This window comes from Epilithonimonas tenax DSM 16811 (genome assembly GCF_000428485.1).
GTDB lineage: Bacteria > Bacteroidota > Bacteroidia > Flavobacteriales > Weeksellaceae > Epilithonimonas > Epilithonimonas tenax.
The window spans coordinates 1-115,343 of record NZ_AUAA01000007.1; the positions used below are offsets into that span (position 1 = coordinate 1).

Here is a 115,343-nt window from a genome sequence, read left to right on the forward strand (position 1 = left end):
TCAATTATGCGAATATAAAGCTGGATACACCCATGAGAAACAACCAAAAAAATTATCAAAAACAAAAATATATTTTCAGAAAATCGAGAAAAAGAATAGAGACATTATTCTCTCAGCTTTGTGACCAATTTAAAATCAGAAACAACTACGCAAAATCATTTGAAGGTTTTAAAACAAGGATATTGAGCAAAATAACAGCATTAACTTTCATTCAATTTGTAAATGTTTTTGTATTTAATAGAAAAATGAATAATATTAAAATTGCATTAGTTTGATAATGCACTACGAGTTAAAAGAGTAAATTAAGCTTCTAAATATTCAATCCTTTCAACTGCCAAAAGGATTTTTTGTTTAAAATCACTAAAATATCCGCACCATTACAAAATAAAAATTTAAATTTTGTAGTTTTGAAGATTAAACAAGATTATGAAACACTTATATTAAGATCTCATCTAGACAGAGAAAACAATATGGTGTTCCTTCTGCCCTAAAAAAAATTAAATAAGAACAAATGAAACTAAAAATATTCCTTGGCATCGCATTCTGGTCACTTTTGCTTCTAGCAGGCTGTAACCGTGATGATATTTCTTTTGAATCGCCAACGCAACTGTTGAGATTCTCTACTGATACCGTTTTTTGCGACACGGTTTACAACCAGATGCGTTCGGAAACTTATGCAGTAAAAGTCTTCAATAATGAAGATAAAGATGTTTTGATTCCGAGAATTGCGTTGGAAGGCGGGACCGGTTCCCTTTACAGAATCAACGTGGATGGAAAAGTTGGGACGAGTTTTGAAAATGTGGCTTTGAGAAGAAAAGACAGCCTTTACGTTTTTGTAGAAATTGCGCCAGTTGCTAACGCTCCGGAAGCGATTGCTGAAGACAAAGTGGTTTTCAACACACCAGCTGGTGAGCAAAAAGTAACATTGTTCTCAGTAGTTCAGGATGCAGAATATTTCATTAAATCGGATTCAAATCCAAATATCATTTCTGAGAATACAACTTGGACCAAGGAAAAAGTGAAAGTGATTTTCGGAGATTTGACCGTTGCCGAAGGAAAAACTTTGACAATGGAAAAAGGCACGAAAGTCTATTTCCGAAAAAACAGCGGAATGCATTTCGCGAAAAACTCTGTTCTTAACGTCGATGGAGCTTTAGGTGAAGAAGTCATTTTCAGAGGCGACAGGAGTGACACCAAATATGACACGTTGCCAACCAACTGGAACGGCATCAAAATGGAAGAGGCCACGGTTCTTAATATGAATTATGCTCGGGTTTTTGGTGGAAATGTTGGTCTTCAACTGAAAAAAAATACGGCAACTATCAATAATACAATCATCCACACTTTTCAAAATGCAGGAATCTACGGCATTGCTTCAAATCTTACGATGAATAATGTGGTAATGAATAATTGTGGTGAAGCCGACCTTGCAATTGCTGGAGGCGGAACTTATAACCTTAATTATTGTACAATTGCCAACTACTGGGACTTGAATCCATCGATGTCTGCTTTAGGAATTTATGCAACAAATCGATACGAAAACAACAATGAAATCTATACTGGTAATCCAACCCTCAATCTTAATAATTCGATTATGTATGGCGATAACACTGATATGATTTCCTTCAAAAGCACAGAAGGCGGATTATTTACACGCCATATTAACAACTCATTATTGAAACAAAACGACAGAGCTGGATTTAATTTAATTGGACAAAGTATTTTCAATGAAGACCCGAAATTCCAAAATTATTTTACCCAGAAAATGAATCTGAGCGTAAAAACAGGTTCACCTGCAATAGGAAAAGGAAATGCCAGTTATAATGATATCACTAAAAAAGATATTGTAGGAAAATCTAGAAATTCTTCTCCAACATTAGGGGCATATCAATTTTAATCAATGGAAATTACAACGCTCCAAAACCAAGTGGATGAGTGGATCAAAACCATTGGTGTCCGCTACTTCAATGAGTTGACCAATATGGCAATGCTGACAGAAGAAGTGGGCGAAGTGGCCAGAATCATCGCCAGAAGATACGGCGAACAATCAGAAAAAGAATCTGACAAATCCAAAGATTTGGGCGAAGAATTAGCAGACGTTCTCTTTGTCACACTCTGCTTGGCTAACCAAACAGGAACAAATCTGCAAGCCGCTTTCGATAAAAAAATGAAAGTGAAAACAGACAGGGACAAAGACAGACATCAAAATAACGAGAAATTAAAATAATTTGTAAACACGTATTAGCATAGAATGTAGTCACAAATTGACATCATTAATACTTTACTAAATCGTACATCAATCACATAAGAATGCTATTAAAAAAATCAGAATTAATCGATAATCAAAAAATCCAAATTACCGGTTCGAAAAGTATTTCGAACCGTCTTTTGATTGTAGGGAAACTGTTCGGGAACATTGATATGTTCAATCTTTCCAACTCTCAGGACACCACTTTGCTCAAAAAAGCTTTGGAATCCGATTCCGACATTGTGGACATCCACCACGCGGGAACGGCGATGCGTTTCCTCACGTCTTATTATTCGATTTTTGAAGGTAGAAAAACAATTCTCACCGGTTCCGACCGAATGAAAAACCGTCCCATCAAACCTTTGGTAGATGCATTACATTCACTAGGTGCAGACATTACTTATCTTGAAAAGGAAGGTTTTCCACCGTTGCAGATCATTGGAAAGAAATTAGAGAAAAATACCGTTAAAATTTCCGCCAACGTTTCCAGTCAGTTTTTGACCTCATTACTATTAATAGGAGGAAAATTGGAAAACGGATTGACCTTGGAATTGGAAGGCGACATCACGTCACGTCCTTACCTGGAAATGACTTTGAAAATCCTGGACGAAATCGGAATCAAATCCCATTTTGCCGAGAATAAGATCGAAATCGTTACGCAAAACAACCAATACAGAACGGAACGTTATGAAGTGGAAAGTGATTGGTCTTCAGCTTCTTATTTCTATTCTTTGGCAGCAATCGGCAGGAAAAGCATCACTTTGAAAAGTTACCACACACTTTCTCTGCAAGGCGACAGTGTGATCAAAGCACTTTATTTGAAATATTTCGGAATCAACACGGTTTCGGATTATGCAGAAAGTTCCATTTCACTTTTGCCAGAACCAGCTTTTCAATATCCGGAATTGATCACTTTGGATATGAACGATTGCCCAGACATTGCGCAAACGCTTTGTGTGACGGCAACAGCTTTGAAAATACCGTTCGAAATCACAGGACTTCACACTTTGAAGGTCAAAGAAACCGACCGATTGGTGGCGCTTCAAAATGAATTATTGAAAATCGGAGCGAAAACGCATATCACGGTTGAGAAAATAGAATCTTCGGAATTCATAGAACCTGAGGAAAACATTTCTATCGCAACCTACAACGACCACAGAATGGCGATGGCTTTTGCACCGTTTGCCTTAATCAAAGAATTAAATATCGAAAATGAGGACGTTGTGGAGAAATCTTATCTTGAGTTTTGGGAGGATTTTGCGAAGGTAACCGCGAGTTAATTAAAAAGTTTGATAAAATCCTGAGCTTTAAAAAATATCTATCTTTGTTAGTAGTAAGTAGTTAATTCAAAAAACAGCGTTATGGAAATCACAAATATCAATCAATTAGACCTTAACAAAACTTACACTTTTGCTGATTATCTTTTGTGGAGATTCAAAGAAAGGGTGGAACTTATCAAAGGTAAAATTTTGAAAATGAGTCCTGCTCCAGCTCCGAATCATCAAAGAATTTCACAAAAAATAAATCAAAAATTATATCCATTTTTTGAAAATACACCCTGTGAATTATTCTATGCACCTTTCGATGTTCGTTTACCTTATAAAACTGGGGAAATCCTGACCGTTGTTCAACCAGATTTGTGTGTAATTTGTGACCAAAATAAGATTGATGACAAAGGCTGTCTTGGCGCACCAGATTTGGTGGTTGAGATTCTTTCTCCCGGAAATTCTAAAAAAGAAATGAATTTGAAATTCAGTTTATACGAAGAATCGGGCGTTTCAGAATATTGGGTAGTAGATACTAGCGAGAAATTTATTTTGATTTACAGTTTGGAAAACGGCGAATACATTAGTAGAAAACCTATTGCAGATGGCGAATTGTTGCAATCCATCAATTTTCCGGATTTGAAATTTTCTACAGAAGGTTTGTTTGAGTTTTAATGAGAAACATATTAATTTCTATTTCTTTAATCGTTTTAATAATTTTATTAGCCTTTATATTCTTTAAAAAAGACTACCAAGTTATTAATGCCAAATTTAACAGCGGAAACAATAATTTTTATCCTCCAGATTGTTATATCAAATTTGAAAATAAAAATTTCCTAACAACTAATCGATGGATTTATAAATGGAATATTCTAATTAAACGAATAGTTCCAGCAAGCGAAAGTATTCTTGTTTATAGGTTTAACATTTTTGAGAATCATTATTCTCTTGATGAAAAAGGATTTACATTTTTAAAATTACTTGAAATAAAAGATTCTGTAGAATATAATGGTAATGCATATAAAATTGACTTTAGAAAAGGAGATTCATTATTCTCAAAAATTAATGACAATGAAATCATTATTTTTATAAATTCCAAAAATTTAGATTAATCAGGGATTTTGTTGAAATGCTATATCAATTTTAAATGAAAAACTTTCTTTCCTTTTTCGCAATAATCTTTTTCTCAATTCTACAATCTCAGGAATTGAAAGATTTCACAATCCCAAAAAGTTATGAGAAAATTTTGGAAACAAAAGGCGATTTGGACAAAGATGGAAGGGACGAAACTGTCATAGTTTTCAATACAGGTAAAAGGGCTGACTCCGAATCTCCTGGACTCGTAAGAAAGTTATATATTCTAAAAAACATCAATGGCAAATTGAAAATCTGGAAGGAAAATTCTGCTTTGATTTTTGATAGCAAACTAGGTTTTTATCCAGCAGATAATGAATTGGAATTGACCATCAAGAATAATTGTTTGGTGATCTTTCAATCCTATTTTTCAAATTCTCGACACACAGTGACTTCAAAAAATACTTATCGATTTCAAAACGGTGATTTTTATTTGATTGGTGCGTTGGTAAAATTTGATGATACTTGCGAATTTAATTTCTCAGATGAAATCAATTTTTCAACCGGAAAAGTCATTGTAAGAGAAGAATATTCGGATTGTGATGATGGAAGTGATAGAAAAGTACCAGAAAATTATTATAAAGAATTCACACACAAACTTCCCAAATTGCTAAAAATGAGTGATTACAAAATGGGAAAGAACGAAATCAAAATTCCTAATTCAAAAAAATCTTTTAATTTCTAAATGTCAAAAACCATCATCATCACAGGCACTTCATCCGGAATCGGATTTGCGCTGGCAGAATATTTCGGTAAGAAAGGGAACAAAGTTTACGGACTCAGCAGGAAATCTGTGAGTTCGGATTATTTCGTTTCGATTCCGACAGACATTACCGAAAAAGACCAAATCGACAACGCCATTTCTGAAATCCTAAAAACGGAAACGAGAATTGACGTTCTGATTAACAACGCCGGAATGGGAATGGTTGGCTCGGTCGAAGATTCTACGAAAGAAGATATTACGAAATTATTCAATCTCAATTTGATTGGCTCTGTCCAAATGATGACGGCAGTTTTACCAAAAATGCGTAAACAGAAATCAGGGAAAATCATCAATGTTTCCAGCATAGGTTCGGAAATGGGATTGCCTTTCCGAGGTTTTTATTCCGCATCAAAATCTGCTTTGGATAAAATAACCGAAGCAATGCGATACGAGGTTTACCCTTGGAATATCCACGCTTGCTCGCTTCATTTGGGTGATATCAAAACGAATATTGCGGAAAACCGCATCAAAACAAAAGTGTCTGAACCCTATAAAAACGTGTTCGATAAAGTCTATGCATTGATGAATTCCCACGTTGACGACGGCACCGAACCTTTGGATGTTGCGATTTACATCGATGGACTTTTAGGAAAATCAAAATGGAAAGCGCATTATTATTTTGGGAAATTCGGTCAGAAGATTGGCGTTCCGCTCAAATGGCTTCTTCCGCAGAACACTTATGAGAATCTGATGAAGAAATACAATAAAATGGATTGATTTTCTGTTTAACCACAAAGACACCGAATTTTTTCAAAAAGTTCACGATGAACTAAAAACAGTGTCCTTTGTGAAAATCGTTGTGAACCTTGTGCTTAAAATTAACTATTTATTTATCTGTGTTTTTTCTTTCTTCTGTGTTTTCTCCAACGCGCAGAAAAAAGAATATTGGCTTATCGACAAAGAAACCAACGGAAAAAAAATAGTTTCCGACTCCGCAAAAGCAGTTAAGTTTTTGGACTCCTTGACGGAGAATTCCTACTTTTTCACAGAACTGAAAGATGTCAAAAAAATAGAAAACCGGACTGAGATCTATTACGACAAAGGCCCAAATTTCAACAGAGCCCGTGTCACATTCTCAGATTCGCTGGTCTCAGATTTAAAACTTCAAAAGAACGACCTCTACACCAAAAATCTTGATTCTCTCAAGAAAAACATCAATCAAAAATACCGGAACAAGGGTTTTGCCTTCAACCGTGTGAAAACCAAATTCCAGAAAATGGAAAACGGAATTCCGGCGGTGAAGATCTCGGTTGTCACATCTTCTCAAAGGAAAATCGACGCCATCGTTTACAAAGGCTACACGCGCTTACCGAAACAATTCGTTAAAGCACTCAACAAAGAGTATCTCGGGAAAAACTACGATGATAAAAACTTGGTTACGATGAACCAGACTTTGCAGAATCACCAGTTTATCACTTTGGAAAAACCGCCTCAGACGCTATTCACCCAGGATTCTACCCAGGTTTTTCTATTTATGCAAAAAAAGAAAACCAACACTTTTGACGGCATGATAGGCTTTGGAAACGACAAATCCGAGAAATTCACCGTCAACGGAACGCTCAATGTCCAGCTCAAAAATATGTTCAACAGTTTTGAAAGCATCGGCGTTTACTGGCAAAGAAATCCAGACAAAGGCCAGACTTTCGATATGCAAACCGATATTCCATACACGTTTGGTAGCAATGTTGGCTTGAATGTCAACGTTAATATCTTCCGCCAGGATTCTACATTTGCAAATGTTAAATTGCTGCCAGCTATTTATTACCATCTTTCTCCGCGCCAAAAACTGGGTCTCAAAGGCACTTTCGAGTCGTCCGCGATTTTGGATTCGCTCTACACAGGCGGTCGCGATTACAGCAAAAAAGGGATTGGACTTTGGTATCAATATCAGGAAGGAAGTGACATCCCTCTGTTTATTAATAAAAGTAACATTAGAATAGAAGCAGATTTTCTGAAAACCAAGTACGATGCCACTCAGGAACAATATGATCAGATCCGGTACTTCCTATTTGCAGAACACAACTTCAACCTCTCCGGAAATCATTTCCTCAACATCAAAGCAGAATCTGCGCTGCTTAGCGCCAAGAATGACTTATCCTCCAACGAACTTTTTAGGTTTGGCGGCTGGAACTCGATGAGGGGCTTTAATGAGCAGAGTCTCATCAGCGATTTCTATGCATTTGCCGGCGCAGAATACCGGTATCTCGTCAACGACCAAGCCTTTTTCGACCTCTTTGCGCAATACGGCCAAATGTCTAACAAAGCCCTTGGAATTTCCCCGAAACTTTACAGTTTAGGTTTGGGTTTTAACTTTTTCCTTCCCATTGGTTTGATGAGTTTCCAGATTTCGAACGGAAACCAATTTGGCAATCCATTCAAATTCAACGAGATAAAAATCCACTGGGGAATCTTGAGCCGGTTTTGATAAAATGATAGTTGATAAAAAATCATTCATCACTTATCATTCATAAATATTTGGAGCTGGGAACCTGCTTTCCGTTGCAATTCCTCGCGCCTTGCTTTTCCCAACGCTTGCTGTGGGATTTACACTGCAATCAGGGCTATGGGTTTTGTCAACCAATCAGATTTTGCAAAAGTTTCGACAATCAGTTCTTTATTCATTTCAAATTCGAATTAACAGGTCGCTCCTACGGAGCTTTCCTTATGATATTCAAGATAATTCTACTAGCAGGTGGTCGCTCTGTGACTTTAATTCTAAACTCTGATTCGTCTGTTAAACTTTTGGTATATTAACTTTAGTTCAAATAAAGACAAGCATTTTCAAATTCGATAAAAATAGCTTAATTTTGCACAGAAAGTAAAGATGTCTATTCATAACAAAATTGTAGAGGCAGCCATCACTTTCGATGACGTTCTATTAGTTCCCTCTTATTCAGAAGTTTTACCTAACCAGGTTTCCCTAAAATCCAGACTTACAGACAAAATTTCGCTTAATGTTCCCATAGTTTCTGCAGCAATGGATACTGTGACAGAAGCAGATTTGGCGATTGCATTGGCAAGAGTCGGCGGTCTTGGATTCATTCATAAAAATATGACCATTGCGGAACAAGCCGCGCAGGTCAACAGCGTAAAACGTTCCGAAAACGGAATGATTGCCGACCCAGTCACACTTTCCAAAGACCATACACTGGCCCAAGCCAAAGCACTGATGGCAGAGTATAGGATCTCTGGACTTCCTGTCGTTGATAAAAACAATTACCTTATTGGGATCATTACCAACAGAGATGTAAAATACCAACAAAATCTTGAGGTCAAAGTTGAGGAAATCATGACCAAAGAAAACCTCATCACTTCCGATAAAACCACAAATCTGGAAACGGCGAAAGAAATTTTGCTCAAAAACAGAATCGAGAAACTCCCAATCGTTGACAAGAAAAACAAGTTGGTTGGATTGATTACCATCAAAGACATCGACAATCAATTAGAATATCCAAATGCGAACAAAGACCAAAACGGTCGTCTGATCGTTGGAGCAGGCGTTGGCGTTGGCGAAGATACGATTGAAAGAATAACTGCATTAGTAAAAGCAGGCGTGGATATCGTGGCCATAGATTCTGCGCACGGACACTCGAAGGGTGTATTGGATAAGATTTCTGAAATCAGAAAAACATTCCCTGACCTTGATATCGTTGGAGGAAATATCGTCACTGCTGAAGCGGCAAAAGATCTCATCAAAGCGGGAGCCAATGTGCTAAAAGTAGGTGTTGGACCAGGATCTATCTGTACAACCAGAGTCGTTGCGGGAGTCGGCGTCCCTCAACTTTCTGCCATTTACAACGTTTACGAATTTGCGAAAAAGAAAAACGTGGCCGTGATCGCAGATGGTGGCATCAAACTTTCCGGAGATATCGTAAAAGCCATTGCAAGTGGTGCTGGAGCAGTGATGCTGGGTTCTCTTCTTGCAGGAACGGATGAAGCACCGGGAGAAGAAATCATTTTTCAAGGAAGAAAATTCAAATCTTACCAAGGAATGGGATCCCTTTCAGCGATGAAACGTGGTGGCAAAGAAAGATATTTCCAAAGTGAAGCTAAGAAATTTGTCCCAGAAGGCATAGAAGGCAGAGTGCCTCACAAAGGAAAATTGGAAGATGTGATTTTCCAACTGACAGGCGGTTTGCGTGCAGGAATGGGCTATTGCGGTGCAAAAGACATTGAAACGTTACAGAAAGATTCCAAATTGGTAATGATCACAGGAAGTGGACTGAAGGAATCTCACCCCCACGATGTCATCATCACGCAGGAAGCTCCGAATTATTCTTTTTAAATTCCAATTCAAAATAAAAAGGCTGCAACAATTTGCAGCCTTTCTTGTTATAAAACACGGCTTATTTTTTAATAAATTTCACATCATAGGACTGTCCGTCAGAAAGATTAATTCTAAGGATATAAATTCCTTTTGTAAGCTGAGAGACATCCAATCGGGTCTGGAAATCGGTTTTCAAAACTTCTTGTCCAGCCATATTGGTGATCACCATATTTTTTGCACTTTCGATTCCTGAAACATTAATAAAATCCGTAACCGGATTTGGGAACATTTGAAATTTAATTTTAGAAAAATCACCCAACGCAAGTGTAGAAGTGTGAACATCGCCAGTCATTGTGGAATTTGAAGAACTGAGATTACCACCGCAGCCGTTTTCTGTAACCATTGTATTTTCTACCCAAGATCCTACTGCATTGCTTGGTGGGTTTGCAGAGGCGTTATTCCCTGTAGAATTATAGTAGATCAAATAAGGCGCAACAAAATCCCCATTCCCAGAATCTGCTAAAAACTCCCACCGTGTCTGCGCGTTGTTCCATTGGATTTTGAACTCGCAGGTTCCCAAACCGCCACAAGTCTGAGCCCCATCTACAGGCGTTGTGATGTAGATCTTTTTCCCGTTCCCGTCTGTTCCTGTATTACTAAAGACATAATTCTGGTTTTCAAACAAATTATGACATCCGTTGAAAGTGATGGACTGCGCAGATACTGTATTGGCAGCCAGTGTAACTATAAAAAGAAGGTAAAGTTTTTTCATAATTTTGGATTTTTAGTTTCTAGAAGGGTAAATTCCCTGAAGGGCAATAACGCATTTGAAAGTCACATAAGGCTGGATATTGGTGTGCGGTTGTGATCCTCCCGCGGAACTCAATATGTCACTATTCATAGCAACTGCTCCACCGCTGCTTACACTTGCGTATTCTTTATCCAAAACCTTGGTATCTGCCGGCAAATTACCTTCCGGCGATGTTTTGTTACCTGATGATGTTACAGCATTCACCAGATGGCTGTGCATTGGCATTTCACCAATTGTTAAGGTATGTGACTCCTCGCCACCATTACCTCCTAAGGGATAAGTAGAATTATCACTGATAAGAACACGGCCTTGAATATTGGGCAAAGCAAATGTTGTAGTTCCATTACCACCATATGTGGTGCCTAGTAGAGAAAACAAGGCCTGGTTTTCATTTATTGGTAACAATTGACCGTTGCAATCTGCCCAGCCTTTTGGCGCATAACTAAATGAAACATACATAATCTGCCCTAGAAATGGTGTTCCATCTCCCTGTGCTTTCAACCCATTGGACGCAAATCCCAAAAAAATGAACATCAATAAAATATACTTTTTCATAATGATTTATTTTTAAATTAAACAGATTAAGGTCTTTCTGGGTAGATACCTGTTAACGCAATAATACATTTGAGCGTTCCATAAGGCTGCATATTGTTATGAGGTTGCCCTCCGCCAGCAGTAGCTATCATCGTTGGACTCATCGTGGTATTACCAGCAGCATCCGAATACTCAGGGTCACCAGTTTTTGTATCTGCCTGAAAATTGCCGGTAGGTAGATTCTGGTTTCCTTCTATCTTTACAGCATTAACAATATGCGTATGAGATGGCATCTCCGTAGATAATAAGGTCACACTCGCTGCACCATTTTGTGTCCCTACGGGGTAAGTATTGCTATCTCCCATCACCGTTTTACCCCGCATATCTGGCAATGCAAAATTGGTAGTCCCATTACCTCCAAACTTGATCCCCAGCAAAGAAAACAAAGCCGTATTCTGCGAAATGGGCATCAACTGTCCCTCACAAGCAGCCCAATTTTTAGGTGAAAAATTGTATGGCACCCACATGATCTGTCCCAAAAATGGTTCCATACCTTGCCCAGACACCTTTACAGATAGCACCACAAGAATAACTAATACTGAAATTTTTATTTTTTTCATGAGCCTAATTTTAAATAATTAATTGTGTTGTGGATAAACACCATAAAGAGAAATAACACATTTCAAAGCCAAAGTCGGCATCATGTTAGGATGTGGTTGATTGCCTCCCGCAGCAGCTAACATACCAGGCCTCATTGTTGTTTTGGAAGGAGCATCCGTAGCGTTGGAATATTCCTTATCAAGGGTCTTGGTATTCGCGAGCAAACCATTAGTAGGAGAACTCTGATTACCTTCTACTGTACTTCCCACAACCAGATGCTTGTGGCTTGGTAATTGACTGGGGAGTAAAGTAACCTCTTCTACACCTGCATTCTGCCCTAGGATATAAGGCGTAAGACCGGAACCCTGACCATCATCAATAATAACCTTTCCCTTCGCATTAGGAACAGCAAATGTAGACTGCCCATCTCCCCCATAAGTGGTTCCTATCAACGTAAAAAGGGCTTCATACTCCGAGATTGGCAAGAGCGAACCATCACACTCATGCCACCCAACTGGAGCAAAATTATACGGAACAAACATGATCTGACCCACGAAGGGCTGTGCTTTGAGTAAACTTGGAAAAGAAAAGCTTACCATCATACAAGCTAAAATAGAAAGTTTTTTCATAAGTATTGTTTTTACCAAATTTAACAAATAAATCAAAGCATAATGATTTATTTTTACTGATTATTAGTAATTTACGCACAAGCATTACTACTTTACCCTATTCAAAGTGATTTTGAAATACTGTTTTAAAGTTGATTAAAAAAAAATAAACTTTAACTTTCAAAATACCAATTTTCATTAAAGATTTTCTAAATTTGCAGCTTAGTTTTAAGATGTGAAGAAGAAGACCATTTTTTCCTTATTATTGATATCCTTTTTTGTAATTGGCATGCTATCTTTTGCACCAAACAAGAAAGTGATAGCGGTTGTTTTCAATAAGGAAATGACAAAAAAAGACCTGTTGAGTCTGCAGAAAAATCTTAAAGATAAAAACATCATTTTAGTCTTCAATAAAATCAAATTCACAAAGAACCGGTTGAGTTATATCGACTTCAGTATAGATTTTGGGGATGGATTTTCAGGAAGTTCAAAATCTGAAATCACAAGATCGAAAGAGATCGGATTTGTACGGGATTACAACGAAGATACCGACCAACCTTTTTTGGTAGGTGATTTAAAATAAATAAAGCTTCCAAATTTTTGGAAGCTTTTTGCTTTTATATAAAAGTCATCAAGTTTTTCAAATCCTTTCTATTTTGGGCAATGCTGAGCAATCATCAGATCGATTTCTCTATTCTCGTTATTTAAATCAAATTTATCCGCTTTATTTAATTCTATACAAGAGTCTTTAAGCTGATTCAGCTTAAGATAAGATAACGCCCGGCCATAACTGGAATTCAAATTTTCACCGCCCAATTGTACCATTTGATCAATTTCAGTCAGCGCTTCTTTATAATCCCCTTTTTCATAATACGTACTTGATATCATATTATAAACTTGAGGATTTCCAGGATTCGTGATGCTCATTTTTCTCAAATTAATAATGGCTTCATCAAACTTTCCCTGCTGTCTTAACACGGTTGCTTTTCGTAAATACAGTCCAGAATAAATAGGATTTTTCTCTTGAGCTTTCGTGTAATATTCCAAAGCCTGATCCTGATTACCAGTCTGAAACTCGCAATCGCCTAAAATAGTGTACGCCTCCCAGCTTTTGTCACCCTTTTCTACCAATTTAAGATAGTGTTGTTTTGCTGACACAAAATCACCATGATTAAAGGCAATTAAACCTTCTTTCATTATCTCTTTTTTGGATTGGCCGAAATAAAATGAAAACGAGCATAGCAATCCCAAAAAACAGAAAAATGGCCTCATTGATTCTTTTTTTTTATAAATCTACAATTATTTTCTTAATCTGTCCTTGAAATCGTGGATCCGATCATCCGTTAAAATATTTCCTTTCGCGATTTTTTCTTTCGCATACAACCTGAAATCATTTTCTGTCTTTTCCAGAAGATAATCATAAGGTCCTACGTGAGAAATAAGTTTGATCAAAACCGGCGAAATCTCCAGACAGATAAAAAGTCCCATTATGAAACTTGCAGCCAGCGCCATAATGGCAGAGTTTTTCCCCAGCTCATCCAAAGCCTGCAATCGCGCCGCAAAACCATTGAATTTATCCTCAAAAATTTCGGTAGATTTCCTTTCGGTTTCCAGATTGGTATAGACTTTAGAAATTTCGTTGTCCAAATATTGCAATCTGGACTGCTGCTGTTTCTGATAATTTTCAAGATCAAGACGTTTTTGCTCCTTCAGTTCAGCCTTTCGTTTGGCATTGGTACCAAACCCCACTTTTCCGCTCGTCAAGCCCGACTGTTTCCCAAGAATCTCCTTTTCCAGTTCTACAGAAGCAGAATCATAAGCGACCTGATAATTCTTCACTTGGTTTTGGATCTGTTTCTTTTCGGCATCAAAAGGTCCCGATTGCTGAAGGATTCTGCCGCCCATCTCTACCTGCAGTTGCTTCTTATTCCTCTGAATAATGGTATTCAGCTGTTTATTCACTTCTTTTTCAAAGATCTTCAGTTCCAATGGTTTTGAGATAATGATTCCGAGGAACGTCGCTAAAATCAACCTTGGAATGGTCATCAGGATCTGATTCCACCACGTTCCGGTTTTCTTGATAGATGACACAATGTATCTGTCCAGATTGAAGATCATCAATCCCCACAGGATTCCAAAACCAACGGCCGTCCAGACATTATCGAAGACCGTCAACATGGCGTAACCTGCCGATAGCGTTGCAAAGACAGCAGTAAACAATACGATACCGCCGATGCCCGCAAACTTATTCCATTCACTTGGCGATTTTTTTAGAAGATGAATGTTCCCTCCGGAGCAGATCATTAAGAAATGCTGAAACCAGTTCATTTTATAAGTGTTAGATAATTTCTTCATAATTAAGGCTTATCAAAATATGTATTATAAAACGTTCTTTTGTTACAAATAGTATTAGGTTTTACCTAATATCGAAATTTATACCAACTTTAATCATTGTCAAGATTGTTTTAGGTCTTATATTTGGCTTCTTAATTCAAAATATGATGATGAAACATTTGATGTTCCTCAGTGTACTTTCTGTGTTCGCAATCTCCTGCAAACCAGTCAACACTATAGAAAACCTGCCAAAACCCCTGCCAGAAAGGCCAAATGACAACGTTGGATCCGGCACTCTGGATCAAGAAGAATCCCAGGAAATGGAGCGCTTGAAAGCCGAAATCACAGCATTGGCACACAGCGAAAAATGCAGTAATCCTACAGACTGGAAAACCGTCGGACTTGGCGTAAAAGCCTGCGGCGGACCGGTGAGCTACATTGCATACTCCAATAAAATAGATGAGAACGCTTTTCTGCAGAAAGTGGATCTTTACAATCAGAAAATGTCTGGACACAACAAAAAACACAACCTGACGTCAGATTGTATGGTAGTTATGCAACCGGAAAATATAGCTTGCGAAAACGAAAAACCAGTGTTCAAGTGATTCCAGAATTCTGAGAAAGGCTTTGGTTTTTCTGCTCTTCAGCATCTCTGTATAATTTTGCCTTGCTCCATCTGGCATGCTTTGACGGGACAATTTTATGTCCTTTTTTGTAGGCATAGATCTTGGTAAACTCTGCCCCGAAAAATATCAGCTGGCAAGAGTAATTGATCCACATCATCAGCAAAATTACAGTTCCTGCCGCTCCGAAAACCGAAGTCGGTTTTGAAAAATCAAAATAGAAACTCATCAGCATTTTTCCTACATTGAAGAGCAAAGCCGTTACAATAGCACCAATCCAAACAGACTTCCACTCGATTTCCACATCCGGCAATACCTTAAACATAATGGCAAATAAGACTGTAATAACCGCAAAGCCAAGAATGAAGTTGCTACCCTGAATCAGCACATAAGCTTCGAGTCCAAAATATTTGGTAATCAATCCGTTGGCCAAACCAATAACCGATGAAAGAACCATACTGATCAATAACAAAAAAGCAATGACGAGAATCATTCCAAGTGAGTTGGCCCGATCCAAGATAAACTTCTGCCACGCTTTTTTAGGCGCAGACTCCACATCCCAAAGGTTATTAAGCGTGGTCTGCATTTGGAAAAACAAACTGGTTGCACCAAAAACCAAAGTTGCCACGCCTAATGCTTTCATCCAAAAGTTCTCCTTATCTATCATTGCACTGGCGATGATATCCTGAATACTTTTTGCCCCATCATAACCCATCACACCCTGGATCTGGCGTCTGATTTCTCCATTCACAGCTTCTTCCCCAAAAAAATGACCCGCAGTCCAGATGATGATAATCAGCAATCCTGGCAAAGCAAATATCGCATTATACGCCATACTGGCGCTGTCTTTGGAAGCGGAGGAAGCGGTCCACTCATCAAATGTGTCTTTCAAAATTCCCCAAAAAGATCTCAGTTTTGTCATAGTAAGCATTTCTTAGGAAAATTCAATTGTTGTACCACTTTAGTCCTGCTTGTACCAGCTGGCGTATTTTACGTAATTATTAGCAATCCTGTCGATCTCGCCTTCTATCAGGTTTTGAGAAACATCTTTCACTTTCTTTGCCGGAACGCCAGCCCAGATCTCACCTTCCTTAATATGTGTATTGGCAGTCACAACAGCACCTGCCGCTACGATACTATTGCTTTCTACAACGCAGTCATCCATCACAATCGCGCCCATTCCTATTAGAACGTTATCTTTGATCGTGCAGCCGTGAACAATCGCGTTGTGACCTATCGAAACGTGATTCCCAATCGTTGTCGGACTTTTTTTATACGTACAGTGGATCATGGCATTGTCCTGGACATTCACTTTATTCCCCATTTTGATGTAATGTACATCACCTCTCAAAACCGCGTTGTACCAAATACTGCAGTCGTCTCCCATCGTTACATCACCTATGATCACCGCTGTTTCTGCTACAAAAGCATTCTCTCCAAACTGTGGTTCCTTGCCTAAAAGTTCTCTTATAATTGCCATTATTTTTAAAATTTTTAATTAATATTATTGGGCGCCTTTATCCGTCCTCCACTCTCAATCTTTTTTGCAGACGCTTTCTATACCAATAGAAAATTAAGTCAAAGCAAAAAAGGATTTCCGTTCAGACCGGGGCGCAAATTCGTCATCTTTGAACGTTTCGCCATCCGAAACAGCCAAAATCAAACCAATAGAAAAAATCGAAGATCTGCAAACCCACTCATAATCAAAACTTAACACAACATTGGGATTCAGCGGCTTTTTTGTTCCACCAATTTACGATATTTTTGTACTTCAATATACTTAAAATGAGACAAATCATTATAGAACCAACAGAGAATCCAAAAGTGATGAAGTTTGTAACAGACTACAACCTCATCCCAGGATCTTTGGAGCTTGACAGAGCATCTGATATTTCAGAAATTCCGTTGGCACAAGAACTTTTCAATTACCCATTCGTCAACAGAATTTTCATCACAGCCAATTTCATCGCAGTAGCGAAAGAAGACACCGTAGAATGGGAACACGTTTCCGAAAGCCTGAAAAACATCATCGAGGATGAGCTGCTCGCAAATCCAAGAATCTATCTTCAAAAGAAGAAGGAAAATTATCAGATCTATTCTGAGATGACGCCCAATCCTGCCGTGATGAAATTCATTTCTAGCAAAATGCTGATGGATGGTTTTATCGAGGTCAAATCCAGAGAAGAAGCAGACGCCGTTCCTTTGGCAAAAGAGTTATATGAAGCATTTGACTTTGTGAAAGAAATTTATGTGAGTGATAACTTTGTTGCCGTCACCAAAGACGGCCAGTTTGAGTGGCACGAGATTATGGCGCAGGTGAGGACTTTCATCGCAGAATTCTTGCAGGCAGGTAAAACTATTTCTACCGCAGAGCCTCACAACCACGAAAGTCCAATGTTGAAAATCATCAACAGAGAATATACGGATGACGAACAAAAGATCAGTGACATCCTGAATGAATATGTGGCACCGGCAGTAGAAAACGATGGTGGGAAAATCTCCCTTATAGAATATGACGGAGAAAGCAAAACCGCAAGAATGTTGCTCCAAGGCGCGTGCAGCGGTTGCCCATCTTCCACAGCCACACTTAAAAACGGCATCCAGAATATTCTGAAACAATTTGTTCCGGAATTGGTAGAAACTGTGGAAGCTGTAAACGGATAATTTAGTTAATCGTGAATGTTTGTCTGCTGATAGACTTTCTGAAGCTTTAAAAAAAAATAATTTCAATATTGGAAACCAATCATAAAAAAGGAATTCTTCTCGTGAACCTCGGATCTCCGAAGTCGACGGACGTAAAAGATGTCAAAAATTATCTGGACGAGTTCCTGATGGACGAAAAAGTCATCGATTACCGATGGATTTTCCGTGCGCTTTTGGTCCAGGGCATCATCCTGAAAACCCGACCAAAAAAATCTGCAGAAGCCTACAAAACAGTCTGGACAGACGAAGGCTCGCCTCTGATCGTGATCTCCAAACATCTCCAGAAAAGACTTCAGGAGATTGTAGATGTACCTGTTGGTTTGGGAATGCGCTATGCAGAACCATCTATACAAACCGGGATCCAGGAATTGGTAGACCAAGGCATTACAGAGATCACACTGTTCCCACTTTATCCGCAATACGCGATGAGCACAACAGAAACCGTCATTGATAAAGCGGAGGAAGTACGATTGAAATTCTTCCCGGATATCAAGATCAATTACGTGGAGCCATTCTACGACCGAGAGATGTACATCAATGCTTTAGCGGAAAGCATCAGAGAAAAACTACCGCCAGATTTTGATTTGCTGCAGTTCTCATATCACGGTGTCCCGGAACGTCACATTTACAAAACCGACCCTACGAACACTTGCAATATGAATAATTGCTGCCAAAAGGAAGACAATCCTTCGCACAAATTCTGCTACAGACACCAGTGTTATAAAGTGACCGAATTGGTGTGCAAAAAATTGGGCTTACCAAAAGAAAAGGTGATGGTCACCTTCCAGTCCAGACTCGGCAAAGACAAATGGATGGAGCCTTATACAGACGCTACGTTGGAAGGTCTTGGCAAAAAAGGCATCAAGAAACTGGCAATCGTTTGTCCTGCTTTTGTATCCGATTGTCTGGAAACTTTGGAAGAGATCTCTGTGGAAGGAAAGGAGATTTTCCTGCACGGCGGCGGTGAAAGATTCGATTACATCCCCTGTCTGAACGAGGAACAAAGCTGGGTAAACGTGGTGAAAACACTTTGTGAAGAAAAACTGAATGATTTTTATTTTCATTAATATTCAAATAAAATGGTTTTCCGATACGCACGACACACGCAGAATCTTGAGAAGCTGATTTATTTTTACACTTCGGTATTGGAGTTTGAAGTGATTGGGAAGTTTGAAGCTCATAATGGCTATGATGGCGTTTTTCTGGGGAAAGCTGGCGAAAACTGGCATCTGGAGTTCACACAGGATGGGCATCTGCCGAAATCTCAGTTTGATGAAGACGATATCTTGGTGTTCTATCCGGAAACTTTGGTGGAGTTCCAGAAGATCCTTGCCAACCTGGAATATTACAAAGTACCTCTTCTCACGCCGAAGAATCCTTACTGGAAAGAAAACGGCATCTGTTTCCAAGATTGTGATCATCACAACATCATCGTTTCTGACCTTAGAATTACTGAATAAATAGAACCGGCTTCAATAAAAATTGAGGTCGGTTTTTTTTCAGGCTGCTCCTGAGACTATTATGCATTTTGCAGATATCATCCTGTGACTAATAAATGTAGTTTTTTCTATTTCTTTATTTAATTAAATGCCTGTGTTTATCTTAAAAGTAACAGTGATTGTAAAAACTTTGACTTTCCTAGCAATAAAAAACTAAAGCTTATACGAAGATTTGAAAAAAATACTGACAAAAATAAGATAAACTAAGCCGTTTTACTTATTTTCGAAAGACGAACATTCAAAATTCAAAAGGACCTTGATTTGATTTGATTAAATATATTTCCATTAATCAGCAATTCTAATCCTAAATGGTTCACAAAAAACTATGACAAAATTTAAATTCTTATCCCTGATTCTTATACTTATACTTTTCACAAGCTGCGATTTTATCCGGAACAGTTTTACGTATAAAGATAAAACAGAAGTCTTTGTTGAGTCTATGATGAAGAAAGATTATGATAGATGTATTTCTCAAATGGCCTTGGAAAGTCCGACAGGGAGAAATACAAATATGGACACTTTGAAGGCTGGTTTGGACAATTTCAGAACTTTGGTGGGCAGTAATTTCGGGGATGGTAAGTTTGAATATTCTCTTATGAAAGCCGAAAAAAAGCGTTCTACTGTTGCAAGTGAAAACACATCTCCTAATACAACATTGGCATTAGTTGAATTTTCTAATGAGAAAAAATTTGGTGTTTTCCGGGTGTTGTTCGATGACAAATCGAAGAAGATCATCAATATAGATACACTACAAGTAAATGAGTCCAAACCTCATATGTTATTATTTTGGCTTTTCGGGCTTATTCCAATGGTCGTTTTACTTTTTAATATTTATGTGATCAGAGAAATTAAAAAAAGTACGCTCACGAAAAAATGGATAAAATACTTGGCTGTTCTTTTTTTCAACGTACCAGCTATTTCTTATGCAGCGGTTGGGGGTTTATCTTTCAAATTATTAAATTTCCAAATTCTATTTGGAGTCAGTTTTAGTGCAATGGGTTATCTTGGTTCTGTATGGACATTTGGGATTCCTTTGGGTGGAATGTATTGGTTATATAAACTGAAACAACGTAAGGAGAGTGAAGTTTTCAACCAACAAATGGACACGGCGAATGATGATAAAACCGTAAGCGATATCACAGATTCGTAGTTGACTATTTTGTTAAAAAAACCTAAAAATCATTGTTTTATTGAGATTCATCAAATCACGATGCTTCGTGAATGGGTCATTTTATGGATCTTTCTACTGGATGACAACCATTGATTGGTGACAAAACCCATAGCCCTGATGGGAGCGGTTACCCCACAGCAGGCGTTGGGAAAAGCTTTGGCGCGAGGAGTAGTAGCGGACAGCAGGTTCCCGGCTTCTGATTGTATTTTTCAAAAAGTACAAGCGTGGATAAAAAGAAAAAGAAAGGATTGGTAAACCCGACGTCAAAGACGACTGAAACAGTAAGTACACGCCCTGTTTTGATGCTTTAGGTTTTAGGTGTTTCAAATCTCATCAGTTTTCATTAAAATATCATTCAGCTTTAGATCTTTATGAAAATCTTAACGTATTTTTGTGCTTATGCAAGTTGAAAAAATAATTTTAGGAATTGATCCGGGAACATCCATTATGGGCTTCGGGATCATCTCTGTGAAAGGAGGAAAAATGGAGTTGATCGTCATGCACGAGTTGGTGTTGAAGAAATATGAAAATCACGAAACCAAACTTAAAGTTATTTTTGACAAGACTTTAGCATTGATAGATGAATATCATCCTGACGAAACCGCTCTGGAAGCACCTTTCTTCGGTAAGAATGTCCAAAGTATGCTGAAACTGGGACGCGCGCAAGGCGTTGCGATCGCAGCAAGTCTTCACAGAAACATTCCGATTACCGAATATTCTCCTAAAAAAGTAAAAATGGCGATCACCGGAAACGGAAATGCCAGCAAAGAACAGGTGGCAGGAATGCTGCAAAACCTTCTGAAACTGAAAGAATTCCCGACGAAATATCTGGATGCCTCCGATGGTTTGGCAGTAGCCGTGTGTCATCATTTCAATTCCGGAACTATTGCAACAGACAAATCATACTCTGGCTGGGACAGCTTTCTGAAACAGAATCCGGATCGCGTGAAGTAGTTTGCAGATGATTTTACTTTTGCCTTGCCTCTTGATTTTTGTTTCCTGATTCTTTACCTTTGACCCGATGAATGATTCCCTTTTTGACCTGATCGAACATACCAATCGAAGTCTCTTTCTAACCGGAAAAGCCGGAACAGGGAAGACAACTTTCCTTAATGATTTTGTCAAAAAAACTAAGAAAAAGCACATCGTAGTGGCACCAACGGGTATCGCTGCAATCAATGCTGGCGGCGTTACCATCCATTCTATGTTTGGCCTGCCACTGAGAACTTTTCTCCCGACGACGGAAAGAATCGATCAGAATATGGCGAATAATATTGCCGACCTGATGGTTCACTTCAAATACCGAAAAGACAAACTGAAACTTCTCCGGGAAATCGAAATCATTGTTATTGATGAAGCCTCGATGCTGCGTTCGGATGTCTTGGATATGATGGATTTTTCCTTGAGACACGTTCGCAGGAATCAGCAGAAATTTGGTGGTGTTCAGATTCTTTTTATCGGCGATCTTTACCAGTTGCCACCAGTTGTTCGGGACGAATATGTTCTTGCCAAATATTACAAATCGCCTTTCTTTTTCCACGCAAAGGCATTGGAAGAAGTCCAATTAATCACCATCGAACTTACTAAAGTTTACCGCCAAACCGATGAGACTTTTCTTGATATATTAAATGCCATCCGCAACGGCATCTCGGAAGACATCGATTTTGACTTATTGAATTCCAGATATCAGCCGGATTTTGATTCCAAAGATGAAGCCTACGTTTATCTCTGTTCGCACAACAAAATGGCGGACGACATCAATCAGAAAAAGCTGAAGGAACTTGGAGGCAGATCTCATTTGTACAATGCAGATGTGGTGGGCGAATTCAAGGAAACCCAATATCCGAATGATGAGGTTTTGGAACTGAAGATTGGGGCGCAGATTATGTTCATCCGAAATGACACGTCTTCTGACAAAAAATATTACAACGGAAAATTAGCCCAAATCTCTTATCTAGACGAAGATGAGATCTCTGTGATTCTGGACGGAAGCGAAGAAGAAATCACACTGAAAGCAGAAACTTGGGAACAGAAGCGCTATTCTCTGGATGCGGATAAAAATATTAAAGAAGAAGTTTTAGGAAGTTTCAAACAATTTCCGATTCGGCTGGCTTGGGCCGTTACGATCCATAAAAGTCAGGGTTTGACATTCGATAGATTGATCATTGATGCCGGGAAAAGTTTTGCTTCGGGTCAGGTGTATGTGGCGCTTTCGCGTTGCCGGACTTTGGAAGGTATTATTTTGAAATCGAAGATTACGCCTGACGTCATTTTCTGTGACAAAAGGGTTTCAAAATTTCAGGACGAGACGCACGCCAATTCCAAAATGGAGGAGATCATCAATTCTGAAAAGTACGATTACAGCATCCAGAAAGTGGTGAGAAGAATTGATTGCGTGTGGTTTCTTTCGGCTTTGGAAAATTGGAATATCACGACGAAAAGCAGCAAATTCATTGATAAAGACAGAACCCAAAAGCTGTACCTTACGCTAAGATCTGAGATAGAAAATCTGACCGTCATCTTCCAGAAGTTTGAAAGGATCTTGGTTCAGAAAACCCAGAAATTCCTGAAAGGGGAAGAGGAATGGGCGGAAGTTGAGATCAAGGCTAAAGGTGCCGTCAATTTCTTTTTCTCGAATGTGAATGAGAAAATCTTCTCGCCACTCAAAGACTACTATTCTGAAACGAAAGCTGTCAAAGGTTTAAAATCTTTTAATGAAGATTTCCGTGTTTGGCTGGATGATGTCGAAGAATATCTGAAAGACCTAAAGGATGTACATCTCCTGGAAACACCATTATTCGATAAGGAAAAAGACACTGAGATCTCCATGGCAATCAAGAAAGTGCCAACGCACGTTTTGACCTACCAACTATTCCAAAATGGGAAAACGGTCTCTGAAATTGCTAAAGAACGAGGCCTGGTGAGCTCCACTATTTTTGGACATCTATCCAAATATGCTGAACAGAATTTGCTTGATAAAAATGATCTGTTAAGAATCTATCCGAAGGAAAAGGTGGAGGCGTTTGAAAAGGTGTTCAAGCACAATCCAAAAGACAATATCAATGACTGGAAAGCCGCCTTGCCTGCTGAATTTGATTTTAGCGAGATCCGCTTGATCTGGAATTATTATTTGAATTTGAAGTAAGCTCAATCCCACTTTTATTAAATTCCGAAGGGATAATACTTAAGTTTTATCTGTAATCTTTATTTTTTTGTTATTTTTGAATTGTGGAAGAACAAGGTTACATAGAAATCAGAGTTGACAATATCAATAATTCATTAACTCCTAAAGATGTTGATATTAACGAAGTAAAAAACGTTATATCTGACATCGAAACATTCTTGTACCCCACAAGAGAAGAAAAAAAATTGCGCCCTCAAATTTCTTACGATATTGAATCAGGTTCTGCAAAACACAAATTCTATCTTCCAATTTCAGCGGTTATTCTTTTCAACGGACTTACCACAGAAATCCGTAAAAGGAAATCTTTAGATTTTTTAGACTACAAACGTCAAGAAGTCATTGATAAATTTCAAAAAAAAGCCATTAAAGAAGGATTTAGCATTGAATTTAATAATTCGCTATCTACAGAATCATCTTTAGTTATTGATACAAGTACCAACTACGATATGATTGCTCCGAAATTTTATGAAAGTGAGTTTTATTTGTATGGGGAAATTTATCAAGAAGGCGGAAAAAATCCGAATATTCATATTTCCACCTCAAAGTTTGGTAACATAACGATTTCAGCTACTAAAGAGCAAATTTTAAATGGAGAAAAGAAAACATATAAGCCATATGGTGTAAAGGTTAAAGGAAAAAAAAGCCTCTCGGATGGCAAATTCAATGATTTGAAATTAGTTGAATTCATTAATTATCGTCCTTCTTTTGATAAGTCTTTATTAGATAAAATAATTGACAGAGCATCTAAAAATTTGAATAAAATTACAAATATAGATCAGTGGATTGATGGTTTAAAAACTGAAGGAATATGAAAGGTATTGAGAGTATTCTTTTAGATAATTCATTTGTAACAAGATTATTAAAAGCTGACGACGAATATCACACAACTGTTGTAGAATATTTTCAATATTTTCTGGAAAATAATATTATTTTGTATTTGTCTACTATTGTCATTGGTGAATATGCAGTTGCTGATAACCCTGATAACTTACTAGCATTAAATGCTTTTCAAATATTAGAATTTGATTACGGAGATGCAAAAATTTCTGGAGATTATTATGCATTTTTAAAAGACAATCAAGATTTGCGAAAAACTGAGGAGAGAAAAGTTATAATAAATGACTTAAGCTTCTCGCACAAATACAAAATAGAGGTATTGATGCATTTATCACTAAAGATCAAAAAATGATCCCAAAAATGATAACACCTCTTAAAGAAAATAAAAATTTGAATTTCGAATATTTAGATTTAACAATTCCTCTTAAAGATAAATTGGGTTTACTATTTTAGAACAATAATAAAACTGAATTTTATACTTTTTTTATCGAAACAAAAATAAAAGTCGCAAATTAACTTTGCGACTATACAGTATATATAAAATAGAAATTTCCGACTTTGCGATAATGGGGATTAATTAATCAAGTCAAACCTTGCATATTCTGCAATTTTCTTCGGCAATCTGATGCCTTCTTCGGTTTGGTTGTTTTCTAAAAGTGCAGCCATAATTCTTGGTAAGGCCATTGCAGAACCATTTAGTGTGTGAACCAATTGCGTTTTTCCGTCTGTTTTGTATCGGCATTTCAAACGCGTTGCCTGGAAAGTTTCGAAGTTGGAAACGGAACTTACTTCCAACCATTTTTCCTGCGCTGCGCTCCACACTTCGAAGTCGTAAGTCATTGCTGAAGCAAAACCTGTGTCGCCTCCACAAAGTCTCAGGATTCTGTAAGGCAGTTCCAGATCTTCCAAAATGGATTTGATATGATCTACCATTTCTTCCAGAACAGCGTAGGAATTTTCCGGTTTTTCAAGTCTTACAATCTCCACTTTCTCGAATTGGTGAAGCCTGTTCAAACCTCTCACGTGCGCACCGTAGCTTCCGGCTTCTCTTCTGTAACATTGGGAAAATGCGGTGTTCTTGATCGGAAGGTCTTTCTCATCCAGCAAAACATCACGGTAAAGATTGGTTACCGGCACTTCCGCCGTTGGAATCAGAAACAATTTGTCTTCGTTCACATAGTACATTTGGCCCTCTTTATCAGGCAACTGTCCTGTTCCGTAGCCAGAAGCTTCGTTCACTACGTGTGGTGGATTCACCTCCAGATAACCTGCATCTACATTTTTATCCAGGAAATACTGAACCAAAGCCCTCTGCAATCTCGCACCTTTCCCGAAATAGACAGGGAAACCGGCACCAGCGATTTTAACGCCCAATTCGAAGTCGATCAAATTATATTTTTTCGCCAATTCCCAATGTGGGATAGCACCTTCGCCAAGACCTTCAACCGTTGTAGATTCATAAATAATCTCGTTGTCATCGGCAGAAACGCCTGCAACCACCTTTTCGTAAGGCACATTCGGGATCTGATAAAGAATATTGAGCAAGTTGGTCTCAGCCTCATTTAGTTGAGATTGTAATTCTTTGCTGGAATCTTTGTATTGAGAAGTTTTGGATTTTGCCGCTTCAGCTTCCTCTTTTTTTCCGTCTTTCATCAAAATTCCAATTTCTTTCGAAATTTTGTTCATCTCGGAAAGTTGTGAGTCCAGCTCAAACTGTAGTTTTTTTCTTTCGTCGTCAGCGTTGATGGCTGCATCGACCAAATCTAATTCCTTGAAGCTTCTTTTCTTCAAGCCTTCCAAAACGCGCTCTTTGTTCTCGCGCAAAAAATTAACCTGTAACATAGTTTGGTTGTTGGTTGATAGTTGTTGGTTGCCAAAAATTCATATAATTCCTGACTGTGATTGCAAATTTAATGATTTTATTTAATGATCTTATTTAATGATCTTATTTAATGATCTTATTTAATGATCTTGACAATATTTGGCTGTCCTGGAACTTTTGTGAATTTCAGTTCGTTGTTGTACCAGAGTTTTGAGATCTGGAAAAGAGAGGCTGTTGACTTATATTCGATCTTAATGGTGTCAAAATCATCTGGTGGTACGGCATCTGTTTTCGTCAGTCTAATCACAAATCTGGAATAGTAGGTCTGCACATTGTCATTGCTGAGAGAATCTACCTTCAGCCGGATAGCTCCAGCCGGATAATCCATATAAACAACGGTGTCTGCATCTTTTGGGAAGCTGTATCCTGTAATCGCCTGCAAATCCTTTTGTCCTAAAAGGTCCTGCAAAATAACTGTAGAATAGGAACCTTTGATTCTGGAATTCAGCAAATCCTGACCAGCGGTATTTTGCATGTAGAGTTTCAGCACCTGATCTATGGTCTGTATTTCTGTCTCATCTCTTTGGCAAGAGAAAAGAACGATAAGAGCTGATAAAATTATGGATATCTTGAGTTTCATCAATGCAAAGATAATTCTAAAATATGAATGCTTTACGGTAGCTTTTTAAGATAATTTCTAAAACATAGCATGTAAGCCGATCCTTCCCAGATAATCATACAGGCCAAAGAAATACCCATTCCTAAGACGCCAAAAGCTGGCACCAGAAAAAATGAGACAATACCCAGCAGAATTAATGATATGACGGACACCATTGTATTGATCTCTATTTTACCAACAGCAGGCAGCAGATTACCAAACAGGTTTCTGGAAAGCATTCCAAATGTAAAACCAAAAAGTAATACCATCATCAAATTATCATTATCAATATAATTTTTCCCGAAGAAAAACGCAATTAAAATATCTTTGGAAAAATAGAAAAACAGCAATATACCAATGCAGACCGGAATAAATAGCTTGTAATAATTTCTGATATAAGAAGTTAAAAAAGATTTGTTTTCATAATTTTTGGAAAGAAGCGGATAGTCGCTCTGCATAAAACTGATGGCTAAAAAAGGAATATTGGATGGTAATAAAATGGCTACTTTATAATGAGCAACAGCATTTGCATTCAAGAAAAAACCAAGAAGCAAAATATCCAAAGCAAATAAAGTTTCTGAAATGACAGACGTAGCAGCCGTAAAAATCCCGAATCGCCATAGTTCTTTCTTATGAGATGGCGCAGAAGCTTTCGCAGCAAAGATTTCTTTTTTTAACCAAAACAAAGACAAATACGGAATAATTGCGATAGCGAAAAGATAACCGTAGAATTTCCAAAAATAGGTGAAGACCATCAGGATGATAAAACCTCCGATATTGATAACATTATTGACGCTTGCAAAAACATTGTTCTTTCCAATAATTCTGTAATAAGTCTGGATATGATTACAGAGGTAAAATCCAAGTAATCTGATGCCGCAGAATAGGAATATGACATACACATTATCATACTTGTTTCCGTAAATGAAAGAAAACCCTAAAAAGATCAGAATCAATAGCACTTCGTACAGAAAACCTTTGTAGAAAAGATATGAAGATAATTTTTGTTTGTCATTATCTTCAGAAATTGATCCGAATCTTAATAAAATCTGATGGCTTCCCAAGCCAGAAAAGGGTAGAAAAATAGCGAACACAGACATCACAATACTTAGAATGCCATAATCACTTTCGGACAGCATTCTGATCATGACGATAGAACTTAAAAAGCCGCAAATTTTTGCAATCAGAAAAGAAAGAAAAACGTGATGTCCTTTGTTTTTAAAAAAACGGCTTAAAAATTCTTTCAGGCTGGTCATTCGTTTTCAAATCTAGGATTTCTTGCAACAATACGGTGATATACTGCAGCATATTGGGTTGCAATGGCTGTCTGAGAAAATGTGTCCTTGGCGTATTGCGAGATGGTCTCTTTGTTGGGTTTTGCCTTTTCATTCAGCAACTCTATCATAGCATTTTCCAACAGGAGTTCATCGGGCTTGTCCAGCAGTATTCCAAAATGATCCGGAAAAAATTCTGATATCCCACCCACATTGGTAGAGATGACACTGATTCCTGACGCGAAAGATTCTGCAATAACGCAGGGCTGGTTCTCATCTGTGCTGAAAAGGATAAAACAGTCAGAAGTCTTTAGCTTTTCCGAGACCTCTGCAAGCGTTAGTGTACCAAAAATCTCGATCTGATCTTCGAATCCTTGTTTTTTCACAAGCTTCCGCAAGACTTCAGTGTCACCATCGCCTCCAATTTTTAACCTGATCTGGTAACCTTTTTTTAACAATCTACATGTGACAGCCAGTATTTTTTCAGCATTTTTTCTGGGAATCAGATTAGAAATATGGACGAAGGTAAAATCGTCTTTTTGAAAATCAATGGGCTGAAAAAGCTCTGTATCCACAACATTGGGAACCACTTTCATAGATGTTTTGATGCCCAATGCTATGAGACTTTTTTTTAAGTCATTACTCACCGGCAAAATGACGGATGCCTGATTACCGATTATTTTAGCTGTATTTTTTATCACTGATGATGTAACAGTGTGATTGATTTTTCTAAGTGCCGTCCAATGTTCTGTTACGACAAAGGGAATTTTGTATTTCTTTTTCAGATAGACCGCAAAAAGCATATTGTTGTGAAGAACGTTGGCATGCACAAGATCTGGTCTTTTCATCTTTCCAAATCCCATTTGATAAGCTTTCATCCTTCTCATAAAATTCTGAATCGGATTTTTGGAATTTTTGTAATAAACGATCAATGTCCTAATGCCGTTGATCATTTGATCATCGATCACATAATGTTCCTGCTGCTCAAAATCTCCAATGGCGTGAAGGATTTCCACGTCGTGCAGCATTGCAACCGCTTCTGCATGACGCTGTACAAAATTACCATTTGTAGGTTCTAATTTATTCGGAAACCAAGAAGAAATGAAGAGTATGTTCAAAGTGTACTTTTGAAAGAGAAATTGAATCAGAATATTAAGCAATCGCAGACGCCCAACTCCTGCTGAATGGCTGAATAAAATGGCTCAAAAAATCAAGATAAGTATTTTTTGAAAAGTCAAAAACATGGATGTCTTTTGACAATTCACCCGTTTTGATTTTGTTTTTGAAATCCGAAAGTTTCAAAGTCTTGACTTCACCGTTTTCTATGAAGCTGGCCTTCATCCTGTCGAAGAGACCCAAGTCGAATTCCAGATCCAATGCTCTCATCACTTTTCCAAGAGCATCAATACTGCAGCCAGAAGCTGCTTCTTTCTCCTCATCAACACAAATGATGATGAATTGGTTTTTTTCAATTTTGAAAGAAGAGGACAATGCTTTTCCGTGAGCAGCCCAATCACCTAAAAAATCGTATAATCTTTCTGCTATGGTTTTGCTTTCTTTGGCCGTAAATGGTCTGGAAGCTGGGTATATGATGACGCGATAATCGCTTGTTTCTACAATATGTGATTCCTCAATTTTCATAAGAAGCTATTTATGGATTACTATGCTGATAAAATTACGTTTTGAAATTCGTAAAATGATTTTAAAAAGATAAAATTACGGATTTTTATCTAATTGCTCTTGCCCATAATGGCTTAAAAAAAACGAATCCATTTTTGTCAGAAGGTTTTACAGCGATTAGAATCAATAGTAGAATAAATGGTAAATGAAAACGTATTTCTACCGACGGAAATAACAAAAACTTCACAAACGTACAAGTCACCAAAAGTAATGATAACAGAAGGTACTTCTTCGGTAATCCAAAAAAATAAGATTTCGCAACATTGATAAACAACAGTAAAATCAGTACCGCTGAGATTTTCTTAAAGTTAAGAAGCTGATTAAGGGTGATTTTCAGATAGGTACTCCAGGTAAAATCCGCCTTGTCTGCTAGATCTATCCTACGTTCTATGAAGCTATCGTAGAAAAGATCGCCCCATCCTGGATAGTGAAAGAATTTTACAATCGAAAAATAGAGTAAGAAGCTCGTAATTATAGCCATTAAAACAGCAACCGATTTTACTGAATGAACATAGCCGGAAAAAATAATAAACAGCAAAGAAAACACAATACTGTCCGGCCTCACAAGTATTAGCAATGACAGAAGAAACATTTGAAACCAGAAATTTTTATTGGCAATCACAGACCAAAAAACCGTCACAAAAAGTAATGAACTGAGTAAATCAGGCGAGGCATTTTGGTACAACTCCAGAAGCTGAAAACCGTAAATAATGGCTAAAGTAATGGCCAGACTTGTAAAAAAAGCCATTTCATAACCAGTATTTAGCACATAAAACATCAATATCCCCAGCAAAAAAATGGATCCAAAATTGATCAGATAAATAGCGTCAATACTATTGATATTGAATAAGGTCAGAAATTGCACCACGCCTAAGTACAGTACTTTTACCTGATAGTATGGTAGTTGTTGACGAAAATAATGACTATCGACCGACATGGATTGCCTGTAGCCACTAGCTTCTGAAAAAGTAATATGATAATAGTCTGCCTTAGAAGCCTTAATCTTCAACAGCTGATAGGTTTTCTGATGAACATCCGCATCATTGTAACCGTCCAATTGAAAAATGCAACCAACATAAGCTGGCAGATCCCAATCGTATGTAATTTTTTTCGTTGTGTACGAAAGCAATAGGAATAAAGATATAATTAAAATGAAGATTTTAAAAAATTGATTATTCATGCAAGGAGAAAACTATAGGCAACAATGACAACTAAGTATTGATTTCAGATTTGTATCTGTTTAAAGATCCTCAGCTTCAGCCAAAAGCTCCACGATGTCCTTCACCTCTACTTCTGTATTTTTATTAAAATGCTTCACACCATCTGTCATCATCGTATTACAGAACGGGCAGCCTGTAGCAATGATCTTTGGCGCAAAGGAAAGCGCTTCTTCGGTTCTCTCCACATTGATGTCTTTATTTCCTTTTTCAGGCTCTTTAAACATCTGTGCGCCGCCTGCGCCACAGCATAATCCGTTGGTTTTACAGCGTTTCATTTCTACCAATTCGGCATCCAGCTTCTCGAGCAACATTCTTGGCGCTTCGTACTCATCGTTGCCTCTTCCGAGATAACAAGGATCGTGGAAGGTGATCTTTTTTCCTTTGAAACTACCGCCTTCTATTTTCAGTCTACCTTCATTCATCAAGTCCTTCAGGAATTGCGTATGGTGTAGCACTTCGTAATTCCCACCTAAACTTGGATATTCATTTTTTAAAGTATTGAAACAATGCGGACAAGCAGTCACGATCTTTTTGACCTCATAAGCATTCAAAACTTCGATGTTGGTCAAAGCCATCATCTGGAAAACAAATTCGTTCCCGGCACGTTTTGCAGGATCACCTGTGCAAGATTCTTCCTGACCTAGAACCGCAAATTCTACGCCTATTTTATTCAAGATCTTGCAGAATGCTTTGGTTATTTTTTTAGCTCTATCATCGAAGCTTCCGGCGCAGCCTACCCAGAAGAGAACTTCTGGAGATTTGCCTTCTGCAGCGTAGTCTGCCATTGTTTTTATAGTGAAATCCATTTTTTATAATTGACCCATATTATCAATGTAACAGTTTAACAATTAGTTAAACGACTGTTACATCGGTAGATTATTACATTGTTTTATTAATTGTCTTTTGCCCAATTCAGACGATCTGCCTGGTTGTACTGCCAAGGCGCTGCGTTGTTTTCAACATTCGTCATCATCAGGTTTAATTCTTGTGGCGCTGCAGACTGCTCCATTACCAAAAATCTGCGCATTTCAAAAATGATGGATAATGGATCTATCAGAACAGGACAAGCTTCTACGCAAGCGTTACAAGTGGTACATGCCCAAAGCTCCTCCTTGGTAATATAATCGTTAACCAGTTTTTTACCATCATCTACAAATTGACCACCGTTTTGATTGATATTTTTACCCACTTCTTCCAATCGGTCTCTGGTTTTCATCATGATCAATCTTGGCGATAATTTTTTACCAGTCATATTAGCAGGACAAACCGATGTACATCTCCCGCACTCTGTACAGGAATAAGCACTCATCAACTGATGCTGATTGAGATCAAAAACATCTTCTGCTCCAAATTTTGAAGGAACTTCTGCTTCGACTTCTGCCGGAGCGGCATAAGGGTCTGCATTGGGATCCATCATCAATTTGATTTCCTTCGTAACAGAAGCCAGATTATTGAATTCTCCTTTTTTCTCTAGATTTGAAAACCAAGTGTTTGGGAAAGCCAATATGATGTGGAGATGCTTGGAATAATAAAGGTAATTCATAAAGAACAAAATCCCGACAAAGTGAAACCACCACGCCGATTTTTCGATAATATGAAGCGTAGAATCTGAAAAATTATCTAAAAAGAAAAAATTGGACGAAATTGGAAAATGACTTGGAGAAAGATATTCATTCCCTGCAATTGTAGAACCATAAAGTAATTTACTTTCTTGTAAAGTTTGCAAATGATGTAAACCTAAAAAATAATCCGCGCCATTCATAGTGAAAAAAGCGACCATCAAAGCAAACTCGATGATCAAAATCCAATTGGCATCTTTCTTTGGCCATCCGAAAAGTTCTTTCATTGTGAGTCTTTTCACACCGTAGAAATTTCTTCGGATAAAAAAGACCACCACAGCAACAACGACCAGCAATGCCAAAACTTCTAAAGTGGCAGTAAAAAAAGCATAGAAAGAATCTCCTAAGACACTTTGCAAAAAGCGATGTGTTCCAAAGATTCCATCGATGATTATTTCCAGAAGTTCAATATTGATAACGACAAATCCAACATACACGAAGATGTGCAAAATCCCCGCAATCGGACGTTTTACCATTTTGCTCTGTCCGAGCGCCACTCTGGTCATTACAGCCCAGCGCTCCGATTTCCTGTCGGTCCTGTTGATTTCTTTTCCTAATTTGATATTGCGGTAGATCTCTTTCAGACTTTTGAAAAACAGTCCGAAACCAAGCACCAAAAGAATTAGGAAAATAACATTATCAATATATTGCATATATTATTTTTTGTCTGAGTTTTTACCAAAAACCGAGAAGTTCACATATCTCTTTGGGTTGGCTTTGAAGTCTTCTACCAACTCATTAAGATTTTTTGAGGTCTTTGTTAGATTATTGTAAAGCTCTTCATCTTTCGCCAATTTACCAAGAGAACCGTCGCCGTTTTGTATGCCGGAAATAACGTTATTGAGTTTTCCTGCGGTCTGGTTGAATTGGTCTATTGTGCCATTCAGTTTGTCGATATCCACACGTTCTGCCACAGAACCATATTTATCCAGAGTTTTGTTGGCGGTCATCATGGCTGCGTTGGCGTTGGCAACAACTTCATGGAGACCTTTTTCGTTATTCGCCAAGATTGAATTGGTTCTATCAGATGCACCTTTGAAAGATTCTATCGTCCTGTTCAGGTTTGAAAGCAACAATTTGATCTCTCTCCTGTTTTGCTCGTCTACGATCTTGTTTGTGCTTGCCAAAGTAGAATCCAGCTTCAACAATACATTTGACAACTGATCTTTAACGGGTTTCACTTGTGAAGACAATGAGTTAAGCATTGATAACTGATAATTGCCTTTCAGCGTATCGCCATCTTTAGCGGTATTTCCACCATAAAATAAGTTGATTTTCATTTCTTTCCCTGACATCAAGCCTGGCTCAAAAATTTCTACTGTAGAATTTTTAGAAAATTCAAACGTATCATCAACTGTTACTTTTACCACAAAATGCAACTTGCCATCTTTTGTAGTGATAGGCTTTATTTCGTCAACCTGCCCTACTTTTAGTCCGTTTATGGAAACCGGATTTGAAACAGAAAGTCCTTCGACATTATCATATTTTGCATAGAAGACATTATCCGTTGTAAAAAGGTTTTTCCCTTTCATAAATTGATAAAGCACGACAAAACCTATAATGGCAAAAATGGCGATGAGTCCTGTTTTTAATTCTTTACTTAACTTCACGTTTTATTGATTTTACTAATGAGCAAATATATGAATATTGCATTTATAATTGATATAAATAAAAAACAACAAAAGCGACAATTGTGCCGCTTTTATTGATCTTAAAATATTTTAAAATTATTGCTGAGGATTTTTATCCCAAACTTCGATTCTGTAATCTTTAATATTGGCATTGTCCTGAAGACTCTTCAAGAATGCACCAGTGAACTGCTGCGAATTCTGCTGCGTAATAGATTCTGTGATTTGTTTGATATCTCCTGGTAATTTATTTGTAGTCACTGATTTTTTGACCACCAGATAAACACCCGTCATCCCTTCAATAGGTTGAGATAATTTGTTCACTGCAACTCCGAATGCTGCACCAGCAACTCTAGGTTCCATCGCACCGTTTACAGAAGGATTGAACACATTTACAGCAGCGCTTGATTTCTGAGCGCCCAATGCTTTTGCAGCCTGATCTAGGGAAGCATATTTGCCAGCGTTGATTTTCTCAATAATTTTTTTAGCCAGAACTTTATTTTTTACAATAGGCTCTATTTGATCTCTTACAGTTTCCGGATCAGCAAGACCTTCTTCCTGTTTTCCTACCACGTAAGCCACAATTCTGTCACCAGTACCTTCTACTGTAAAGATATCGGTATCGCCAATTTCTCTTTTCTTATCAAAAGCCCAAGCGATAACATCGGCGTCTTTTTCTGTTCCAAGTGCCGGAAGTGTTCCTTGGAAGCGGCTTACGGTTTTAGGATTATCAAATCTGTATTTGTTTTTCTCCGCCAGGTTTTTGAACTGATTAAAACTTTTCCCTTGACTCTGCTGGATAAATCTGGTAGCCTGAGTAAGAACCTGATTTTCCGTTTTATCAGAAGCTTTGATATTTTTAGCCAAGTGTGCAATTTTATAAGCCATCGCGCCACTTTTCTTATCTTCAACATTGATGATGTGATAACCGAATGCTGTTTCCTGCAATCCAGTAGCGCCTTTTGCATTGCTGGCCAAGAAACTCAAGTATCCTGGTGCAAACTGACTTGCCGGCGTTGTCCAACCCACACTTCCGTTTCTTTCTACGGCGTTTGGCTCGTCAGACAATTTAAGTCCTTCAGCAAATTTAGCTGGGTCAGCTTTTATAACTGCCAATAAACTATCCGCAGTTTTCTTCGCTGCTTCTTTTGTTCTTGTCGCTGTGGATCTTTCAGCACCTTTATACGCGATCAAGATATGTTTTGACAACGTAGAGTCGGAAGCTTTTTTATCTAATAATTTTGAAACCACGTAAAGCGTTTGCTCTTTGTACGGACCGAAAGTTTGTCCTATGGCTGCTGTAGTAATTTTATCTTTCAATTCTGCTGGCAATTGAGCTGGGCTTACATACTGAGAGATGAAAGGAACATCAGAATTAAGTTCTACAAACATAGAATCATTTTTGGTATTCTGGAAGTTCTCTGTTCCGTTGGAAGCATCTGTGCCTTTAAGGAAAAGTTTGTTGATCTCGTTCAACGTTGCAGCGTCATCCTGAGCACTTGGTGCAGCAGGGAAATAAGCATAAGCGATATTTCTGCTGGCAGTAGCCTTGAATCTTGTCGGATGTAATTTGATATAATCTGCAAGATCCTGAGTCGTTACTTTTACGTTGTTCTTTTTAGAAAACTCTAGGTAATCAACTTTCACAAAATCGATATTGGCCATCTCGTCGCGGAATTTCACCATCAGCTCTGCTTCTTTTTTGCTGGTAGTGACGCCTGATGTGATATTCCCGAATAACATTCTCGCCATCATTCTGTATTCGATTGCTTTTTTGTTTTTCAACCAGAAAGCATAGTTTTCAGGATTTGTAGCCTGAGATTTTTCGATCTCAGATTTTATATCTTTCAGTTTAAAGTTTCCTTTCTCGTCAAAATACTGTTGATTCTGAGCGAAAATAGGATCATATTGCAATTGGCTCCAGAACGTTTCATCTGTAAGTGTTAATCCTGTTTTTTCAAATTGTTGTTTGATGAGCTTGGACTGTACAAGAATCTGCCAAGCCTGCTCTTCTAGACCTTTTGTAGGCTGTCCTTGCTGCTGAGCCTGCTGTTGCATAATGAACAACTGGTCATTCAGCTCGTCTCTTGTGATCTCTTCGCCATTTACCTTACCCAAAATGTTTGGATTTTTACCAAAAACCTTGTCTATTGTATCAGGATTTACCAAGAAAGCCAAAAGTGCTAATGCAATAACTCCTACTAATAGCCACGATCTTTTTCTAATTTCGCCTAAAATTGCCATTTTATATTATATGTTTATAATCAGTGTGCGAAAATACATAATTTTAAGAGAATAGGAAAAATTATTTAGAAACATTTGTGAATGTGGGATATAAATTAAAAAAAACCTCTAAAAAATAGAGGTTTTGAAATTATTTATCATTCTTTTTATCAAGCATTTTATCCCTCATTTTTCCTTCTGTTTGGAAAAGCGTCAACACCTGTTGCGGAGTGAGTATTTTTAAGAATTGATCGGCATAAGTTCTTCTATTGTTAAGGAGCTGCTGTCCTACTTCAAAACTTTGATTGATACGCCTTAAGGCTTCCTCGTCAGAAAGATGATCCAGGTTTTTATCTACCAGGAATTTCTCTTTGATCTGCTTCTGATTGTTTTGATACTCAGCGTACAACTTTTTGAATTCATCTTCTCTATCTTTTGAAATATCAAGATCACTGATGACGATATTTTCTTTCATTTTTTGGTAAAAGACAGATCTGTCTTTTACGGACATATTACTTACCGCCTCCTTTTTTTCCTGCATATTCATCGTTTTCCACTCCGATGTTCTGGGGATAGGTTGCTGTCTCTGCATCGTTGCGGAAGGAGATAACGAGTTGGCAGATCCACTTCTGTATGTTGGCGTTGTTGTAGTATTTCTCCCGGCTGTACTTCCAGAATTGCGCTGTTGCGCTTTTGCGGTATGAGCGCAGAATAATCCGGCAATCAAAATAATTAATAAGCATTTATTCATCTTTTTGATTTTAATTAATTATAAAGATCAAGATAAACATCTTGTTCGCTATTCCTGTCTAAGTCTTTCAACTGATCTGGTGTAAAAGCGGCAAGCACTTTTTCTACTTCGGCTTCCGGTTTTCTCTCCGTTTCATAAGCATAATCCTGCCTATTGGTACCGTTTGTTGCGACTGATTTGCTTTTTAAGATCTGATCTGGGGATTCAAAAGAAGTATCCTGCAACGGAACATTGAAAAGTTTGCGCTTTGAGGTCTCTGTACGGGTTTCTATGGAAGTATTATTTTCAGCCATTAGATCTTTTGCAGGCTCCTGAACTGGTTCAATTTTATAAACACTGTCAATAATTGGGCTCTGCTGAGCCACAGAAACTTCGGGATCGTTACTGAATCCCAAAAATGCAGTAATTCCTGCAATCAAAACGATTGCTGCTGCGGCCATCCATTTGAAATTAAGAGCAAAAACTTTAGCTTCCTTTTTCACAACCACTGGGTTTTTTCCCACTGTTTGTGAAATGACATTCGCCTGTATCTGTTTGAAAAAATCCTCGGAAGGCTCCGGATACGGCGTTTTTCTGTTTAGTTTTTCAATATCGATTTTCATTTTCTTTTATTTTTTTTAAAACTCCTGCGAGTAATTGTCCTTAATATAATTCTCTACCTTGTCTTTGGCATAGTGATAATTCGTTTTCAAAGTTCCGACCGACATATCCAAAATCTTCGAGATCTCTTCATAAGGCAAATCATCATAATACCTCATATTGAACACCAATTTCTGTTTCTCCGGCAAAGTTTGGATCGCCTTTTGCAAAAAAACCTGAATCTCTTCCGCATCCTGTCCTGCATTATCAGCTACCAGATTCTGCATATGGTATTCTGCATCTTCATCCGTCTTCTTCATCCTGTTCATTTTATTCAGTGCCTGCAAGGCTTCATTGGTAGCGATTCTATACAGCCAAGTGTACAGTTTGCTGTCATTTTTGAACTGATGAATATTCTGATACGCCTTTATAAATGTATCCTGCAAAACATCCTGAGCACCATCGTGATCCACAATCAACCGCCGAATATGCCAATAAAGACGACTCTGATAAGCATCCATCATCTCGCGCAAACCTTTCTCCACTGTTTGTGGTTTAGCGAAGAGATTTACAATTTCCTCATCTTTGAGCTTCATTCAGGTGTTTCGTAGTTTTGATTAAAAAATAAGACCAAAGTTAAATTATTTTTTCAATTTCTTTTAATTAAATTAAACACGAAGAGTTTGTTTAAAAATGATTAAAAAATAACATTTCCAAGACATTTTGCGCACAATCACAATTATCAACCATTAATATCAAAATTCTCCGTGGACTTGGTGTTCAAATTTTTCTGAATTTTAAACAAAAATCTATCTTTGTTCTTATGAAAACAATAATTATCGGCTCGGGAAATGTGGCTTATCATTTGGCAAAAGCTTTCACTCAGAATAATATGAAAGTTCATCAGATTTTTGGACGAAATGAAATTGAACTTTCAAAGATTTCAACTGAGTTTGACATTCCTTATTCAACTGAAAAATTAGATGAAGCTGAACTTTACATCATCGCCGTTTCTGATTCATCTGTTGAAAATGTCTCCGAATTAATTAAAAACGAAAATGTACTTGTAGCTCACACTTCCGGATCATTACCAAAAGAAATCCTGAAAGGCAATTACAGAAAAGCGAGTTTCTACGCTTTGCAGACTTTTTCCAAAACCAAGGATCTCGATTATTCAAAAATTCCGTTTTTTATAGAAGCTGAGGATCAAATTGATGAAAAATCTCTTTTTGAGTTAGCATCCATTATTTCTGATAATGTCGAAATTGCAACATATGAGAAGCGAAAGTACATTCATCTCACCGCTGTTTTTGCCTGCAACTTCGTGAATCATTTGTTTGCAAGAGCCAAGGAAATTTCCGATGCTCAGGCTCTTAATTTCAATTATTTCCTTCCTTTAATTAATGAAACCGTAGAGAAAATCAATCATCTTGAACCAAAACTCGCTCAAACCGGACCAGCCGTACGTGGCGACGAAAGGATTTTAAAACTGCACGAAGATCTGATTAAAAATGAGGAGCAACTCAAAATTTATAAAACAATGAATGAGTCGATCAGAAAAATGTATGAATAATTGTGTAACATTTTCCGGAATACTACACTAATTATTCAGAAACAAAAAATATAAAATATGAACCCTCTCAAAAAATTATTCATTCTTCCAATTCTGACGGTTGGATCCATGGTTTTTGCTCAAACGGCTTCTAACCGTTTTTTCTACGAATTGACTTTCAAACCAAAGAAAGATTCGGCTAAAGTCGAAAAAGTAATGACAACACTAGATATCACAAAAGAAAAATCACTTTACAGAGACTTTACTTGGGTTGCTCAGGATTCTATCATTAAAATAGAAGTAGAAGCGATGCAGAAAGCTGGCGTTTTCAAGGATATGTCAAAATCTATGAGAATGCCAAAATTTGCTTACAAGGTAGAAAAAGCCTATCCGGATATGAAGGTAATCTTGGAAGAAGGACTTCAAAACGGGATGACGCCGGTGAAGTTAGGTTACGTAGACAACACCAAATTCAATTGGAGTATCACATCTGATAAAGTAAAAATCGGAACCTATAGCACGCAGAAAGCCACCACAGACTTCGGAGGCAGAAAATGGAATGCGTGGTTCACCACAGATCTTCCTTTTCAAGATGGCCCTTATAAATTCTATGGGTTGCCAGGGCTGATTGTAAAGATTGAAGATGATGGCGGAAATTATTCTTGGGAACTGAAGGGCAATAAAAAAGTCGACAATTTCGAAGAATTATCTTACATCGAAAAAATATCGCCGGGCGGAAGTGCGAAACGTGTAGAAGTATCCAGAGACAAATTTGAAAGTACCATTGCAGATTTCAAGAAAGATCCTTTTGCAACCATCAGGCCGATGCTGAAACCAGAAATGATGTCTCAAAAATTACCTGGGAGTGATGTTAGCATTGGCGAAATGGTAAAAAAACAGGAAAAAATGCTGAAAGATTTTTATGACGCCAACGATAATCCAATAGAACCGCCTGTTCTGAAAGACAAAAAGAAAAAATAAAACAGAAACCGGGAAAAAAACTTCTCGGTTTTTTTATGATTAATATCCTTATTTAGATTTATTTAAAACAAGCTATATTTGCAATTCTAAAATTGATGAATTTTGCAAAATAAACATCCAGATAAATTGTGTTGCTTCCCAAAAAACAAATTAGGGAAAATCACAGGCTATGATAATGAGCATCTGCAAATGCCTACCAAGATCTTAGAAATGGGACTTCTTCCGGAAACTTCATTTCAGGTTCTGTATCAGGCACCTTTTGGTGGTCCACTTTACATAGAATACGGCTCCGAAAAAACAAAAGTCGCGTTGCGGGAAGAGGAAGCAAAATACATCAAGGTAGAAGTATGGGGATAATGCAGGATCAGAAAAAGCAGAAACAGATCTTATTGGTGGGAAACCCGAATGTGGGGAAATCTACACTTTTCAACAGTCTGTGCAACAGAAAACAAAAAACCGGAAACTACGCTGGCGTTACCGTCGCAAGTCTGTCCGGAAATTATATTTATAACAATGAGGAGGTAGAGATCACGGATCTTCCAGGATCTTACAGCATCTACCCAACTTCGGAAGATGAAGCGATCTTTTCCAGATATCTGATTCAGGAACAGGACAATTACATTGGTGTTCTGTACATTGCAGATGCGATCAATATGAAGCGAAGCCTGCTTCTGTTTCAGCAGATTCAGGATTTGGGAATCCCCATCCTGATGGTTGTGAACCAAATTGATGAGGCCGAAAAACGCGGCATCAAGATCAATACAGAGGCGCTTTCCAAAACACTGAACGTCGAGATCTTAAGAACCAACGCCAAGGAACACATTGGTATCGATGAGATCCGTGAAGCAATTTTCAGCAATCAATTCAATAAATCTTCCCAAAGCACTTTTGAAATCCCGATTGAGCAAAAAGGATTGGTTTACAAAATATCCCAGAACACAAAAGACCAGAATCTTTACAAAATCTGGACGCTTCTGGCGGCAGACACTTATCTTGGAAAAATTGAAAGGATCAATGAGATCATTACTCAGGAAGATGCCAAATGCAATGTTCCAAAACGTCTCCAGATACAGGAAACAGTAAGACGATATCAGAATATTGATCAAATAATTTCTGAAACCACGGAGAAAATCCCGCAAAGAAAGCAGCTTCTGACAGAAAAACTAGACCGCATCTTGGTTCACCCAGTTTGGGGATATTTGATTTTCTTCCTGATTTTATTATTAATATTTCAAAGTGTTTTCTTTCTTGCCGAATATCCAATGAACTGGATAGAAGGCCTATTCAGTTGGTTTTCAAATTTCTCAGGAGATTACCTTCCGGAAGGGCCAATCAATTCATTAATATCAAACGGGATACTGCCGGGAGTTGGCGGCATCGTGATTTTTGCACCACAGATTGGAATCTTACTTTACTTTCTCTATTTGTTAGAAGACTCTGGCTATATGGCAAGGGTTATCTTTTTGATGGACAGATTCTTACGACCATTTGGGTTGAATGGCAAAAGTATCGTTCCACTGGTTTCCGGAACGGCTTGCGCTATTCCTGCAATAATGTCTACAAGAAACATAGAAAACATCAAGGAAAGACTGATTACGATTCTCGTAACGCCTTTTATGACGTGTTCTGCGAGATTACCGGTTTACAGCATCATCATTGGATTGATCATTCCAGACGAAAGTTTTTATGGCATCAAATACAGAGCTTTGGCACTTTTGTCAATGTATCTTTTAGGCTTCGCGATGTCATTATTTTCTTCCTTAATTCTTAAAAATTTAATAAAAACTAAGGTCAAAAGTTTCCTGGTGATGGATCTTCCGACCTACAAAATGCCATTATTCGGTTATGATTTCAAATTGGTTTTGGGCAAAGTTTGGGAATTTATAAGTGGTGCAGGCAAAGTTATTTTCACGGTGAGTATTATTTTATGGACATTAAGCTACTTCGGTCCATCTCAAAAAGAAAATCAAACGATTGCTTCGAATGTAAAATTAGAAAAATCTTACCTTGGGAAAATCGGTCGTTCTATGGAACCAGCGATTGCACCTTTGGGCTACGACTGGAAAATGGGAATCGGGATTTTGACAAGTTTTGCCGCGAGAGAGGTTTTTGTCGGCACATTATCAACCCTTTACAGTCTGGACGATGAAGCGCCAGAAGGCCGATTGATAGAGAAAATGAGACTGGACACCCATCCAAATGGTGACAAAGTTTTCAGTTTTGCGACAGGCGTTTCGATTTTGCTTTTTTATGCGTTTGCGATGCAGTGTATTTCTACAATTGCCGTGGTTTACAGAGAAACACAGAGTTTGAAATGGACGTTGCTTCAGACTTTTGCGATGACTTTTTTGGCATACATTTCGGCACTTGTTGCTTATCAGATTCTGAAATAATTTTAAATCAGAAAAATGGAAAACTCAATCATTATACAATACGCGATCATCGGATTATTGGTTTTAGGAGCGCTTTACTTTACTTTTAAGAAATTTACCAAAACCTTTTCCAAGAAAAAAGACGGCAAAAACTGTGGTCCGGATTGTGGCTGTTCTTAACTGGAAAAATTGAATGATTCTGGCAGTCATTACAATGACGCAAGCTCACACATTATCCATAAGGGTTTTTTACGCACTTTTTTTTTAGAGACCAAACGCATCATCTTAGGCAAAAAAGAGCTGTGAGAGAATTCAAGAGAAAACACCAGCACTTTGATGTGAAATTGAAAACCATAATGACTTCTTTTTAATACATTTGCACTGCAATATAAAAACCTTAAAATTCAAAAATGTCATTAATCAAATCAATCTCCGGAATACGCGGAACTATTGGCGGCCGCGTCAATGATAACCTGACTCCGCTGGATGTCGTGAAATTTGCTTCTGCCTTCGGAACTTGGCTTCAGAACAATAAAAATAAAAAAGACTTAACCTTAGTTATCGGTCGTGATGCGAGGATTTCTGGTCAAATGGTTTCTTCACTCGTTGCTTCTACTTTGCAAGGTCTTGGAATTAACGTTGTTGATTTGGGACTTTCTACAACACCAACTGTTGAAATAATGGTTCCGGAACTGAATGCTGACGGCGGAATTATCCTGACTGCTTCTCACAATCCAAAACAATGGAACGCATTGAAATTGCTTAATGACAAAGGCGAATTCATCAGTGGAGAAAATGGTGCTGACGTTTTGACTTTGGCTGAAAATGAAGATTTCAATTATGCAGAAGTTGATGATTTGGGTAAATATGAGACGAGAGATGACGCTTTTGACATTCATATCAAACAAATTCTTGACTTGCCAACTGTTGATGTAGAAGCGATAAAAGCTAAGAAATTTAAAGTGGTTTTGGATGCGGTAAATTCTACCGGCGGGATTTCTATTCCACCACTTTTGGAGAAACTCGGCGTTGAAGTTGTGAAACTTTATTGCGAGCCAAACGGGCAATTCCCTCACAATCCGGAACCTTTGAAAGAACATCTTGGCGACATCTGCGAATTGGTCATCCAAGAAAAAGCGGATATGGGAATCGTGGTAGATCCTGATGTGGACAGACTGGCTTTGGTAGACGAAAAAGGCGAAATGTTTGGCGAAGAATACACTTTGGTTGCCGTTGCAGATTACCTTTTGAGAGACCAAAAAGGCGTGGCCATTTCCAATCTTTCATCCAGCCGGGCATTGAGAGATGTGGCGAAAAACCTGGATTCTGACTATTTTGCAAGTGCTGTAGGAGAAGTGAATGTCGTCAACCTGATGAAAGAAAAAAATGCCGTTATTGGTGGCGAAGGAAACGGTGGAATCATCTATCCGGCGCTGCATTACGGACGTGATTCTTTGGTTGGTGTTGCATTATTCTTAACCCATTTGGCGAAAGAAAACAAAACCGTTTCTGAATTGAGAGCCACTTATCCAAGTTATTTTATGGGTAAAAAGAAAATCGAACTGACGCCGGATATTGATGTAGATGCTTTATTAATCAAAGTTCAGGAAGAATACAAGAACGAAGACATTTCGACTTCGCTCAATGTGACAGAAGTTTCTACAATTGACGGTGTAAAAATCGATTTCCCTGAAAACTGGGTTCATTTGAGAAAGTCAAATACAGAACCGATTATCAGAATTTACACTGAGGCATTTTCTCAGGAAGAAGCGGATAAATTGGGTGATGATATGATTGCGAAGATTAGAAGTTTGATATAAATTAAAGGAAGCAAAGTTTTTGCTTCCTTTTTTATTTCAATTAAATCGCTTCTTTATAATAAGCCACAAATTCTCGAAAAATTGAATAGAAATCCCTCAATTCAAAATATTCCTGGCTTGCGCTTTCAACATTTTCAAACCCTTTCTTTCTGAATAATTTCTTGGTTCTTGTCTGATGAAAATACTGGGAAACAGAAATTGCATTTTTGAAATTCAAACTATCCATTATTCTGATGGAATTCTCAACCGTTTTCTCCGTATCATTTCCGTAATTATCAACCAGTATTTTCCCTTTAGGGATTTTATTATTAATCAAATATGCCTGCATTTTCTTTCCTTCCCAAAAACCTTCCTTTCCCAAACCACCGCTGACGATAATTGATTTGATTCTTTTCTGAGTGAATAATCCGATGCTTTTATCAAGACGGGCGTTTAACCTCTCGGACAAAGTTCCATCTTCGTTCACTTTGTTTCCTAGAACGATGGCAACGTCTGCTTTTGTTTGTTCATCAGTCAATCCATCTATGGTAATGTAAATTGAATGCGCCAAAAACCAAACAATAATAATGACGAAAATTGATTTGATAAAAGTAGAAATTTTCTTCGTTAAGAATCTAAATTATAAAATATTATTTCTAAAAGCCACCTGCAATGAGCCAATTGCTATCAGCCATTTAATATTCCATCTTTCTCAATTTCTTAGAAGTCGTGCCAATGAATATAGCTGTTAAAACCGTCATTGCCCCTCCGAAAACCACAGATCGTACAACGCCCATCAGCTTCGCAGTCAATCCACTTTCAAATTGCCCCAATTCATTACTAGACATAATGAAAATCGAATTCACGCTCAAAACACGTCCTCGGATCTCTTCTGGCGTTTTCAACTGTACGATGGTGCCCCGGATCACGACGCTGATTCCGTCCAACATTCCACTTAAGACAAGGAATGCAAATGACAGCCAATACATTTTCGATAATCCAAATCCAATGATACAAAGTCCGAAACCTGTTGCCACAAAAAGTAATATTTTGCCCTGGTTTTTCCTCAGTGGAACCATAGAAAGTGTAATGATAATCAACATAGAACCGATGTCAGAAGCCGCATTCAGCAAGCCAAAACCTTCCGAACCAACTTTCAGAATATCACTCGCAAAAACCGGAATCATTGCCACTGCGCCACCAAAAAGTACCGCAAACATATCCAGCATCTGAGCACCAAGAATTTCCTTTGTTTTATAAATATAAGCCAAACCTTCCTTCATGCTGTCGAAGACATTCACATCCTTATTCTTATTCTCAGAGAACTGTTTGTTGATGGTCCAGAAAAACAATGATGACAAAACCATACAACTGACAATCACCACCAAAGTCCATTTGATCGTGATCAAAGCAATCAGAAACCCGCCCAAAGCATGACCGGAAACCGAGGCAATCAAAAACGTCGCTTGGTTCAAAGTTACGGCGTAAGGCAAATTCTCCTGCTTCACAATTCTCGGGATCATACTCGGAACCAATGGCCCCAAAAACGAGCGACAAATCCCCGTGAAAAAAATTACCGCGTAAATAAAATAAGTGATCTCATGACCTGTAAATTGCAATTTATGCCCCATAAAAGCCGGGATCAAAAGCAAACTGATCAAAACCACATACGCATAATTACACAGCAAAAGCAGCTTTTTCTTTTCATTCATGTCGATCACGTGACCAGCGTACAGCGCGCACGACACCGCCGGAATCACCTCGGAAAGCCCAATCAATCCAATAGAAAAAGGATCGTGCGTCAACTGATAAACCCACCAACCCAAAAGTGTTGCCAGCATCCTGAATGCGATGATCAGAAAAAACCTGCCTGTTAAAAGATGACGAAATTCCATATTGTTTAAAACGCGAAGTGGTGTAAAAGAAATCATTTTGCAAAAGTAGTGGATCGTGATTAATTAGGTATTAATTTTCAAAATTTTATCTTCGCAGGATGAATTGGATCATACTCATCATCGCAGGACTATTTGAAACAGGATTTGCCGCTTGCCTCGGAAAAGCGCAGGAAACTTCAGGAAAAGAAAGCATCTATTGGTGGATCGGGTTTTCCGCCTGTCTTTTCACCAGTATGTTTCTGATGTTCAAAGCCATCTCGGGACCTAGCGGATTACCAATCGGCACCGCTTATGCCGTCTGGACAGGTATTGGCGCAGTCGGCGGCGTGATCGTCGGGATTCTGATCTTCAAAGAACCAGCCACTTTTTGGCGACTTTTTTTCGTTTCCACATTAATTGCCTCCATTGTAGGTTTGAAAGCTGTAAGTCATTGATATTTTCAGGAGCTATTTGACTTTGTCGAACAGAAATTTATTTAATTTTTGGAGCTGTTTCCCGCTATCCGCTGTATCTTTTTTGTTTTCAGAACCTTTTCTCATCAAAAAAAACAGACAAAAAGAAAACAAAAAAGGATGCCGCTACTATCGGGGCTATGGGATTTGTAAACCAATCGATATTTTACGCAAAATCCACACTTTATCAAAGTTCTAAATCGTTGACAAGGCTTAACAATCGGATTACAATTGAAACTCAGACAAAAAATCACCGATCTTCCGGTCATTTGCCAATCTCGGAATTTTGTTCTGTCCGCCCAATTTCCCTTCAGATTTCGCATAATCCTGAAAGGCATTTTTCTTCAATTTTGTAATTACCAAAGGTTGCAGAATATTTCCAGAAATCAAATCATCATAATAAGTATTTCGCTTTCTGAGCTGTAGATCCAATTCGGATTTGAACGCTTGCAAATCCTCTGCTTCTTTTTCAAATTCTATAAACCATTCGTGGTAAGGCAATCCTTCCGCCGGATTCACTTGTGGTGCAAGATGGAATTCTGTAATTTGAGCAGGAAATTTCTCCACGGTTGCTTTCAACGCTTCTTCCACTTCAAACGCAATCACGTGTTCTCCAAAAGCCGAAGTAAAATGTTTGGTTCTGCCAGAAACCAAAATTCGGTAAGGGTTTTTATCAATAAATCTCACCACATCGCCGATAGAATAAGCCCAAAGACCAGAATTGGTCGTCAAAATCAAGGCGTAATCTTTATAAAGTTCCACATCTTTCAGCGTCAATCTTTTTGCATTCGGTTTGCCATATTGTTCTAATGGAACAAATTCGTAGAAAATCCCGTGGTTGGTCAACAGCAACAATCCTTCTTTGGTATAATCATCCTGAAACGCAAAAAAACCTTCCGACGCCGGAAACGTCTGAACAATATCGACAGGTTTTCCCAGCAATTCATTCATCTTGTTGCGGTACGGCTCGTAGTTGACGCCTCCAGTTATGATCAATTGGAGGTTTGGGAAAATCTCCGTAATTTTTTTGCCGTGTCGGTCAATCAGTTTTTCGAAATACATAATGAGCCAAGGTGGGATACCTGAAATCAGGGTCATATTTTCTTTCTCGGTTTCTTCTACGATTTTATCGACTTTGGTTTCCCAGTCTTCGATGCAGTTGGTTTCCCAGCTTGGCAATCTGTTTTTCTGAAGGTAATTGGGGATGTGGTGCGCCACGATTCCGGACAATCTTCCGTTTTTGATGCCATTGATTTCTTCCAATACTGGCGAACCTTGTAGGAAAATCATCTTTCCGTTGACGAAATCTGCATTGTTTTTCTTTTCGATGTAATGGAAAAGTGCACTTTGAGCCGCTGCAATCTGAAAAGGCATTGCTTCTTTGGAAATCGGAATATATTTGGCACCAGAAGTGGTTCCGGAGGTTTTAGCAAAATACTCCGGTAAGTCTGGCCAAAGGATTTTGGACTGTCCTTTTTGGATTTTCTCGATGTAAGGCTTCAAATCTTCATAGTCAGCAATCGGAACATTGGTTCGGAAATCCTCACTATTCTTTATCGTTTCAAATTGATGCTCTCTTCCGAAGAGCGTTTTCTCAGCGGTTTTGACGAGTGAAAGCAGAAGTTCTTCTTGATTCTTGACCGCATTGGTTTTGAAATCTTTTGTTTTGGCGGTATGTTTTTTGGCCCAGATGAGGGCAATGTTTTTCTTTATAAAATCTAACATTAATTAAGAAATTTCGATTTTCAAATTTAGAAGTAATCTTTTATATAATAGATGTTGGAAGTTAGATTTTAGATATTAGATTTTAGTTTCTTTGAAAATACACAATTGAAATTTAGAAACATTGACTGTTTGACACTTATTAGAAATGACAAAACACCGATCTAATTTTTCCCTCGTGTTTTATGCAAAATCTGCAGCCCGACTAATCTCATCTTTTCTATTTTTTTATTTGAATCGATGAACCACTTCGTTAGGTTTGAGCGGAAATCCTTTTTTGCTTGTACTCAAGTTCAACTTAACGGAAAATTTTGAGAAAAATGATTGGGAGCGGAAGGCGGATAAAGCTGCCCAATCATTATTATTAAAAAGTTTGTGATAAGTGTTTGTGTTTTAGAAAGAATAATTGTACTTTTGCACCTCGAATAATATAAAATTTATAAACAATGTTTGCAATTGTAGAAATAGCAGGGCTTCAATACAAAGTTGAGCAAAACCAAAAGTTGTTTGTGAACCGTTTGAAAGGAGACAAAGGAACGAAAGTTTCTTTTGATAAAGTTCTTCTTACTGTAAACGGCGCAATTACTATTGGTGCCCCGGCTGTAAGCGGTATTACCGTAGAAGTAGAAATCCTAGACCACGTTTTGGCGGATAAAGTAATCATCTTCAAAAAGAAGAGAAGAAAAGGTTATGCAAAGAAAAACGGTCACAGACAATCTCTAACTCAAATCATCGTAACTGGTATCACTGGTTTTGATTCTGAGAAAAAAGAAGCTAAAAAAGCAGCGCCTAAGAAAGCGGCTAAAGCTGAAGTAACAGAAACCAGCGAATCTGCTGAATAATTTTTAACCACAAAGTTTAAATAAAATGGCACATAAGAAAGGAGTTGGTAGTTCCAAAAACGGTAGAGAATCTCATTCCAAAAGATTGGGCGTGAAGATTTTCGGAGGACAAGACGCTATTGCTGGTAACATCATCATCAGACAAAGAGGTACTCAGCATCACCCAGGTGAAAATGTTGGGATGGGTAAAGATCACACTTTGCACGCTCTTGTTGACGGTAAAGTTGTTTTCAGAAAGAAAGCTAACAACAGATCATTTGTATCTATTGAACCAAACGCATAATTTGGCTTATAGCAATTAGCTTATGGCTATTTGCTTTTAAAAGCGTTTTATAAAAATAAAAAATCCTGAGACTTATGTTTCAGGATTTTTTTTTGGGTGATTGTTCGATTAAAGCGTTTCTAATTGCGCTTCTGTAAACTCCATATTATGGAAGACGTTCTGAACGTCGTCGTCTTCTTCAAAGCGTTCCAGCATTTTCATATTGGCCTTGAACTGGTCATCCGTCATTTCCTTGGTATTGTTCGGAATCCTTTGTAATTCTGCACTTTTCACTTCGATTTTTAGATCGTCAAGCTTGTGAGACATGGCTCCGAAATCTTCGAAGGCTGTTGTGATCAGAACTTCAGTTTCGTCTTGATCGATCTCTTCTGCGCCACCGTCTATCATTTCCATTTCGAAGTCATCCCATTCGGATTTGATCTGAGCCTTATCAATCGTGAAAATACCCTTTCTGTCGAAGATAAAAGCTAACTCTCCGTTCTTGCCAAGACTGCCATCAAACTTATTGAAAATAGCTCTTACGTTGGCAACCGTTCTCGTAGGATTGTTTGTGGTACATTCTACAAAGAAAGCAACGCCTCCTTGTCCGTAACCTTCGTAAGTGATCTCTTCATAGTTCTCCGCATCTGCGCCACTTGCCTTTTTAATCGCACGTTCCACATTATCCTTTGGCATATTGGCGCCTTTTGCATTCTGGATGCATCTTCTAAGTGCTGGATTGGCTTCCGGATCAGATCCGCCGGCTTTCACTGCTAATGCTATATCTTTTCCTATCTTGGAAAACGTTTTGGCCATCTTATCCCATCTGGCCATTTTTGAGGCTTTTCTATATTCGAATGCTCTTCCCATTACAAGTTTTATTTTATACTACAAAAGTACTGAAATATGGAAACAAAAAAAATACCTCCAATAAAATTGGAGGTATTTATATTTAGAAATTAATTGCTAATTATTTTCTTTTTTTAGTAGCTTTTTTCTTAACTACTTTTTTCACTACTACTGGAAGGTCAGACTTCTGAAGAGCATCCCAAGCAGCGCCGTTTACAGCCTCTACTACTACTTTTCTATCAGCTTGTCTCTCAGCATCAGAAGCTTTTTCAGAAACTTTAGCATCTCTTTCACCTACACCTACTGATTTCAATTGATTTGGATTTACACCTTTTGCTTCTAGCGCAGAAACTACAGAAGCAGCTCTTTGTCTAGATAGTTTTAAGTTATAAGCTTCAGCACCTTTAGCATCTGTGTAACCAGTTACCAAGAAAGTAGCATCTTTCGCTCCGTTAAGGATAGAAGCAGCTTGTTCAATTTTACCATTAGACTCAGCTCTTAAAGTAGCTTTGTTGAAGTCAAACAAGATGTTTGTAAGTGCGCCTGTAGCATCTTCAGCATAAGCAGAAGCTGGCTTAGGACAACCTTGGTATTGAGCAAGACCGAACACTGTAGGACAAGCATCATCTTTGTCTAACACACCGTCTCCGTCTGTATCTGGCCAAGGACAACCTTTGTTTTCAGCTGGACCAGCTACGTCAACACAAGCATCATCTTTGTCTAATACACCGTCTCCGTCTGTATCTGGCCAAGGACAACCTTCGTTTTCAACTGGACCTGCAACATCGATACATTTATCAACTTTGTCAAATACGCCGTCTCCGTCTGTATCTGGACAACCATTGAATTGTGGATCTGCAGATGCAATACCAGGAATTTCAGGACAAGCATCGTCTTTATCTAGGATTCCGTCTTTATCTTTGTCAGTATTTCCGAATCTAAATAATAGAGACGCAGAAGCTTGCCAAAAATTAGCAACATTAGATTTGTCTACTGGCGTAGTCACATAATCTCCTTGAACACCTAAACCGAAGTTTTTGGTCACCCAGAAATTGATACCTGCACCTGTACTTACTGCAAAGTGATTTGCTTTACCTGTCAAGTCACCGTCTTCATTGTAAGCCGTCTTAACTTCTCCAGATTTGGTATCTGTTTTAGGGAACATAAGAGCAGTATAATCATGTCTTAAATAGTTAGCACCAACTCTCAAGTACGGGTCAAACCAAGACTCTTCGTCCCACAATAAACCTGCAGCTTTGAATTGAAGACCAAGACCTGTCATAAGGAAAAACTCCTTATTCATACCGAATCTTTTGTTGTCTACGTTACCAACTGACGTCTGCCAGTCAATAACCAAACCTTTTCCAAGGCTTCTTGCAACTGTCAATTTAGAAAGTGGCGGTGTAATTGAATACTTCGATACGCCGAATAAATTTTCTTTTAAATTGTTGAATGAGAACGTATTGCTAAAGTTTCCTCTTTGAGCAACGTGATTCACTCCATGAGCACCTACACCTATAACCCAAGGGTTAGTAGTTGTTTGCGCAAAAACAGAAGAAGCAACAGTAAGTGCCAATGCTGTAATTCCTAATTTTAGATTTTTCATAGAATTAAATGATTAAATAATTGATAATGCAAAATAAATATAATTTTTCTTTATAAACAAAGTTTTTTTAACTTTTCTTTAATATACGTTGGATATTAACCTTATTTTCCCTGTCTTTGATCGCCTCTCTTTTATCAAACAGTTTCTTTCCCTTAGCCAATGATATCAGTAGCTTTGCTTTACCGTTGTCATTAATATAAAGCTTGAGTGGGATTATCGTATTGCCAACATCTTTTAACTTTTTTTTAAGTTTTTGCAATTCGTAATTATGCATTAGCAATTTCCGTTCCCTTTTTATTTTATGATTATAAAAAGTTCCTAATTTGTACTCATCGATCATCATATTAATGACGTACAGTTCATCATCGATAAACTGGCAGAAGCTCTCCGTGATGGATGCTTTGGAAGATCTGAGAGATTTTATTTCTGTCCCCGTGAGGACTATGCCAGCTTCGTATTCATCCAGAATTTCGTACTCAAAGCGGGCACGTTTATTAAATATATTAACAGTCTTTTCTATTTTCATTGTGTTAAATTAATATAAGATCAGGCTTTTCATCATCCCAACTTATTTTCGTATTTTTGCACAAATTTACAAAACAATATGTTAACAGTATCTAATTTATCATTACAGTTCGGGAAAAGAGTTCTTTTTGACGAAGTCAATATAAAATTTACAAAGGGAAATTGCTACGGTATTATTGGAGCCAATGGTGCAGGTAAATCTACTTTCCTTAAAATATTAAGCGGAAAACAAGATCCTACGTCCGGAAATACGTCTTTGGAAAACGGTAAAAGAATGTCAGTTCTAGAGCAGGATCACTTTGCCTATGACAACTTCACCGTACTTGAGACCATTCTTAGAGGTAACAAAATGCTTTTCGACATCAAGGAACAGATGGATGCTTTGTACGCAAAAGAAGATTTCTCAGATGAGGATGGGATCAAGGCTGGAGAACTTGGCGTGGTCTATGACGAGATGGGCGGTTGGAACTCAGAAGCTGATGCTCAGACAATGCTGTCTAACGTCGGTATTTCAGAGGATATGCACTATCAGATGATGGGCGAATTAGAGAATAAAGATAAAGTAAGAGTTCTACTTGCTCAGGCCTTGTTCGGAAATCCTGATGTATTGATCCTGGATGAACCTACGAATGACCTGGATATCGCAACTATTGCGTGGCTAGAGGATTTCTTGGCAGATTATGAGAATACGGTCATCGTTGTTTCTCACGACCGTCACTTCCTGGATACTGTCTGTACGCACATTGGCGATTTGGACTATGCTAAACTGAACCTTTACACCGGTAACTACTCTTTCTGGTATCAGGCTTCACAATTAGCAACAAGACAAAGAAATCAGGCTAATAAAAAAGCGGAAGACAAGAAAAAAGAATTACAGGACTTCATCGCACGATTCAGTTCCAACGTTGCCAAAGCCAAACAGGCGACTGCCCGTAAAAAGATGATCGACAAGTTGAACATCGATGATATCAAACCATCATCAAGACGATATCCAGCAATTATCTTCGATACTGAAAGAGAAGTTGGAGATCAGATCCTAGACGTGAAAGGTCTTGAAAAAACCAAGGATGGAGAATTGCTGTTCGCCAACATCGACCTTAATCTTAAGAAAGGCGACAAAGTAGCCGTGATCTCCAGAAACTCTTTGGCAATCACAGAATTCTTCGAAATATTAGCTGGTAATCTACCTGCAGACAAAGGAAATATTGCTTGGGGTGTTACGACAAACCAGTCGCATATGCCTTTGGACAACACGACTTTCTTCCAAGAAGACATCAACTTGGTAGATTGGTTGAGACAATTTACGAAAAATGATGAGGAGCGCCACGAGGAATTTATGAGAGGTTTCTTAGGAAGAATGCTTTTCTCTGGAGACGAAGCGCTAAAATCTTGTAAAGTCCTTTCTGGAGGTGAAAAAATGAGATGTATGTTCAGTAGAATGATGCTCCAGAAAGCAAACGTTCTTCTTTTGGATGAGCCTACGAATCACTTAGATTTGGAAAGTATCACCACTTTGAACAACTCATTGAACAACTTCAAAGGAAACATTCTGCTATCTTCTCATGACCACGAATTATTAGGAACCGTTTGTAACAGAATCATCGAGTTGACACCAAAAGGCATCATCGATAGGGATATGACTTACGACGAATATCTTGGAGACAAGAAAATCAAAGAATTGCAGGAGCAGATGTATTCTTAAAACTATTGGGGCGCCTTTATCCGCCTTCCACTCCCGCTTTTTTCTTTTTGTTGTCTTCGGCTACGCTCAGGCAACAAAAAGAAAAAGAGCTCCGTTCAAGTCGGGGCGCGGGATTACACATAGAAACCATATTTGTCACTAAAGACAACAATTCACATCAACCCTTTCGGAGTTCAAATCCTGAAAGGGTTTTTCATTTTGTCAAAGTTTCAAATTTTTATCAACATTTTTTGGGAGAATATTTTACGAGTTTTGGGAGGAAGTAAGACCAAAGATCCATCTTCCTTTACACCAAACTATTTTTGTCTGCGTAATTGAGTTTAAAGAAAATAAAAGTCATTATAGAGAATGCCAAAAGCGAACTTCCTCCATAACTGAAAAACGGCAACGGAATCCCAACAGTCGGGAAAAGTCCCATCACCATCCCAAGATTGATAGAAAAATGTATGAGTAAAATAGACGCAAAACAGTATCCAAAAACACGGTTAAAGGTGGACTTCTGATTCTCTGCTAGATAATAAATCCTGCCAATAAAAACCGAATAACAGAGAATCAGAATAACGCTACCCAGAAATCCCCACTCCTCGCCCACGGTACAGAAAATATAATCTGTTTCCTGCTCAGGAACGAATTTGCCTTGCGTTACAGAACCCTGCTTGTAGCCTTTGCCAATAAATCCGCCAGAGCCAATGGCCGTTTTGGAATACAGAAGATTATAGCCAGAAGTATCACGAAATGCTTTTTCTCCTTTGTACAAGACTTCTATTCTTTCGCGCTGGTGTTTTGGCAATTTCGAAAGAACATAGGTGGAAGAATATGACAGTCCACTGAGAATACCTACGATAAGGACAATCCCCATAATCAAGACCATATTTCCTTTGATCTTGTAAAAATTAAGAAATACAAAAATGGCGGCGATCAACAGAATTGCAATCGTAATGTATAAAGGATCTACTGCAATAGAGATCAAAAAAGTCGCAGCAAAAATGAAAATAATGCCAAAAATCCAACCTGAAAGACCTTCTCTGTAAAGCGCCATCAAAAAAGCAAAAAACACTAAAAGTGAACCAACATCAGGTATCAGCAAAACCACAATACCGGGAATGCCTACAATGGCTAAAACTGTATAAAGTACTTTTTTATTTTTCAGATTAAAATCTGGCCCGGATACGTAATTAGAAAGCATCAGCGCCGTTCCAATTTTTGCAAACTCAACGGGCTGCATCGTAAAACCACCAAATTTGTACCAGTTTTTTTGTCCTAAAATTTCCGTTCCAAATGGAAATAATCCTATCAAGAGTAAAACACCTCCGATATAGATGATTGCGGACATATTTTCAAAAAACTTGGTTCTCATAAAAAATATGATCATACCCACAAACAAAGAGATCCCGAAGAACATCAATTGTTTGCTTCCCAACTTCGCATCTACACTATGGATATTAATAATAGCAAAAACGCAAAGCGCGATATAAAGTCCAATACCCAATTTATCTATCCCTTCGGTCCACTTCATTTTGAATTGTTTTTTAGAGGTTTAACTTTGGCACTGTCTTTCTTTATTTTTTTATGTTCAATGGCCTGGAGACTGTCTTTGATTCTTTTCAGTTTTACAGAATCTTTAGGTGGCTCTTTGTACCAGCCTTTTCGCTTCATCTCGGAAATATACTGTCGTCTGTACTCCGGCATAAAGCTGGATGTGATCATTTTTTTGTACAGGTTTTCTCTCTTCACTTCTCCGGTGATGTATTTTTCTGCAATCACGGTACAAGCCGGCCCCGCCCAAGTGGCACCAAAACCTGCATGTTCCATCACCGCAACCACCACAATTTTGGGTTTATCTGCGGGAGCTATCAAAACAAAAATCGAATTATCCTTTCCTTGGGGAACCTGCGCTGTACCTGTTTTTGCAAGCTGTGTAAAATCTTTTGACCGCAGACTTCTTCCGGTTCCCTTGATCATTACTGCTTCCATACCCTGAAGAACTACATTGTAGTAATGCGGATTTTGGACCAGCGTCATATGTTTCTTCTTAAATCTCGGATCCGGATTGGGTTTTCCATCAATACTTTTTACAATGTGAGGTGTGTAGTACCAGCCCTTGTTTGCAATTGCACCTACGAAGTTTGCCATTTGCAAAGGTGTTAAAAGGACATCACCTTGTCCCATACCATTGTACAAAGCTCCTGTTGGCATCTCGTCCCAGTTTTTAAAATCTGTACGTTTGGATCCACTCGCTTTATAGATAGATTTCATTCTTTTCTCATAAAACTCTCCAGATGGGATTCTACCTTTTGCACCCACAGCTAGATCGTTATTAAGAAATTCTCCAACCCCAAAACTATTGATGATTTTTTTCCATTCATCAATACCTCGCGAGGGATTTCCTGGGTATTTTTTTATGATGGCCAGATAGGCATAGGTAAAATAACAATTGCTGGAAACCTGGATAGAAGGTATCAGCGGATCTGCACCACCGTGGCCTTTGATACTTTTTCCGCGATAGAAAAAACCTCTTCCACAAGGGAATATCGTTTGATCCGTCATCACACCCATTTCCATAGCTGCCAGAGCCGTCAACAATTTAAATGTTGATCCGGGAGGGTAAGCAGCCTGAACAGATCTGTCAAAAGTTGGTTTGTTCTCAAAGATCGTATCGGTCGCAAGTTTGTAAAGATTTCGGGATTTATTCGGCCCTGTGAAAAGATTAGGATCAATGTCCGGACCAGTAGCCATCGTCAGAATCTCGCCGTTGTTTGGGTCAAGCGCTACGACTGCACCGTGTTTGTTGACCAGCATTTCTTCGGCCATTCTTTGCAGATCATAATCTATGGTCAGTGTCAGGTCTTTTCCTGTAACCACTTCTTTATCTAGCTCTCCGTTTTTATAAGAGCCTATGCTTCTCTGGCGGATGTCTTTTTGGATATATTTTACACCTTTCTCTCCTCGGAGTTCTTTTTCGTACGATTTTTCCACACCACTTTTTCCGGCGATATCGCCCGGAAGATAATAAAGCGAATCTTTCTTGATGTCACTATCATTCACCTGATTGGTATATCCCAAAAGATTTCCAGAGGTATTGATCTCATACTGTCTTTGCGGGCGTGGCACGATACTGAACGCCGGATATTTAAAAATCAATTCCTGAATCCTTGCCATCTCTTCCCTACTGAGATTTTTCATAAAAGTCATAGGTGTCAGGCGAGAATAGTATTTTTCGCTTTCGATGGCTTTCATTGTTTTTATGAAATCCAGCTTTGAGATTTTGAGTAATCTGCAAAATCCAATGGTATCAAAATCTGGTTTAAGAAGCGTCGCCGTATAAGAGATCTCAAAAGATGGTTGATTTCCTACTAATATTTTTCCGTTCCTGTCGAATATCACACCTCTTGGCGGAATAATGTATTCTGTTTTGATGGAGGTGTTGGCAGCATTCAGTGCATATCTGTCAGTAAATAATTGCAAATACGATAACCTTGCAACAAATATTAATGCAATGATAGATAAGGCGAGAATGATCTTGAGATATTGTGATTTCATATGTGTTTTATAGTTTTTCAGAGGACATATGCAACCTCGAAGTCAAAGAAAGCATCTTTTGTTCTTTTATACACATGCTTATTCTGTTTCAGACTTTTTGCTTGATTTTAAATGCTAATGCGTAGGCTAATATAAATACAAAAGAAATGATACTGGTCACTATGACATTAAATAAAATTTCAAAAAATCTGTCGAACTTGAAAAACTCGATGTACTGAACCAGAAGTTGATGAATAAAGATACTGGTGACAATAAAGAAGACAAACTGTGTCCACTGGATACTTTGAAAGGAGAAAAAATCTGTCGTCGTGTCTGTGGAAGTCCGGAATATGATTGTCCGGAAATAAGCCACAACCGTTGTTGCAAAAGCATTGATTCCCCATGTACCCAAAAATGCATCAACACAAAGTCCTAAAATAAAACTGAGTGCCAGGAAATGAAATCTGTTTCTGAAGAAGGGATAAAACATCACGAAAACAGGATAAAGCACCGGAATATACTGTCCGAAAAGAGCCACTCTATTCAGAATAAAGATCTGAAAAGATGTCAATAATGCGATTAAAACCAGATCTGACACAACGTTTCTACTGATCATCCTTTTTAATTTGAGCTTTTAATGTATCATCGATTTTCTGAACTTCAGATTTCTTCAGGTTTCTTACGACATAAACTGTACTTAATTTTCCAATTTTCTCGCTGAGTTCTACAGAAATATCCCAGAAGCCTGTTTTGCTGTCCACCTCGTATCCGGCGATAGTTCCAACCATAATACCTGCCGGGAAAATAGAAGACTTGCCGTCGGTTACAACACTATCTCCTACTTTAAGAGGAACATATTTTGGAATATCAGATAAAGTCATCGTTCTGGTGTCATCTCCTTTCCAGGACAATGTACCAAAATAGCCAGACTTTTTGAGTGCAGCGCTGATCTTGATTTTGTTTACACTTAGGATAGATTGTACCAAAGCATAATTATCTGTGGTATTGATGACAATTCCGGCAATACCTCGGGGCGCTATAACACCCATTTTTGAGCTTACACCCTGACGGCTTCCTCGGTTGATTGTATAATAATTGTCTCTTCTGTTGATACTGTTGAAAACCACTTCGCCATCTACAAATGTGTAGATCTGTCCGCCACCAATGGTGTCATAAACCCTTCGGAAATTTGGTTTCTCAACTTTATCTTTTCCGTAAAGCTGAAGCATCAGTGCCTTATTTTGAGTGATAAGATCGTCGTTGATCTGCTTAAGTTTCAAATAGGAAGTTCCTTCGTCAATGTAGCCTGAAACCCATGAATTGAACGCAGCAGCTCTTGCTGCAATGAAACTCTGCTGCATTGTATTTTTGCTGAAAATAAGAACAATTGCAACCAATTGCAGGAAGACAAAGAATACAAACAACGCATTCTTAGAAAAAAATCTCAGCAAAGCACCCATCTAAGTTATAAATGATAATTGATAAATTATAAATGATTTGATACTCGATTCAAGACTTATCATCAGACCTTCAATCATTCAAATTTTACAGAAAATGTATTATTTAATTAGAAAATTAAATTTGTCCATATTTTTAAGAGCAATTCCGGTACCTCTAACCACCGCCCTCAAAGGATCTTCTGCCACGAAAACAGGAAGACCAGTTTTCCTGTGAAGCCTGTCTGCCAAACCTCTTAGCAGTGCTCCTCCGCCAGCAAGATAGATACCTGTTTTGTAAATATCCGCAGCCAGCTCCGGAGGCGTAAGGGAAAGGGTCTCCATTACAGCATCTTCTATTCTAATGATAGATTTGTCAAGTGCTTTGGCAATTTCTTTATAGTTGACCATAATCTCTTTTGGTTTCCCAGTGATGAGATCACGTCCCTGCACAGGAATATCGTCAATGGGCACATCCAATTCTTCCACAGCGGAACCCACTTCAATTTTAATTCTCTCTGCCGTTCTTTCTCCAATGTATAAGTTATGATGTGTTCTCAGGTAATAAGCAATGTCATTGGTAAAAACATCACCTGCGATTTTCACAGATTTATCACAAACAATACCGCCTAATGCTACCACAGCGATCTCCGTTGTCCCACCTCCTATGTCGATGATCATATTACCTTCAGGTTTCTGAACATCTATCCCAACTCCTATTGCAGCGGCCATTGGTTCATATATCAAGCGGACCTCTTTTGCATTGACTTTTTGAGCAGAATCCCTTACCGCTCTTTTTTCCACTTCGGTAATACCAGAAGGGATACATATCACAATCCTAAGTGCCGGCTGAAAAAACTTGCCTTTGATACCAGGAATCTGCTTGATAAACTCCTTGATCATATGCTCTGAAGCGTGGAAATCCGCAATAACACCATCCTTCAATGGTCTCACCGTCTTGATATCCTCGTGGGTCTTCCCTTGCATATGTTTTGCTTGTTCTCCCACAGCAATTGGCTTGCCCGTAGAGCGCTCTATTGCGACAATAGACGGCTGATCCACAACTATTTTGTTGTTGTGAATAATAAGCGTGTTAGCAGTTCCCAAGTCAATCGCAATCTCTTGCGTAAACATATCCAATATACCCATTTTGTTCAGTAATTATTAAGTTTACAAAGATATAAATTTAGAGCCATTCTATCTGATGAATTAAAAATAATTTGGTTAAAATTTTATTAAAATTTCAATAAAAAATACCAATTAAAAAATCAGAATCACATTCAAAATTCTAAAATTATTACGCTTACAATAAAACATTGAGTCTTTTATGATTCTTTTCACGATGATAAACATATACTATAGATTTTATCAATTTTCAAAAATCATATTCGGAAACAGTTTTTGTATTAAATATCGTAAATTTGCCAACTGAAAATGAGTACTAAAAATAAATTTCACCAAACGTCAGATTTCGCCGTTCTCAGCATCAGTTATGAAAAAGCCGATGCTGAAACCCGTGGCAGATTTGCGTTTTTTGATGATCATATCAAAGCCTTTGTCAATCAGATCCACGAGCAGGATTATGGTGACGCTTTCGTGGTTTCCACTTGCAACAGGACAGAGATCTATTCTACCACAAAAAATTACCTTCATATCGCAGAACTCTATTGCAACACTGTGGGCGTTTCCCTTTCAGAATTTCTGAATTACGTCAATGTCCTGCAAAGAGAAGATGCTTTGTATCATCTTTTTCGTGTGGCAGCAGGTTTGGAGAGTCAGATCATTGGCGATTTCGAGATCGTTTCTCAGATCAAAAATGCCTATCACAGATTCAAAACTTACAAAGATTTTTCCAATCCTTATTTGGAACGTGCCATCAATTCCTCCATTCAGATTTCGAAAAGGATCAAGAATGAAACCGGGATCAGCACTGGATCAGCTTCGGTTTCTTACGCTGCTGTTCATTATATCCTGAACAATACAAAACACATCCACGAGAAGAACATCTTGCTTCTTGGTGTTGGAGAAATAGGTCAGAACACAATAGAAAACCTTGTAAAACACATCTACCAGCCGAACATCAAAATTGCCAACCGCTCTTTTGAAAAAGCAGAGAAAATTGCTGATAAATACAATATTCCACAAATTGATTTTGACACGTTCCCGGAAGAACTAAAAAAAACAGACGTTCTGATCGTTGCCACCGGCGCACAGAAGTACATCGTCAACCAGGACAATTTTCCGAAAGAGAAAGAAATGCTGGTCATCGATCTTTCTATCCCGAATAATGTTCAGAAAGAAATCGGCAACTTGGAAAACGTGACCCTGATAGATGTGGATCAACTTTCGCAAACGATCAAGGCCACGATGGACCAACGTAAAAAAGAAATCCCCAAAGCCGAAGCCATCATCAAGGATATGGCAAAAGAATTTGTAGATTGGGAAAAGAAAAGAAAACTGGCACCGCAGATCAACCATTTCAAAAATTCTCTGAAAAGGATCGAAGAAATAGAAATGCACAACATCCACAAGAAATTCCATTACGCCAAGATCGAGGATATGGAACTGTCCAACAATCTGGTGCAGAAGATCACGAATCGATTTGCGAAGTACATTATGGAAAATCCTTCCCGTGCAGATGAAATCACAAAACTAATGGAAGAAATTCTTGACATTCATAAACAGGAAAACAATGACGACAATAAGAATAGGAACGCGAAATAGTCCGCTTGCGCTTTGGCAGGCACACGAAGTTGAAGCCAAACTTCAGAATTTGGGCTTTCAAACACAGATCGTTCCCATCATCAGCTCCGGAGATAAAAACCTGAACCAACCGCTTTACGCCTTGGGAATCACCGGCATTTTCACCAAAGATCTGGACATTGCTTTGCTTAATGATGAGATTGATATTGCGGTTCATTCCCTAAAAGATGTTCCGACGCTTTTGCCGGAAAACATTCAGATCTCAGCGGTTTTGGAAAGGGATTTTCCAGAAGATGTATTGGTCAGAAACAAAGACGCAGAAGCGTTGGATTTGAATACCTTGAAAATTGCGACCAGCAGTTTGAGAAGACGCGCTTTTTGGCTGAAAGAATTTCCGGAAACTGAATTTACCGACATCCGTGGAAATGTACAAACACGATTAAAAAAACTGGACGATGGCGTTGCAGATGCGACGATATTTTCACTAGCCGGAATCAAAAGGATGAATCTGGATGTAGCGTATGAACAAATCCCATTCTTGTTACAAGCACCTTCGCAAGGTGTGGTTGCAATCGCCAGCAAAATTGACAATCCGGAATTGAGCCTTATTTTAAAATCAATATCTCATCAAGACACTGAGATTTGCGTTACGATAGAAAGAGAATTCCTGAAAACACTAGAAGGCGGCTGTACAGCGCCGATTGGCGCAAAAGCTGAATTAGTAGGCAATCAAATCAGATTTGTCGGCAGACTTTGTTCGCTTGATGGAAAAGATTGCATCGAAACAGATGAAATATTGGAATGGAATGATTCTGAGAATTTTGGTGAAAAATGGGCACTGAAAGTTTTGGAAAACGGCGGCAAAGAATTGATGCACAACATTAAAAAAAGTTTGTAGCAGATTTAATGCAAAGGCGCAACTATTTGTTCATTTGAAATGTTCAAAGTCGCCAAGTTAAAAATTTGCGACTTCTATATCAATAACAATTACTATTTTTTTTGCGCCTTTGCGTTAAAAGACCATATGAAAATCCTTTTTACAAAATCACTGGACAAAAAAGAAGTTGCTGAGAAATTGGGAACGGAGATGTTGCTTGATTTTGTAGAAGTGATCAAAACTGCTGTTATCAAAGTCAAAACTTTCGAACTTAAGAACAACTCTTTGATTTTCACGAGCGTGAATGGTGTGAAAGCCTTCTTCGATAATGCTTTTGACGCAAACGAAAACTTTGCAGAGAAGCATTACAATAAAATCTACGCCGTTGGTTCACAGACGAAAAAGGAACTCAGGAAACACCACTTTGGGACTTTCAAGCTTTGTAAAAATGCTGCAGAACTATCGCAGTTTATCATAGAAAATTCTGTTGAGGAAAAGTTTCTGCATTTTTGCGGCAATCTGGCGCTGGATATTCTGGATGAAAAACTGCCGCTTCAGAATATTTCTTACAAAAAAATTCCTGTGTACAAAACCGAATTGCTTTTTCCGAAAATCACTGAGAAATATCAGGCTGTGGTTTTCTTCAGTCCAAGCGGAGTTCGTAGTTTTGCGAAGTTCAATAGTCTGGAGGATTTGACAATCTTTTCGATTGGAAAAACAACAACGTCAGAATTGAAGAAACTCACTGAAAATAAAATAATTACAAGTCCTAAAAATACATTAACAGATCTGTTGAATTTGATTTCTAAGGATGCTTCGACAGGCTCAGCATGACAAATTTTTATGTGGTTTGGAAGACTCATGTTGAAACTTTGCGAAGCGCGCCCCGACTTGAACGGAGCTCTTTTTCTTTTTGTTGCATTGGACGGAGCTTGGGCAACCAAAAGAAAAAAGCGGGAGTGGAAGGCGGAAAAGGCGCCCAAACGTCACAAATTGGTTCGACGCAAGTCAAATAAATTAAAAAAATGATAAAAAACGACCTATACTTGAAGGCCTTGCGAGGCGAAACCGTGGAAAGACCGCCCGTGTGGATGATGCGACAAGCCGGAAGATATTTGCCGGAATTCATTGCGTTGCGCGACAAATACGACTTTTTCACCAGATGCCAGACGCCGGAACTGGCCTCGGAAATTACGGTGCAACCAATTCGCAGATTTCCTTTGGATGCGGCGATTTTGTTCTCGGACATTCTTGTGGTTCCACAAGCGATGGGCATCGATTTCAAAATGAAGGAATCCGTTGGACCCTGGTTGGACGAGCCCATCAGAACAGCACAACAAATTGATGATGTGATAGTTCCGGACGTGAATGACACTTTGGGTTACGTTTTCGATGCGATAGAAATGACCTTGGAAAAACTGGACAATGAGATTCCGTTGATCGGTTTTGCCGGAAGTCCGTGGACTATTTTCTGTTATTGTATTGAGGGACGCGGTTCGAAGGATTTCAATATTGCAAAATCTTTCTGTTTCCTGCAACCGGAAGCGGCGCACAAATTATTGCAAAAAATCACAGACACCACCATTGCTTATCTGAAACGAAAAGTGGAAAAAGGGGTTTCTGCCGTTCAGGTTTTCGATTCTTGGGGCGGAATGCTTTCTCCTGCTGATTATCAGGAGTTTTCCTGGCAATATATCAATCAAATTGTGGAAGCTTTGGCACCTTTGACGCACGTTGTTGTTTTCGGGAAAGGCTGTTGGTTTGCGTTGGAAGATATGACCCAATCAAAAGCATCTGCTTTGGGCGTAGACTGGACCATCACGCCGGAGCTCGCTAGAAAATTCACCAATAACGCTATCACGCTTCAGGGGAACTTTGACCCGTCGAGATTGCACTCTACGCCGGCGACGATCCGAAGAATGGTTCACGAGATGATCGACCGTTTTGGGAAAGACCAGTACATTGTGAATCTGGGACACGGCATCTTACCCAATATTCCGGTGGAAAATGCAGAAGCTTTTATAAAGGCTGTTGTAGAGTGGAAAGGATAAACAGAAACCAGAGCGATTTGCTCTGGTTTTTTTTATTCCAGATGTTCTGGATTCGGCTGGGAAGCTTTGGCGGATTCGTTATTCAATCCGTGTTGTTGAGGAATTGTTTGCTTTTCCAATTTTTTCTAACATCACCATTATAATCATTTGATAACCAACGTAAAATATCACAGCAACTTATACAGAAGTTATGAAACGCTAAGGTTTTTAATACCACTTTATGACCTTATTTTCCCAGAACTTTCCTTAGTTTTTCTACAAAAACATAGGTTGCAGGACAGATCAAAGTGTTTTGGATGGTGAGATGATTGATCTGATAGATCTTCTTGCGATCGGTATGTGGATATTCTCGGCAGGCTTTTGGGCGAACATCGTATATGGAACAGGCGTTATCTTCATTCAGAAAAAAGCAGGGTAAGTTTTGCAGTACTTTGTCCTGATCCTCGTCTATTCGCAAAAATTCCGTCTCAAAATCTACCGGTTTCATTCTCAGATGTTTTGAGATCCTTTCGATGTCTTTTTCTGTGTAAAGCGGACCGGTGGTTTTGCAGCAATTGGCGCAACTGAGGCAATCTATTTCTGCAAAAGTGTCTTCGTGCGTTTCCAAAGTCAAATAGTCCAGATTTTTGGGCGGTTTCTTTTTGAGTCCTTCCAAGAATTTCCTGTGTTCCTTTTGTTTTTGCCAAGCTTGCTTTTTATAAAATTCTAGATCCATCATGAAGAAATATCTGGTAATCCTGCTGGAAAATTACTGTTAATCAAATCCAGATTCAGTATTGTGAATCTGTTGGTTTCATCCGGACCGTACATTTTTTCAAATTTTGCGCCGTAGATGATTTCGTCTGAGGTGTAACTCGTTCTCTGCACCACATCACTGGAAAATATACTGTCGAAGGCTTTGACGTGTACAATAATTTCTATATCAATGTTTTTTATATCTTCTGCCGTTAAACTGTAAAACGGAGAATCTTCATCTATATAATGGACGATCGTCCAGTTCAAAATCAATGAAGTGATCTTTGTAACTTCTAATTTCAAGGTGTAAAATGAGCTTTTGGTTTCACCATTTTCTGTCATTTCAAAAGACGCCAACACTGTGATACTGGCATCTGTAAGCGACGTATTTTTGAATGGCGCCATCCGGAACATCAATGCTGATTTCTGTTTATAAGCCGAGATCAGCGCCACATCACTGAATTTCAGAAAAGCGCGCGGGCGGGAAAATCGGCCATAAAACAATCCTGTCGCGATCGCAAATGCCAATAATCCCAAAAATGCCTCGAACGTGGCCACCAGACTTGCCAAAAACCCAACCGGCGCGATACGACCGTAACCTACTGTGGTAAAAGTCTGAGAACTAAAGAAGAAAACATCCGTGAACTCATTGGCAAAATTGCTTTTATCTATTCCGGTCAGATGTTCTATGCCAATCAAATAATAAATCAAGGCGAACATAAAATTCACGATAATGTAGCTGCCAACCAAGAGCCCGATGAACTGCCATCTTTTGAGATCCAGCATCGTGTGGTACCAGCTGTAACGGTTCAGGATATTGATTCCTTTTTTCTTGATATTGGGATAGCCATCTTTGTTGATAAATCTGCCAGAAAAATTGTCGCCAAAACCGGTGTCTTTGGTGGGCTTTAATCTGGAAAAACTGAATTTTGACATAATTGCAAAATTACATTTTAATTTGTTTTAATTTTGTAAAATGAAAGATATTACCACCAGAGAAGACATAGAAATTTTGGTTCAGAAGTTTTATCAAAAGCTTACGAAAGATGACGTTATCGGATTTTTCTTTACAGATATTGCCAAGATAGAACTGCATAAACACCTGCCGAAAATGTATGATTTCTGGGAAAGTATTCTTTTGGGTAATCCGGTGTATGATGGATCTCCGATGGCGAAACATTTCCCTCTGAATGATGTTGTAGCCATGGAAGAAAAACACTTCAAACGCTGGCTGCAGGTTTGGGAAGAAACAATCCGCGAAAACTACGCTGGTAAAAATGCAGAAACGGCTGTCACCCGAGCGCTGAATATCGCCAGAATCATGCATCATAAAATGGTGAACGCGAGAAGATGACCGGAAAAAGTCTCCTACCCAATCGGCTGCAGCCCGGCCTGAATGGAGCTCTTTTTCTTTTTTGAGAAAAAACAAAAAAGCGGGAATGGAGGACGGATAAGCTGCCCCAATAACGGATCAGAAACCCATAAAGTGCAACTCCCAATCTATCCAGTCTGTGAGCATATGGAAGAGCAGTCCAACGCCGATGATCCTGGGAACACCTTTGAAAAACAAGAGCAAAGCGTAAAGTCCCATTGCCCAGAAGGTGTGCAACAAGTGAAAATTGATACTGCAACGGTCTGGCGAAAAAATGGGTGTGCTGAGCAAATGATCCGCATCCACCAGCATGGTCCCAAGGAAGATAAAGTAGGCTTTTTTCCAATCTTTTTTAAAAAACACCAAGGCAATAACCATAGGGAAAGCCAGATGTAAAACGTAATGTACAGCGGTTCTGAAAAAGAATATTTCTAAAAAATGTGTCTGCATATTGATCTTAATTTACCATCTGAGAATAAGCGGTAATGTTTCTTTTTTGAATTGTACAGTCAGATCATAGCTATCAGCTTTGTTTCCGTAAAAGACATAATTGATCGCCGCTAATGCCTGCTTTTCGCGAGACGAAAGCGATTTGACAGAATTAAGTAATAACGCATTATTTTTTATAAAAATATAATTTCCTGACGAGCTCTTCCCAAAGTCTAATTCTTTTCTTTTCGATTTGATAGAAATTTTGTTGCCGTTTTTCTGAATGACATTGGGCTGGAATGGAATGGCCGTGAATTGATTTTGGGTATTGATCCACTTTTTGTTTACGAAGTGTGACCAGGTTTTCTCCGCATCAGAACTTTGTAAAGAAATGTTATAATTGGGCTGTATGATTTTCTGGTCACTCACTTTTTCTACCGCATTGAAATTGTCATCATAGCCGTAAGTGATGATCTTATCATTCACCATTTCTAGTTCTGCAACGGCGGCAACGGAATGGATTCCCAAAGAATCATTCCATTTTTTGTTGACTAATAGGGCGGTCATTTTCGTATGAGTTGCATCTAAATTCAGTTTCAAAAATGCGGTTGTTTTATCCAGATCTGAAGCCATGGATGAGAACTTATCATCTGCTGTTTCCGTTTTGATCTGGATCTGATCATCATTGAGATAGACTGCAAAATTGAAAATCTTTGATTTTGCGAGATAAGAAACGCTGGCCACAGAATGATGGATCAATTGATCAGCGTACAAGCTTTTGGTCTGAGAATGCGCCAAACCGTCTGTTACCTTTTCAAAATCTTTGTGAGCCAAACCGACTACCACTCTCGAGCCATCCATTTTCACGGAGAATGGCGCCTTTGTATAGGTGTTGTTTTTGCTTATTTTAAAACCATTCGACTGCAGAAAACTCAAAAGTTCATCTTTATCGGAAATATCAAAAATGCTGTACCATTGGTTAAAACCCGTGTTTTGTAAATGAAAGACCTGGATGTAATCAGGAATTTTTATTCCATTTTTTTGGACTGAGTGCGCCTGCGTTCCAAACCATTTTGAAGGATGTTTTGCCAAAGTGAAGCTGTATTGCTGCGACAGTTTTTTGACATCGATCAAAGCAACCGTATCGGCATTTCCGGGCACGAATCTCAGTTCTTGATCTTTGAGAGACCACAGAACATAGCCAACTACTGCGACAAGAGAGGCAAGCAGAACAATGATCCAACTTTTTTTCATCTACAATTCTGATGTTGTTTTAGGTTCAGAAATCTTGATGAGATCATTACAAAAATCAAAGAAATACATGAGGCTGTTTTCGGAAGAATTGGGTGTGGTGTAGTTGAACTCTGTTTCCAGGCTTTCACCCTTCACATCGGTTTTGAAGTCAATATCGCCCACATTTTTCCGGAACAGATCCAGTGCACTTTTATCGGAAACTGTTTTGAATTCTTTTTCCAGACCTTGCATCAGTTGTTGCATATTGATGCTTCCTGACGCTGAATGTTTGCTGGCTTCTTTGGCCCATTTTCCGGAATCCTGTGATTGTTTTCTGATCAGCAGATTTTCCAAAGAGGAGCTCATATAAACGATACCGTCCTTGACGGTAAAGAATAGCTGATCTATGTAGTGGCTGCTTTTTTTGTCATTTTTCAAATAATAGATGTCACCATTTTTACCGAACTGCTCAGACAATTCTTTGTTAGACGTCAAGACATCAAAAACGTGTTTCCAGTAGTTGTCGTTCTGCGTGGCAAAAGCGAATGTAAAATCAGGCACTACGACTTCTTTCGTTTTTTTAATTTCCTTGCTGTTGTAATTGTCATCATAGTCGTAATCTGTGTACTCTACTTTTTTGGTATTCAGCGCGTTCAGGACAAAGATCCCGTTGCCTGGCGCGATCTTGGCGATGGCTTCTTCATCCAGTACGATCTTCACCGTTTCCATTATCAACGCCAGTTCTTTCTGATACTTACCCTTACCGGAATGACCTTCGAAGAGCTTGTACATCAAATCAAAATACTTGTAACCATCCAGATTCACGGCGTAATACGCCACACTTTTGTCGGAGATCAAAGACATCAGTTTTTTATTCTTTTTTCCCTGATAAACGGCCGCAAAATGCTTTTGAGTATCGTTGTTTCGATGCTGATACTGATTCACTAGTCGTACTTTGTCTTTATCAAAATACAGGTTATATGAAGAATTGGCGTTGTAAAGATTGTCCAGAAGATCACCAAAACTGTAAAGCTTCATCAACTCTTTGTAAAGGCCATTTTTGAAGATCTCTCCGTAATTGGTGTAAACAAAAATGTCAGATTTTGGATCCTGAAACTTCAGCATTTCCTTGGGAGCTTCTACCGTCATATTAGAATTAAAATATTGATCAAAACCTCTTTCAGCAAAGGCTTTCACGATTTTGAAATCTGCTGCCTCGATAGAATCCAGTTCTTTTTTGTAGGCAAGATCTTCCGCTTCTTCATCATATTCTTCTGTTGGTTTTGCAGAAGCGATGTCTTCATCTTCCGTATCATCTTCGGCTTTTTTCTCTTCCGGATATTGGTGGTGCTTTTCCAGGTATTTGATATCTTTTTGCAGACGTACAATTTCCGTGTTGTGCTCTTTGATGTCTTCTTTTTGATATTTGATCTCTTCTTTCAAAGCCTTGATCTCATCTTTATAATTAAAAGGTTTTTCCGGCTCGTCATCAGTAGAATCTGCTTCTGCATAGGCACTGTCAATCATTGGAGGCTCTTCCACATCTACCACCACAGCGGTACTGTCTGCGGCACGTTCAAAATCAGATTTTGGAAATTTTCTCGTATAACTAATACCGCTGACCACCGCCCGTTTACCATTCCAGGCCACAAAAGTGTCGTTATTCAAATTGATAAACGAATACTGCTCTTTTTTGGTCATCTCGAGGTCTTTCTTCGCAGACACCTTCATAAATTCTACAAATTTGACAGCATCTTCCAAAATCAAATGCGCCGTGTAAGCTTTGATAGAATCATTGAAACTGACATAGTGGTACTGTTTCGCATCCTTCTGGATTCCTGTATCAGAGAAATCTTTCCACGTCGGTTTATCCAGATTATTTTTGTTTAAACTTTGTAAAATCGGATTCAATTTTTCCCAATTCGCCTTGCTATTGATCTCTTTTCCGTTGACTTCCATATAAAAAACGGCATCGTTTGGAACCAGGATGGTCTTCTGAGACAACGCAAAACCGCTACAGAGTATCAAGAAAAATAGAAGTTGTTTTTTGAATAGAGTTGGTTTCATAATTGGTGTTGTTTATTGTAGAGAAATGTTATTTTGAACCTGTTTTTTCTGAAGGATAAAATCCAGCATATTGCCACTCAGCTTTACCGCCTTTTTGTTGGGCGACATTGCGTAGGCATTGTTGGTTTGCGATTTTATCAAATTTCCGAACTGAATAATTGACGTGTACGTTGCATTGCTGAACACTTCCTGATCTGCTTTGCTCAGCTTGTCGTACTCGTTTTTGTAGCTGCCAATCTTGTTTCTGATCAAGGTTTTTTCTGCCACATTATTCTTATACAGTTGCGTAGGAACTGTTTTTCCGATGATGTTTTTAGCCTTTAATTGTTCCAGACCAGCATTGATATTTTCGATCTTTTTGAAATTGCAGCTTAATTTGATGATAAAATTATCGAAGTCCAGACTGGTTTTCACATTGCTAATTCCCGCGACACTTTTAAAAATCGCAGAAGCTTGATTAACTTTAGCTTCGATCTCGGATTTTTTCGGCACTTTTTTGCCGTTGATGGTTTCCATTTTCGAGATCGATTGCAGGCGGGTTTTGCTTTTGCTGGCATTCAGGATGACATCATATTCGCCGCTGCCATCGGCTTTGAGACTTATTTTATCAATAATATCAAAACAACTTGTCAAGCTGATAAAAACACAAAGGACAACAACATATTTGATCAGTTTTTTCACAGAAATTGGTTTTAGATTTAAACAAAGATAATTTTTCTACGCTAAAAGAGTCTTGTTTTGTACTCAAAAAAACGGCCTTCGATCAGATTCTTCCTTTCAAATAATCCTGACGCAAATTCTCATCCAATTTTTCTATCGCATATCTGAGGCATGTTTTTGGCATTTCTTTGTAATATTGGTCTAGGAAAGCCAGCAATTCGGGTTCATTCTTATTGCCCATTTCGCGGAGAAGCCAGCCGTTGGCTTTGTGCATCAGATCGTGTGGATGGTGAAGATTTCTTAAAGCAAATTCTTTCGTAAGTTCAAAACTTCCTTTCTTGACGTGATACATTGTTCCGACAATTGCCATCCTTTTATGCCACATATTCTCGGACGCGGACAGATGAATCAGAAGCTTTGGTTCTTGATTTTCAAAACAATACCGACCCAATATCTTATAACACGACGTGTCTACCAAATCCCAATTATTAATGAAGTCGAGATGATTCAAATAGAAGTTGATGATTTCTTTTTGCCGGGATTTTTCTTTTGACTTTTCAAACTTCATTACCAAAATCAATAAGGCTGTCAAACGGTGCTCATGAATTTTGGAAGACAAAAGTGCACTCAATTCTTTGAGAGATATGTTGTTATAAAATTCTTTCGCCACCTTTCTCTGATCTGGGACTGTGACGCCAATAAAAATATCACCTTCGCCATATTCTCCTTTTCCTGTCTTGAAAAATCTGGGATAGAATTGAGCCTTCTCTGGAATGGAGAGGACTGCGAGCGCTTGCTTTATTTCTGCTGAGCAACCCATTTATTTCAAATTTAATTCCTTCTGAAATACCTCAAGATACTTGGCCAGATGAAAACCATCCATCAAACCGTGATGTGCTTCTATGGAAATTGGCATCATTTTCCGACCGTTTTTTTCTGAGAATTTTCCAAACACAATTTTAGGAATCGATTCTTTTGGGTCAAAATCTGTCGGATGCAGCAAACCTGTAAAATTAGTCCAAGGCATTGTAGAATGTCGAATATGATTGGGCGGAAGCGATTCGTTTTTAATCCTTAAACCAGTTGAATTTTGAACCTCATCAATTTCTTTTTGCAAGTTTTGGTTAAAGATTTGAAAATCATCAGAATATTCGAAATAAGAGAAACTAAACGTTCCGTCATTTCGTCCAATCGTAGAACCTGCGTGCAGCACGTCAAAGGCTATAACCTCCTCACCAACAATCCGATAACCAAATTCTTCAACAGCATTGACGGCTATCATCGACTTGTGTAGGTAGTGCGCAAAAAAGGACTCATTTTTATCTTTTGCCAACTGAAAAGTGTCTGTACAATCCACTTCTGTTACGATTCCAAAATAGGGACTTTTCATTCCGGAAAAGAAATGATAATGCTCTTTCCTGTTCCAGTTTTCGATGTCTATGACTTTCATTTTCAACTTTAAATAATTTCTTTCAAGGTTTTCTCTTCCGTGGCTATTTTCTTAGGATTCGCAACCTTTCCAATTGTAAGACCCTGAACTACAATAGAAAACACAACGACACAGTAGGTGATACTGATGATAATTTTATTATATTCATTCTGAGGAATAGATAAAGCCAAAGCAATGGAAACACCACCACGGATGCCGCCCCAAACCAACACTTTTACAGTTTGTGGACTGAATCGATATCTTAATGACATAAATTTTGTAGGAACAAAAATCGCCACCCAACGTGCCAGTAATACAATCATAATGCAAATACCGCCAGCAACAAGATAGTCATTTAGATCCTTAATTAACAGCAGTTCGAAGCCGATAAAAAGGAACAAAACGGCGTTCATTATTTCATCAATCAGTTCCCAGAATTTAATCAGATAATCCTGAGTTTCGGATTTCATTTTGAAACTCTCGCTGAAATTTCCCATAAACAATCCTGCAGCAACCATGGCCAAAGGTGCAGAAATATGAAACTGATGCGCAATAAGATAGCCGCCCATCACAACGGATAATGTAATAAGGACAGAGATGATATAATCATCTACAACACGCATTGCTCTGGAAGCAGAATATCCTAAAAACACGCCCAATAGCAAACCGCCACCCGCTTCTTTCAGCAACAACAATCCTATACTTTCTACAGTGAGAGCAACTTCGTTTCCAATCGCCAGCTGTAACACCACGGCGAACACCACAACAGCCATCCCGTCATTAAATAAGGATTCACCAGCCACTTTGGTTTCCAGAGATTTTGAAACATTCGCTTGCTTCAAAATACTGAGAACGGCGACAGGATCTGTAGGCGAAATCAAAGCTCCGAAAAGCAGACAATAGATAAAGGGCATCGAAATTCCTACGACCGGCAAAAGGTAATAGGTGCCAAATCCAACAGCAAATGTGGAAATGATGACACCAACAGTGGAGAATATCAAAACAGGACCAAACTGTTCCCGAAGATCCTTTATGTTAATATGAATACCTCCCGCAAACAGAAGAAAATTAAGCATTGCACCCATCAGCACTTCTGTAAAATCAAAATTGTTGATTAAGTTGGTCAGGTGAGTTGTCGTCCTAGGTAAAAAATTATCGCCCGAAGCCACCAAAGTAACCGAAACCACAATGGCAATGACCATAATCCCAATGGCGCTGGGAAGTTTCAGAATCCTGTGATTGAGATATGCAAACACAGATGCTAAAACGATAAGAACTGAGAATGAGTAATATAACTCCATTAATTTTGGTGTGATGCTTGACAGTTGATAGATTTCTGATACAACCGGCTCAACATTATTTTTATGGTTTGTTTATGGTGTTAATTTTCTTCTTCATCCTCAAAATACTCAAACAACAAGTCGTTGTAAGGAAAACGGGAAATATGAATCCTGTGGACCTCGTCATAAATCATCTTCTTCATTTCGACAAAATTCTCTTTCGTTAAGGCAGAAATGAAAACGGTTGGGAATTTGGATTTTGCCATCCAGGTTTTCATCCATTCTTCTAGTGAGATGTTTCTGTTGGAACCAGGCGTCAAATCGTCTTCGTCCTTTTTCTCGTAACTGAAATCATCAATTTTATTGAAAACCATAATCATCGGTTTCTGATGCGCATCAATTTCCTGAAGGATCTCATTAACTGAATTAATATGGTCTTCGAAACTCTCGTGAGAAATATCCACCACGTGAATCAGCAGATCTGCTTCACGCACCTCATCTAGAGTCGATTTGAAACTCTCTACCAACTGTGTCGGTAATTTTCTGATGAATCCTACGGTGTCCGTCAAAAGGAAAGGTAAATTTCCGATCACCACTTTACGAACTGTGGTATCCAGCGTTGCAAACAATTTATTTTCAGCGAAAACGTCAGATTTCGATAAGGCGTTCATCAAGGTTGATTTTCCAACATTGGTATAACCCACAAGCGCAACACGCACCATTTTGCCACGGTTATTACGTTGGGTTCCCATTTGCTTATCGATCACTTTGAGTTTTTCCTTCAACAATGTGATACGGTCACGGATGATCCTCCTATCCGTTTCTATCTCTGTTTCCCCAGGTCCGCGCATCCCGATTCCCCCTTTTTGTCTTTCGAGGTGGGTCCACATCCTGGTCAACCTGGGAAGAAGATACTGATATTGAGCCAATTCCACCTGAGTTCTTGCGTAAGAAGTCTGAGCTCTCTGGGCGAAAATATCGAGAATCAGATTGGTTCTGTCAAGAATTTTGACTTCCATCTCACGTTCCAGATTTTTCAATTGGGAAGGCGACAATTCATCATCGAAAATAACAGTTCCGATTCCGTTTTCTTTCGCATAATCGCGGATCTCTTCCATTTTTCCTTTTCCAACAAAAGTTTTGGAATCCGGCTGAGTCAATCTCTGTGTAAAACGTTTGGCCACTGTAGCACCGGCTGTGAAAGCCAAAAACTCCAGTTCATCCATATATTCTATCAGTTTATCTTCACTTTGATTTTGGGTAATCAAACCTACCAAAATGGCCTTTTCGTACTGATGTTCTTTTTTTTCTAGCATTAAATTCTATAATTTTCTGATTCTGACAAGATACTATTTTTAGACAAAAAAACCAAAGATGAACTTTGGTTTTTATTTTCTATTTAAAATTTGAAAGTCGATTTTTTAAATTAAGATAAAGTTGCCGTCCATGTTTTTTCGAAACTGAAAGCCTGACTTACGGGACAATTTTCTTTGGCTTCTTTAGCAATTTTCTGAAACTCATCTTCTGAGATTCCAGGAACTTTAGCAGTTAAAGTCAATTCTGACAACGTGATTTTCCCGTCTACCAAGCTGATTTTACAATCTGTTTCCAAAGTTTCAGGATTATATCCAGCTTCTGACAACAAGGCTGAAGTTTTCATCGTAAAACAACCTGCGTGAGCTGCTGCCAATAATTCTTCTGGATTGGTCCCAACACCTTCTTCGAATCTGCTTTTAAAAGAATATTGCGTTTCATTTAGAACTGTACTTTGTGTAGAGATTACACCACTCCCTTCTTTTACTGTGCCTTTCCAGACCGCTTTTGCACTTCTTTTCATAATTAATTTTATTTTGGTTTGATTGTATTAATATATTGACGCAAAGGCCTTATTAATTTTTAAGATTTAATGTTTTCAGTCGCCAATGAAATCATTCATCAATTATCACGCATCCATTATTGCTCAGTCCCAATCAGGCTCAATAAATTTCATTTTATCGCCGTTGGCATTTGAAATAGTTAAAAAATGTCCTTCGATTTTGTATTGCGTCATATGGGGCAATTCTTGAACAAATGATTCTTCTAGTTTCATCCGATCCTGACAATACATCATTGTAGAACCAACGCCTGAGAATTTTGCTTTTCCTTTTTCAAATTCTCCCGTGAAAAACATATTGTTACAGCCCATTTTCGCGGTGTAACGCTTAGCCGCTTCAGCATTTTTTGTAAGATCGATGTGTGCTTCCATCTTGATCAGGTCTGCTTTTGTGAAATCTTTATATTCAACAAGCATCCATTTTTTATGAAGATTTTGCATTCCTGATATAGAATTATTTGATGATTTGCAAGAATTTGCAAGAAGTAATATTAATGATAAAACACCGATTGATCTTAGAAATTTCATAGGACGAACTTTGCTTTATGTCTTATCCAAATTCATACCATTAGATTTAAAATAATGATTAAATTAGCCCTTTAAAATAATTTTTAGTTATGAGAAAAATATTATTAGTCTTAACCTTGCTTGTAGGTTATACGCAGATGCGGGCAGACGAAGGAATGTGGCTTCTAATGCTTGTAAAACGTCTGAACGGCGTAGACATGCAGAAACAAGGTCTACACCTGACTCCGGAAGAAATCTACTCTGTCAACAATTCCAGTTTGAAAGATGCCATCGTAAGTTTCGGCGGTTTCTGTACAGGCGAGATGGTTTCCAGCCAAGGTTTGATCTTCACCAATCACCACTGTGGTTACGATGCTGTTGCAGCAGCTTCGACACCTGAAAAAGACTATTTGAAAAACGGATTCTGGGCTATGATGCCAAAAGATGAGTTCAATGCAAAAGGTCTTTTCGTCAGATTTCTTGTAAGAATGGACAATGCCTCTGCAAGAATCAACGCCAAACTGAACAACACCATGTCGGCAGCCGAAAGAAAAACGGTGATAGATGCAGAATATAAAGCGATCCAGACCGAAAACTCTGAGAACGGAAAATACACAGTGGTCGTGAAAGATTTCTTCAACGGTAATGAGTTCTATTATTTTGTCTACCAGGATTACAAAGACATCCGTCTTGTTGGCGCACCACCTTCTTCTTTAGGTAAATTTGGTGGTGACACAGATAACTGGGAATGGCCAAGACACACGGCAGATTTCGCAGTGTTCCGTGCTTACGGTGATGCCAACGGAAACCCTGCAGAATATTCTGAAACCAACGTTCCTCTAAAACCAAAACACCATTTGCCAGTTTCTCTTAAAGGCTACAAACCAGGTGATTTTACAATGATCCTGGGCTATCCGGGAAGAACCAACCGTTATCTGACTTCTTATGGAATAGAGCAAATGGTTGACAAAGATTATCCGGCTTGGGTAGAATCTTCTAAAGTAGCAATGGATGTGATGAAGAAATACATGGACAAAGACAAAGCGACGCAGTTGGATTATGCTTCTCAGTACGCAAGTGTTGCCAATTACTGGAAAAACAGACAGGGAACCATAGACGCTGTGAAGAAAAATGGAACGGTTGCTGAAAAACAAAAAACAGAGCAAATCTATACCCAATGGGCCGCTCAGTCTCCTAATGAGCAAACCTATTACAGCGTTTTACCGGAAATCAAAGCGTACTACCAACAGATATCCGGAAGAAATGTGGAGCGTAATTATGCTTCTATTTTACAAAGAAATGCACATTATATCGGCACAACTTTCCAGCTAGGAAGCTTATTCAAAACTTATGCAGATCAGGACGAAGCTGGAAAAGCAGCCATGAAACCAAAAGTTCTTGAGGCTGTTGAAAAAGCTTACGACGGTTTCCACGACAATGTGGAAGGCGATATGCTGGTTAAACTAGCATCCCTTTACAAAGCTAAAGTGTCAAAAGAATTTGCTTCTCCAACTATCTTGGCAGCCGACATCAACAACCTTTCAACTTTGGCTTACGAGTCTGTTTTTGCTAACAAAAAATCAGCTTTGGCTTTTATAGAAAACCCAGATAGGTTGAAAATTGATGGCGACAAACTGAGACAATTCGTAAACGGCGTAGTCGAAGACCAAAAATTGGGTTCTGAAAAATTTGCCAAGATTGATGAAAACTTTGCTAAAAACAGCAGACTCTTCCTAGACGGACTTAGAAAAGCACAACCGGAAAAAGTATTCTATCCGGATGCTAACTCTACCATGAGATTGACTTACGGAACTGTACAGACACTGCCGGAAAGAGCAGACAGAAGCTACAAAGGCATCAAAGAAAACTACTATACAGACCTCAACGGGATGGTTGCCAAATACAAAAAAGGCGACGAGGAATTTGATCTTCCACAAAAAGTTTTAGACCTTGCAAAAAAGAAAGATTACGGACAGTATGCGGATAAAAAAGGTGGATTTCTGCCCATTAACTTCTTGTCAAATAATGATATCACCGGAGGTAATTCTGGTTCTCCAATCATAGATGGAAACGGGAATCTGCTAGGTCTTGCTTTTGACGGAAACAGTGAAGCTTTAAGTGGCGACATCGTTTTCGAACCAAATTTACAGAGAACGATCAACGTGGATGTTCGTTACGTACTTTGGATCATCGACAAATACGCTGGTGCAACCAGACTCATCAGCGAATTAACTTTGGTAAAATAATTTTTTTAACAAATAATACACAAGCCACCAATTCTGGTGGCTTTTTTGTTGTGGAAAACAGACAAAACACTGCTTAATTAATTTTTTGTAAATTACAGAAATCCTTTTTTATGAGTTTAAAATCCCTCCTTCACTGGTCTTATATTTTCCCATTATTATCCCTTGCTTACTACTTATTAGGATTAGTGGATAACAACGGCTGGTTGGCTGGCTTAGGCAGCCTATTACTCATCGCTTCGGTTTTAGGAGCGGTGCATCACGCCGAAGTAGTCGCACACAAAGTAGGCGAACCTTTTGGAACGATCATTTTGGCAATCGCCATTACAGTGCTGGAGGTGGGCTTGATAGTATCTCTGATGGTTGCTGGAGGAAAAGAAACAAGCACCCTGGCCAGAGACACCGTTTTTGCAGCCGTCATGTTGATTCTTAATGGTATTCTCGGTGCTTGCCTTCTCGTGGGCGGACTCAAATTCAAAGAACAGTTCTTCGCCAGAACTTCTGGAAACATGGCTCTGATAAGTTTGGTGGCTATTGTTGTGATGACCTTGATCCTACCCAATTACACCACGACAGAACTCTCTGCAACATTCAGCACAGCTCAACTGATCTTCTTTTCCGTTGCCGCCTTGGTCATCTATGCTACCTTTCTAATGGTCCAGACCGTGCGGCACAGAAATTATTTCCTACCGGAAAATGATGACCAGCCACACGCAGAACCACCCACCAATGTGGAAAGCTTCCTGAGTCTGGGCTTCTTAATCATTTGCTTGGGCGTTGTCGTGGTTCTGGCAAAATCACTTTCTCCAACTATCGAGTCGGCAGTTCACGGCCTCGGAGCACCACAGGCTTTAGTAGGCGTCATCATTGCAGCAGTGGTTCTTTTACCAGAAGGAATGGCAGCCCTAAAAGCAGCGAGAAGAAACCAGTTCCAAACCAGCCTTAATCTGGCCTTAGGTTCTGCCATTGCCAGTATTGGACTTACCATTCCTTGCGTTGCCATCGTTTCTATTATTTATGAAATGCCTCTGGTTTTGGGACTTGACATCAAATCTATGGTTCTTCTGGCCTTGTCACTTTACACGGTGATGCTTTCCCTGAGCCGTGGAAAAACAAACATTCTTTATGGCGTAGTTCTACTGGTAAATCTATTGGCTTATATTTTTACGGTCATCGTTCCATAAAATTTTTTTATTTTTGATTAATGGAAAATTACGAAACCGAAAGAATGATTTTGAAACCTGCTGATTTGGAAGACGCAGATTTCTTTTTGAAACTTTATAATCTACCAACATTCATCCGCTTTATCGGTGACCGGAAGCTCCGGACAAAGCAAGATGCAGAACAATACATTCAGAACAGATTTCGTCCGCAAATCGAAAAATTGGGATTCGGTAATTATGTGGTCATTCACAAAGAACTGGATCAGAAAATCGGTGCTGTAGGCATTTTTGAACGCGAAGGTTTGGAGGTTCTTGACATTGGATTTTCTTTCTTCCCAGAGTTCGAAGGGAAAGGTTATGCTTACGAAGCCGCTTCTAATCTGAAAGAAATTGCGGCCGCTGATTTTGGCGTTTCAAAACTTTGCGCCATTACTTCAAAGGATAACATCTCCTCCCAAAAATTAATTGAAAAACTCGGTTTGAAGTTTCAAAAATTTGTCACACTTCCGGATGAGACTGAGGAATTGCTGTATTACGAAAATTAATATGAATTTACGTCACAGAATAGATTCTACTAAAGCAAAGAAACTCATTGGTTTTAGTATCACAACGTCTTTTCAGGATAACAAAACGGCACTCGTCTGGAGACAATTGATGTCGCGGCGAAAGGAGATCACCAACCGACTTTCTGACAGACTAATTTCTCTCCAAATCTATCCGGAGAATTTCACACCCGATCAATCCTTCACCAAATACGCACTTGCCGAAGTTTCTGATTTCGAACATATCCCAACTGACTTTGAAACCTTTGCATTAGAAGCCGGAAAATATCTGGTTTTCTCTCACCAAGGAAAAGCGGACAAGGGTTCGGAAATTTTCAGTTACATCTTTCAAACCTTCATTCCCGAAAACAATTTTGAGGTGGACAACAGACCACATTTTGAAGTTTTCGGAGAAGATTATGATCCATTTGATGAAAATTCTCAGGAAGAAATCTGGATTCCCATCAAATAAATGATTCCAAAATCTGCGCTGCGTGGTCTTTGGTTTTCACTTTATCAATGACTTGGATGCAAATCCCTTTTTCATCAAAGACAAAAGTCATTCTTACGATTCCCATCAATTCTTTGCCCATAAACTTTTTCAACTGCCAAACACCAAATTTGTTGATGACATCGTGGTCTTCATCTGCAATCACATCAAACGGCAATTCATATTTATCAGAAAAACTCTTCTGACGTTTTTCGGAATCTGCACTGACGCCAATCAGCTGAAAACCATTCTGTTTTAAAACCGAATCATTGTCTCGCAGATTACAAGCTTCTGCAGTACAACCAGGCGTGCTTGCTTTTGGATAAAAGAAAACGACAAGTTTCTTTCCAATTAATTTTTGAGAATCGATTGATTCTCCGTTCTGATTTGTTCCGATAAATGCCGGTAAAGAATCGCCTACGTTCAACATAATTTCTATTTTTGTACCACAAAGTTACCATCAAAATGACGAAAAAACAAAGAGCAAAAATAGTTCAGGAAGAATTGGAAAAATTATATCCCGAAGTTCCAATTCCATTGGAGCACAAAGATGCTTATACACTGATGGTGGCTGTTGCTCTTTCTGCCCAGACGACCGACAAAAAAGTGAACCAAGTGACGCCTGCTCTCTTCGCCGTCGCCGATACACCAGAGAAAATGGCAAAGCTGAGTGTAGGGGAAATCAAGGAACTGATTAAGGAAATAGGCCTTTCCAATTCCAAAGCAAAAAACCTGAAAAAGATGGCGGAAGTTCTTGTGGAGAAGCACAACTCCGTGGTTCCTGACACTTACGAAGAATTGGAAGAACTCGCTGGCGTGGGTCACAAAACGGCGTCTGTGGTGATGAGTCAGGGTTTTGGGTTTCCTGCGTTTCCTGTTGACACGCACATCCATAGACTGATGACCCAATGGAAACTGACGTCCGGAAAAAACGTGGTGGAAACCGAGAGAGATGCCAAAAGTATTTGGAAAGAAAGTGTCTGGAACAAATTACATCTTCAAATCATTTTTTACGGACGGGAATATTCTCCCGCGAGAGGAAGTCAGGAAAAGGACTATATTACGAAAAGGCTTTTTGAAAAGTAATTAAATGTCCAAAAATCGCCTGTGGTAATTGATTTGACCAAGATGATAATTGAGATGTAAAAGCAAATGGATTAGGAAATATCCGGTTGTCATGCTGTAACCTAACGCTTCTGTTGGATACTGCTTTTTCAAATCTTCTTCGGACAATCTTTCTAATGTAGAATTGATGATTTGTACTAGATTTTCAAGTTTTTCAAGAAGCTCGGTTTTTGGAATGTTTTTCAATGAAAATTCCAAATCTCGTTGTCTCTCATAACGAGTTTTACCAAGTTCTGCACCGATGTAAGTATTAAGATTCCCAAGCAAATGAAGGCAAAGATTGCCCCCGGAATTTGAAATATTTTTATCGATTTCCCAAAGCGATTCTTCATTTTGATACGATTCGATTTCGACCTGTAAACGCTTCAAATCCCGATCGTAAAGTGATTTTAAGATATCTATTGTCATCAATTTTAGTTTTTCTTGTTCAACATCCTTCTCATATGAACATATTTGGATTGCCGAACGTGGTGCGGATACTTTCTTCCTTTCGGAATATTATTGAATATTAGAGCCACAATCAATAAGATTACTGCGCCACTCAAAACCGGTGACAATGCATACCAATAGCCCAATTCCTGAATTTTTTCTGACGGGAGAACTGCAATAAGCGCTGTTGCGCCACCCGGAGGATGCATCGTTTTGGTAATCTGCATCACCACAATTGAAGATGCCACCGCAATAGAAGCATTCAACCAAAGAATATCTGGTAAGAATTTAAAAACCGTAACACCCACCAAAGCTTACAGGAAGTGACCGCCAATCAGATTTCTTGGTTGTGCTAAAGGACTGTTCACAGCACCATAAATCAAAACACTGGATGCACCAAATGAACCTATTAAAAATACATTCTCAATTTCGGTGAATTTTTGGGACTGCAGAAAGGCAATGATTCCGATTCCGAAAAAAGCACCAAGAAACGACCAAAAGTGGTCTTTGAAATCGACTAAAGTTTCCTGATAAAAAATATATTTGGTTTGTCTAAATCCTTTTCTAATTTGTTTCTTCATCTGATTCTTACTTTACATCTTTCGCCCAAAGGTCCATTTTTCTTTCTAAAACTTGCAACGGAAGGCAACCTTGGCTCAACACTTCATCGTGGAAATCCGCAATATTGAATTTCTTTCCTAGCTCCGATTTATATTTTTCCCGCAGTTCACGGATTTTCATTGCGCCGGTTTTGTAACTCAAAGCCTGGCCGGGCATTGCCATATACCGCTCCACTTCGGCCGTTGCACCGGCTTCATCATAAGCCACATTGCTCAAGAAATATTTGATGGCTTCTTCTCTTGACATCTGTCCTGTGTGAATTCCTGTATCGATGACCAATCGTACGGCGCGCAACATCTCATCACTCAGGGAACCCATTTTCTGATAAGGATCTGTGTAAAGCCCGAATTCTATACCTAGCGACTCACAATACAACGCCCAACCTTCGCCATATGCGCCGATCCATCCGAATCTCATGAACTTTGGCAACTTCAAATTTTCCTGCTGAAGAGAGATCTGATAATGATGACCAGGAATAGCCTCGTGGAGAAACAGAGATTCCATTCCGGAAGTGACGTTGAACTTTGTCGGGTCGGGAATTGGCGTGTAAAAAATCCCCGGGCGTTCCCCATCTGGACTTCCCTGGATGTATTCTGCACTTGCACTTGCCTCACGATATTTTTCGGTTTGTCGGATCTCGAATGGCGTTTTCGGCGTGACGTTGAACATTGTTTTCAGCTTTGGGCTGATCTTGTTCAAAATAGACTGAAAACCCGCCAAAACTTCTTTAGACGTTTTATATGGCATAGCTTTGGGATCTTTTTTAACAGCACCCAGAAAAGCCTCCAAAGAACCATTGAAACCGATTTGCTTCTTTACTTTTTCCATATCACCACGAAGTCTTTCCACTTCCGCCAAACCGGTTTTATGGATATCACCTGGTGTTTTTTCTGTTGTTGTCCAGCTTTTTACATCATAATTATAAACGTTGATCCCGTTTGGCAATGCGTTGTAACCGTCGGTTGTTCTGGCTTTTGGCAAATACTCTTTTTCCAGGAATTCAGCCATTTTGAGATAAGCCGGGATCAGTTTACTTTTGATAGCATCCTCATAAAGCTTAGCGTACTTGTTTGCCGTCACCGGAGTGAAATCTTTTGGAAGATTTTTGATCGGGCCGTAAAAAATATTTTTATCAATCTCAAAGGTCGTGATATCTTTAGCCTCCATTTGCGGGATCATTTTTACAACCAATGACTTTGGCAGAACGACATTGCTTTTCATACCAGCCCGAAAATTTTCTATGGCAGAATCCATCCAAGCTGGGAACAGTTCAATTCTTTTTAGCCAGTTGTCGTAATCTTTTTCATTTTTGAAAGGCTGGATGCCGCTGCCACTTCCCAACATCGGGAAGTCCAATGGCAATCCTCCAAACTGAGTGAATGGGATATATTCCGGATGGTAAGCGTAGCGTTCCTGCTTGTCGATGAGGGTGTACTCCAACACATCAAAGACCACTTTATGCTCATCATCCAGACTGTTGTATTCTACTGACTTCAGCTGATTCTGAACCGAATTATAAAATGCTATTTCATTTGTAATAAACTCTTGACTTAGGTTATTCGGAAGTAGGTCATTGTATCTTCCGTCACCTTGCGACGTGGCCTCCAAGGGATACATTTTGAGATATCCCTCGTAATAACCTGCAGCAATAGAGTCCAAATCAGCAGCACCGAATCCTGTATTTTTCATCATAGGAGAATCTCCTTTTTTGCAGGAAACAGAAAAAAGGCTGACCAAGACAAAGGTTAATATGAAGTAAAACGATTTCATAGTCATATTTTTTAAGTTTTGTAAAGATAATATTTTAAGATTACACTATTGACCCTATTCATTTCGAGGGTTGACTTATCAAATTAATGCCATATCAGCAACTTTAGCAAATTCAGTGATTATTCATAAAAAGAAGTCACAAAAATTTCCCACATTCATTCTATTTTTTATCTTTGTTCAACACTATTAAAAAAAATCATTTCATAATTTATTATCCTTATAATGAAAGGAATACTAAAGATCTATCACCCAGAGGAAACTCTCAAGTACTTTATCAAGAACACTTACTGCAAGTCTGTTTACATTAATGCGCAGAATTTTCTGGAAGTAGAGATCATCACAGATGACTCATTGGATCACGTTGACGACGACTCTTTACAATACAATTTCCCACAATTATCATTAGACATCATCGAGTTCCCGGTGAGTACATCGGAATTGGAAGGACAAACTTTTTCCATAGAAGACACAGACGATGAGATCTTTACAGAGGTTGACCTTTTTGATGACGAAGAAGCATTTCTGTTTGGAAATGAACTTACCTTCGATAAAAATGAGACGGGCGACCTCCAACTTTGCTGGAAAGGAAACATCACAGACTTCTACACCGGTTCTGAGAATCCAATCCCTTTCAAGCTAAAATGCCACTTCCGTCCGGATGAGATAGAAGTAGACGACTAATTTTTTCCGGAAATAATATTTATATTTACGAATCGTTATAAAATTAATTTATAACGCAAACAAGCTATTTCTATGTATCAGGATCTGGATGATATTATTTTCGAAGACCGGCATAAGGCTTACGGCGCCTACGAGCAACGCAAGCATTATGATTTTACGCTTACCAAAGCTTTGGTAGTCGGCATTTTCATTTTTTCGGTTTTATTTTTCCTTCCAGCTTCTTTTATCAAATCGCCAAAAATCACAGCCGTCGATAGTGAAAAGATAATTCCCGTGGAACTAATGGAAATGCGCATCAACTATGGCGACAAGACAAACGGAAAAAGTACGGATGAACCCAAAGCGGAAGAAGGCAGCCCTGCTCCTATCGTCGAAAAAAAAGAAGAAAAAGAAACTGTTGTGGAGCTTGCGAAAACGTCTAAAGAAAAAGTAGAGAAAGACATTCCTGAAAACACCGTTCCCATCCCTACCAGAATCAAAAACACACCAGTTGCAACCAAAAAAAGCAATGCGAAAATTAATGCTCCGGCAGTTGCAAACGCTACAAAAAACACCAAAGCTAACAGCGCACCAAAGGCTAATATCAAAAAAGAAAATGCAAGCGGCGATGGCCGCGGCAACGCAGCGATTGGCAATTTACTGAAGGGAAGAGGAACCAAAGCCGGCTCGCAAGGAACAGGAACCGGACCAGGAAATTATGGTGATCCTCTGGGTGGAGATGGTGACGGAAACAGCCTGATTGGTGTGGACAGAAAACTCATAGGTTTCATTCCCGGAACGATGGGAAGAGGCGGCGCCCAGCCCAATCACAACTGCCAAGCCAGCGGGAGCATCAGTATTTCTTACACCGTAGACAAGGCTGGAAAAGTGATTTCCGCAAAACGTCTCAGCGGTGTTTCTGATCCTTGCGTTGCCACTACAGCCGTAAGTTGGGTGAAACAATACGTCAAAGCAGAAGCTTCATCGGTATCATCCAAAGGGACTTACAAGATTGTTTTTTAAAATTCCTATTAATAATCATTTTCGTAAACTTTCCAATAATCCATCGAGATTAATCTTTAAGTTATTCATAAATTTGAAACTGTAAAAAATCAAACAAAACTATGGCAGAGCAACATATTTCTATTGGGGAATTCCTATTTGGTGGAGGCTTGTTAAGTGTAGCGCTTACCATTATTCTAATATTTTCAGGAATTGCAGCCATTGTATTTTTCGGACAAAAATGTTATGCGCTCAACCGCGAAAACCAGGTTGATCCGTACTTGTTGAAAAACGTCAATGACCTTCTGAATGACGGGCGTGTACAATCTGCAGTGGATTTTTGCAGAAGAGACAACTCTCCAGAATCCAGAAGTGTGGAAAAAGGACTTAACAGGCTGGGCCGACCCATCAGCGAAATTTCCAACGCAATGGAAACGCACGCGCAGATCGAACTCAATAAAGCTGAAAATAACATCGGTTTTCTGGCAACACTTTCTGGCGCTGCGCCTATGCTAGGACTGATAGGGGGCGTTTTGATATTGACTTCCACTTTCGGAACCTTATCAAAAACGGACACCGTTATTTCTCAAAACATCTTGGCTGCGGAGTTTTACAAAGCTTTAGCGCCGACCGTTGTTGGACTGATTGTCGGATTTTTATCTTATATTTTTCACCAGATTCTGGTCACCAAGGTTGATTATTTGCTGATGAAAATTCAGTTTCATACCAATGAGTTTTTGGATATTATCAACAAGCCTGCTTAAGTAAGACACTAGAAATTCGCTATTAGAAATCAAATCATTATCGTTTTAATTATCAATATTTAAATGGAATTCCGAAGGAGAACAAAGAGATTATCAGGATTGCCAATTGCATTTTATGTCGTTGCGCTGCTTTTTTTTGTGCTTTTATTTTCATTCAATTCCCTCTATTATAAAGCTTCTGAGGAGACAAAACCTTCTGTTGAAGAAGTACCAGTGCCAGCGCATGGATCTACCAAAAACTCGGTTGAAAAACCTGAGATCTACGTTCCCGATGTAGAAATCCTGCCAGCCGATACGGCTTCTATTGCTAAGGAAACAATACCAGCACCAGAGGAAACTTTGAAGTCTGGAAAAACCATAAAGGAAGATCAAAAACCAACCCAGAAAGACGAAAAAAGAGAGTCTTCTATCCCAGATTCTGAAAACAAAATCACAAAGATAGGAAAAGACAGAATCCTGACTGCTTTCATCCCAGGAACGATGGGTAAAGCTGGAAAACTGCCTTCTCATAACTGCAAAGCCAAAGGCCAATTGGTGATGTTTATCACGGTGGACAAAGCCGGAAACGTAACTTCTGCCGGACGAAGCAGTGGAATAAAAGAGGTATGCAATGTAACAGCAGCCGTCATCTGGACCAAAAAATATGTGAAAGCGAAAAAAGCCCAGAACATTTCCCAAGGCACTTACACGATTGTTTTTTAGTCTTTGACTTGAGATCTGAACCAGATGAAAATTGGAACACTCAATCTTAATTGGTCTTTACAAGCGAGTCAAGAGACAATAGAAGCATTCCTTGATCCACAACATTTTGACTTTCTCATTTTGACAGAAGCCGTCCATCTTAATCTCCATCATTTTCCTTTTAGCTATTTTTCAGAGCAAATTCCTGAAAACGTAGTTTATGAAGACATCAATTATTCAGAATATCTCCCGGGAGCAAAAGCTTTCCGCACGATCATCTATTCAAAAATGCCGGCAAAAAGAACGCATAACGTCACTGATAAGAAGACAAGCCTTGCACTGGAATTTGAGACAGAACTCGGTGATTTGCTGATCTACGCGACAATCATCGGAACTCAATACCGAAAAAAACCTTTTGCCAAAAATGAACTTGAAAATTGCATTATAGATTGTAGAACCATCTCTGACACAAATCCAAATCTGCTCATTATTGGAGATTTGAACACCTCTTTTCTGGGTGACGAAAGACAATTCTCCATTAATAGTGAAACAACAGAATCATTGAAATCACTCTTCAAAGATTTAAATCTTATCAATGCGACGGAAAATATCACCCAAAACATTGATCACATTATCATTCCTAATTTCCTTGCAAAACATCTGACAAGCGCAGAAACGTTTGTAGAAAAAGATATTTTGAGTGACCATAAAGGCATTTTTGTTTCATTAAATAAATTCTAATGACAACAATTAATTTCCTTTGATTTCATCTTATTTCTAAATTTGTGTTTTAATCTCATTTATGACTTCACAAGATTACAGAGACGCCGTAGAATGGCTATTTGCACAAGCTCCCAATTATCAGAGAGATGGCGCTTCTGCGTACAAACCGGGACTAGATAACATCCGGAAATTGTGTGATTTTTTTGGAAATCCACAAGACAAAATCAAAACAATTCATATCGGCGGAACCAACGGAAAAGGTTCTACAAGCAATATGCTGGCATCTGTTCTTCAGGAATGTGGTTACAACATCGGACTTTATAATTCGCCACACTTAATAGATTTCACAGAAAGAATCAAAGTGAATGGTGAAAATTGTGACAAGCAGTTTGTTTACAATTTTATCCTGAAGCTGAAAGCATTACCAAGCGAAATCCAGCCTTCTTTCTTTGAATTCACGACGATCATGGCTTTTGATTATTTTTCTCAGCAAAAAATAGATTATGCAATCATTGAAGTTGGATTGGGCGGAAGATTGGATTCCACAAATATCATCCAACCTCTGGTTTCCGCGATAACGAATGTACAGCTGGATCATCAGGATCTACTGGGCGACACTATTGAGGAAATTGCTTCTGAAAAAGCGGGAATCATCAAAGAAAATACAGCAGTGATTTCCGGAGACGACAAGGCTGTTGTACAGGAAATCATCATCAGCAAAGCAAAAGAAATGAACGCACAATTCATTGATGCTACGCTACTAAGGAGTGATTTGGCGTCAGACCTCAAAGGAAAGTACCAAAAGAAAAACATCCGCGTTGTGTTGGCTTTGGTCGCAGAACTAAGGAAACATAGTTTGACCATCTCTGATAACAATGTAAAATCCGGTCTTTTAAACGTGTATAAAAACACCAAATTCATCGGTCGCTGGTTTGAGTTTTCAAAAGATCCATTGACAATCTGTGATACGGGTCACAACCAGGCAGGACTAGAAGAGGTCTTCAATCAATTGAATGACTATCCACAGCATAAACATATTGTCCTGGGCTTCGTGAATGATAAGAAAATAGATGATGTCCTTTTGATTTTGCCCAAAAATGCAGATTATTATTTTGTAAAACCATCTGTAAACCGCGCCCGAAATCCGGAAACTTACGAAGCCTTGCTGAAAAAAAGTAAACTATCTTATAAAATTTTTCCAAGTGTACAGGAAGGTTATCTTTCTGCAAGCCAGAATTGTAGTATTGAAGAAATGATTTTTATTGGTGGCAGCAACTTTGTTGTCGGAGATTTTTTAGAAAAAAATTTGCAGAATGACGAATAAGTTGTATATTTGCACCACTCAAAACGGTTAACCGTAGCGGGCTCTTAGCTCAGTTGGTTCAGAGCATCTGGTTTACACCCAGAGGGTCGGGGGTTCGAATCCCTCAGGGCCCACAAAAAGGATACTGAAGCCTTTAAAAAAATTTCAGGGCTCTTAGCTCAGTTGGTTCAGAGCATCTGGTTTACACCCAGAGGGTCGGGGGTTCGAATCCCTCAGGGCCCACAAAATCTCTCAGTCTATTGGGAGATTTTTTTTATTAATTTTGGGCAGTTAGCTCAGTTGGTTTAGAGCGTTGCGTTGACATCGCAGAGGTCACTGGTTCGAATCCTGTACTGCCCACTTTCTTAAAATGATGTTAACTCAGCAACTCCGACTTAACATAATGTTAAATTTTCATAAAAAACTTAATCAATTGTTTAATTAGTAGCTTTAGGAAAGATTTTTGATGTGGGTAACGGATAACTTATTAATCCCTATTGTATTGGTGTAAAACTCCTTTATTACTAATCCCCTCAAAAGGAAACCTATGAAAAGATATTATGCAGTGTTGATGCCGTTTTACACTATTTTCCTACTATATATGATGTTTTATGGCTGTGGCCGGCATCCAGAATTTGGGTTCTTACAGCTTAATCCGCTGCAAAGCATCACCTACTTTTTACGATACAACCATGTATTCTCAGAAACTTTTATGGTCAACATCGTAGGTAACATATTGGTATTCATCCCGTTTGGTGGATTAGGATTGCTCGTTAAGAAATTGAACAATCTGCCTCTGCTGTTTTTTATTTTCATTTGCGGCATTTGTCTGATAGAACTGGCGCAATATTACACCGCGAGAGGAACGGCCGATATAGATGATGTTTTCCTTAATACAATTGGAATGCTGACCGGATACTTTACCCTAAAACTAGCAGCTTTTCTGAATATTGCCGATATCAGATTAGAGATCAACTACGACACGATTAATGAAAATTATTCATATAACCGATAAGTTGTCCTAGCTTATAACAATCTAAAGCTTTTAATGAGGCATTGCCTGTTAGAAGCTTTTTTTCTATTCGTGTTTTTAGTAAACGGTACATCAAGCTGTAAAGATGAATGGCGCCTGTTTTCCGCAGCAATAGATAGGCTTTTGTCAATCTGATCTGTGACACTCTGTCAAAATTCTGATCGTTTTTTATAAGCTGAGCTAGACTTTTTGCAGATTGATCGGCCTTTGAGAGAAAAATCACATTGGACTCCACATCATTATTAAAGATGGGATTATCTATGTGGTCAATTTTGATATGATGGTCGTAGAGATCCTTAGAAAACACCAAATCTTCGTAACCGTATTGCGTGATACCTTCATTAAATGGGATTCTTTCCAAGATTGATCTCCTGACTATAAAATTATTGGTTTGAAAATCAAGATAAGGCGTTCTCAGGCGTTCTTTTAATGAGAGATTCTCCCTTTCTCTGGCAAATCTCCACCTGAGTCCATACATGGCATCAGGTTTTACATCACTTACCTTTCTGCCGCCAAATATGACATCAGGCTTCTTTTGAGTTATAAGGTCACAATAAGACTTCAGGAAGTTGTCGCGGATGACTTTACCATCACAGTCCAGAAAAAGCAAATAGTCTGACTGAGCATACTTTAAAAATAAATTCCGGATTTTGGAACGGCCAATGTTCTTTTCGAGAAAAATAAATTGATTGGCCCTAGCGACCAGATTCCTGTTGATCTCCTTGAACTCTTTTTTAGAAGCATCATCTATCAGAATGATCTCTGCATCAATGTGATAAAAAGTGATTTGATTATGAAGATCATTAATTAATTCATTCACATCAAAATTAAAAACAGGAATACAGATACTTAGTCTCATATCCTATCCAAAATTTTCTGAATATTAATTTCATTCAGACAAGCATAATCGCCACGGAAACATTCTTTATCTCCGAACACAGAGCAAGGCCTGCAAGATAGATCTTTCACGTGAACGATATCATCTTCACTTTGTCCATAACCCAGAAAGCCAGCATAGTAATGCGTAGATCCCCAGACAGACACACATCTAGTGCCCATTAGGCTTGCCAAATGCATATTCGCGGAATCCATAGAAATCATGGTTTCCAATTCTGAAATTTTTTGCAGCTCTTCTTTCAAAGTCAATTTACCGGACAGGCTGAGTGTGTTGGGAATCTGACTTTCCCAATTCTTGAGGATATCATCTTCCGCTTTTCCGCCCCCAAAAAAATAAAGCTTGTGCGTTTTTGCAAGAAGTCTGGCTAGTTCGTAGGATTTTTCCAAAGGCATCATTTTACCTTTATGCTGTGCAAAAGGAGCAAAGCCAATTCCTTTCTTGTCTGCAACAGAAGAACGGTACTGATGTGATAACTCTAATGAGAATCCCATTTTACGGAACACATCGGCGTATCGTTCCACAGTTCTTTTGAGAGGTTTCTTATCCAGATCCCAGATATTGGTTAATTTTTCTTTCTCGGCTTTCCCTTTGTTGATTTTATAAACGCTATACCGGTGTCTTTTGAAGATAGAATTCACCATTTTGGTTCTAATCACATCGTGTAGATCAGCAACATAGTCTGGCTTGAAATCTTTGATCAATTGTCTCGTCAGTTTTCGGATCCCAAAAATACCTTTGTAATCATCAAAGCTGATCCCCTTGAAGATCAACCTTGGGTGCCCATCAAAAAGATCTCTAAAATGTTCTCTGCTGATGAATATGATCTCCACATCGGGATTCTGCTCCAGAAACTCGATGCACACAGGCACCGTCATTGCAACGTCCCCAAATGCCGAAAAACGATATGCTAAAATTGTCTTCACCTATTTTTTTAGTTGAAACGCGACTGCGTAAAATTTGATCTGTTTTGTCATTGCCATCAAGCCATTGGCTCTGGAGGGTGACAAGAATTCCTGCAAGCCGATTTTTGAAATAAAATCAAAATCAGAATCCAAAATTTCCTGAGTAGAATGACCGCTGTAAATTCTTACTAGAAGCGAAGCGATTCCTTTTGGCAAGATCCCATCAGAATCTGCATTGAAGAATAATTTCCCATCTCTGTATTCAGCATCAATCCACACTTTGGACTGGCAACCTCGTATCAGATTGTCATCGCTTTTGCTCTCTTCGGGAAGTCCTTTCAGTTCTTTTCCCAAGTCTATGATATACTCATACTTCTGTTCCCAATCTTCCAGAAAGGCAAATTCTTCTACTAATTCTTGTTGATTTTCTTTGATTGTCATTCAGAATTTTTTTTGATTTAATGGATCAATTACTTTACCAATTGTGCAATTTGAACAATCACATTGACGGCAGCGATCATACTTTCCAAAGGTACGAATTCGTACGGCCCATGGAAATTGTGACCACCTGCAAAGATATTCGGGCAGGGCAATCCCATGTAAGAAAGTTGCGCCCCGTCTGTACCGCCACGTATGGCCTTGATTTTTGGCTCTACGCCCGCATTTTTCATAGCTTGTTCAGCAATATCTACGATATGCATTTTGCCTTCAAACTGTTTTTTCATATTGAGATATTGCGGTTTGATTTCTATCTCTGCTGTTTTATCTCCGTATTTTTGGTTGATTGCGTCAACTTTTTCGGCAATCATTTTCTTTCTATCTTCAAATTTCTGATCGTCGTGGTCTCGGATGATGTACTGAAGTTTAGCTCCTGAAACATCACCTTCAAAATCTGTCAGATGGAAAAAACCTTCGAAACCTTTTGTGGTGGCAGGTGTTTCATTTTCTGGCAACGAACTGATAAATTCTGACGCCACCAATCCTGCATTCAGCATTTTACCAAAAGAATAACCCGGATGAACAGACAGTCCGTGAATTTTCACAACGGCTCCGGCCGCGTTGAAATTTTCATATTCCAATTCGCCAATTTCGCCGCCATCCATGGTGTAAGCCCACTCTGCCCCAAACTTTTCAACATCAAAATGATGAGCGCCTCTTCCGATTTCTTCATCCGGATTGAAACCGATAGAAATACGCCCGTGTTTGATTTGAGGGTTTGCTAAAAGAAATTCTGCAGCCGTTACAATTTCCGCAACACCAGCTTTATCATCTGCGCTTAGTAAAGTAGTTCCATCTGTTGTGATGATGGTTTGTCCGATGTATTTTTTTAAAGCTTCAAATTTGGTTGAAGACAAAGTAAATCCTGTTTCTTTATTCAGTAACAGATCTTCGCCGTCATAATGTTCCCAGATCTGCGGATTTACATTCTCACCGTTGAAATCGGGAGAAGAATCGTAGTGGGCAATGAATCCAACTTGGGGAACGGTTCCCTCGATATTCGAAGGGATAAATCCAAAAACATAGCCTTTGTCATCAATACTGACATCGTCCAAACCGAGCTCCTGCAATTCTTTGTGAAGGTAATTCGCAATATCCCACTGTCTTTCTGTGGAAGGTGTGGTCTCACTTTCCGCATCGCTGGTTGAATAGATTTTGATGTATGTGATGAATCTGCTGAGGAGTTTATCTTTCCAAACGCCGTCCAATTGGATGTTTTCCATAATTATTTTTTCAAACTTTTAATGAGTTCTTCTACTTCTTTAGGCATTTCTTTATTTGTAAAATTAAAGATTATAATGCCTGTCGAATTGTCTTTATTATCAAAGGTATTGTTGCTAATTCTAACTTTCTGATCATCTAAAAAAAGATCTTGAATCTCAACTCCAAAAATATCAGCTAATTTAGGTAGATATTGAGACTTTATATCAGAGGTTTCATTTTCCCAATTGATATATGTGCTTCTGTCTAAACCAAGCATATCAGCAATCTCCTGCTGAGAAAATTTTGTTTTACTTCTAAATTTTTTAAGATTCGTGCCTATTGCCATAATTGTATTTTTGACAAATTTATGCTTTTGTGGTAAAAACCCAACATTATTTGTTGATTTTCTGCTACGGGAATTTTCAGTATTCCTTTTTATTTTTACAAAAATCATTATTATTAAAAAAATTTATTAATTTTAAAAAAACAAAACACTTATGAAAAAAACCCATTTATTCTGGTTTGCTATGCTAGCATTCCTTTTGTTGGGTTGTAGGAACGAAGACTTTTCAAACAGTCTTGCAGAGTCTAAAAGGGAAGAAGAATTCTTCCGGAACAACACCGAGGGCGCTGATTTTAAAAACGTCAACACCTCGTTGGTCTCCAGCACCATTTCCAAACTGAAGAACCTTAATGACAAGACTGATTTTATTTCAAAGCTTTCTGACAAAGACGGGCTGCCGGCCTAGAACTACATTGCCAAATCGAAAATCAAAACAGCCAATAAAGGTGGCGATGGCGGGCAGATCCTGATTGTTCCCCTGAAAGTGGAAGATGGTTTCCTCTCATCTTTGATGTACATCAAAAACGCAGATTCTTCAGATCCTACTGTCTACACGGTTACCAATGAACAGCTGAAAGATTTTGCTGAAAACAAAAGTATAGACAAGGACACTCGCGAAAGCATCTTGAGGACATTTATCTCTTTTGATAATGCGATGTTCGGGTCGAGACTATATTCTTCCATTCCCTCTGATCTCTTTGAAAATGTGCCTTTAAAAGAAAATCATGATCATAAAAGTTTTGTCATTGGGCAACATGATCCCACCCAGAATTTGGATATTGAGCAGTTCCTTGTTCGTAAATAAATTTTAAAAAAATGAAAAATATATTATTCTTAACAATATTTGTTATTTCGATGTCTTGTCAAGCGCAGGAATATCCATTAAAAACCGATTATACAGAAGTCCCGAATAATTCTTATCTAAAAGATATAAATAATGAACTACAAAATTTTATAGGGACATGGACTGGTTATTATTCTAATCAAAAAATTACATTATATATTTCTAAAGAGAATCATAAATTTTTTGAAGGTAGTATTACAAAATATTATCAAGATGTTTTATCTGTAAAATTTATTATTACAAATGGTAATATCATTTTACAGGATACCCAAAATATGTCTTTTCAACCAAATCAAATCAGACATTCTATTTATAGCCGATGGGCAGAAGATAATGGAAATACTTTACTATTATATTATGGGGGTACAAACTGTGGCGTCGGTTGGGGAGATATTTATCTGAAAAAGATAAATGCTACACAGATATCCTGGGAATACCTGCCTAATGATATCATCCTCGATAGTAGTACATGTCCGGCAGGAACAGACATTAATATCTATCTTCCGGAGACAAAGGATTTGATATTTACGAAACAATAGTTAACAAAGCATCAGCAATGGGGCTTTATGTTTTGAAAATTAATAGATTATCTAACTACAAAATAATACGATTGCACAGAGATTTAAAACATATCCATCGCATCTAATAATTCTTTGGAGAAATCTCAGAATGCCAATATGGGGATTAATTTCTTTATGGATAATCCCGGCGCTAAGTGGCAGGATTTTCTGAACCAAGTGGCAAATACACCCTGCGCCAAAACAAAAGCATTAATAGAGGGAGCTGATGTAAAACCTAAGCTAGAGCAGCTATACACCAAAGCAAAATCAATAGGCGGAGGTGAACTGGGCTTTATGATAAAAAATAATGGCACGCCTACTGATATGATACCTGGCGGTTGGTTCTCCATACGGAAATTATACCAGCACCAAAGGCGTGGAGGAATTATTCTTTTATATACTTGGTAAAATGGGGATAGAGAAAAGCCAGATGATCCTGCATCGGATAGATAAGAATGGAAATATTAATAATGTAACTCTTGGCACAGATGGGAAACCCAAAGATACTGCCTGCCAATAAATTTAAAATAAAACAATTATGAAACAAATAATATTATTAGTCACATTGGTAATGGGTTTGACGGCTTGCAACGCCCAAATCTATCCTCTGAATACCTTTTTCGAAGATGTTCCCAACTATTCTTATATGAAAGATCTGGATAATCTTTTGTCGCCTTATGTAGGTACCTACAAGGCTACCTATGACGGCAATGAGACCACATTATATATTACTAAAGAAGATAAAAAGCTTACCGATTATGGACCCAACGATAAAAAATATTACGAGGATGTTCTTCATATAAAATATACTGTAAAGAAAATATCGTCAGGCGTAATATTGCAGGACACTAGAAATCCTATAGACCCCAAAAGAAATAAAATTATAAGCATTGGAACTAATACATTAGACAATAATAGTGTAGAACTTATACATTTTGGAGGAGCTTGTGAGATTGGTGGTGGAAGTATAAAGCTAAGAAAGCCCTCTGCTAACCAGATCAGCTGGTCTTACTATCCGGACTCTTTACTTTTAAACGTAGCAGATTGCCCACTTAGCATAGACAGGAAGATCTATCTCCCGGATGTAGAGAATCTGATATTTATAAAGCAATAAATGATAAAAGCCTCAGCAATGGTGCTTTTTGGAACAAAATACCAGTTTTGCGCAGAAGTTCAGAAATTATCTGGTTATCAACGCCCTGATAAAATCTCAGAATGCCAATATGGGGATTAATTTCTTTATGGATAATCCCGGAGCTGCGTGGCAGGATTTTCTGAATATGGTGCAAAAGACGCCGTGTGAGAATATAAAAGCGCAGAGAGAATACGGTTTTCCAAAACAAAATAACAGATCTACAGGGAAAAACAGGTCTAAAGAAAGAGACAGGATACATCCAGAAGAACAGTGTCAATACTAAAGCTGTGCAAGATTTATTTAAACTGAAAGAATTAGACCACTGGTCATCAGCAAAAATTTATAATATTCCGGTTAAAACCCAATTTAAAATTAGTATTTTTATTGTCAAGAAATAGAATACTATAATTAACAAAAGCCTCAGCAATAGTGTTTTCCCACCATCACAATTTTAAAACATAAAGATTATACAATCAATGAAAATATTTTTACAAGCCATATTGATATGTTGTTTCATTTTTGCATCAGGGCAAAAACTAGTAATCTCTGGCAAAACTGCCAAATCTAAAACATTCCATTTTGATTTTTTAGTGTACTACAGTACAGAAATTGATGGCGAAACCCGGGAAGTTTTAGGTTACATCAACTCGAAAAATCAAAACTACGCCATGAAAATCATTAAATACAGCAACACAGATATCCGTGCAAAGCTGTATTCTGAAGATGATAAACAGACTTTTAATTTTAAAGTCAAAGAATCGATTTCTAACGGAGAAGTGAATTTTGATTTCACATATCAGGATTCATTTTATCTGGGTTACCAGCGATCTTATAATCAGCCTTATTCATTCACAAAAGTTGATGACAATACTTTAAGGCTTGATGTATATACCAACAAAAAACGTAAAAAAATATTGGAAAGTCATACGATGAAAATTGGACAGTACAGTGCTCAGCTTTATCCGGCATACCAGTTTTTTTTCGTGCATCACAGTGATTTGGGAGGCAAGATGAATTATCCGGAAAATATATTTGTTGAGGAAGCCGTGTATCTCTGCGAAGACGGAAAAAGAGGAAACGCAAAATTACAGGAAATAAGAAAAATTAATTTTGACTTGGCAATACCGTAAGCTATGATTTCGGCCACAAAACAACTTAAACCTTCAACATTCAGGATCATCAGCTCCATCGAGACCCTTCTGCAACAGGCATTTGCTATATCTCTATAAAGTTATATATTTAGGACACAGAAAATCAAGTTAAAATGTTCTTAACCGAATGTCCACGTGACGCCATGCAAGGCTGGGGAGAATTGATCCCGACGCAAACGAAAATAGATTATATCAACAGGCTGATGGATGTTGGTTTTGATGTGCTGGATTGCGGCAGCTTTGTAAACCCGAAAACAATGCCTCAAATGGCAGATTCCGGAACTGTACTGGACGAGATTGATAAATCACTTTCCAACACAAAACTTTCCGTAATTGTTGCCAATCTGAAAGGTGCAGAGAAAGCTTTGAGCCACGAACAGGTGGATATTTTGGGATTTCCATTTTCAATTTCCGAAACGTTCCAGCACAGAAACACAAATAAAAGCCGTGAAGAAGCTTTTACGGAGGTTGTAAAGATCCTGGAGTTGGCAAAATCTGAAAGCAGACAGCTCAATCTTTACTTCTCTATGGCCTTCGGAAATCCTTACGGTGAAAGCTGGAAATGGGAAGATGTGGATTTTTGGGCGAAACGTTTTCAGGAAATCGGAATCAAAGACATTTTACTTTCTGATACAACTGGCGTCGGTAATGTGGAGAAAATTTCGCTTCTGTTCAATAAGATTCCTTCGAAATACCCTGAGATTAATTTCGGAGCGCATTTCCATAATCGTTATGAGGATTCTTATATCAAACTGAAAGCGGCTTATGACGAAGGTTGCAGAAGATTTGACAGCGCCATCAAGGGCATTGGCGGTTGTCCGATGGCGAAGGATGATCTGGTTGGGAATATGCCGACGGAGAAAGTTTTTACCTTTATGTCCTCGGAAAAGTTGGATATCAAACAGAACCTTCTACATTTCGAAAGCGCTTACAATATGGCTAAAGATATTTTTCATTTCTAAATCGATGCTGAGAATATAAATAATATCATATTTATACAATAAAGACTATTCCAAATTTCTAATCCCGAAAAAATAGCGTAAATTTATTACAGAAAAAACAATTAAAAAACTATCGTTATGACTTCAAAAACTACTTACTTAGGCGACTTAAAAATTGAATCTGTTCACGAAGCTTCCGGCGACGTTTTCTCCACTTATGTACCATCTAATGACTTTACAGTTAGAGAGTATTTTTCTCCCACAGATATCTTTGCAACGGCATTGGCAGAGAGCGCATTTGCTTCCCTTGTTGTTTTGGGAAAAGATAGAAATGTAGATATTACAGGAGCCACTTGCGAACTAAAAAAAACGATGTACTTTGAGCCTAGAAGAATAGGTGAGATCTTCGCAGTATTCAAATTTCCTCATTCTTATACCGCAGAAGAGCAGGAATTTGTGGAGCACACGGTGAAAACAAGTCCTGTTTATCTCAGCTTGCATCCGGAAATCAAGAAAATACTTTTATTCGAATATAAAAACTAAAACAAAAAAATTCCTGCTCAAAAAATATATGCAGGAGTTTTTTTTTATAACATACCAAGTTCAAACTTGGCTTCTTCGCTCATCATCTCTTTGGTCCAGGTTGGCTCAAAGGTGAGTTCTATTTTAGCAGATTTTACGCCTTCTACGCCACGTACTTTATCTTCCACCTCTACCGGCAGCGTTTCTGCAACTGGACAATTTGGAGAGGTCAAAGTCATTATGACCAAGACGTCAGCGTCTTCCGAGATCTGTACATCATATACCAATCCCAACTCGTAAATATCCACAGGGATTTCCGGGTCATAAACAGATTTCAGTTCCTTGATAATTTCTTCACCTATATCTGCAATTTGATCGTCTGTCAATTTCATTTTAATCTAATCTTTTTAGTAAATCTTCCTGCCGCATACGCCGGAAAACGTTGGCCAAAGTTAAGACATCTTTTTCACAATAATGAATGATTCTGTCTATATCACCTTCTTTGTAGTATATATCGGCAACCATACTGCCATCGATGTCGTCTTTTGGTGTTGGTATTCCGAAAATGTGAGCCAGCAATTCCAAGGAAACATAACTTTTCCAGTCTCCGAATTTCCAGAGTTCCATCGTATCAATATGAGGGATTTCCCAAGGCTTTTTACCAAACATCTGAAAAGGCGTTGGCGGTTGGATCCCGTGAACCAAAAGTCGTCTTGCAATGTAAGGAAAATCGAATTCTTTCCCATTGTGCGCACAAAGGATCACGTTGTTCATCCTGGGAACATTGAACAATTCACAGAATTCTATTAATAAACTTTTCTCTTCTCCTGAGAATGTTTTGATTTTGAGCTTTCCAGAATTGCTATCAATCATCCCGATGGAAATACAAATAATCATTCCGAATTCTGCCATGATTCCAGCACGTTGCTCATAGAATTCAGAAGCCTCTACCTCGTCCTTCCTTTGAGATTTGGTTTTCTTATCCCATAGATATTGACTGGTAGGGTCAAGGTTAATCCAGGAGTCAATTTGGGGAACGGTTTCTATATCCAGAAAAAGAACATTTTCAATGGGAAGTTTGTGGATCATCTGTATTTTGTTTCTATAAAATTAATAAAAAAAACCCAACATCTCTGCTGGGTTTTATATGTTCTAGACTAAAATGCTTAGAAAGGATATTCGTAAATCTCTGATTCGTGGAAGAATGGATTTCCTGTCGGCATCAGTTTCAGTTTTGACAAAGCTGTCATCACTGCAAAAACAAATAGACCAACTACGAAAATGAATGCACCTAGTACCAAGAATAGCATTGAAATGTTATTCCAGTAAGGGCCAACTGTTCCTGGCATTACCATATTGAAGTAATCTACAGCGTGACCAAAGATGACCACACAAGCCATAAACGTCACCACTTTGTAATTTCTCTTGATACTACTGCTTACTAAAACCAATAGTGGCACAAGGAAATTGATCACAAGCATAGGCAAGAATGTCGGTTTGTAATACTCGAATCTACCGAAGAAGTAATTGATCTCTTCAGGAATGTTCGCATACCAATACAACATAAACTGACAGAACCATAGGTAACTCCATAGCATACTTGTTGCAAATAAAAATTTACCAAGATCGTGAAGGTGGTTGTTATTGAACTGAGGATAAACCCCTTTTTTCTTGATGTAAACACTCACCAAAATGATACAGGCCACTGCAGTTGACAAACAACTTACCATAGAATACCAGATGTAAAGTGTAGAATACCAGTGTGGATCAATAGACATCAACCAATCCCAAGCCCAAGCGGCAGATGCAAACCCGAAGAATGCGATATAGCCGACGTTCCAGCTGTATAAACTAGCATATATCTTTCGGTCTCCTTTGTTCTCATCTACTTTCTTAGAAATACTTTTCAGTTTCCATACAAAGAATGAAGCTCCTAATGTATAAATCAAAGTTCTAATGAAGTAAAAAGGAATATTAAGGAATTTTGATTTTTCGTATAAAATCACATCAAATTCCGGCGAATTGGGATCAGTAAGATTCGGATCCATCCAATGGAACAAATGACCTTGATGTGTAATATTCAGAATGGTAATAATAATCAGCAGTGCGCCTCCATAAGGAATGAAAGAAGCAACGGCTTCCATAACTCTTGTTACAATAATAGACCAACCTGCGTGAGCCGCGTGCTGAATACTATAAAAGAACAATGCACAACAGCTGATTCCGAAGAAGAATACTGCAAATGTATGAATTGCTGCCAAAGGCTGATTATGGATCTGGTGTTTTGCGTGCTCCAAATGTGCATTTTGATCCTGAGGACCAACCAACTCACTAGAATGAGAAGGCGTATCGTGTCCTTTGGAATGAACAGACTCCATCCAATGTGAAATTGCCGTATCATCCAATCCGTGGTTAAGAGCATAACCAATCCCGAATAAAACAACTCCTACAACAATGAGTATGATAGAATACAATTTTAATTTAGGTGAAAAACTATACATTTTTTTCTTTTTTTATTTAGCATTGGTTTTAGCTTCCGGTGCAGTTGCAGTAGAAGTTTTTTCTGTCGTAGCTGTAGCAGTTGCTGCTGGAGTTGCCGTCTTGGCGAGACTTGGCGCTTTAAATGCATTATAAACATACAATGCCACTCTCCATCTGTCTCCTACATTAAGTTGTCCTGCATAAGATCCCATCGCGTTTCTACCATTAGTCAATACGTAATGAATAGATCCTATGGTGATATCTCTGTCTGCGTATGCAGGAACGCCCGCATAAGCTCCGCTTTTGACGATGGGCCCTTGTCCGTCACCACCAGTACCATGACAAGCTGAACAAGTGTGATCAAACAACACTTTACCTCTTGCCAAATCTTTTTCAAAATTTTCGGCTTTCAGAGGAGAAGCTGTGATCAATCTGGATGCATCGTAGCCTGCATTATACTCGTCAACATTTTTTGGTAAGGTCTCTTCGCTGATAACTCCATCTCTGTTCTGAGGCACTGTCCCTACTATAGGCGACAAACCTGTTTCACCATTTCTGGAAGCAAATGCAGGGATTTCATTTTCGTGATCAGAGTATGCATCTTTAGCTTTCATCAAAGGATCATAAGCTACAGGAAAATACATATCTGGAAAATATACCAAAGGTGGATTATCTTTTGGACCACCGCAAGAATTTAGTAAAACAGTAGTTAAACCAAAGATCGCCGTCAATTTTAATATATTATTCTTCATCTTAAGCATCTTTAACTGTTATTTCTTCAACACCTGTATCAATTAACAGTTGTTTTATCGTATCAACATCATCAGAAACAAACTCCATCATGAATTTGTCATCAGTCGTTCTTGGATCTGGATTCTGAGGTTTTGCGCCTGGATACATCTTATTTCTAATAAGGAAAGTAAGAGACATCAAGTGAGCTGAACAGAATACCATCAATTCAAACATTGGATCTACGAAGGCCGGCATATTGTGAACCCAGTCAAATGCAGGCTTACCTCCAATGTTCTGCGGCCAGTCGTGGTTCATAATCCAAGCGGTTAAAGTAATACCGATCGTCACTCCATAACAAGCATAGATGAATGCTGCGTCTGAGATTCTGGTTTTCTTTAATCCAAGTGCTTTATCTAGTCCGTGAACAGGAAACGGTGTATACACTTCGTTTATACTGATTCCTTTATCCGTAAAGGCTTTAACGCCGTGCATCAAATCATCGTCGTCGCCGTAAAGTCCATATATAATTTTAGTGGTGCTCATCTCCTTCTTTTGCTTTATAAGTTTCACCGGAAATTTTCAAAATACTTTTCAATTCTGCTTGTGCAATTACAGGGAATGTTCTTGCGTACAATAAGAATAATACTGAGAAGAAACCAATCGTTCCTAGATATACCCCAACATCAATAATGGTTGGTTTAAACATTGTCCAAGAAGATGGTAAATAATCTCTTGACAAGTTAATTACTATAATGTCAAAACGCTCAAACCACATCCCTATATTAATGATCAATGCAATGATGAATGTCCAGAAAATATTAGTTCTCACTTTCTTAAACCAGAATGCTGCAGGAACCACTAAGTTACAAATAATCAATGCCCAGAAAGCCCACCAGTAAGGACCTGTTGCCGCTCCTGGAGATAGATAAGTAAAATCTTCATATCTAGATCCGGAATACCAACCGATAAAATATTCTGTCGCATAAGCTACCGTTACCATTCCGCCAGTTACGACAATGACGATGTTCATAATTTCGATATGATACATAGTAATATAGTCTTCTAAGTGGCACACTTTTCTAGCGACCAACAGTAGCGTCTGTACCATTGCAAATCCAGAGAAGATAGCTCCTGCTACGAAATATGGTGGATAAATGGTTGAGTGCCATCCTTTGATGACCGATGTTGCAAAGTCAAATGATACCGTGGTGTGTACCGAGAATACTAGTGGTGTCGCAAGCCCTGCTAGAACCAAAGATAACTCTTCGAATCTCTGCCAGTGTTTTGCTTTACCACCCCAACCAAATGCCAGGATCGTATAGATTTTTTTATTGAAAGGCGTTTTTGCTCTGTCTCTGATCATTGCAAAGTCAGGAATCAATCCCATAAACCAGAATACAACCGAAACTGAGAAATAGGTAGAGATCGCAAATACGTCCCATAGCAATGGTGAGTTAAAGTTCACCCAAAGCGAACCAAATTGATTGGGCAATGGGAACACCCAATAGCCAACCCAAACTCTACCCATGTGGATGACCGGGAAGATAGCCGCCTGACAAACCGCGAAGATCGTCATCGCTTCTGCAGAACGGTTGACAGACATTCTCCATCGCTGTCTGAATAATAACAGTACGGCAGAGATCAAGGTTCCGGCGTGACCGATACCTACCCACCAAACGAAATTGGTAATATCCCAACCCCAGTTAATGGTTCTGTTTAGTCCCCATGCACCGATACCGGTTCCGATGGTGTATGCAATACAACCAAATCCGTAAACAAACAGAACTAAAGCGGCATACAATGATGCCCACCATAATTTACCTGCGCGTTCTTCGATAGGTCTTGCGATATCCTCTGTGATATCGTGATAAGTCTTGTGACCAATAATTAAAGGTTCCCTTATCGGAGCTTCGTAATGTCCTGACATTTTTTACCTATTTATTATTTAAACTTTCTTTTCTGTTTCTAATTTTTGTATGATAGAACACGTTAGGTTTTGTACCAATTTCTTCTAACAATACGTATTTTCTGTTGCTGTTGAATAAGCTGCGAACTTCTGAAGCTACATCATTCATATCTCCAAACTTCATAGAACCCGTAGAACAAGCTTTAGAACAAGCAGTCTGGAACTCTCCGTCTGCGATCTTTCTGCCGTCTTTTTTAGCTTCAAGAATGGTAGTCTGAGTCAGTTGGATACACATAGAGCATTTCTCCATTACCCCTCTCGTTCTCGTAACTACGTCTGGGTTAAGAACCATTCTCCCTAGATCATTATTCATATTGAAGTCAAATCTATCATTCAACGCATAATTGAACCAGTTGAATCTTCTTACTTTATAAGGACAGTTGTTCGCACAATATCTTGTACCGATACATCTGTTGTAAGCCATTTGGTTTTGACCTTGCTTACCGTGTGATGTTGCAGCAACAGGACAAACAGTTTCACAAGGAGCGTGGTTACAGTGCTGACACATGACCGGTTGGAAGATCACATCCGGATTATCCGCAGGGTGATTCAAAATACCTTCCGTGAAAGGCCCACCGTATAGTTGAGCAGCATTCAGACCTCTGTCTATTTGCTCTTTGGTTTCAATTTTCTCGATTGCAGAATAGTAACGGTCAATTCTCAACCAGTACATATCTCTCGACATTCTAATCTCCTCTTTACCAACAACTGCAACGTTGTTTTCTGCCTGGCAAGCTACGACGCATGCGCCACAACCAGTACAAGAGTTAAGATCAACTGATAAGTTAAAGTGAGGCCCATCATTATCATCAAAAGAATCCCAAAGATCGACTTTATTCAAAGGAAGTTCGCCTCCAATCGTGTGCATTGCCAAAGGCTTGTTCCACTCATCTGTAGGTTTGTTGATAAAATCTTCCAAAGAAACTTCTTTAGCGATCTCGTAACGACCCATCAATGTGTTTTGAAGCTGCATTCCTGCAAACTCATAATCTTCTCCGCTTTTTTCAATCTTTACATTCGTAAGAACTGTATTGTAACCATCGAATATTGGATACGCATTAACACCTGTTTCGGCCACTTTTCCTGAATTTTTCTTACCATAACCTAAAGCCAGACCCAGAGATCCTTCAGCTTGTCCAGGCTGGATAAATACAGGCACATCCTTCAACGTCACCCCATTTACAGTTAAGCTAACCAAATCACCGTCCAACTGCATTCTTGCATTAAGGCTATTTTCTAGACCTAGAGCTTCTGCATCTTTTGGAGAGATGGTCAGGTAATTATCCCAAGACAATCTGGAGATTGGATCCGGAAGTTCCATCAACCAAGGGTTGTTAGATTGTGTTCCGTCACCTATGGCCGGTTTTGTATAAAGTTGTAATTCTAATTGGCCAGGTTTGAAAGCTGATAATTCTGCAATCGCCTGAGCTGCATTTCCACCTGCATAACTCAATCCTGTAGAAAGACCGCCAGTGGTGAATCCGTTGTAAAGAGTCTTATTGAAAGATTTCCCTTCGTTAAGCGTTACAGCGTTTGCTTTAAGATAATTGTAGTAATTATTAGAAGGACTGTTTTTACCATTGATCCAAACCAGCAGAGAATCTTCTACCTGTCTTGAGGTGTAAATCTTCTGAATCGTAGGCTGCATCAAAGAGTAAGCTCCAGTTTCAGGCGTTATATCGCCCCAAGATTCTAGCCAGTGTGTAAAAGGAATGACTGCTTTGGAAGCTTTATAAATCTCATTTTTCTTATCTGTAATAGCAACAGAATAAGGAACTTTAGAAATTGCTGCTTTCAGAGCTTCTCCTTTTGCGTGAGAATAGATTGGGTTGACATTATTAGAAATAAGAACGCCCACTTGTCCGCCATTCAACCAAGAAAGAAACTCGTTGAATCTTGCGTTGTCATATTCTTTAAGGAAATTAGCTTTACCTGTGAAAGCTTTAGATCCCAATTTTTGATTGATTAAATGAGCAAGAACGTAAGCCGCTTTTGAACCATCAGCCAATACCACAGCGTTGCTGCCTTTTGCCTGAAGTTCTTTTACGATTTCGGAAGCTGTTTTATCAGCAGTTCCACCGTTCAGTCCATTATAAACTTCTACCAAAGTTTTGAAAACGGCACTTGGTTTCAATCTGAATCTTGAATCAGCATTGGCACCCGTCAAACTCAAGTTAGACTCTACCTGGATGTGTCTCAACATATCAGGACCGGGTTTTCTTGCTTTAGCGTAAGATACTTCTAAACTCGAAGCATTGTAATCGCCTAAGAAATCGGCCTGGAAAGAGACGACTAACTGAGAAGCGCTAAGATCAATTACCGGCAATGCTCTCTGTCCGAAAACTTCCTGAGCTGCGTCTAATGCTGCAGCATAAGGAATAGCATCATACGTAATAAGTTCTGCAGACGGATATTTTGTTTTAAAATCTCCGAACAACTTTTTAAAAGTTGGACTTGGGAAAGAGTGCGACAATACCACGATCTTTTTACCATTTGCCTGAGACTCTGCTAAGCCTTTCAGCACAAAATCATCTACTTTATTAAAATCTGTCTGCTCCTCTCCGTTCAAAGCTGGAGCTTTCACTTTATCATTATCATAAAGAGAAAGGACACTCGCCTGCGCTCTTGCATTGGTAGTTCCAAGAGAACCTGCCGCCGGATTGGGCTCGATTTTAATAGGACGACCTTCTCTGGTTTTTACTAAAACACTGGAGAAATCAAATCCATCAAAATAGGAAGATGCGTAATAATTTGGAATACCCGGGATGATATCATGCGGTTTTACCACATAAGGGATCGTTTTGATCACCGGAGCTTCACAAGCTGCCAATGTAACGGCAGCGGTAGAGAAACCTAATAATTTAAGAAAATCTCTACGAGAAGTTCCTGAATGATGTTCAGCGTCTCCTAAGAATTCATCTACCGGAATTTCATTCTGAAATTCTTTCAGCGCCAACTTCCCGTTCAGGGTTGGATCTTTTAGTTCGTGAATACTTCTGAATTGTATTTTATTTGAAGCCATTTATACTTCTAATTTTTGATATTAATAATGACATTTACCACACTCAAGACCTCCAATTGCATCTACAGTGATCTTACTTCCTTCACCATATTGTTTTTTCAACTTATCATGCAGATTTTTGAAGTATTCTTTATTATAACCGTTATTCATATCTACTTCTGTAGTTCTGTGACACTCTATACACCATCCCATTGTGAAGTTGTTTGCCATCTGCACGACATTCATAGTATCGATTTTTCCGTGACAAGCTTTACAAACAACATCTATCTTATTAGCGGCGTCTTTTTGCTTCGCATTGAATCCATTGATGATCGCCTGCTCACCTGCTACAACGTGCTGCGCGTGATTGAAGTAAACAAAATCCGGCATATTGTGGATTCTTGTCCACTCTACAGGTTCTGTTTTACCGGTGTAAGCCTGCTTATCCTCATCCCATCCTACATGCTGATAGATCTTTTTGATCTCCCCTGTATAGAACTCTCTGTCTTTTCCTGGCTCGATGTATTTCCCTTTGTATTCGGAAATAGATCTGTGACAGTTCATACAAACATTAAGAGAAGGGATCTCAGAAACCTTACCATATTTTGCACTTGAGTGGCAGAGTTGACAGTCGATTTTATTTTCACCTGCGTGTATCTTGTGAGAGAAATAGATAGGCTGTTCTGGTGCATATCCTTTGTAAACACCTATCCACATCAACCAGTTCCAAACACCATAAACTGCAAATAATGCCAGAAGACCAACCAATCCTTTTCCAACAAAGCTGTATTTTTCATACAGTGCGGAGAAAGAAGTCACTCTTGTAGAATTAAGTTCTGACAATTCCGGTGTCTGTTGTATTTTAACCAACTGACGGATCTTGATCAACAGCCAGAACAACAAACCTGCAATCGCAATCAATGCTGCAATGACAATTTTGGAATTCAACTGCTGTGCTTTTTGAGCTTCGATAGACGCGGTGTCATCCGTTGCGCCCGCTGCTGCTTTATCGTCAGCTGCTGGTTCCTCTTTTGGCGGATCAGTCGTATATGCTAAGATATCATCAATATCAGCATCCGAAAGTTTCCCTTCGAAAACCTGCATCGCAACCTTTCCATTTTCTTCATAGATCTTGTTTGCGTAAGCATCGCCAGATGCTCTAAGCTTCTCGTTATTGCTGATCCATTTGTGCAGCCAGTCGGTATCTTGACCATCTTTTTTGACTTTTTCAACAACACCGCCCAGTGCAGGTCCTACCACTTTCTTATCCAACGCGTGACAAGCAGTACAGTTAGCCTTAAAGAGCTCCTGTCCTTTTTTCGGATCGCCTTGTGCATAAACGGAAGCGCCGGTTGATAACAATAAACTAATTGCTATCAGACCCTTTTTGTAATGCTTTCTCCAACTAATCATTTATATAATCTTGGGTTAGTAAATTCTATTGAGTAACTAGATTCAATTCCGCAAAAATAGCACTTTAACAAAAATTAAGACGACCTTATCGGGTGGTTTTTGTCAAATCTAATTAATTTGTAACTGTTCTAAATAAGAGCGTTTGTGTTTCCATCAATTTATTTTAAATTTGCTGAAAATAAATATTAAATGAACAATCTCCTCAAGCTTTTCATCATCGCAACCGTATTCTCTTTTTACCAAATTGATGCTCAATACATTGTGAAGAAAGACACCCTCACAGGAACAGAGCTTTCCTTCTCTTTGGATGAGCGTATAAACGATGCTTTGGAAAAAGTAGAAGGCCATTGTAACCGCTCTACGCACACGACTGTAAAGGCACCGCCAAAAATTCTAGTCGCCAACAGAGAGCTCACAAATGCCGAAATCTGTAGAAAAAACCCTAAAATCATGGGCTATAAAATACAGGTTGTCGTGGTTAAAAGCAATGAACAGGCTACGAAGATCAGCACAGAGTTCAGAAATAATTTCCGAAATCTGAAAGTGGAGAAAGATGCTTCATTGAGACCAAATTACAAGATATTGGCCGGAAGTTACTTTTCAAAACAAAGCGCCGCCGACGATCTCAGAAATATAAAAAGGCTTTACCCATCGGCAATGGTCATACCATACGCTGTGTTTTGTGTAGAAGCAAAATAAATCAAATAGAGAGACAATACCTTTAGATTCTGAAGGTATTTTTATTGGTAATAAGTTTCCAAGAATTGATAAAATTCACGCAATCTGTAAAAATTATTAAAGGCAAGATAAACCGTCAGGATCATCAAGGTTCCAAATAGAAAACTCAATAGTAAAGTCTTCTCTTTGAAGCTGAAAAACAGCCATCCGATCAATAGCGGGAAGACAAAAACAAAATGCCCTCCATAGATGTAAGAGGTGTGAAGCCCAAACTTCAAGACACAATGGATGATGATATCCACGAAAAAAGAAATCACCAAGACCCAAACCAATTTGTTCTTGTAGTTGTTGAAAACGCTCCAGATGATCATTATTAAAATGATCCCGATAAAGAGGTAAGGCACAACGGACGAATAAACATCCATAAACAAAGCTTTGTAGTAAAAGGTCTCGTTTTTATTGTGATAATCTCTGATCTCGTAATTGGAAAACAATATATTACCTCCGAAAAACCAAGAACAGACCATGTCCCAAAGCGGCGTGACTTTTGGTTTGGAAAATTTATCATACTGTTCTTCTGTCTTATTTAAGAAATTCTGAACATTAAAATCCAATCTCAGCAGAAACAGAAAAGCAAACACACCCACAGAAACACCTATTTTCGCAACAGCCATTCCTATCTTTTTCCAGTCCCAGAAGATTTTTTTTTCAAACAAAAACGGGATATACACTTTGACGATATTCGTGATCGTCAAACCACCGATGAAAACAGAACCCAGAATGCTTGCTCCAAATGACATCGATTTCTCTTCCTGGATTTTTCTCGCCGAATAATAGTTGAAAAGCGACAGGAAAAGCAAAGTATAGGTATAAGTTTCCGGCGTGAAAGACAAGAGAATATTAGTCACAAACAATCCATAAAAAAACAAAATCAACAAACTGATTTTCAGTGGAATCCTGATGATATTATTAAGATATTTGAAAATCTGAATATTGGCTAAACTGACAATAAAAGTTGATAATAAAGCCAAAACCAAACGGAAAGTGGCATTGTAATGATTTCCGGAAACAAACAAGGCAAAATCCCTGATCTGATCAAAGAAATAATTGGACAAAGGATGTCTCTCAAAACCACCGCCAGTCTGGATAATGGCTCTGTTATCGAAACTGAAATAACCATCCCACGGGATTCTGTCGTCATAGATAATACTGAAATTCTCTGCGATGTACCACGCATTGGCGCCGTAAACGATCACAAAAAAGAGAAAAATAAAACCTTCAGTCTTGGTAGAAGGAAAAACGATTTTCAGAAAGGATAAAAATTTGTTCAGCAGTTTCAAACTTGAGATATTTTTGCAAAAATAGAGTTTAAACTTAAATACGGAAATCTATTTCGAATCAAAAAAAACCATCAGAGCAGGAAAAAGCTCCGATGACAAAGCAAAAAGGATCGTTTGGCCAGTAACCGACTACGAACTGCAAGACAACTGACTGCTTCCGGTCTGGTTATCATACATGGATGGTCGTTTCTGATTGAATTCCGGATATAGGTTTTCGTAAGGATTTTCCAAGGCTTTTTTCAGTTTGAAGAACATCTCATAGTTCCCGTTTTCCGCCTCCTGAATGGCTTCGAACAAGAGATAATTTCTGAGGATGAATTTCGGGTTGGTTTTGGACATCCGTTCCAGAGATTCGGGTTCTGAGATTTTATTTTTGAGTTTTCTTGCCTGGTATTTTTTGATGAAATCTGATAATTTTCCCAGTTCACTTTCATTTAGGTGATGATAAAAAGCATCTTTGAAATCTTCTGTTTTGATTTCAGAAATTGGCTTCTCCAGCTTTTGAAAAAACAGCGTATAATCCAGTCGGAGATCCTGCATCATCTGCTGCCATTCTGTAAAAAACTTTTCATCTTCCTTCAAAACCTCATCGAAACCAAATTTATCTGCCAACATTTTGTCGTGCTTCACCCAGAATTGCTTTCCAAAATCATCCAGAATTTTCTCCAAAACCTCAGCGTCATCAATTAAAGGAAAAATAGCGTTGGCTAAAGTTGCCAAATTCCAATGCGAAATCTGACCTTGTTTACCAAAAGCATAACGTCTCCCCGGCAAATCCGTTGTGTTTGGTGTAAATTCCAGATCGTAACCATCCATCATAGAAAACGGGCCATAATCGATTGTCAAACCAAGAACTGACATATTATCGGTATTCATCACACCGTGAACGAATCCGACACGGTACCAATCGATAATCATTTTTAGAGTTCTGTCACAAATAGCCTGAAACCAATCGATGTATTTTTCAGAATTATTTTCTGACGAAACTTCCGGAAAGAAATTTTTGATGGTGTAATCTGCCAACTCCTTTAAAAGATCATCCTGTTTTCTGGCAGACAACAATTCAAAATGTCCAAATCTGAGAAAAGATTCGGCGGTTCTCACCACAACTGCACCTTGCTCTTTCTGGGGATTCCCGGAATATTGGATATCGCGGATCACCTCTTCGCCTGTTTTCGAAAGGCTCAACGCTCTTGTAGTAGGAACTCCGAGATGAAACATCGCTTCACTCATCAGATACTCCCTAATTGACGATCTTAAAACCGCTCTGCCATCGGCATTTCTGGAATAGGGTGTTGCGCCGGCTCCTTTCCACTGGATTTCGGTTTGTTGATTTTCATTAATGATTTCGCCAGCATAAATTGCTCTTCCGTCACCCAACTGTCCGGCCCAATTCCCAAACTGATGTCCGGCATAAGCTGTGGCATAACTGCTTACGTGATCAGGAAGATCCTGGGCAGCAAGGAAAGCCCGATCATCTTCAAGTCGACCAAGTCCAATCTCTTCTGCTAAATTTTCATTAAAATCAATTAATTCTGCACCTGTAAACTCGGCAGGTTTTACGGAACAAAAGAGCACGTCCGGCGTTTGTCTCTGCATTGTATTTCCTGATAAGTCGCCAGGAAATAATGCCGTCCATTTTTGGGTAATGAGATTGAGTTTCATCTGTATAAAAAACCCACATCTGAAATGTGGGTTATATGTTTTATTTGTTAAAATCTATATCTTCTCCGGAATTAAGAGTTTCATTGGAACGATCATCTTTCTTCACGGGTTTTTCGGGAACAACCTGCGTCGGATTTTTGAGCTCATCAATGGATTGTAATCCACCTTCATCACCATAACCATTTCTCAGGTTATTAAGATCCGAGCAGCTTCCTGTCCAGTTGGCTGGCTTGATAAATTTATCCTCCATAAGAATATTCAAAGCTTTGTCTGCAAAGACTTTCTTCATAAAAATAGCCCATATTGGAAGACCCATTTTTGCACCTTGTCCTTCTCCTGTACTCCAAAAGTGGGTGGCTCTGTCTTCCCAGCCTACCCAAACGCCGGTTGCCAGTTTCGGAACGATTCCCATAAACCAACCGTCGGAGTTGTTTTGCGTGGTTCCTGTTTTACCAGCGATTTCTGTAGTCGCGGGAATACCACGTCTTCTTAGTTCACCGGAAGCGGTCCCGAATTCTGCTACACCCTTCATCAGATCGATCATTGTGTAGGCATACATCTCGTTCATCACTTCTTTTACGACAGGTTTCACTTCTTTGATGACACGGCCGTTGGCATCCTCAATTCTCCAAATCATTTCAGGTTTTGTATAATTCCCGAAGTTGGCAAAAGTACTGTAAGCACCCAACATTTCGTAAATTGTAATATCTGAAGTTCCTAATGCCATTGGCAAACTGGTGGAAATATCCGTTGTCACGCCAAGATCTCTTGCAGTTTGAATCACATTCTGCGTGCCTGACATCTCTGCCAAACGCAATGCTACAGGGTTTTGCGATTGTGCTAGAGCATTTTTCAGTGTGAGAGATCCGCCCCTACCAGGAACGTGGTAAGACCCTTTGTTAAAACTTGCATTAGAAACTGTAGAACAAGGCGTCATCCCAAGGTGCATAATTGCCGTGGCGTAAACAAACGGTTTGAAGGTAGATCCTACCTGACGTTTCCCTTGTTTTACGTGATCATACTGGAAATGTTGCCAATCTATACCGCCAACCCAGGCTTTGATGTCGCCTGTTGCAGGCTCCATAGACATCAAACCAGCTTGTGCAATTTGCTTATGATAACGGATAGAATCCCAAGGTGACATTTCCACCTCTTCTTCTCCTTGCCAGGTAAATCTGGACATTTTCACAGGTTTTTGGAAATCTATCAAGATAGAATCTTCTGACATGCCTTCCGCTTTGAGTTGTTTATACCTTCCGGTTCTTCTCACAGAAGACATCATCAATGAATTGATCTGTGTTTTATTGATCAAATAATATGGCCGGTTTGGATTCCGTCTCATCTCGCCATCAAAACTTCTTTGTAAATCAGTAAGATGTTCTTTGATGGCCTCTTCTGCATATCTCTGCATTCTGGAATCTAAGGTCACATAGATCTTCAGACCATTTTTGTACAGATTCAGTTCTTTTCCTGTTTCTTTCTCGTATGCGTCCAGATATTGCGAAATTTCTTTTCTCAGATAAAATTTGTAGTACGAAGAAAAGCCGTCTTCCACAGTTTTTATCTCGTGAAAATCCACCACTACAGGCGTAGATACCGCTTTTTCATAAGTGGAATTATCTATATAGCCTGTATCAAGCATTTGTTTCAGAACGACGTCTCTGCGGACTTTCGCTCTTTCAGGATTTCGGTAAGGATTGTTTCTTCTCGGCGCTTCCAGCATGGCCACGAATGTTGCAGCCTCCGGGAGCGTTAA

At 38.7% G+C, this 115,343-nt stretch carries 121 protein-coding genes, 3 tRNA genes and 1 pseudogene (1 of these 125 running past the window's edge); 61 read left to right on the plus strand and 64 right to left on the minus strand.

Annotated features, from left to right (window positions below; all coding sequences use genetic code 11):
- The 10 genes from F564_RS0104705 to guaB form a co-directional block, all read left to right on the plus strand.
- The coding region (locus F564_RS0104705; protein ID WP_154656805.1) for a transposase at window positions 1–275 on the plus strand (275 nt) is incomplete at its 5' end.
- A 236-nt stretch (window positions 276–511) separates the two neighbouring features.
- On the plus strand, window positions 512–1,897 hold the full coding sequence (locus tag F564_RS0104710) for a hypothetical protein (protein ID WP_028121600.1): 1,386 nt from the start codon (window positions 512–514) through the stop codon (window positions 1,895–1,897).
- 3 nt (window positions 1,898–1,900) lie between these two features.
- Complete coding sequence (locus F564_RS0104715) at window positions 1,901–2,227, plus strand: nucleotide pyrophosphohydrolase (protein ID WP_028121601.1); 327 nt, start codon at window positions 1,901–1,903, stop codon at window positions 2,225–2,227.
- 83 nt (window positions 2,228–2,310) lie between these two features.
- A complete protein-coding gene (locus F564_RS0104720; protein ID WP_028121602.1) occupies window positions 2,311–3,528 on the plus strand; it encodes a 3-phosphoshikimate 1-carboxyvinyltransferase in 1,218 nt (405 codons plus the stop codon).
- Between the two features lie 81 nt (window positions 3,529–3,609).
- Window positions 3,610–4,188, plus strand: coding sequence for a Uma2 family endonuclease (locus tag F564_RS0104725; RefSeq protein ID WP_028121603.1), 579 nt, complete (start codon window positions 3,610–3,612; stop codon window positions 4,186–4,188).
- Entirely contained in the window at window positions 4,188–4,625 is a 438-nt protein-coding gene (locus tag F564_RS0104730) for a hypothetical protein (RefSeq protein ID WP_028121604.1), read from the plus strand. Before F564_RS0104725 ends, F564_RS0104730 begins: the two co-directional genes overlap by 1 nt.
- Before the next feature lie 95 nt (window positions 4,626–4,720).
- Window positions 4,721–5,332: a hypothetical protein gene (locus F564_RS0104735; protein WP_228373859.1), complete on the plus strand. Its 612-nt coding sequence runs from the start codon at window positions 4,721–4,723 to the stop codon at window positions 5,330–5,332.
- Complete coding sequence (locus F564_RS0104740; protein ID WP_028121606.1) at window positions 5,333–6,127, plus strand: SDR family oxidoreductase; 795 nt, start codon at window positions 5,333–5,335, stop codon at window positions 6,125–6,127.
- A 91-nt stretch (window positions 6,128–6,218) separates the two neighbouring features.
- Window positions 6,219–7,835, plus strand: a complete 1,617-nt coding sequence (locus tag F564_RS0104745; protein WP_034980801.1) for a BamA/TamA family outer membrane protein — start codon at window positions 6,219–6,221, stop codon at window positions 7,833–7,835.
- A gap of 399 nt (window positions 7,836–8,234) precedes the next feature.
- Window positions 8,235–9,695 (plus strand): IMP dehydrogenase, encoded by a 1,461-nt coding sequence (gene guaB, locus F564_RS0104750; protein ID WP_028121608.1) that lies wholly within the window; start codon window positions 8,235–8,237, stop codon window positions 9,693–9,695.
- 61 nt (window positions 9,696–9,756) lie between these two features.
- Here guaB and F564_RS0104755 read toward each other — a convergent pair whose 3' ends face one another.
- From F564_RS0104755 to F564_RS0104770, 4 genes are all read right to left on the minus strand, one after another.
- The gene (locus tag F564_RS0104755) at window positions 9,757–10,449 is read right to left on the minus strand and encodes a T9SS type A sorting domain-containing protein (protein ID WP_028121609.1); all 693 of its coding nucleotides are present in this window, start codon (window positions 10,447–10,449) and stop codon (window positions 9,757–9,759) included.
- A gap of 12 nt (window positions 10,450–10,461) precedes the next feature.
- Window positions 10,462–11,043: a phage tail protein gene (locus F564_RS0104760; RefSeq protein ID WP_185094324.1), complete on the minus strand. Its 582-nt coding sequence runs from the start codon at window positions 11,041–11,043 to the stop codon at window positions 10,462–10,464.
- A gap of 26 nt (window positions 11,044–11,069) precedes the next feature.
- Window positions 11,070–11,573 carry a phage tail protein gene (locus tag F564_RS0104765; protein ID WP_034980807.1) on the minus strand — a complete coding sequence of 168 codons (504 nt, stop codon included), beginning with the start codon at window positions 11,571–11,573 and terminating at the stop codon, window positions 11,070–11,072.
- Window positions 11,574–11,660: 87 nt separating this feature from the next.
- Complete coding sequence (locus F564_RS0104770; protein WP_051259560.1) at window positions 11,661–12,251, minus strand: phage tail protein; 591 nt, start codon at window positions 12,249–12,251, stop codon at window positions 11,661–11,663.
- A gap of 322 nt (window positions 12,252–12,573) precedes the next feature.
- Here F564_RS0104770 and F564_RS0104775 point away from each other — a divergent pair, with 322 nt between their 5' ends.
- Window positions 12,574–12,813 carry a hypothetical protein gene (locus tag F564_RS0104775; RefSeq protein WP_154656806.1) on the plus strand — a complete coding sequence of 80 codons (240 nt, stop codon included), beginning with the start codon at window positions 12,574–12,576 and terminating at the stop codon, window positions 12,811–12,813.
- Between the two features lie 68 nt (window positions 12,814–12,881).
- On the opposite strand, the gene F564_RS0104780 is transcribed toward F564_RS0104775, so the two are convergent.
- Together F564_RS0104780 and F564_RS0104785 are read right to left on the minus strand one after the other, a co-directional pair.
- A complete protein-coding gene (locus tag F564_RS0104780) occupies window positions 12,882–13,427 on the minus strand; it encodes a tetratricopeptide repeat protein (protein WP_028121614.1) in 546 nt (181 codons plus the stop codon).
- Window positions 13,428–13,529: 102 nt separating this feature from the next.
- The gene (locus F564_RS0104785) at window positions 13,530–14,585 is read right to left on the minus strand and encodes a DUF4407 domain-containing protein (protein ID WP_028121615.1); all 1,056 of its coding nucleotides are present in this window, start codon (window positions 14,583–14,585) and stop codon (window positions 13,530–13,532) included.
- 143 nt (window positions 14,586–14,728) lie between these two features.
- Between F564_RS0104785 and F564_RS0104790 the strand changes: the two genes are divergently transcribed.
- A complete protein-coding gene (locus F564_RS0104790) occupies window positions 14,729–15,169 on the plus strand; it encodes a hypothetical protein (protein ID WP_028121616.1) in 441 nt (146 codons plus the stop codon).
- Here the strand turns inward: F564_RS0104790 and F564_RS0104795 are convergent.
- Both F564_RS0104795 and F564_RS0104800 read right to left on the minus strand, forming a co-directional pair.
- Window positions 15,162–16,109, minus strand: coding sequence for a YihY/virulence factor BrkB family protein (locus tag F564_RS0104795; protein WP_028121617.1), 948 nt, complete (start codon window positions 16,107–16,109; stop codon window positions 15,162–15,164). The genes F564_RS0104790 and F564_RS0104795 overlap by 8 nt on opposite strands.
- Window positions 16,110–16,148: 39 nt before the next feature.
- Window positions 16,149–16,667: a gamma carbonic anhydrase family protein gene (locus tag F564_RS0104800; protein WP_028121618.1), complete on the minus strand. Its 519-nt coding sequence runs from the start codon at window positions 16,665–16,667 to the stop codon at window positions 16,149–16,151.
- Between the two features lie 305 nt (window positions 16,668–16,972).
- On the opposite strand from F564_RS0104800, the gene F564_RS0104810 reads away from it, so the two are divergent.
- The 9 genes from F564_RS0104810 (at window position 16,973) to F564_RS18705 (ending at window position 24,933) form a co-directional block, all read left to right on the plus strand.
- Window positions 16,973–17,851, plus strand: a complete 879-nt coding sequence (locus F564_RS0104810) for a NifU family protein (RefSeq protein ID WP_028121620.1) — start codon at window positions 16,973–16,975, stop codon at window positions 17,849–17,851.
- 68 nt (window positions 17,852–17,919) lie between these two features.
- Window positions 17,920–18,957 carry a ferrochelatase gene (gene hemH / locus F564_RS0104815; protein ID WP_034980767.1) on the plus strand — a complete coding sequence of 346 codons (1,038 nt, stop codon included), beginning with the start codon at window positions 17,920–17,922 and terminating at the stop codon, window positions 18,955–18,957.
- 12 nt (window positions 18,958–18,969) lie between these two features.
- Window positions 18,970–19,350, plus strand: coding sequence for a VOC family protein (locus F564_RS0104820; protein WP_028121622.1), 381 nt, complete (start codon window positions 18,970–18,972; stop codon window positions 19,348–19,350).
- 364 nt (window positions 19,351–19,714) lie between these two features.
- On the plus strand, window positions 19,715–20,539 hold the full coding sequence (locus tag F564_RS18700) for a hypothetical protein (RefSeq protein ID WP_034980770.1): 825 nt from the start codon (window positions 19,715–19,717) through the stop codon (window positions 20,537–20,539).
- Between the two features lie 117 nt (window positions 20,540–20,656).
- Complete coding sequence (locus F564_RS20540; protein WP_154656807.1) at window positions 20,657–20,815, plus strand: hypothetical protein; 159 nt, start codon at window positions 20,657–20,659, stop codon at window positions 20,813–20,815.
- A 144-nt stretch (window positions 20,816–20,959) separates the two neighbouring features.
- The gene (gene ruvC / locus F564_RS0104835; RefSeq protein ID WP_028121623.1) at window positions 20,960–21,514 is read left to right on the plus strand and encodes a crossover junction endodeoxyribonuclease RuvC; all 555 of its coding nucleotides are present in this window, start codon (window positions 20,960–20,962) and stop codon (window positions 21,512–21,514) included.
- 67 nt (window positions 21,515–21,581) lie between these two features.
- On the plus strand, window positions 21,582–23,705 hold the full coding sequence (locus F564_RS0104840) for a helix-turn-helix domain-containing protein (RefSeq protein WP_028121624.1): 2,124 nt from the start codon (window positions 21,582–21,584) through the stop codon (window positions 23,703–23,705).
- A gap of 83 nt (window positions 23,706–23,788) precedes the next feature.
- Window positions 23,789–24,556, plus strand: a complete 768-nt coding sequence (locus tag F564_RS0104845; protein WP_028121625.1) for a hypothetical protein — start codon at window positions 23,789–23,791, stop codon at window positions 24,554–24,556.
- Window positions 24,553–24,933, plus strand: coding sequence for a type II toxin-antitoxin system VapC family toxin (locus F564_RS18705; protein ID WP_228373860.1), 381 nt, complete (start codon window positions 24,553–24,555; stop codon window positions 24,931–24,933). Before F564_RS0104845 ends, F564_RS18705 begins: the two co-directional genes overlap by 4 nt.
- A gap of 221 nt (window positions 24,934–25,154) precedes the next feature.
- On the opposite strand, the gene serS is transcribed toward F564_RS18705, so the two are convergent.
- From serS to F564_RS0104915, 13 genes are all read right to left on the minus strand, one after another.
- On the minus strand, window positions 25,155–26,423 hold the full coding sequence (gene serS / locus F564_RS0104855; RefSeq protein WP_028121626.1) for a serine--tRNA ligase: 1,269 nt from the start codon (window positions 26,421–26,423) through the stop codon (window positions 25,155–25,157).
- 116 nt (window positions 26,424–26,539) lie between these two features.
- On the minus strand, window positions 26,540–27,043 hold the full coding sequence (locus F564_RS0104860; RefSeq protein ID WP_034980773.1) for a hypothetical protein: 504 nt from the start codon (window positions 27,041–27,043) through the stop codon (window positions 26,540–26,542).
- A gap of 32 nt (window positions 27,044–27,075) precedes the next feature.
- Window positions 27,076–28,317, minus strand: a complete 1,242-nt coding sequence (locus F564_RS18710) for an oligosaccharide flippase family protein (protein WP_051259561.1) — start codon at window positions 28,315–28,317, stop codon at window positions 27,076–27,078.
- On the minus strand, window positions 28,314–29,453 hold the full coding sequence (locus F564_RS0104870; RefSeq protein WP_154656808.1) for a glycosyltransferase: 1,140 nt from the start codon (window positions 29,451–29,453) through the stop codon (window positions 28,314–28,316). The genes F564_RS18710 and F564_RS0104870 overlap by 4 nt, the downstream gene beginning before the upstream one ends.
- Before the next feature lie 34 nt (window positions 29,454–29,487).
- Complete coding sequence (locus F564_RS0104875; RefSeq protein ID WP_028121629.1) at window positions 29,488–29,976, minus strand: hypothetical protein; 489 nt, start codon at window positions 29,974–29,976, stop codon at window positions 29,488–29,490.
- Between the two features lie 85 nt (window positions 29,977–30,061).
- Entirely contained in the window at window positions 30,062–31,144 is a 1,083-nt protein-coding gene (locus tag F564_RS0104880; RefSeq protein ID WP_154656809.1) for a hypothetical protein, read from the minus strand.
- Between the two features lie 111 nt (window positions 31,145–31,255).
- The gene (locus F564_RS0104885) at window positions 31,256–32,041 is read right to left on the minus strand and encodes a (Fe-S)-binding protein (protein ID WP_028121631.1); all 786 of its coding nucleotides are present in this window, start codon (window positions 32,039–32,041) and stop codon (window positions 31,256–31,258) included.
- Window positions 32,042–32,127: 86 nt separating this feature from the next.
- Window positions 32,128–33,507 carry a 4Fe-4S dicluster domain-containing protein gene (locus F564_RS0104890; RefSeq protein WP_028121632.1) on the minus strand — a complete coding sequence of 460 codons (1,380 nt, stop codon included), beginning with the start codon at window positions 33,505–33,507 and terminating at the stop codon, window positions 32,128–32,130.
- A gap of 3 nt (window positions 33,508–33,510) precedes the next feature.
- On the minus strand, window positions 33,511–34,464 hold the full coding sequence (locus F564_RS0104895; RefSeq protein WP_028121633.1) for an MlaD family protein: 954 nt from the start codon (window positions 34,462–34,464) through the stop codon (window positions 33,511–33,513).
- Between the two features lie 117 nt (window positions 34,465–34,581).
- The gene (locus F564_RS0104900) at window positions 34,582–36,726 is read right to left on the minus strand and encodes a peptidylprolyl isomerase (RefSeq protein ID WP_028121634.1); all 2,145 of its coding nucleotides are present in this window, start codon (window positions 36,724–36,726) and stop codon (window positions 34,582–34,584) included.
- Between the two features lie 130 nt (window positions 36,727–36,856).
- Window positions 36,857–37,456, minus strand: a complete 600-nt coding sequence (locus tag F564_RS18715; protein ID WP_051259562.1) for a hypothetical protein — start codon at window positions 37,454–37,456, stop codon at window positions 36,857–36,859.
- Between the two features lie 14 nt (window positions 37,457–37,470).
- Window positions 37,471–38,058 (minus strand): hypothetical protein, encoded by a 588-nt coding sequence (locus F564_RS0104910; protein ID WP_028121635.1) that lies wholly within the window; start codon window positions 38,056–38,058, stop codon window positions 37,471–37,473.
- Window positions 38,059–38,073: 15 nt separating this feature from the next.
- Window positions 38,074–38,631 (minus strand): RNA polymerase sigma factor, encoded by a 558-nt coding sequence (locus tag F564_RS0104915; RefSeq protein ID WP_028121636.1) that lies wholly within the window; start codon window positions 38,629–38,631, stop codon window positions 38,074–38,076.
- A gap of 227 nt (window positions 38,632–38,858) precedes the next feature.
- On the opposite strand from F564_RS0104915, the gene F564_RS0104920 reads away from it, so the two are divergent.
- From F564_RS0104920 to glmM, 6 genes are all read left to right on the plus strand, one after another.
- Window positions 38,859–39,608, plus strand: a complete 750-nt coding sequence (locus F564_RS0104920) for a Rossmann-like and DUF2520 domain-containing protein (RefSeq protein WP_028121637.1) — start codon at window positions 38,859–38,861, stop codon at window positions 39,606–39,608.
- A 57-nt stretch (window positions 39,609–39,665) separates the two neighbouring features.
- Window positions 39,666–40,568, plus strand: a complete 903-nt coding sequence (locus F564_RS0104925) for a GLPGLI family protein (protein ID WP_028121638.1) — start codon at window positions 39,666–39,668, stop codon at window positions 40,566–40,568.
- A gap of 102 nt (window positions 40,569–40,670) precedes the next feature.
- Window positions 40,671–40,925, plus strand: a complete 255-nt coding sequence (locus F564_RS0104930) for a FeoA family protein (protein WP_028121639.1) — start codon at window positions 40,671–40,673, stop codon at window positions 40,923–40,925.
- Window positions 40,925–42,961 (plus strand): ferrous iron transport protein B, encoded by a 2,037-nt coding sequence (gene feoB / locus F564_RS0104935; protein ID WP_028121640.1) that lies wholly within the window; start codon window positions 40,925–40,927, stop codon window positions 42,959–42,961. Before F564_RS0104930 ends, feoB begins: the two co-directional genes overlap by 1 nt.
- Before the next feature lie 15 nt (window positions 42,962–42,976).
- Window positions 42,977–43,120 carry a FeoB-associated Cys-rich membrane protein gene (locus tag F564_RS20150; RefSeq protein ID WP_084406772.1) on the plus strand — a complete coding sequence of 48 codons (144 nt, stop codon included), beginning with the start codon at window positions 42,977–42,979 and terminating at the stop codon, window positions 43,118–43,120.
- Window positions 43,121–43,350: 230 nt separating this feature from the next.
- Window positions 43,351–44,760: a phosphoglucosamine mutase gene (gene glmM / locus F564_RS0104945; protein ID WP_028121641.1), complete on the plus strand. Its 1,410-nt coding sequence runs from the start codon at window positions 43,351–43,353 to the stop codon at window positions 44,758–44,760.
- Window positions 44,761–44,800: 40 nt separating this feature from the next.
- On the opposite strand, the gene F564_RS0104950 is transcribed toward glmM, so the two are convergent.
- The gene (locus F564_RS0104950) at window positions 44,801–45,310 is read right to left on the minus strand and encodes a YdcF family protein (protein ID WP_228373861.1); all 510 of its coding nucleotides are present in this window, start codon (window positions 45,308–45,310) and stop codon (window positions 44,801–44,803) included.
- Between the two features lie 124 nt (window positions 45,311–45,434).
- Window positions 45,435–46,670: an MFS transporter gene (locus tag F564_RS0104955; protein ID WP_034980777.1), complete on the minus strand. Its 1,236-nt coding sequence runs from the start codon at window positions 46,668–46,670 to the stop codon at window positions 45,435–45,437.
- A 62-nt stretch (window positions 46,671–46,732) separates the two neighbouring features.
- On the opposite strand from F564_RS0104955, the gene F564_RS0104960 reads away from it, so the two are divergent.
- Window positions 46,733–47,068: a DMT family transporter gene (locus F564_RS0104960; protein ID WP_028121644.1), complete on the plus strand. Its 336-nt coding sequence runs from the start codon at window positions 46,733–46,735 to the stop codon at window positions 47,066–47,068.
- A 243-nt stretch (window positions 47,069–47,311) separates the two neighbouring features.
- Here the strand turns inward: F564_RS0104960 and F564_RS0104970 are convergent, their stop codons facing one another.
- A complete protein-coding gene (locus tag F564_RS0104970) occupies window positions 47,312–48,811 on the minus strand; it encodes a GH3 auxin-responsive promoter family protein (RefSeq protein WP_028121645.1) in 1,500 nt (499 codons plus the stop codon).
- Between the two features lie 443 nt (window positions 48,812–49,254).
- Here F564_RS0104970 and rplU point away from each other — a divergent pair, with 443 nt between their 5' ends.
- Together rplU and rpmA are read left to right on the plus strand one after the other, a co-directional pair.
- The gene (rplU, locus tag F564_RS0104975; protein WP_028121646.1) at window positions 49,255–49,650 is read left to right on the plus strand and encodes a 50S ribosomal protein L21; all 396 of its coding nucleotides are present in this window, start codon (window positions 49,255–49,257) and stop codon (window positions 49,648–49,650) included.
- A gap of 25 nt (window positions 49,651–49,675) precedes the next feature.
- Window positions 49,676–49,933 (plus strand): 50S ribosomal protein L27, encoded by a 258-nt coding sequence (rpmA, locus tag F564_RS0104980; protein WP_028121647.1) that lies wholly within the window; start codon window positions 49,676–49,678, stop codon window positions 49,931–49,933.
- A 108-nt stretch (window positions 49,934–50,041) separates the two neighbouring features.
- On the opposite strand, the gene F564_RS0104985 is transcribed toward rpmA, so the two are convergent.
- The 3 genes from F564_RS0104985 to smpB form a co-directional block, all read right to left on the minus strand.
- A complete protein-coding gene (locus F564_RS0104985; RefSeq protein ID WP_028121648.1) occupies window positions 50,042–50,782 on the minus strand; it encodes a YebC/PmpR family DNA-binding transcriptional regulator in 741 nt (246 codons plus the stop codon).
- Between the two features lie 100 nt (window positions 50,783–50,882).
- Window positions 50,883–52,367, minus strand: a complete 1,485-nt coding sequence (locus F564_RS0104990; RefSeq protein ID WP_028121649.1) for an OmpA family protein — start codon at window positions 52,365–52,367, stop codon at window positions 50,883–50,885.
- A gap of 67 nt (window positions 52,368–52,434) precedes the next feature.
- Window positions 52,435–52,893 carry an SsrA-binding protein SmpB gene (gene smpB, locus F564_RS0104995; RefSeq protein ID WP_028121650.1) on the minus strand — a complete coding sequence of 153 codons (459 nt, stop codon included), beginning with the start codon at window positions 52,891–52,893 and terminating at the stop codon, window positions 52,435–52,437.
- Window positions 52,894–52,971: 78 nt separating this feature from the next.
- Between smpB and F564_RS0105000 the strand changes: the two genes are divergently transcribed.
- Entirely contained in the window at window positions 52,972–54,594 is a 1,623-nt protein-coding gene (locus F564_RS0105000) for an ABC-F family ATP-binding cassette domain-containing protein (RefSeq protein ID WP_028121651.1), read from the plus strand.
- Window positions 54,595–54,880: 286 nt separating this feature from the next.
- On the opposite strand, the gene rodA is transcribed toward F564_RS0105000, so the two are convergent.
- The 5 genes from rodA to F564_RS0105025 all read right to left on the minus strand — a co-directional run bounded on the left by rodA (window position 54,881) and on the right by F564_RS0105025 (window position 60,698).
- Window positions 54,881–56,110 carry a rod shape-determining protein RodA gene (gene rodA, locus F564_RS0105005; protein WP_028121652.1) on the minus strand — a complete coding sequence of 410 codons (1,230 nt, stop codon included), beginning with the start codon at window positions 56,108–56,110 and terminating at the stop codon, window positions 54,881–54,883.
- A complete protein-coding gene (locus F564_RS0105010; protein WP_028121653.1) occupies window positions 56,107–58,134 on the minus strand; it encodes a peptidoglycan D,D-transpeptidase FtsI family protein in 2,028 nt (675 codons plus the stop codon). Before F564_RS0105010 ends, rodA begins: the two co-directional genes overlap by 4 nt.
- An 88-nt stretch (window positions 58,135–58,222) precedes the next feature.
- On the minus strand, window positions 58,223–58,729 hold the full coding sequence (locus F564_RS0105015; protein ID WP_028121654.1) for a hypothetical protein: 507 nt from the start codon (window positions 58,727–58,729) through the stop codon (window positions 58,223–58,225).
- Complete coding sequence (mreC, locus tag F564_RS0105020) at window positions 58,719–59,573, minus strand: rod shape-determining protein MreC (RefSeq protein ID WP_028121655.1); 855 nt, start codon at window positions 59,571–59,573, stop codon at window positions 58,719–58,721. The genes F564_RS0105015 and mreC overlap by 11 nt, the downstream gene beginning before the upstream one ends.
- Window positions 59,574–59,672: 99 nt before the next feature.
- Complete coding sequence (locus tag F564_RS0105025; RefSeq protein WP_028121656.1) at window positions 59,673–60,698, minus strand: rod shape-determining protein; 1,026 nt, start codon at window positions 60,696–60,698, stop codon at window positions 59,673–59,675.
- A gap of 285 nt (window positions 60,699–60,983) precedes the next feature.
- Between F564_RS0105025 and hemA the strand changes: the two genes are divergently transcribed.
- The 4 genes from hemA (at window position 60,984) to hemE (ending at window position 65,180) form a co-directional block, all read left to right on the plus strand.
- Entirely contained in the window at window positions 60,984–62,273 is a 1,290-nt protein-coding gene (gene hemA, locus F564_RS0105030) for a glutamyl-tRNA reductase (RefSeq protein ID WP_028121657.1), read from the plus strand.
- Window positions 62,242–63,150, plus strand: a complete 909-nt coding sequence (gene hemC / locus F564_RS0105035) for a hydroxymethylbilane synthase (protein WP_028121658.1) — start codon at window positions 62,242–62,244, stop codon at window positions 63,148–63,150. Before hemA ends, hemC begins: the two co-directional genes overlap by 32 nt.
- Before the next feature lie 126 nt (window positions 63,151–63,276).
- The gene (locus F564_RS0105040) at window positions 63,277–63,963 is read left to right on the plus strand and encodes a uroporphyrinogen-III synthase (RefSeq protein WP_028121659.1); all 687 of its coding nucleotides are present in this window, start codon (window positions 63,277–63,279) and stop codon (window positions 63,961–63,963) included.
- A 191-nt stretch (window positions 63,964–64,154) separates the two neighbouring features.
- Window positions 64,155–65,180, plus strand: a complete 1,026-nt coding sequence (gene hemE, locus F564_RS0105050; protein WP_028121660.1) for a uroporphyrinogen decarboxylase — start codon at window positions 64,155–64,157, stop codon at window positions 65,178–65,180.
- 226 nt (window positions 65,181–65,406) lie between these two features.
- On the opposite strand, the gene F564_RS0105055 is transcribed toward hemE, so the two are convergent.
- Window positions 65,407–65,895, minus strand: coding sequence for a YkgJ family cysteine cluster protein (locus F564_RS0105055; RefSeq protein WP_028121661.1), 489 nt, complete (start codon window positions 65,893–65,895; stop codon window positions 65,407–65,409).
- Window positions 65,895–66,851: an ion channel gene (locus tag F564_RS18720; RefSeq protein WP_051259564.1), complete on the minus strand. Its 957-nt coding sequence runs from the start codon at window positions 66,849–66,851 to the stop codon at window positions 65,895–65,897. Before F564_RS18720 ends, F564_RS0105055 begins: the two co-directional genes overlap by 1 nt.
- 40 nt (window positions 66,852–66,891) lie before the next feature.
- Between F564_RS18720 and F564_RS0105065 the strand changes: the two genes are divergently transcribed.
- Window positions 66,892–67,269 (plus strand): group III truncated hemoglobin, encoded by a 378-nt coding sequence (locus F564_RS0105065; protein ID WP_028121662.1) that lies wholly within the window; start codon window positions 66,892–66,894, stop codon window positions 67,267–67,269.
- 117 nt (window positions 67,270–67,386) lie between these two features.
- Here F564_RS0105065 and F564_RS18725 read toward each other — a convergent pair whose 3' ends face one another.
- The 10 genes from F564_RS18725 to F564_RS0105115 all read right to left on the minus strand — a co-directional run bounded on the left by F564_RS18725 (window position 67,387) and on the right by F564_RS0105115 (window position 76,786).
- Window positions 67,387–67,737, minus strand: coding sequence for a DUF6122 family protein (locus F564_RS18725; RefSeq protein WP_034980781.1), 351 nt, complete (start codon window positions 67,735–67,737; stop codon window positions 67,387–67,389).
- A 12-nt stretch (window positions 67,738–67,749) separates the two neighbouring features.
- Complete coding sequence (locus F564_RS0105075; protein WP_028121663.1) at window positions 67,750–68,970, minus strand: hypothetical protein; 1,221 nt, start codon at window positions 68,968–68,970, stop codon at window positions 67,750–67,752.
- A complete protein-coding gene (locus F564_RS0105080) occupies window positions 68,971–71,016 on the minus strand; it encodes a hypothetical protein (protein WP_028121664.1) in 2,046 nt (681 codons plus the stop codon).
- A 12-nt stretch (window positions 71,017–71,028) separates the two neighbouring features.
- A complete protein-coding gene (locus F564_RS0105085; RefSeq protein ID WP_028121665.1) occupies window positions 71,029–71,697 on the minus strand; it encodes a hypothetical protein in 669 nt (222 codons plus the stop codon).
- Between the two features lie 82 nt (window positions 71,698–71,779).
- Complete coding sequence (locus F564_RS0105090; RefSeq protein ID WP_028121666.1) at window positions 71,780–72,496, minus strand: DNA alkylation repair protein; 717 nt, start codon at window positions 72,494–72,496, stop codon at window positions 71,780–71,782.
- Window positions 72,497–73,126: a chloramphenicol acetyltransferase gene (locus tag F564_RS0105095; RefSeq protein WP_028121667.1), complete on the minus strand. Its 630-nt coding sequence runs from the start codon at window positions 73,124–73,126 to the stop codon at window positions 72,497–72,499.
- A gap of 8 nt (window positions 73,127–73,134) precedes the next feature.
- Window positions 73,135–74,406, minus strand: a complete 1,272-nt coding sequence (locus F564_RS0105100; protein ID WP_028121668.1) for a cation:proton antiporter — start codon at window positions 74,404–74,406, stop codon at window positions 73,135–73,137.
- 80 nt (window positions 74,407–74,486) lie between these two features.
- Window positions 74,487–75,701, minus strand: coding sequence for a GTPase HflX (hflX, locus tag F564_RS0105105; RefSeq protein ID WP_028121669.1), 1,215 nt, complete (start codon window positions 75,699–75,701; stop codon window positions 74,487–74,489).
- A 110-nt stretch (window positions 75,702–75,811) separates the two neighbouring features.
- A complete protein-coding gene (locus tag F564_RS0105110; protein ID WP_028121670.1) occupies window positions 75,812–76,222 on the minus strand; it encodes an OsmC family protein in 411 nt (136 codons plus the stop codon).
- Window positions 76,223–76,345: 123 nt separating this feature from the next.
- A complete protein-coding gene (locus tag F564_RS0105115) occupies window positions 76,346–76,786 on the minus strand; it encodes an META domain-containing protein (protein ID WP_034980784.1) in 441 nt (146 codons plus the stop codon).
- 89 nt (window positions 76,787–76,875) lie between these two features.
- Between F564_RS0105115 and F564_RS0105120 the strand changes: the two genes are divergently transcribed.
- The 4 genes from F564_RS0105120 (at window position 76,876) to F564_RS0105135 (ending at window position 81,185) form a co-directional block, all read left to right on the plus strand.
- On the plus strand, window positions 76,876–79,011 hold the full coding sequence (locus tag F564_RS0105120; RefSeq protein WP_028121672.1) for a S46 family peptidase: 2,136 nt from the start codon (window positions 76,876–76,878) through the stop codon (window positions 79,009–79,011).
- A gap of 110 nt (window positions 79,012–79,121) precedes the next feature.
- Entirely contained in the window at window positions 79,122–80,192 is a 1,071-nt protein-coding gene (locus F564_RS0105125; RefSeq protein WP_028121673.1) for a calcium:proton antiporter, read from the plus strand.
- 20 nt (window positions 80,193–80,212) lie between these two features.
- Entirely contained in the window at window positions 80,213–80,716 is a 504-nt protein-coding gene (locus F564_RS0105130) for a GNAT family N-acetyltransferase (RefSeq protein ID WP_028121674.1), read from the plus strand.
- Between the two features lies 1 nt (window position 80,717).
- Window positions 80,718–81,185 carry a GyrI-like domain-containing protein gene (locus F564_RS0105135; RefSeq protein WP_034980786.1) on the plus strand — a complete coding sequence of 156 codons (468 nt, stop codon included), beginning with the start codon at window positions 80,718–80,720 and terminating at the stop codon, window positions 81,183–81,185.
- Here the strand turns inward: F564_RS0105135 and bcp are convergent.
- Window positions 81,178–81,633, minus strand: a complete 456-nt coding sequence (gene bcp / locus F564_RS0105140) for a thioredoxin-dependent thiol peroxidase (RefSeq protein WP_028121676.1) — start codon at window positions 81,631–81,633, stop codon at window positions 81,178–81,180. The two genes, F564_RS0105135 and bcp, sit on opposite strands and share 8 nt — an antisense overlap.
- Before the next feature lie 35 nt (window positions 81,634–81,668).
- Between bcp and F564_RS0105145 the strand changes: the two genes are divergently transcribed.
- A complete protein-coding gene (locus F564_RS0105145; RefSeq protein WP_028121677.1) occupies window positions 81,669–82,289 on the plus strand; it encodes an endonuclease III domain-containing protein in 621 nt (206 codons plus the stop codon).
- On the opposite strand, the gene F564_RS0105150 is transcribed toward F564_RS0105145, so the two are convergent.
- The 3 genes and pseudogenes from F564_RS0105150 to F564_RS0105160 all read right to left on the minus strand — a co-directional run bounded on the left by F564_RS0105150 (window position 82,290) and on the right by F564_RS0105160 (window position 85,148).
- Window positions 82,290–82,736, minus strand: a complete 447-nt coding sequence (locus tag F564_RS0105150) for a DUF1572 family protein (protein ID WP_028121678.1) — start codon at window positions 82,734–82,736, stop codon at window positions 82,290–82,292.
- A gap of 5 nt (window positions 82,737–82,741) precedes the next feature.
- Window positions 82,742–83,338, minus strand: a pseudogene (locus tag F564_RS18730) (HPP family protein).
- Between the two features lie 7 nt (window positions 83,339–83,345).
- On the minus strand, window positions 83,346–85,148 hold the full coding sequence (locus F564_RS0105160) for a DUF885 domain-containing protein (protein ID WP_028121679.1): 1,803 nt from the start codon (window positions 85,146–85,148) through the stop codon (window positions 83,346–83,348).
- A gap of 222 nt (window positions 85,149–85,370) precedes the next feature.
- On the opposite strand from F564_RS0105160, the gene F564_RS0105165 reads away from it, so the two are divergent.
- The 10 genes from F564_RS0105165 (at window position 85,371) to F564_RS18740 (ending at window position 91,296) form a co-directional block, all read left to right on the plus strand.
- Window positions 85,371–85,829 carry a hypothetical protein gene (locus F564_RS0105165; RefSeq protein ID WP_028121680.1) on the plus strand — a complete coding sequence of 153 codons (459 nt, stop codon included), beginning with the start codon at window positions 85,371–85,373 and terminating at the stop codon, window positions 85,827–85,829.
- 72 nt (window positions 85,830–85,901) lie between these two features.
- Window positions 85,902–86,831, plus strand: a complete 930-nt coding sequence (locus tag F564_RS0105170; RefSeq protein WP_076605651.1) for a hypothetical protein — start codon at window positions 85,902–85,904, stop codon at window positions 86,829–86,831.
- A 101-nt stretch (window positions 86,832–86,932) separates the two neighbouring features.
- Window positions 86,933–87,574 carry a MotA/TolQ/ExbB proton channel family protein gene (locus F564_RS0105175; RefSeq protein WP_028121682.1) on the plus strand — a complete coding sequence of 214 codons (642 nt, stop codon included), beginning with the start codon at window positions 86,933–86,935 and terminating at the stop codon, window positions 87,572–87,574.
- 63 nt (window positions 87,575–87,637) lie between these two features.
- Entirely contained in the window at window positions 87,638–88,276 is a 639-nt protein-coding gene (locus F564_RS19830; RefSeq protein WP_051259565.1) for a hypothetical protein, read from the plus strand.
- 24 nt (window positions 88,277–88,300) lie between these two features.
- Window positions 88,301–88,996, plus strand: coding sequence for an endonuclease/exonuclease/phosphatase family protein (locus tag F564_RS0105185; RefSeq protein WP_028121683.1), 696 nt, complete (start codon window positions 88,301–88,303; stop codon window positions 88,994–88,996).
- Between the two features lie 61 nt (window positions 88,997–89,057).
- Entirely contained in the window at window positions 89,058–90,302 is a 1,245-nt protein-coding gene (locus F564_RS0105190; protein WP_028121684.1) for a bifunctional folylpolyglutamate synthase/dihydrofolate synthase, read from the plus strand.
- 38 nt (window positions 90,303–90,340) lie between these two features.
- Window positions 90,341–90,415 (plus strand) — tRNA-Val (locus F564_RS0105195).
- A gap of 34 nt (window positions 90,416–90,449) precedes the next feature.
- Window positions 90,450–90,524 (plus strand) — tRNA-Val (locus tag F564_RS0105200).
- 42 nt (window positions 90,525–90,566) lie between these two features.
- Window positions 90,567–90,641 (plus strand) — tRNA-Val (locus F564_RS0105205).
- Between the two features lie 187 nt (window positions 90,642–90,828).
- Window positions 90,829–91,296 (plus strand): VanZ family protein, encoded by a 468-nt coding sequence (locus F564_RS18740; protein ID WP_084406774.1) that lies wholly within the window; start codon window positions 90,829–90,831, stop codon window positions 91,294–91,296.
- Here F564_RS18740 and F564_RS0105215 read toward each other — a convergent pair.
- The 5 genes from F564_RS0105215 to F564_RS0105235 are packed head-to-tail and all read right to left on the minus strand — an operon-like array spanning window position 91,268 to window position 95,269.
- Complete coding sequence (locus F564_RS0105215; RefSeq protein WP_028121685.1) at window positions 91,268–92,173, minus strand: glycosyltransferase family 2 protein; 906 nt, start codon at window positions 92,171–92,173, stop codon at window positions 91,268–91,270. The genes F564_RS18740 and F564_RS0105215 overlap by 29 nt on opposite strands.
- On the minus strand, window positions 92,170–93,135 hold the full coding sequence (locus F564_RS0105220) for a glycosyltransferase family 9 protein (RefSeq protein ID WP_028121686.1): 966 nt from the start codon (window positions 93,133–93,135) through the stop codon (window positions 92,170–92,172). Before F564_RS0105220 ends, F564_RS0105215 begins: the two co-directional genes overlap by 4 nt.
- Window positions 93,136–93,555, minus strand: coding sequence for a SufE family protein (locus F564_RS0105225; protein WP_028121687.1), 420 nt, complete (start codon window positions 93,553–93,555; stop codon window positions 93,136–93,138).
- 29 nt (window positions 93,556–93,584) lie between these two features.
- Window positions 93,585–94,835 (minus strand): peptidase T, encoded by a 1,251-nt coding sequence (pepT, locus tag F564_RS0105230; RefSeq protein ID WP_028121688.1) that lies wholly within the window; start codon window positions 94,833–94,835, stop codon window positions 93,585–93,587.
- Between the two features lie 2 nt (window positions 94,836–94,837).
- Window positions 94,838–95,269 carry a helix-turn-helix transcriptional regulator gene (locus tag F564_RS0105235; protein WP_028121689.1) on the minus strand — a complete coding sequence of 144 codons (432 nt, stop codon included), beginning with the start codon at window positions 95,267–95,269 and terminating at the stop codon, window positions 94,838–94,840.
- 43 nt (window positions 95,270–95,312) lie between these two features.
- On the opposite strand from F564_RS0105235, the gene F564_RS0105240 reads away from it, so the two are divergent.
- The 9 genes from F564_RS0105240 (at window position 95,313) to F564_RS0105285 (ending at window position 100,332) form a co-directional block, all read left to right on the plus strand.
- A complete protein-coding gene (locus F564_RS0105240) occupies window positions 95,313–95,564 on the plus strand; it encodes a hypothetical protein (protein ID WP_028121690.1) in 252 nt (83 codons plus the stop codon).
- A 78-nt stretch (window positions 95,565–95,642) separates the two neighbouring features.
- Window positions 95,643–95,963: a hypothetical protein gene (locus tag F564_RS0105250; RefSeq protein ID WP_154656810.1), complete on the plus strand. Its 321-nt coding sequence runs from the start codon at window positions 95,643–95,645 to the stop codon at window positions 95,961–95,963.
- Between the two features lie 11 nt (window positions 95,964–95,974).
- Window positions 95,975–96,541: a DUF6705 family protein gene (locus F564_RS0105255; RefSeq protein ID WP_028121692.1), complete on the plus strand. Its 567-nt coding sequence runs from the start codon at window positions 95,975–95,977 to the stop codon at window positions 96,539–96,541.
- Window positions 96,542–96,655: 114 nt separating this feature from the next.
- Window positions 96,656–96,970: a hypothetical protein gene (locus F564_RS0105260; protein WP_154656811.1), complete on the plus strand. Its 315-nt coding sequence runs from the start codon at window positions 96,656–96,658 to the stop codon at window positions 96,968–96,970.
- A 130-nt stretch (window positions 96,971–97,100) separates the two neighbouring features.
- A complete protein-coding gene (locus F564_RS0105265) occupies window positions 97,101–97,676 on the plus strand; it encodes a DUF6705 family protein (protein ID WP_028121694.1) in 576 nt (191 codons plus the stop codon).
- Window positions 97,677–97,704: 28 nt separating this feature from the next.
- A complete protein-coding gene (locus F564_RS0105270) occupies window positions 97,705–97,980 on the plus strand; it encodes a hypothetical protein (protein ID WP_028121695.1) in 276 nt (91 codons plus the stop codon).
- A gap of 193 nt (window positions 97,981–98,173) precedes the next feature.
- Window positions 98,174–98,827 carry a hypothetical protein gene (locus F564_RS0105275; RefSeq protein WP_028121696.1) on the plus strand — a complete coding sequence of 218 codons (654 nt, stop codon included), beginning with the start codon at window positions 98,174–98,176 and terminating at the stop codon, window positions 98,825–98,827.
- A 134-nt stretch (window positions 98,828–98,961) separates the two neighbouring features.
- Window positions 98,962–99,810, plus strand: a complete 849-nt coding sequence (locus F564_RS0105280; RefSeq protein ID WP_028121697.1) for a hydroxymethylglutaryl-CoA lyase — start codon at window positions 98,962–98,964, stop codon at window positions 99,808–99,810.
- Between the two features lie 117 nt (window positions 99,811–99,927).
- A complete protein-coding gene (locus F564_RS0105285) occupies window positions 99,928–100,332 on the plus strand; it encodes an OsmC family protein (RefSeq protein ID WP_028121698.1) in 405 nt (134 codons plus the stop codon).
- A 44-nt stretch (window positions 100,333–100,376) separates the two neighbouring features.
- Here F564_RS0105285 and F564_RS0105290 read toward each other — a convergent pair whose 3' ends face one another.
- The 8 genes from F564_RS0105290 to F564_RS0105325 all read right to left on the minus strand — a co-directional run bounded on the left by F564_RS0105290 (window position 100,377) and on the right by F564_RS0105325 (window position 109,904).
- Window positions 100,377–100,703, minus strand: coding sequence for an SUF system Fe-S cluster assembly protein (locus F564_RS0105290; RefSeq protein WP_028121699.1), 327 nt, complete (start codon window positions 100,701–100,703; stop codon window positions 100,377–100,379).
- A 1-nt stretch (window position 100,704) separates the two neighbouring features.
- Window positions 100,705–101,400, minus strand: coding sequence for a 3'-5' exonuclease (locus tag F564_RS0105295; RefSeq protein ID WP_028121700.1), 696 nt, complete (start codon window positions 101,398–101,400; stop codon window positions 100,705–100,707).
- A 77-nt stretch (window positions 101,401–101,477) separates the two neighbouring features.
- On the minus strand, window positions 101,478–102,812 hold the full coding sequence (locus tag F564_RS0105300) for a hypothetical protein (protein WP_028121701.1): 1,335 nt from the start codon (window positions 102,810–102,812) through the stop codon (window positions 101,478–101,480).
- A gap of 12 nt (window positions 102,813–102,824) precedes the next feature.
- Entirely contained in the window at window positions 102,825–103,553 is a 729-nt protein-coding gene (locus F564_RS18745) for a c-type cytochrome (protein WP_051259568.1), read from the minus strand.
- Window positions 103,546–104,067 (minus strand): DUF3341 domain-containing protein, encoded by a 522-nt coding sequence (locus F564_RS0105310; protein WP_028121702.1) that lies wholly within the window; start codon window positions 104,065–104,067, stop codon window positions 103,546–103,548. Before F564_RS0105310 ends, F564_RS18745 begins: the two co-directional genes overlap by 8 nt.
- Entirely contained in the window at window positions 104,054–105,451 is a 1,398-nt protein-coding gene (nrfD, locus tag F564_RS0105315; protein ID WP_028121703.1) for an NrfD/PsrC family molybdoenzyme membrane anchor subunit, read from the minus strand. The genes F564_RS0105310 and nrfD overlap by 14 nt, the downstream gene beginning before the upstream one ends.
- 7 nt (window positions 105,452–105,458) lie before the next feature.
- A complete protein-coding gene (locus tag F564_RS0105320) occupies window positions 105,459–108,512 on the minus strand; it encodes a TAT-variant-translocated molybdopterin oxidoreductase (RefSeq protein ID WP_028121704.1) in 3,054 nt (1,017 codons plus the stop codon).
- A 21-nt stretch (window positions 108,513–108,533) separates the two neighbouring features.
- Entirely contained in the window at window positions 108,534–109,904 is a 1,371-nt protein-coding gene (locus F564_RS0105325) for a c-type cytochrome (RefSeq protein WP_028121705.1), read from the minus strand.
- 189 nt (window positions 109,905–110,093) lie between these two features.
- Between F564_RS0105325 and F564_RS0105330 the strand changes: the two genes are divergently transcribed.
- Window positions 110,094–110,603, plus strand: coding sequence for an SPOR domain-containing protein (locus F564_RS0105330; protein WP_028121706.1), 510 nt, complete (start codon window positions 110,094–110,096; stop codon window positions 110,601–110,603).
- Window positions 110,604–110,644: 41 nt separating this feature from the next.
- Here F564_RS0105330 and F564_RS0105335 read toward each other — a convergent pair whose 3' ends face one another.
- The 3 genes from F564_RS0105335 to F564_RS0105345 all read right to left on the minus strand — a co-directional run.
- The gene (locus tag F564_RS0105335) at window positions 110,645–111,922 is read right to left on the minus strand and encodes a DUF6080 domain-containing protein (RefSeq protein WP_316928793.1); all 1,278 of its coding nucleotides are present in this window, start codon (window positions 111,920–111,922) and stop codon (window positions 110,645–110,647) included.
- A 129-nt stretch (window positions 111,923–112,051) separates the two neighbouring features.
- Window positions 112,052–113,587: a protein adenylyltransferase SelO gene (locus F564_RS0105340; protein ID WP_028121708.1), complete on the minus strand. Its 1,536-nt coding sequence runs from the start codon at window positions 113,585–113,587 to the stop codon at window positions 112,052–112,054.
- A 40-nt stretch (window positions 113,588–113,627) separates the two neighbouring features.
- Window positions 113,628–115,343, minus strand: the 3' portion of a protein-coding gene (locus F564_RS0105345; protein ID WP_028121709.1) for a penicillin-binding protein 1A. Its footprint extends 642 nt past the window's final position; only the last 1,716 of its 2,358 coding nucleotides appear in the window; the start codon falls outside the window, past its right edge; the stop codon is at window positions 113,628–113,630.

Bases quoted from the DNA above. Each gene is read 5' to 3' on its own strand.
- F564_RS0104725 (WP_028121603.1), top strand. From the start codon at position 3,610: ATGGAAATCACAAATATCAATCAATTAGACCTTAACAAAACTTACACT.
- hemC (WP_028121658.1), top strand. From the start codon at position 62,242: ATGACGACAATAAGAATAGGAACGCGAAATAGTCCGCTTGCGCTTTGG.
- F564_RS0104885 (WP_028121631.1), bottom strand. From the start codon at position 32,041: ATGGATTTCACTATAAAAACAATGGCAGACTACGCTGCAGAAGGCAAA.
- F564_RS0104800 (WP_028121618.1), bottom strand. From the start codon at position 16,667: ATGGCAATTATAAGAGAACTTTTAGGCAAGGAACCACAGTTTGGAGAG.
- F564_RS0105225 (WP_028121687.1), bottom strand. From the start codon at position 93,555: ATGACAATCAAAGAAAATCAACAAGAATTAGTAGAAGAATTTGCCTTT.
- F564_RS0105115 (WP_034980784.1), bottom strand. From the start codon at position 76,786: ATGAAATTTCTAAGATCAATCGGTGTTTTATCATTAATATTACTTCTT.
- F564_RS0104925 (WP_028121638.1), top strand. From the start codon at position 39,666: ATGAACCCTCTCAAAAAATTATTCATTCTTCCAATTCTGACGGTTGGA.
- F564_RS0104740 (WP_028121606.1), top strand. From the start codon at position 5,333: ATGTCAAAAACCATCATCATCACAGGCACTTCATCCGGAATCGGATTT.
- F564_RS0104755 (WP_028121609.1), bottom strand. From the start codon at position 10,449: ATGAAAAAACTTTACCTTCTTTTTATAGTTACACTGGCTGCCAATACA.
- F564_RS0104765 (WP_034980807.1), bottom strand. From the start codon at position 11,573: ATGGAACCATTTTTGGGACAGATCATGTGGGTGCCATACAATTTTTCA.
- F564_RS0105055 (WP_028121661.1), bottom strand. From the start codon at position 65,895: ATGGATCTAGAATTTTATAAAAAGCAAGCTTGGCAAAAACAAAAGGAA.
- F564_RS18705 (WP_228373860.1), top strand. From the start codon at position 24,553: ATGAAAGGTATTGAGAGTATTCTTTTAGATAATTCATTTGTAACAAGA.
- F564_RS0105125 (WP_028121673.1), top strand. From the start codon at position 79,122: ATGAGTTTAAAATCCCTCCTTCACTGGTCTTATATTTTCCCATTATTA.
- mreC (WP_028121655.1), bottom strand. From the start codon at position 59,573: ATGGGTGCTTTGCTGAGATTTTTTTCTAAGAATGCGTTGTTTGTATTC.
- F564_RS0105080 (WP_028121664.1), bottom strand. From the start codon at position 71,016: ATGAAACCAACTCTATTCAAAAAACAACTTCTATTTTTCTTGATACTC.
- F564_RS19830 (WP_051259565.1), top strand. From the start codon at position 87,638: ATGGAATTCCGAAGGAGAACAAAGAGATTATCAGGATTGCCAATTGCA.
- F564_RS0104985 (WP_028121648.1), bottom strand. From the start codon at position 50,782: ATGGGAAGAGCATTCGAATATAGAAAAGCCTCAAAAATGGCCAGATGG.
- F564_RS0104795 (WP_028121617.1), bottom strand. From the start codon at position 16,109: ATGACAAAACTGAGATCTTTTTGGGGAATTTTGAAAGACACATTTGAT.
- F564_RS0104840 (WP_028121624.1), top strand. From the start codon at position 21,582: ATGAATGATTCCCTTTTTGACCTGATCGAACATACCAATCGAAGTCTC.
- F564_RS0105065 (WP_028121662.1), top strand. From the start codon at position 66,892: ATGAAAGATATTACCACCAGAGAAGACATAGAAATTTTGGTTCAGAAG.
- F564_RS0104760 (WP_185094324.1), bottom strand. From the start codon at position 11,043: ATGAAAAAGTATATTTTATTGATGTTCATTTTTTTGGGATTTGCGTCC.
- F564_RS0105280 (WP_028121697.1), top strand. From the start codon at position 98,962: ATGTTCTTAACCGAATGTCCACGTGACGCCATGCAAGGCTGGGGAGAA.
- F564_RS0105255 (WP_028121692.1), top strand. From the start codon at position 95,975: ATGAAAAATATATTATTCTTAACAATATTTGTTATTTCGATGTCTTGT.
- nrfD (WP_028121703.1), bottom strand. From the start codon at position 105,451: ATGTCAGGACATTACGAAGCTCCGATAAGGGAACCTTTAATTATTGGT.
- F564_RS18710 (WP_051259561.1), bottom strand. From the start codon at position 28,317: ATGACCAGCCTGAAAGAATTTTTAAGCCGTTTTTTTAAAAACAAAGGA.
- hemA (WP_028121657.1), top strand. From the start codon at position 60,984: ATGAGTACTAAAAATAAATTTCACCAAACGTCAGATTTCGCCGTTCTC.
- F564_RS0104770 (WP_051259560.1), bottom strand. From the start codon at position 12,251: ATGAAAAAACTTTCTATTTTAGCTTGTATGATGGTAAGCTTTTCTTTT.
- F564_RS0104715 (WP_028121601.1), top strand. From the start codon at position 1,901: ATGGAAATTACAACGCTCCAAAACCAAGTGGATGAGTGGATCAAAACC.
- F564_RS0104820 (WP_028121622.1), top strand. From the start codon at position 18,970: ATGGTTTTCCGATACGCACGACACACGCAGAATCTTGAGAAGCTGATT.
- F564_RS0104785 (WP_028121615.1), bottom strand. From the start codon at position 14,585: ATGAAGAAATTATCTAACACTTATAAAATGAACTGGTTTCAGCATTTC.
- F564_RS0105120 (WP_028121672.1), top strand. From the start codon at position 76,876: ATGAGAAAAATATTATTAGTCTTAACCTTGCTTGTAGGTTATACGCAG.
- F564_RS0105130 (WP_028121674.1), top strand. From the start codon at position 80,213: ATGGAAAATTACGAAACCGAAAGAATGATTTTGAAACCTGCTGATTTG.
- F564_RS0105135 (WP_034980786.1), top strand. From the start codon at position 80,718: ATGAATTTACGTCACAGAATAGATTCTACTAAAGCAAAGAAACTCATT.
- F564_RS0105310 (WP_028121702.1), bottom strand. From the start codon at position 104,067: ATGAGCACCACTAAAATTATATATGGACTTTACGGCGACGACGATGAT.
- F564_RS0105010 (WP_028121653.1), bottom strand. From the start codon at position 58,134: ATGAAATCACAATATCTCAAGATCATTCTCGCCTTATCTATCATTGCA.
- F564_RS0104970 (WP_028121645.1), bottom strand. From the start codon at position 48,811: ATGTTAGATTTTATAAAGAAAAACATTGCCCTCATCTGGGCCAAAAAA.
- pepT (WP_028121688.1), bottom strand. From the start codon at position 94,835: ATGGAAAACATCCAATTGGACGGCGTTTGGAAAGATAAACTCCTCAGC.
- F564_RS0104910 (WP_028121635.1), bottom strand. From the start codon at position 38,058: ATGAAAATCGATATTGAAAAACTAAACAGAAAAACGCCGTATCCGGAG.
- F564_RS18745 (WP_051259568.1), bottom strand. From the start codon at position 103,553: ATGCTTAAGATGAAGAATAATATATTAAAATTGACGGCGATCTTTGGT.
- F564_RS0104960 (WP_028121644.1), top strand. From the start codon at position 46,733: ATGAATTGGATCATACTCATCATCGCAGGACTATTTGAAACAGGATTT.
- F564_RS0104990 (WP_028121649.1), bottom strand. From the start codon at position 52,367: ATGAAAAATCTAAAATTAGGAATTACAGCATTGGCACTTACTGTTGCT.
- F564_RS0104730 (WP_028121604.1), top strand. From the start codon at position 4,188: ATGAGAAACATATTAATTTCTATTTCTTTAATCGTTTTAATAATTTTA.
- F564_RS0105290 (WP_028121699.1), bottom strand. From the start codon at position 100,703: ATGAAATTGACAGACGATCAAATTGCAGATATAGGTGAAGAAATTATC.
- F564_RS18725 (WP_034980781.1), bottom strand. From the start codon at position 67,737: ATGCAGACACATTTTTTAGAAATATTCTTTTTCAGAACCGCTGTACAT.
- F564_RS0105015 (WP_028121654.1), bottom strand. From the start codon at position 58,729: ATGATCAGTAGAAACGTTGTGTCAGATCTGGTTTTAATCGCATTATTG.
- F564_RS0105215 (WP_028121685.1), bottom strand. From the start codon at position 92,173: ATGAGACTAAGTATCTGTATTCCTGTTTTTAATTTTGATGTGAATGAA.
- smpB (WP_028121650.1), bottom strand. From the start codon at position 52,893: ATGAAAATAGAAAAGACTGTTAATATATTTAATAAACGTGCCCGCTTT.
- F564_RS0104915 (WP_028121636.1), bottom strand. From the start codon at position 38,631: ATGAAGCTCAAAGATGAGGAAATTGTAAATCTCTTCGCTAAACCACAA.
- F564_RS18715 (WP_051259562.1), bottom strand. From the start codon at position 37,456: ATGAATAAATGCTTATTAATTATTTTGATTGCCGGATTATTCTGCGCT.
- glmM (WP_028121641.1), top strand. From the start codon at position 43,351: ATGTCATTAATCAAATCAATCTCCGGAATACGCGGAACTATTGGCGGC.
- F564_RS20150 (WP_084406772.1), top strand. From the start codon at position 42,977: ATGGAAAACTCAATCATTATACAATACGCGATCATCGGATTATTGGTT.
- F564_RS0105295 (WP_028121700.1), bottom strand. From the start codon at position 101,400: ATGATCCACAAACTTCCCATTGAAAATGTTCTTTTTCTGGATATAGAA.
- F564_RS0104775 (WP_154656806.1), top strand. From the start codon at position 12,574: ATGACAAAAAAAGACCTGTTGAGTCTGCAGAAAAATCTTAAAGATAAA.
- F564_RS0105275 (WP_028121696.1), top strand. From the start codon at position 98,174: ATGAAAATATTTTTACAAGCCATATTGATATGTTGTTTCATTTTTGCA.
- F564_RS0104720 (WP_028121602.1), top strand. From the start codon at position 2,311: ATGCTATTAAAAAAATCAGAATTAATCGATAATCAAAAAATCCAAATT.
- ruvC (WP_028121623.1), top strand. From the start codon at position 20,960: ATGCAAGTTGAAAAAATAATTTTAGGAATTGATCCGGGAACATCCATT.
- F564_RS0105165 (WP_028121680.1), top strand. From the start codon at position 85,371: ATGAAAGGAATACTAAAGATCTATCACCCAGAGGAAACTCTCAAGTAC.
- F564_RS18720 (WP_051259564.1), bottom strand. From the start codon at position 66,851: ATGTCAAAATTCAGTTTTTCCAGATTAAAGCCCACCAAAGACACCGGT.
- F564_RS0105300 (WP_028121701.1), bottom strand. From the start codon at position 102,812: ATGTATAGTTTTTCACCTAAATTAAAATTGTATTCTATCATACTCATT.
- F564_RS0105145 (WP_028121677.1), top strand. From the start codon at position 81,669: ATGACGAAAAAACAAAGAGCAAAAATAGTTCAGGAAGAATTGGAAAAA.
- F564_RS0104710 (WP_028121600.1), top strand. From the start codon at position 512: ATGAAACTAAAAATATTCCTTGGCATCGCATTCTGGTCACTTTTGCTT.
- F564_RS0105235 (WP_028121689.1), bottom strand. From the start codon at position 95,269: ATGATTTTTGTAAAAATAAAAAGGAATACTGAAAATTCCCGTAGCAGA.
- F564_RS0104875 (WP_028121629.1), bottom strand. From the start codon at position 29,976: ATGAAAATTGAGGAATCACATATTGTAGAAACAAGCGATTATCGCGTC.
- F564_RS18700 (WP_034980770.1), top strand. From the start codon at position 19,715: ATGACAAAATTTAAATTCTTATCCCTGATTCTTATACTTATACTTTTC.
- F564_RS0105095 (WP_028121667.1), bottom strand. From the start codon at position 73,126: ATGAAAGTCATAGACATCGAAAACTGGAACAGGAAAGAGCATTATCAT.
- F564_RS0105320 (WP_028121704.1), bottom strand. From the start codon at position 108,512: ATGGCTTCAAATAAAATACAATTCAGAAGTATTCACGAACTAAAAGAT.
- serS (WP_028121626.1), bottom strand. From the start codon at position 26,423: ATGTTACAGGTTAATTTTTTGCGCGAGAACAAAGAGCGCGTTTTGGAA.
- F564_RS0104890 (WP_028121632.1), bottom strand. From the start codon at position 33,507: ATGCAATATATTGATAATGTTATTTTCCTAATTCTTTTGGTGCTTGGT.
- hemE (WP_028121660.1), top strand. From the start codon at position 64,155: ATGATAAAAAACGACCTATACTTGAAGGCCTTGCGAGGCGAAACCGTG.
- F564_RS0105240 (WP_028121690.1), top strand. From the start codon at position 95,313: ATGAAAAAAACCCATTTATTCTGGTTTGCTATGCTAGCATTCCTTTTG.
- F564_RS0105075 (WP_028121663.1), bottom strand. From the start codon at position 68,970: ATGAAAAAAAGTTGGATCATTGTTCTGCTTGCCTCTCTTGTCGCAGTA.
- F564_RS0105325 (WP_028121705.1), bottom strand. From the start codon at position 109,904: ATGATTAGTTGGAGAAAGCATTACAAAAAGGGTCTGATAGCAATTAGT.
- F564_RS0105185 (WP_028121683.1), top strand. From the start codon at position 88,301: ATGAAAATTGGAACACTCAATCTTAATTGGTCTTTACAAGCGAGTCAA.
- F564_RS18740 (WP_084406774.1), top strand. From the start codon at position 90,829: ATGAAAAGATATTATGCAGTGTTGATGCCGTTTTACACTATTTTCCTA.
- F564_RS0105110 (WP_028121670.1), bottom strand. From the start codon at position 76,222: ATGAAAAGAAGTGCAAAAGCGGTCTGGAAAGGCACAGTAAAAGAAGGG.
- feoB (WP_028121640.1), top strand. From the start codon at position 40,925: ATGCAGGATCAGAAAAAGCAGAAACAGATCTTATTGGTGGGAAACCCG.
- F564_RS0104810 (WP_028121620.1), top strand. From the start codon at position 16,973: ATGAGACAAATCATTATAGAACCAACAGAGAATCCAAAAGTGATGAAG.
- F564_RS0105285 (WP_028121698.1), top strand. From the start codon at position 99,928: ATGACTTCAAAAACTACTTACTTAGGCGACTTAAAAATTGAATCTGTT.
- F564_RS0105150 (WP_028121678.1), bottom strand. From the start codon at position 82,736: ATGACAATAGATATCTTAAAATCACTTTACGATCGGGATTTGAAGCGT.
- rpmA (WP_028121647.1), top strand. From the start codon at position 49,676: ATGGCACATAAGAAAGGAGTTGGTAGTTCCAAAAACGGTAGAGAATCT.
- F564_RS0105090 (WP_028121666.1), bottom strand. From the start codon at position 72,496: ATGGGTTGCTCAGCAGAAATAAAGCAAGCGCTCGCAGTCCTCTCCATT.
- F564_RS0104900 (WP_028121634.1), bottom strand. From the start codon at position 36,726: ATGGCAATTTTAGGCGAAATTAGAAAAAGATCGTGGCTATTAGTAGGA.
- F564_RS0104955 (WP_034980777.1), bottom strand. From the start codon at position 46,670: ATGATTTCTTTTACACCACTTCGCGTTTTAAACAATATGGAATTTCGT.
- F564_RS0104780 (WP_028121614.1), bottom strand. From the start codon at position 13,427: ATGAAAGAAGGTTTAATTGCCTTTAATCATGGTGATTTTGTGTCAGCA.
- F564_RS0105170 (WP_076605651.1), top strand. From the start codon at position 85,902: ATGTATCAGGATCTGGATGATATTATTTTCGAAGACCGGCATAAGGCT.
- bcp (WP_028121676.1), bottom strand. From the start codon at position 81,633: ATGTTGAACGTAGGCGATTCTTTACCGGCATTTATCGGAACAAATCAG.
- F564_RS0105330 (WP_028121706.1), top strand. From the start codon at position 110,094: ATGAACAATCTCCTCAAGCTTTTCATCATCGCAACCGTATTCTCTTTT.
- rodA (WP_028121652.1), bottom strand. From the start codon at position 56,110: ATGAAGTGGACCGAAGGGATAGATAAATTGGGTATTGGACTTTATATC.
- guaB (WP_028121608.1), top strand. From the start codon at position 8,235: ATGTCTATTCATAACAAAATTGTAGAGGCAGCCATCACTTTCGATGAC.
- F564_RS0104790 (WP_028121616.1), top strand. From the start codon at position 14,729: ATGATGATGAAACATTTGATGTTCCTCAGTGTACTTTCTGTGTTCGCA.
- F564_RS0105040 (WP_028121659.1), top strand. From the start codon at position 63,277: ATGAAAATCCTTTTTACAAAATCACTGGACAAAAAAGAAGTTGCTGAG.
- F564_RS0105190 (WP_028121684.1), top strand. From the start codon at position 89,058: ATGACTTCACAAGATTACAGAGACGCCGTAGAATGGCTATTTGCACAA.
- F564_RS0105160 (WP_028121679.1), bottom strand. From the start codon at position 85,148: ATGAAATCGTTTTACTTCATATTAACCTTTGTCTTGGTCAGCCTTTTT.
- F564_RS0105340 (WP_028121708.1), bottom strand. From the start codon at position 113,587: ATGAAACTCAATCTCATTACCCAAAAATGGACGGCATTATTTCCTGGC.
- hflX (WP_028121669.1), bottom strand. From the start codon at position 75,701: ATGCTAGAAAAAAAAGAACATCAGTACGAAAAGGCCATTTTGGTAGGT.
- F564_RS0105000 (WP_028121651.1), top strand. From the start codon at position 52,972: ATGTTAACAGTATCTAATTTATCATTACAGTTCGGGAAAAGAGTTCTT.
- F564_RS0104860 (WP_034980773.1), bottom strand. From the start codon at position 27,043: ATGAAACTCAAGATATCCATAATTTTATCAGCTCTTATCGTTCTTTTC.
- F564_RS0105100 (WP_028121668.1), bottom strand. From the start codon at position 74,406: ATGGAGTTATATTACTCATTCTCAGTTCTTATCGTTTTAGCATCTGTG.
- F564_RS0105175 (WP_028121682.1), top strand. From the start codon at position 86,933: ATGGCAGAGCAACATATTTCTATTGGGGAATTCCTATTTGGTGGAGGC.
- F564_RS0105265 (WP_028121694.1), top strand. From the start codon at position 97,101: ATGAAACAAATAATATTATTAGTCACATTGGTAATGGGTTTGACGGCT.
- F564_RS0104920 (WP_028121637.1), top strand. From the start codon at position 38,859: ATGAAAACAATAATTATCGGCTCGGGAAATGTGGCTTATCATTTGGCA.
- F564_RS0105025 (WP_028121656.1), bottom strand. From the start codon at position 60,698: ATGGGTATATTGGATATGTTTACGCAAGAGATTGCGATTGACTTGGGA.
- rplU (WP_028121646.1), top strand. From the start codon at position 49,255: ATGTTTGCAATTGTAGAAATAGCAGGGCTTCAATACAAAGTTGAGCAA.